This is a genomic window from Agrobacterium sp. RAC06 (assembly GCF_001713475.1).
GTDB lineage: Bacteria > Pseudomonadota > Alphaproteobacteria > Rhizobiales > Rhizobiaceae > Allorhizobium.
Window position 1 is genome coordinate 4,219,659 of sequence record NZ_CP016499.1, and the last position, 111,295, is coordinate 4,330,953.

Genomic DNA, 111,295 nt, shown 5'->3' on the forward strand with positions numbered 1-111,295 from the left:
AGTGACCGTCACTTCACGCACGCGCCCCGCATCCACCTCGCGGAGGAACTGCGAGTAGGGAACCTCGCTGGAGGCCGTCTGCGACGGCGAGGTCTGGAACATGCTGAAGAGCGCGATCAGCAACATTGCGATAATCGCCCAGAGCGCGAAATTGCGAAAATTTGGGTTCATTGAACTCCCCGAACCTGTGGTGCGGGACGAAGCCCCGCAGAATTACTCTCTAACATAGGATCGCGCCGCATCCTTGCCAAGGCAAACGGGGCGTCGCAGATCGTTTTCCGTCAATAAGTCTTAAATCGGACATGCGGGGCTCGGATCCACGCCTATCAACGTGGCAATCATGTCGGCCAATGGCTGGTCGAAACAGGGCATGAAGTCGCCATAGAGCGAGAGCCGCGGGGTTGCCGTCACGGCTGCGCCCTCAGTGTGTCGAACCTCTTTGTTTTCAATGATTTGTGGTGCGTTTTCCTGCAGTGCAGAGCGGATCGAACCGGGTAAGGTGCGATCGATTGTGGGTGCCGGACCGCCCGTAACCGTGATCTCGCTGTCGCTCGAATTCACGATTGTGTAGCGGCCGTCCCAGATGCTGGTCGCACCGGGCGCAAGCGACAGCGGCAAAAGACCGCGCCTTTCGCGCACGAGATGGAGCCGGTCGCGTCGTCGAATGACCAGGGTACCCGACAGGGTCAGGCGAAAATCCGAGCCGTCGTCCAGTTTGAGGCTGAGCCGCGCGAGGCTGTCGGCACCGGGACGATGCGGCTTACCACCCAGCACGGCTACGAGTGCGCCGAGGGCATGATCGCGGATCCCTTTCTCCAAATGTCTGGAGGCATCCAGCGACACGCTCACCAGCATTGCGGGGCCAGCAGTCGCATGGCGCTTCAGCCAGTCTGCCGCTTTTGCCGAAAGCGATGTTCTTTGTCCGACGGCAGCGTCGATCGTTGCGGCATCGAGTGTCTGAGCCGCGCGCCGGGTCCGGACCCGCTCGTAGCGGGGGTCGTCATTGCTCGGGTCATCGATCCAGCTCCGGCCATCGGCCTCGAGACAATTGCGGATCGCTGTGCGGCGGGTGCGCAGAAGCGGACGGAGGATCCAGAGGTGGCCGGCGTAAAGCGTGGCCGGCGCCATGCCGCTAAGACCGAGGACTGAGTCTGCGGAGCGATCCAAGCGCATGGCCACGGTCTCGATCTGATCATCCAGCGTATGGCCGGTGACGATCGCGTCCGCTTTGAGGATGTCTGCTGCATGGGCGAGCAACCGATAACGCGCTTCGCGCGCTGCTGCGGAGAGGCCGCTCTTGGGTTTCTCGCCGGACCAGCGCTCGATCCGATGCGGGATGCCGAGTTCTCGGCAGAGTTCCGAGACCTCGCCGGCCTCGTCGGCAGCTTCCGGCCTCAGGCCATGATCAATCGTTGCGGCGGAGAGTGTGTGGCGGTGGGGATAGGTCTGCCCGTCGATCGCGCGCTTCAGGAACAAGAGAAGTCCGAGCGAATCGCTGCCACCGGATACGGCAACGAGAAGGCGCATGGGACGGTTGAGCGAGACGAGAAATTCTTGGATCGCGGCTTCGGGCATAAGTTCGGGGAGTGAAGATCCTGCCGCGAGCGGGGCGCTCATCAGCAGCCGAGGCGTTTCTGCTCGCTCGCAACCTTGGAGACGACAGCGCGAGAAGCCTTGGGGTAACGCTTGGAGACTTCACGCAGCGTTGCGCAGGCTGTCTCGTTATTGTCGAGGGCGGCGAGCGACATGCCGAGCTTCAGCAGCATCTCAGGCGCCTTGGGCGAGGTGTTGTAGGTCTGATGGGCGTTGAGGAAGGTCTTGGCCGCTTCGTTGTAATTGCCCTGAGAATAGAGCGCTTCACCGAGCCAGAAATTGGCATCAGCGATTCTCGCGCTGCTCGGATAGGCCGCGATGAAATCGCGGAACTCGCTTTCGGCCAGCGAATAGTCGCCTGACAGCACATGGGCATAGGCAATCTGGTAGACGTCGCTCTCGGAATTGAGCGAGGCGGTCTGCTGCGGCGCGGACTGCGGCGTCGCCGAGGGTGCCGTGACGCCGGTATCGACGCCGGGCAGGGCGGTGGAGCTGTTGTTCAATGCATCCTGATTGAGCGTGGCCGTTACGGGCATTCCGTTTTCGTCGAGCGCAATGGAGCCCAGCGTCTGTTCGCCGGGTGCCGTGCCTGGCGACTGGCCGAGACCGGAAGCGTCGGCGGTTACGCCGACGTCCGGGGTTTCGGTGATGATTTCAGCAACCGAATCCTGCTGTCCGTCGCCGTTCGCAGGACGGGTCAGCGAGCCGCTCTTCTTTTCGAGATCCTGGAAGCGGAATTCGTTGTCTTCCTGCTGCTTGCGGATGGCTTCCTGCATTTGCAGAAGCTGGAAGGTCATTTCCTCGATCCGCCCGTTCAGGGCACGGATTTCTTCCTCAAGCTGCTGGACACGCAAAGTCGGATCCGTCGCCTGAGCGAACTGGACTTCGGCCTTCGGCGTATGCCCGGGCGCAGCTTTCTGGCCGAGCTGGACATTCGGAAACAGCTGAAATGCGTTTGCAGTTCCGCTCAGTCCCGTCAGCGAGGCCGTCGCAAGCAGAGCGGCCATCACAAGTTTGTTCATGTTCCTTCTTCCTGTTTTCGCGACGAATTGCGCCGAACCAGCGCCGACAGGAGTTTTCCCAATTGCCTGCAAAAAGCAACCAAGTTCGGCCAAAGTATGGAGAAATGTAAAAGGCGGCCCAAGGGCCGCCTTCAAGCTCTGGTGATGCCGGTGTGAACCGGATCACATGCCGGCGCCACCCAGAACGGTGACGGCGCGGCGGTTTTGCGACCAGCAGGAAATGTCGTCGCAAACCGCGACCGGACGTTCCTTGCCGTAGGAAATGGTCTTCAGGCGCTGAGCTGGAACGCCACGCTGTGCGAGGTAGTCGCGGGTCGCCGCTGCACGGCGGGCACCGAGTGCGAGGTTGTATTCGCGCGTGCCGCGCTCGTCGGCGTGACCTTCGATCGTGATTGCGTAGTTCGGATAACGCTGCAGCCACTGTGCCTGACGATCGAGCGTCTGGGCGGCATCGGCGCGGATGGCGGTCGAGTCGGTGTCGAAGAAGATGCGGTCGCCAACGTTGACGGTGAAGTCCTGGGCAGAGCCCGGGGTGGCGGCGCCAGCGCCACCGGCGCCGAGGCCAAGTTCGCCGGCGCTGTTCGGCAGGTTCTTCTTGTTGGCGCAGCCGGCAAGAGCGAGGGCCACTGCAAATGCGACCATGGCCGGATTGGTTGCCATCTTCTGCAGGCGGCTCTTGGCCGGGGAATGAATGCGGCTCATCGCCGGTCTCCTTGAATTCTCTGTTAGGGTTGCCGGAGCATAACCAATCGCGGTTAACCGGCTTCCAACAATTATGGTGAACGAAGCGTTAATTCTCGTCAGAAACAGTGCAATTGCAGGGCCTTTGAGGCGAGAAAGAGGCGCAAATGCGCCTCTTTCCAGTCACTATTCCATCAGCGGCGACCAGGCCGGGTCGGAGGCGAAGGATGGCGTCTTCACCAATTGCTCGTTGTAGCCCGTAAGGTCGATCGAGTAGAGCTGCGGTCCACCGGCGCCAGCGTTCTGGCGGAAGAACATCAGCACGCGGCCGTTCGGTGCCCAGGTCGGGCCTTCGTTGTGGAAGCCCGTGGTCAGGATGCGCTCGCCGGAACCGTCGGTCTTCATGACGCCGATCGAGAACTTGCCGCCGGACTGCTTGGTGAAGGCGATCAGATCGCCACGGGGCGACCAGACCGGTGTCGAGTAGGAACCGTCACCGAAGGAAATGCGGCGCTGGCCGGAGCCGTCGGCACCCATGACATAAAGTTGCTGGCGGCCGCCACGGTCGCTTTCGAAGACGATCTGGCTTCCGTCAGGCGAATAGGACGGCGATGTGTCAATCGCGGCCGTATTCGTCAGGCGTGTCGTGGTGCGCGAGCGCAGGTCCATCGTGTAGATGTTGGCGTTGCCGTCCTGCTGCAGGCTCATGATGACCCGCTGGCCATCGGGAGAGAAGCGTGGCGCAAAGGTCATGCCGGGGAAATTGCCGACCACTTCGCGGGCGCCTGTTTCCAGCTGCAGGAGATAGACGCGCGGCTGCTGGCCTTCGAACGACATGTAGGTGATTTCCTGGCGGCTCGGCGAGAAGCGCGGCGTCAGGACGATGTCGTTGCTGTTGGTCAGCATGCGGATGTTCTCGCCGTCCTGGTCCATGATGGCCAGCTGGCGCTTGCGGTCGGTCTTCGGGCCGCTTTCCGAGACGAAGACGACACGGGTGTCGAAATAGCCCTTTTCGCCGGTGATGCGCTCATAGATCGCGTCGGCGATCATGTGGGCGACACGGCGCCAGTTCTTCGGATCGGTGAAGAACTGCTGGCCGGTCATCTGCTGGCCACCGAAGGTATCCCAGAGGCGGAATTCGGCGCGCAGGCGGCCATCGGGCTCACGCACGATGCGGCCGACAACCAGGGCCTCGGCCTTCAGGGCTGTCCAGTCGGGAAAGCGCGGTGCCTGGTCAGGGTTCTGGATCCGCTCGATGAAAGCGGCACGGTTGACCGGGGCGAAGAGGCCCGAGCGCTTCAAGTCGGCTTCCACGACCGCAGAGATCTGCGCGCCGATGCCGTCTGCCGAGATGAAGTCGGTGATGGCGATCGGCAGCGGCTGGACGTTGCCGCGGTTGATGTTGATTTCAACGGCTGCGTTTGCAGGCGCCACGAAGGCAGATGCCATGCCGGCACAGACCAGCAGAATTCGGAGGAGGAGAGTTTTCATGCTTATCAAGCCTTTCAGCTCTTACATCAGTTCGCTGGGGTCGAAATTGACGACAACTTCAGACCAAGCGTCGTATTTGTCCGGGGGCAGATTGGTGAAGGGGGCGGACTTGCGCACGGCGCGCACGGCGCCGCTCATGAGGACCTGTTGGGCCGAGGGCGAACCGCCAGTGGCAGTCGCCTCTGGTTCGCCGATCAGGGCGCCATTCTGGTCGAGGCGGAAGGTGACGCGGACGCGCACGTCGGCGGCATCCGCCATACCCGGCGTGATCAGCCAGTTGTCCTGGATGACGCCACGCAGCGCGTCCAGTTCGCTCTGGCTCAGTTTCGAGCCGCCGGTATCGGTGCGGCCGCCGAGTGCTTCCTGATCGGTAGAGCGTTTCGCACCACCGCCGGCAGCATCCGTCTTGTTGAGAAGGGCTGCCACTTCGTCGGCGTTGAAGTCGCTTTCCATCTGCGGTTTGGATTTCGCCGTTTCCTGCGCCTTGGTGTCCTGCTTGGCATCGGGCTTGGGCGCCGGCTTCTTTTCCGCCGGCTTGGCGATCTCGGGCTTCGGACGCGCAGCCGGGATCGGCGCCTGCTCGGGCAGGGGGATCTCTTCGGCTACAGCTTCTTCCGCGGGTTGGGGCTCAGTGGGCTGGGGTTCCGGCTCCGGCGGCGGGGCCGTGTCTTCCTTGACCACTTCCTTCACCTCGTTCGCCTTTGGATCAGGCGTCGGCGCCGGTGTCTCGACCTTCTTTGGCGCGGCCGCGACTTCCTGTTCGACCGGACGCTTGGAGGGGGTCGGTGGTGATTTCAGATCGACGTCGTTGTCACCGATATTTTCGGCGGGCTCGGCAATCGCCGGCTTCTGGGTCGGCACGGGTGCGGATTTCTCCGCCAGCGGCGCGTCTGTCGAACCCTTCTGGATCTGGGTGAACTCCTCGATCGGAACGATATCGACCGGGAGCGTTTCCATGGGGGCAAATTCGAGTTTTGCGGGCGAGCCGAGGCTCACCAGCGCCGCCGAGAGCGCCAGAGTGTGCAGAAGCGAGGATGTGAAGAGGCTGCCCTTCATGTCCGTCCGATCAGTTCTGCTGTTCCTGCAGGGTCACAAGACCAATATTGGTGAAACCTGCGGCCGAAATCCGCGCCATGACCTGCATGACGATGCCGTAGGTGGCGGCGGTATCGGCGCGCACGAAGATGCGTTCACTGTAGCCGGTGGTGGCGATCGCCTGCAGTTTCGGGACGACTTCCTCGATCGGGATCGCCGTTTCCTGCAGATAGATTTCGCCGGCCGGATTGACCGAGACGGTGATCGGCTGATTTTCGCTGCTCATCGCCTGGGCCTGGGTCTGTGGCAGGTCGATCGGCACGCCAACGGTCATCATCGGGGCTGCGACCATGAAGATGATCAGCAGAACGAGGACGACGTCGACGAACGGCGTGACGTTGATTTCGCTGACGAGCGCGCGCTTTCCGCCCCGCCGTCCGCGGCGTCCGCCACCCTTGCTCCCTGATCCAACCGACATACCCATGATGCGTCTCCTGCCTTCCGGGCCTTACTGTGCTGCCTGGCGCGGCTGCAGCTTCTCGTCGATCTGGCGCGACAGGATGGCCGAGAATTCGTCTGCAAAGCCTTCCATGCGGGATGCGAGCTTGCCGGCCTCACCGGAGAACTTGTTGTAGGCGATGACGGCCGGGATAGCGGCGATCAGGCCGATGGCGGTCGCGAGCAGTGCTTCGGCGATACCGGGGGCGACGACTGCAAGGCTTGCATTGTTCGAGCCGGCAATTGCCTGGAAGGAGGTCATGATACCGATTACGGTACCGAAAAGGCCGATGAAGGGGCCGGCCGAACCGATGGTGGCCAGAGACGACAGACGCGATTCGAGCGCTTCGGATTCGCGTGCCATGGTCACATCCATGGCGCGGTCGATGCGCATCTGCAGGCCGATAGGCGAACGGGCGCCGCGCTCGAAGCTCTTCTTCCATTCGCGCATGGCGGCGACGAAGATGGCGGCAAGGCCGGTATTGCTGCGCTCGGCAAGCGTGCGATACAGCTCTTCCAGCGACTGGCCGGACCAGAAGACCTGTTCGAACTGGTCGAACTGGCGTCGCGCGCGGGCATAGCTCACATATTTGTCGATGACGATTGCCCAGGTCCAGACGGAGGCGGCCACCAAGCCGATCATGACCAGCTTGACGATCAGGCCTGCCTGCATGAAGAGGCCCCAAAGGCTCACATCATGCGCTGCTGCAGCCATTCCAACTTGTTCCATCGCCTTCAATTCCCCGAAATCCAAACGCCCGGTGGGTTGGACCGGGCGGTGACATGAGCTCTACTGGTGGAAAATGTTTGCGGTCGCAGCCGCCGAAACCCTTTTCCCGCCTTAGCTCCCAGAGTGCTTCTGGTATGAAAATTTGGTCAAAGGAAGGCGTGCGATGCACAAACTTCCAGCCTCCGAGTAAGACCCGATTAAGGTTAAAAAGGGGTTACCGCAGAGCTCGCTCAGGGCTTTGTGAAGTCAGGTGAGGAACTGCCTGGCGAGATCGTCCGGCAGGCGTCTGGGGCGGCCGTTGCGATTGACGACAGCGATCACGACCTTTGCCGCGATCAGCAACTGATCCGTGCGGCGGATCTCCTGTTGCAGGATCATCTTGGCGCCCCCGGCCTTCTCCGTTCGCGTCACGACAGTGATGATGTCATCCATGCGGGCAGGGGCTTTGAAATCGATCTCCATCCGATGAACCATGAAAGCGAGGCCTTCGTCGGATGTCTCGAAAAGGGTCGATTGCTCGACACCGAGACAGCGCAGATAGTCGGTCCGGGCGCGCTCCATGAAATGGAGGTAACGGGCATGATAGACGGCACCGGAAAAATCGGTGTCTTCGTAGTAGACCCTCTGGATCAGGTGATGGCCGTCTGCTGTCAGTCTGCCGGAGAGCGATATTTCCATCGAAGACATTGTCGTCCCTGGTCCTGCATGGGCGTGCACTGCTTGGTGCCTGCCCCGGTGATTTTGTCTTCAGGCGCATAGCAGAAAGTGCAGGAGCTTCGCAAACCAGGATGCGCCTGCTCGGCTATCCGCTTGGGCCAGATAGAAAGGCCGGCCCTCGAGCGCCGGCCTTCCGTTTCAGTCTTGATCAGGAAAGCCCCATGACGGGTTCCGACCGATCGCGCAGGCTTGATGGGTGTTCGGATCGCTGGTCGTCACCGAGCGCCAAAAGCATGAGCTGCGTCGCCAGCAAGGCCAGCGTGAGCAGCAGGGCATAGGCAAGCAGGATCGTCGTCATCGGGACGACGAAATTGAGCTGCGGCATCGCCCCGAGAAGCAGGGGCACGTACCAGGAGGTGGCCGACAGGGCGCCTGAGGCAAAGAACAGGCTGCGCTGTCCGGTCGACATTCCGTCGAGCAGCGAGCGCCCGATCTGCGCTTTTACCTTGGGGAGTACGGCCATGTGCAGGAAGACCCCGTTGATCGTCAGGATGAGGACGATCGTCATTTTGGCCCAGACCTTTTCATTCTCGAGCCGGATCGGATCGAAGGCGCTGTAATAGGCGAGAAAGCCAAGGCCTGTAATCCACAGGAGGATCAAGCCGGCATTGACGATGCGGGAACCGAAATGGAAGACGTTCCACTGGTCGCTCGTCACCTTGCCCTTTAGGAAAAACTTCAGGATCATCAGGTCGAGAACGGTTGCCGCTCCCAGGCCCAAGGCAAGGCCTATGAAGTGGACAATGCGCAACCCCGTCTTGATGGATGCGGCGGGATCGAGGCGTAAAGTATCGATAAGGTACATGAGGCCCATAACGGGAATCCTTCAGGTTGTGCGAGGCCCCCACTTCCTCCTTCTGTCCAGTTTTACAGACGTGCGGAACCATTTCCGCAAACGCCGGGCGTATGCTGACTGTGAGTTCAGGAATTACGCATTGCGTCGACTTAAGGGGCCGCACTTAACCTTAGGTCCATCGCCTCATTACTGGCGTATATGGACGGAAAAGGGGCTGGCATGTGGCGTCATTATGATATGCAGATTGTCCGATGCACGCGCCCCGCAGATGCGTTGCGACCTGCATTGTCAGGCTTCGCCCGGGTTCATGACCTGCGCTTCTGTTATCCCGAGACGCTGAAGAACATCCGAACGACTTGCCGCGTCATCGGCTACGATGAACTCGTCGATCTGTGGTGGCTCGATGCTGGTGCCGGCCAGCATGGCATGGGTCTGGCCGCGATGATGGGTCTGGTGCTGGAAGAGGTGGGAGAGCACGTCGTCGCAGCGCTCCACCTGGATGCGCCCTCCGCGGTGAATACTCACAGGGCGGTCGAGGTTTTCATGGTTCAGGGCCAAACAAAAGGCGAGCAGCCGCCGGTCGGATGCCAATTGCGCCGCGCGGAGTTCGGCCCGGTCCGGAAACGGGATCTGAGCGGCCCATGCCTTCGGGCCAAGATCACCGCCTTCAAGCGCGTCGACATAGAACCAGTCGATGATCAGGATATGATTGAGTGTTGCCACGAGTGAGGGAAAGAAGCCCGTGCGGGGTGCCTCGAGTTCTCCGACCTCCAGCTGCGAGACTGCCTCATGCAGGCGATCATTGGCCAGCATGTTGGCATAGGCGAGCTTGCGGACGAAGCGAAGGGCGCTCATGACTGGTCAAGATCCCCGTCGTGCCAGACGATGTGTTTCGGGGACGCCGGCAGGCACTCGATCTCGTCGGCGATAAAATAGGGCGGGATGTCGAGTGCGATCAGCGCATCCCGCGTGGCCGGCACCCATTTAAACTCAAGGCTGTTCTTGCCGTCCTCGTTTCGATGGATGATGTCGGTCGCGTGAAAGGGGAAGACCTCGGGGACCTCCATCCGATAGTAGAGCCCGAGTTCGTGCCAGGCCTTCTGTTCGTAGTCGAAGAAGTTTTCGACGATCCAGAGCAGCTCGCGGACCTCTGCGGTCACACCCAGCTCCTCCTGCATTTCACGCACCAGCGTCTCAGACGAGGTCTCACCGATCTCTGCTCGGCCGCCCGGAAAGGTCCAGAAGGTCTCATGGGTGGCGCGGTGGACCAGCACATGGCCGTCGCGGAAGGCAAGGCCCGCTATGCGATGGTTGAATCGCCGCTTGCCGTCCTTGATGGTGATCAGTGTGCGTTTCGACACGGGTTCAGTCATCCTCAAGCGTCAGCCGGAATTGCGCGGCCTCGAGATCCTTGGGCGGGGTCATACCGAGGTGCTTCCAAGCGGTGGCCGTCAACACGCGGCCACGCGGTGTGCGCTGGATGAAGCCCTGCTGGATCATGTAGGGCTCGATAATGTCCTCAATCGCGTCGCGCGGTTCGGACAGGCCTGCGGCGATGGTTTCGATGCCGACGGGGCCGCCGCCGAAGTTGACGGCGATCATCGAGAGGTAGCGCATGTCGAGCTGGTCGAGGCCCATATTGTCGACATTGAGCCGCGTCAGGGCTTCGTCGGCGATCTGGCGAGTGACGGCCTCGGCGCGGGCGACTTCGGCGAAGTCGCGGACGCGGCGGAGCAGGCGACCGGCGATGCGTGGCGTGCCGCGCGCGCGGCGGGCGACTTCACGGGCGCCGTCCTCGGTCATCGGCAGGTTGAGGAGCCGGGCGCCGCGACGGACAATCGATTCCAGTTCCTCGACGGTGTAGAAATTCAGCCTGACAGGGATGCCGAAGCGGTCGCGCAGCGGGGTCGTCAAAAGGCCGAGGCGCGTGGTTGCGGCCACCAGCGTGAACTTCGACAGGTCGATCTTCACCGACCGGGCTGCCGGGCCTTCGCCGATGATCAGGTCGAGCTGGAAATCCTCCATGGCCGGATAGAGGATTTCCTCGACGGCGGGGCTCAGGCGATGGATTTCGTCGATGAAGAGCACGTCGCGCTCTTCGAGATTGGTCAGAAGGGCCGCGAGGTCGCCGGCCTTGGCTATGACGGGCCCGGAGGTCGAGCGGAAGTTGACGCCGAGCTCCTTGGCCATGATCTGGGCGAGCGTCGTCTTGCCAAGACCGGGAGGGCCAACGAAGAGCACATGGTCCAGTGCCTCGCCCCGGTTCTTCGCCGCCTCGATGAAGATCTTCAGATTGGCGCGCGCCTCGGCCTGACCGGTAAAGTCGTCGAGCGTCTGCGGGCGCAGCGCCGCGTCCAGGTCTTCGCCACGCTTTTCCGGCGTCAGGATCGGGTTGTTTGTGTTCATGCGAGAAGTTCCATGCCGGGTACGCGGGAGGCGGCGCGTTTGTCGAAGGTCTTTATGGAGGCGCAGCCTTCTTGAAGAGATCGGGCCGAAATCAAGGCATCGGCAAAGTCGGCGTTTTTCTGTTCGACGTGTCGCAACGCCTTGACGACCAAATCGTGACTTTCAACCGTCAGTCCCCGAACCTGCAGGAGCTTGGCGATGGCCGCTGATGCGTCCCGTCTCGAATAGCCGAGTTGCGAGCGCATTGCCCAGTCCAGTTCCAATACGCAGATCAGTGGGAGAAAGGCGAGATAGTCCTTCCCGAGCCCTTCGGCAAAACGCAAGGCAAGTCGTCGTTGGTCAGGATCGTCATTTGTCAAAAGCCGGATAACGATGTTGGTATCGAGGCCGACCAGGGTCATGCCGCGATGTCCGAGGGATCGTCGCCTCCGGTGAGCAGCGCGTTTGCGCCCGCCGTCCGGATGACCGCTTCGTCGATCTCTTCCAATGTCGCGCGCCCGTTGGGCGGGGTCCCCAGAAAACCCGCCAGATCCTTCATGTCGATGTTCTTCGGCGTGATGACGATTTCTCCGCCGACAACGCTATAGACCATCTGATCTCCTGGGTTCAGCTTCAAAAGCTCACGCATCTCCTTGGGAATAGTGATCTGGCCCTTGGCCGACATGGTAGCTTCCCAGACCTTCATCGAGCACTCCGACATTTTTCGATTTTTCCGACTATACTCGAAATTTCCGCAGGCATCAATTTTGTCGGAGTGATCACCGCGACAGCTCCTTCAGCCCCAGCCGGATCAACTTGGCGCTGTCAGCCCCTTCGCCGCCGTTCTTCAAGGCTGCTGCGATCGCGTTTGCAGCCTGATCGCGGGAATAGCCGAGATTGGTGAGCGCCGAGACAGCATCGGCGACGGGGGCGGAGGCTACGCCTTCGCCAAGTTCCTGCTTGAGGCCGATATTGGCGGCGGCCTCGCCGGCAAAGGCGGGTGCCTTGTTCTTCAGTTCTGTGACGAGGCGCAGCGCGACTTTCGGGCCGACGCCGGGTGCGCGGGAGATTGCAGCCTTGTCCTGTAGCGCGATCGCATTCGCCAGTTCCGACGGGGTGAGCGTCGAGAGGACGGCGAGCGCCACCTTGGCGCCGACACCTTGCACGCTTTGCAAGAGGTTGAACCACTCGCGCTCTAGCGCGCTCATGAAGCCGAAGAGTTTCAGCTGGTCTTCGCGCACATAGGTCTCGATGAACAGGACGACGGCTTCACCGGCAGAGCCGATGCGCGACAGGGTGCGGGCCGAGCAATGCGCGACGTAGCAGACGCCGTGGACATCGACGAGGACGTAATCGTCGCCGATTTCGTCGATGGTGCCTTTGAGTTTGCCGATCATGGATGCGTCCGTCGCGTTACAGGGGATGGGTTTCGGGGGAGATGAGGGGCACGTCTGGAAAGTAGGTGCGATAGCTCTTGGGGTCTCTTGTCAGGATCTTGTGATTGCGGATCGCGGCGTGGGCGCCGATGAGGAAGTCGGGGAGAACCCGATCACGTCCTACGCCGGCGCGGCGATAGATGCGAAAGGCCACGCCGGCTGCGAAAGCGGCTGCCCAGGGCAGGTTTTCCCGGTGGAAATCTGACGGCGGAAGCAATTCCTCGACTTCATCGCGATCGGAATATCGTACCGAAAACTCCGAATAGATGATCGGGTTGATGACAAGCGGTTCGTCTTTTGCCAGCCGCATCAACTGGCCACGCGACCAGGCGAGCCATATTGGATCGCGCACCGCGACGTCCACCAGCACGTTGGTGTCGACCATAACAGCCATCGTTCAGCGATCCCTGGTCATCTGCATCAGCGTGTCTGCATTGATTTCCGGATCGCCGGTCCCTTCCAGTCGCGCCAATGCTTCCATCAGGCCTGCCAAGCGCGTCTTTTCTTGCTGGGCCTCGGCTCCATTTTTCGGCGTCAGCATCAAGCGGCCGTCCTCGACGGTAAACACGACTTCGGAATTCGGCTCGATGCCTATGAGTTCACGCAGATCGCGGGGAATGGTTACCTGACCTTTTGATGTCACACGCATGGCTCGCCTCCGATCAGGTAAGAATAAATCTTACAGATGGAACAAGTCAAGAACAAATCAGGCGGAGGCCAGCACCTTTCGCATGCGATCACCGCCGCGATTATGGGCATGACAGATGGCGATGGCGAGGGCATCGGCCGCGTCATTGCCCTTGAATTCGGCCTTCGGCATCAGGATCTTCAGCATCATGTGGATCTGTGCCTTTTCGCCATGGCCGACGCCGATGACGGCTTTTTTCACGGCATTCGGGGCATATTCGGCAACCGGCAAACCGGCGCGGGCAGGGACCAGCATGGCGATCCCACGTGCCTGGCCGAGCTTCAGGGTGGCCACCGCGTCCTTGTTGACGAAGGTCTGTTCGACGGCCGCTTCGTCGGGTTTGTAGGCATGGACCACTTCGGCCAATCCGTCATGCAACTGGCAAAGGCGCGATGCGAGGTCCATGTCTCCGTCGGAGGTGACCGTACCCGAAGCGACGAACCGCAGCGAGTTGCCGAGTGTCTCGATCACGCCCCAGCCGCAGCGGCGAAGGCCCGGATCGATGCCGATGATGCGAATCGTTGAAGTCATGGCCAAATCCTAGTGAAGGTCAGGGGAGGAGTGCCACTGAAATGTGAACAAAACAAAAACAAACGAAGTGATTATAATTTATCATCGTCGCCTCTTGGGCGCCTGTTCGGCTCTCCCTACATGATAGGTCTAACAGACCGAAGGCCGCCGACATGATCCCGTTTTCCATTCTCGACCTCTCCCCGATTGCCGAAGGGCATAGTGTGCGCGAAGCGCTTGATGCATCGCGGCGGCTTGCCCAGGTGGCGGAGAAAAACGGCTACCGTCGCTTCTGGCTTGCCGAACATCATGGCATGCCCGGTATCGCCAGCGCTGCAACCGCACTCGTCATTTCGCATGTCGCTGCCGGCACGCAGACGATCCGCGTCGGTTCGGGCGGCATCATGCTGCCCAATCACTCGCCGCTGGTGATCGCGGAACAGTTCGGAACGCTGGAGGCGCTTTATCCGGGGCGCATAGAGCTCGGTCTCGGTCGAGCTCCGGGCACCGACATGCGCACGGCGCGCGCCCTTCGCCGCAACATGGAAGCAGGCGCTGAGAGCTTCCCCCATGACATCATCGAATTGCAGCGGCTGCTCGGGGCTCCGGATGAAGAAGCCGGCTTGATCGCCGTGCCCGGCATGAACAGCCATGTGCCGATCTGGCTCCTCGGTTCCAGTCTCTACAGCGCGCATCTCGCCGCGGCGCTGGGGCTGCCTTATGCCTTCGCCTCGCATTTTGCGCCCGATCAGCTCCTCGAAGCCGTCGAGATCTATCGCGAACGCTTCCAGCCCTCGGCGGGCCTGCAGAAGCCGTACGTCATGGTCGGGGTCATGGCAGCCATCGCCGAAACGGATGCAGAGGCGTCGCACCTCTTCACCTCGGCACAGCAGCAGTTCGTCAATTTGCGACGCAACATCCGCCGGGCTTTTCCGCGTCCCGTCGACACAATGGAGGGTTTCTGGACCGAGATCGAGCGCATCGGGGTCGAACATACGCTGCGTTATTCCATCGTTGGGTCGCGGGAGACCGCATTGGACAAACTGGAGCGCTTCCTCGCGGCGGTCCGTCCCGACGAGGTGATCGTCTCGACGCCGGTGCATGACCTTTACGCCCGCCTACGGTCTGTCGAACTGTTTGCAGGTCTCAGACAGGGCGTCGAGCAGACGGCCTGACCCCCTGGATTACAGGGTTTAGCCTGAGATCTTTACCCCCGATTAAGCGCCAAGGGTGATTGTTCCCGCATAAGGGGAGCCTGCCGACTCGAATTGGCAGGCCATGAACTATGGGCGCAGGTCTTCTGGCCGGGCTGCTCAGGGGAACAACAATCATGACAGCTCGCATCCACTCGCTTTCGTTCAAAGTCATTGCGGTCTTTCTCGTTCTGACTTTCATCACCGTCGCGCTCCTCAATGTCTTTGCCTATCGCAGCTCCAGTGCGCTGTTCGGCGAGCAGACCGAGAAGGCGATGACCAGCATGTTGACCTTCCGCGGCGACATGCTGACGGAGAAGCTCCAGGCCCTGGAAAACCAGGCGGCCTCCATCGCCAAGATCGAGACGCTGCAGCAGTCGATGACCGGACTGAAGAGCGGTTGGAACACGATCAGCAAAAGCACGGGCGACGCGAAAGCCGAACTGCAGCGGGTCTTCGTCACGGAAAATCCCAATCCGCCCGGCGAGCGCGAGAAGCTGCTGAAGCCTGAGGGTCCGAGTGGCTTCTACTATTCGACGCACGAGACCACGCAGGCCCAGATTGGAGCCTATCTCGAAGGCACGAGCTTCAGCGACATGCTAATCGCCGACCAGAACGGCAACGTCATCTACTCCTTCAGGAAGGGGGCTGCTTTCGGGGAAAATCTCGCGGAGGGAAGTTATGCCGCGACGAACCTCGGGCGCGTGTTCCAGCAGTCGGTGCAGGCGGCGGCAGCAGCGGTCGACGATGTCGTCGGCGTCAACTTCTCCGGCCTGTCGGTGGGGGCAGATCCGGCTGCCCCGGACATTTATTTCGCCGTACCCTTCGTCAAGCTCGGTGGTTACAAGGGCAGCCTGATGTTCCAGGTGAAGGCCGATGTCTTCGAGAACCTTCTGTCCAAGGGCATTGTCGCCGGAAGCAGCCAGAAGGCCGCCATTCTTTCAGGCGAGGGGACCGGGATCGCGCTTGATGCCTCCGGCAAACTCACCGACATCAAGGCTGATTTCACCATGTCGGGCGACGGCGTTTCCGTGCAGTCCGGCGAACGTCCCGAAGGTGCCGCCATGGTCTATGGCCGGCGCATCGGCTTCGGTGACCAGAGCTTCGTGGTGACGGAAAGCCTGACAACGGCCGAGCTCGAAGCCGGCTCGATCCGCATTGCGACGATCCTGTTCGTGACCGGCCTGATCGCGCTCGGCGTGCTTGCCGCCGCGACCTGGGTCTTTACGCGCCGATTGTTCGCGCCGCTTGAGCGCCTTGTCGCTTTTACTGGTGCTGTGGCCGATGGTGAAATCGAGCATCCCGTTGCGAACCAGGAGCGGCGCGACGAGATCGGCAGCATGGCGCGGGCGCTCGAACGCTTCCGCCTGGCGCTGATCGAGCAGCAGCGGCAATCTGCCGAGCGCCGGGAAGAACGGGCGCGCGCCGAAGAGGAACGCCGCCAGCGTATGGAAGAGCGCGACAGCGAAGCTCGAACCCTGCAGGACGTGGTCGAAACCCTCGATCAGGGGCTGGACAGGCTGGCCGCGGGCGATCTCGCCTTCCGCATCGAATCCCGTTTTCCGGCCGATCTCGAGGCGCTGCGTTCTAACTTCAACAAGGCGATCGAGACACTGAGCGCCACGCTTGGCGGTATCGGCGGTAATTCGGTCGCCGTCCGTGAAGGCTCCGAGGAGATGCGGGCGGGTGCCGACCAGCTCGCCGAACGGACCGAGCGGCAGGCGGCTGCGATCTCGCAGGCTGCCACGGCAATCCAGGAGATCACCGGTGCGGTCAAGGTACAGATCGCACGAGCGGAGGAAGCCGAACGGATCGCACGGGCCGCGCGGGACGATACCGCGATGTCCGGCCACATCATGCGCGATACCATAGCGGCGATGGAGGCGATCCAGGGATCATCGATGGAGATCAACAAGATCGTTTCGGTGATCGACGAGATCGCTTTCCAGACCAATCTGCTTGCGCTCAATGCCGGCGTCGAGGCGGCGCGTGCGGGCGAGAGCGGCAAGGGCTTCGCCGTTGTCGCGCAGGAGGTTCGCGAGCTCGCCCAGCGGTCGTCGAATGCGGCGAAGGAGATCGCCGGTCTGCTCTCCAAGTCACGCGGCGAGGTCGATCACGGCGTGAAGCTGGTCGAAAAGGCCGGCAATGCGCTTGATGGTATCGGCTCGCATGTGCTGTCGATCAACAGCCATATCGCCGAGATCATGGAGTCCACCCGTGAAGAGGCGCAAACGCTGGTCGACATCAACACCTCGGTGAACCAGCTCGATGCGATGACACAGCAGAATGCCGCCATGGTCGAGGAGACGACTGCCGCCATCCATCGTCTCGCGGGCGAGGCCGCGGAAATGGACCAGCGGCTCGGGCTGTTTACCCTGGGGGCCGAGCGCTCCGGCTCGGTGCGCCACGCCGCCTGAGCATTCCGCGGACACACCGGCGAGATACTGAAATGCGGCCCTGCGGGGCCGCATTTTGTTTTCGCCCTGACGTCTCGCAGCAAGTATCGAGGTAAGCAAATAGATAATGTCTAAAGTTAAGATCTGTAGTTAATCCGAACTTAACCTTTCCACTCCATTATCTGTCCCAATTCAGGATGTTGGGTCTGCGACAGCCTGACGCGACAACGCTGGGATTTGGAGTATCCTGTTATGACGAAAACCATTCTTGCCGTGGCAACGGCCGCACTGCTTGCCAGCTCGGCCGCCTACGCCGCCGATGTCTATCAGCCCGAACCGCAGCCCGTTTATGTCGATGCTCCCGAGGTTGCCGTTGCGGAAGCCTCCGGCTGGTACCTGCGCGGCGATCTCGGCTACAGCTTCAACAAGCTGCGCGGCGCCAACTATTTTCAGGGCAGCAACAATAACCAGGTCGATTTCGCCACGTCCTCGATCAAGGACAGCTTCTGGGTCGGCGGCGGCGTCGGTTACCAGATCAACAGCTATCTGCGCACGGACTTGACGTTTGACTACCTGACCAAGGCCGACTTCAACGGTTCGACTCGCGGCTCCTGCGGCGTTTCGACCGCATGCACCTCGCGCGACATCACGTCGATGCGCGCCTACACGCTGATGGCCAACGCCTATGTCGACCTCGGCACTTATGCGTATTTCACGCCCTATATTGGCGGTGGTATCGGCGGTTCCTACGTAAAGTGGGACAAGCTTCGCAACACTTCGTGTGCGGACAACAACTCGTCCAACTGTGACGCAACCGTCGAGCATCACGGCGCAGGCAGCTGGCGCTTCGCCTATCAGCTGATGGCCGGCGCCTCGATCGATGTAACCTGCAACGTCAAGGCCGATGTCGGTTATCGCTTCCGTCACACAGCCGGCGGCGACATGTTCGGCTACGCTCTGAACGGCGGCCCCGGCTACGACAAGGGCTTCAACAGCCACAGCGTCCATGCTGGCGCGCGTTATGTCTTCGGTGGTTGCGAAACGCCTGTGGCCTACCAGCCGCCGGCAGAGCTGCCTGTCTACAAGTAAGATCCATTCCGCGATCATGCACAGGGCTGCCTTAGGGCAGCCCTTTTGCGTTTCAGCCCGTCGCTGTGGCGGCGCAGACGGAACAAAAATTTCTCCTCGTGCGACAAGACCCGCTTGACTGACATGGGCGACAGGAGTAGTTCCGACGGCGGGACACCTCTCCCCAACGAGAGGCTAATTACCTGGAAGGGTATCTATATGGCTGATATCATCGCCCCCGCCGCGCGTCCGGCAAACTCTCATTTTTCGTCTGGCCCATGCTCGAAGCGTCCCGGTTGGTCGCTCGATGCGCTTTCCGATGCCCCGCTCGGTCGCTCGCACCGCGCCAAGGTCGGCAAGGAAAAGCTGAAGCTGGCCATCGACCTTACCCGCGAAATTCTCAACGTTCCCGCTGATTACCGCATCGGCATCGTTCCGGCCTCCGACACGGGCGCCGTTGAAATGGCCATGTGGTCGCTGCTCGGCGAACGTGGCGTGGACATGCTTTCCTGGGAAAGCTTTGGCGCCGGCTGGGTCACCGATGTGGTGAAGCAGCTGAAGCTTGCCGATGTCCGCAAGTTCAATGCCGATTACGGCCTGCTTCCGAACCTTGCCGAAGTCGATTTCGACCGCGATGTCGTCTTTACCTGGAACGGCACGACATCGGGTGTGCGCGTTGCGAATGCCGACTTCATCCCTGCGGATCGCAAGGGCCTGACGATCTGCGACGCCACCTCGGCGGCTTTCGCGCAGGACCTCGACTTCTCCAAGCTCGATGTCACCACCTTCTCCTGGCAGAAGGTTCTGGGCGGTGAAGGCGGTCACGGCGTGATCATCCTCAGCCCTCGTGCCGTCGAGCGCCTGACGACCTATGTTCCGGCCTGGCCGCTGCCGAAGATCTTCCGCATGACCTCGGGCGGCAAGCTGATCGAAGGCATCTTTGTCGGCGAAACGATCAACACGCCGTCCATGCTCTGCGTCGAGGACTATGTCGATGCCTTGAAGTGGGCAAAGTCGATCGGCGGCCTCGAAGCCCTGATCGCTCGCGCCGACGCCAATGCCAAGGTCATCTTCGACTTCATCGAGGAAAACGACTGGATTGCCAATCTGGCCGTTGATGACGCGACGCGCTCCAACACCTCGGTCTGCGTCAAGATCGTTGACCCTGCGATTACGGCACTCGATGCCGATGCCCAGGCTGCCTTTGCCAAGGGCATTGCCAGCATCCTGGAAAAGCAGGGTGTTGCCTATGACATCGGTGCTTACCGCGATGCGCCGGCCGGCCTTCGCATCTGGGCGGGTGCCACGATCGAGACCGCTGACATGGCAGCACTGATGCCGTGGCTCACCTTTGCCTACGAGACGCAGAAGGCGTCTCTCGCCAAGGCTGCCGCCTGATCCTGGACGATTTCGGCTCCGCCTGACCGGCGGAGCCCCGCAATTCTCATCATTTTCTTCAAACGAACTCTCTGAAGGAGGCCTCGTCATGGCACCTCGCGTTCTCGTATCCGACGAATTGTCTGAAACCGCCGTCCAGATCTTCCGTGATCGCGGCGTCGAAGTCGATTTCCAGCCGAAGCTCGGCAAGGACAAGGAAAAACTCGCCGAAATCATCGGCAATTATGATGGCCTCGCCATCCGCTCCGCCACCAAGGCGACGGAAAAGCTGATCGCTGCTGCGACCAACCTCAAGGTCATCGGCCGCGCCGGTATCGGCGTCGACAATGTCGATATCCCGGCTGCCTCCAAGCGCGGCATCATCGTGATGAACACGCCTTTCGGCAACTCGATCACGACGGCAGAACACGCCATCGCCCTGATGTTTGCCGTTGCCCGCCAGCTACCGCAGGCCGATGCCTCGACCCAGGCCGGCAAGTGGGAAAAGTCGAAGTTCATGGGTGTCGAAATCACCGGCAAGACGCTCGGCGTTATCGGCGCCGGCAATATCGGCGGCATCGTCTGCAAGAAGGCGATCGGCCTGGGCATGCATGTGCTGGCCTATGACCCCTTCCTGTCGACCGAACGCGCCCAGGAAATGGGCGTCACCAAGGTCGAACTGGACGAGTTGCTCGCCAAGGCTGACTTTATCACCCTGCATGTACCGATGACCGACAAGACGCGCGGTATCATCTCGAAGGAAGCGCTTGCCAAGACGAAGAAGGGTGTCCGCATCGTCAACTGCGCCCGTGGTGGTCTGGTCGATGAGGCAGCCCTTGCCGACGCCATCAAGTCCGGTCATGTCGCCGGTGCCGGTTTCGACGTCTTCGAAGTCGAGCCTGCGACCGAAAGCCCGCTCTTCGGCCTGCCAAATGTCGTCTGCACGCCGCATCTCGGCGCCTCGACCACGGAAGCCCAGGAAAATGTCGCGCTGCAGGTTGCCGAGCAGATGTCGGACTACCTAATGAAGGGTGCCGTCTCGAACGCCATCAACATGCCGTCGATCACGGCTGAGGAAGCGCCGATCCTGAAGCCGTTCATCCGTCTCGCCGACGTGCTCGGCTCGTTTGCCGGCCAGATGACCGAAAACCCGATCAAGGAAATCGAGATCCTCTATGACGGCGTGACCTCCGGCATGAACACAAAGGCGCTGACCTCGGCACTGCTCGCCGGTCTCATCCGCCCGCAGGTGGCCGACGTGAACATGGTTTCGGCCCCGATCATGATCAAGGAAAAGGGCGTCATCGTCTCGGAAGTGAAGCGCGACAAGACCGGCGTCTATGACGGTTACATCAAGCTCACCGTCACCACCGAGAAGCAGACCCGCTCGGTCGCCGGCACGGTCTTCTCCGACGGCAAGCCGCGCTTCATCCAGATCAAGGGCATCAACATGGATGCCGATGTCGGTCCGAACATGATCTACATCTCGAACACCGACGTTCCCGGCATGATCGGCTTCATGGGCACCACGCTCGGCAATGCCAAGGTCAACATCGCGAACTTCCAGCTCGGTCGCGACAAGGAGGGTGGCGACGCGATTGCGCTCCTTTACGTCGATGGACCGGTCGAGCAGGGCGTGCTTGACCAGCTCACCGCCAATCCGGCCGTCAAGCAGGCCAAGCCTCTGGTGTTCAACGTCGACTGATCGACGTTCTCGATATCATCGACAAAGACGGCGCGGGATCAAACCCGCGCCGTCTTTGTTTTTCAGCTGCTTTCGGCCAAACGCAAAGTTACATATGGAAAAACATATGCGTTGAACTGACGCATGGCGGGTTGTCGCATTGTTTCTGCGATGCGAGGGTATAGTTGATGTTTATCACCTCCGGGAGGAGAGAAGGAAGGGACATCCCATGTTCGAGCACTTCGACGCACAACTCCTGGCACGCATACAGTTTGCCTTTACCGTATCGTTCCACATCATATTTCCCGCCTTTTCCATAGGGCTTGCGAGCTATCTCGCGGTGCTCGAAGGCCTCTATCTCTGGAAGAAGGACAAGGTCTATCTGGAGCTCTTCGACTTCTGGAAGACCATCTTTGCGGTCGCTTTCGGCATGGGCGTCGTTTCGGGCATCGTCATGTCCTACCAGTTCGGCACCAACTGGTCGGTGTTCTCCGACAAGGCGGGGCCGGTCATCGGTCCCTTGATGGGCTACGAGGTCCTGACCGCCTTCTTCCTCGAGGCCGGCTTCCTCGGCGTCATGCTGTTCGGCCGCAACCGGGTCGGGCCGGGGCTGCATTTCTTCGCGACGCTGATGGTCGCCTTCGGAACCCTGATCTCGGCCACCTGGATCCTCTCGGTCAATTCCTGGATGCAGACGCCTGACGGTTTTGCCATGAACGATGTCGGCCAGTTTGTGCCTGTTGACTGGTGGAAGATCGTTTTCAATCCGTCCTTCCCCTATCGCCTTGTTCATATGGTCATCGCCGCCTATCTGACCACCGCCTTCGTCGTCGGCGCCGTCGGAGCCTGGCACCTTGTCAAGCGCACGGCGCCGCGCCGCGCAGGCAAGATGTTCTCCATGGCCATGTGGATGGCGGCGATCGTTGCGCCGATCCAGATCTTTGCCGGCGACATGCACGGCCTCAACACGCTGGAGTATCAGCCGGTCAAGGTGATGGCCATGGAGGGCCATTTCGAAAGCCATCCGGAGGGCGCGCCGCTGATCCTGTTCGGGATCCCGAACCAAGACGAGCAGCGGATCGACTATGCAGTGCAGATCCCGAAACTCTCCAGTCTGATCCTCAAGCACGACCTCAATGCGCCGCTCGACGGTCTGGATACTGTGCCCCGCGAATTGCAGCCGCCGGTCGCCATCGTCTTCTGGTCTTTCCGCGTGATGATCGCCATCGGGTTTGCGATGCTGGGGGTCGGCCTCTTCTCGCTCTGGTGTCGCTGGAAGGGCACGCTTTATTCCAATGGATGGCTGCACCGCGCGGCCCTCGTCGTGGGACCCTCGGGTTTCGTCGCCGTGCTTGCCGGCTGGATCACAACCGAGGTCGGGCGTCAGCCCTATACGGTCTATGGCCATCTGCTGACGGCCGATTCGATCTCGCCGATCGCGGCGCCCGCGGTCGCGGCCTCGCTGATCGCCTTCATCGTGGTCTATTTCATCGTCTTCGGTGCCGGTACCTTTTACATCCTGCGCCTGATGGGCCGCCTGCCGCGCGATCCGATGCCGGATCTCGACGATGGCCCGATCCGCACCTCCGGCATCACGCCGGCCGCCCAGCCTGGACACCATGGAGGCAGACATGCCCATTGATCTTCCCTTCATCTGGGCCGGCATCATCGCCTTTGCAGTGCTTGCCTATGTCATCCTCGACGGTTTCGATCTCGGCGTGGGTATCCTCTTTCCCTTCTTCCCGGAGAAGCATGAGAAGGATCTGATGATGAACTCGGTGGCGCCCGTCTGGGACGGCAACGAGACCTGGCTGGTGCTCGGGGGCGGCGGGCTGCTCGCGGTCTTCCCGCTCGCCTATGCGACGATCCTGCCCGCCCTCTACGCGCCGCTGATCATCATGCTGCTTGGGCTGATCTTCCGGGGCGTCGCCTTCGAATACCGTTGGCGTACGAAGCGGGCGGAGCATCTCTGGAACTGGGCTTTTGCCGGCGGTTCCTTCGTTGCGGCCTTCTTCCAGGGCGTGGCGCTCGGGGCGCTGGTGCAGGGCATTCCGGTTGCAAACCGCGCCTATTCCGGCGGCTGGTGGGACTGGCTGACGCCGTTTTCGCTTGCGACCGGTGCCGCTCTCGTCATCGGTTATGCGCTTCTCGGCGCGACCTGGCTCGTGATGAAGACGGAAGGGGAGATCTCGGATCGGGCGCGGTCCTTCGCGCTGCCTCTGTCGTTTGCCACAGTCGGGGCGATGGGCGTCTTCAGCCTCTGGACCCCCTGGCTCGAACCGCTCTATTTCGAGCGCTGGTTCAAGTTCCCGACCCTGATCTTCTCGATCATCGTTCCGGTTCTAGTGCTCGGCTGCCTCTACGTGATCGTCAACGGATTGCGCAAAGGCCATGACGCGCGGCCCTTCCTGGCGGCACTCGGCCTCTTCGTACTCGGCTATGCCGGGATCGGGATCAGCTTCTATCCCTATATCGTGCCGACATCGCTGACGATCTGGGAGGCGGCAGCACCCGACGAGAGCCTTGCCTTCCTGCTCTACGGTGCCGTCATCCTCGTGCCGATGATCCTCGGATACACGGCCTATGCCTATTGGGTCTTCCGTGGAAAGCTCAATCCGGACGAGGGCTATCACTGATGGATAAGCGCCTCATGGCCAGCCGTTTGCTGTGGTTCGTCGGCCTTTGGGCCGGCGGCGTGATGGCGATCACCATCGTCGGACTGATCATCAAGTTCTGGCTTGGGGCCTGACTTCGATCACCTGAAATTCAATGGAAATCCGCTCGCTCTCTCTTCAAAAGAGAGCGAGCTCTCTCCATATGAGAGACAAGCCTGAAAAAGGTATTCAAGACTGCTTCGAGGAGGACAGGAAACACGATGCGGCAATACGCAAAAACATTCGCGACGCTTGCGCTTGGCATGATGGTCACGCTGGTGGCCGTCGATTTCGCCGAGGCGCGTCGCGCCAGCGGCGGCTTCGGCAGCCGCGGCACGCGTACTTTCGACGCCCCTGCTGCAACACGCACGGCGCCGGCACCGGCCGCGCCGATCGAGCGGACAATGACGCCGCGCACCAACGCGAACCAGCCTGCAACCAATCCGTCCACCGCCGCCAATCAGGCCGCGCGTCCGGGTGGCCTGTTCGGTGGTCTTGCCGGTGGTCTGATGGGTGGCCTGCTGCTCGGCGGCTTGTTCGGCATGCTGATGGGCACAGGCTTCGGCGGCGGCTTCGGCATCCTCGGCCTGCTCCTGCAGGGCCTCTTGATCTTCTTCCTGATCCGCTTTGCGATGCGCATGTTTGCCAATCGTCAGGCGACGGCGTCCGGTCCGGGCAATGCCCCGGGTTTCGGCGGCTTCGGCGGCATGGCGCGTGACAACCAGAGCGGTGATCAGGCTCGTCCGAGCTTCCAGATCCCGAAACTCGGTGGCGGCGGCGCATCGTCGGCGACTTCCGCTCGCCGGTCCGGTCAGTCTGACGAACTCGGCATCACGCCGAAGGATCTCGAGCGCTTCGAGGAACTGCTGCAGGAGATGCAGCGCGCCTATGCGGCCGAGGACTATGGTTCACTGCGCCGCATCACGACACCGGAAGCCATGTCCTATCTCGCCGAGGAACTGAGCGAGAATGCCACCAAGGGCGTCAAGAACGAGGTGCGCGACGTGCATCTGGTGCAGGGCGACGTGGCTGAGAGCTGGGCCGAAGACAAGATGGAATATGCGACCGTCGCGATGCGCTACGAAGCGATCGACTATGTCGTCGACCGCCAGAGCGGTGACGTGGTCGAAGGCGATCCGAACACGCCCACCGAATCCGTTGAGCTCTGGACCTTCGCGCGGCGTCCCGCCACAAAGTGGCAGATCTCGGCGATCCAGGGTGTCGAGCAAGGCTGAGTGCGTCGGCACTCTCCAACCCAAAACATGTTGGGGCCCGGCTTTTCGGCCGGGCCCCTTTTGCGTCAGCGGACGAGCTTGATCAACTCGAAGGGTAAGCCGCTGTCATCGTTCGGACGACGGCCTGTCTCCATGAACCCAAGCCGGTCGTAGAAGCGGCGGGCGCGTTCGTTGAGCGTATAGACCTCCAGCTCCAAACATGAGCGGAGTTGCGAGGCATGTTCCACGAGTTGTCGGCCGATGCCCGTTCCATGGTGGTTCGGATCGACAAACAGGCCACCGATGGTTTGATCCAGCAGGCTGATGAAGCCGACGATCTCGCCGTTCCGCAGCGCCACATGGGTCTCCGCCAGCGGCAAGTAATGGTCGGCCACGAGGGTCGCCTGGATGTCCAGTTGCTCGCGGACGAGGAAGGGGTGTCCTTTCTCAGATGCCGAACGCCAGATAGCGACGAGGCGAGTGGTATCCTCGGGCAGAAAAGCCCGGATTTGCAGGTCGTATTTCATGGATTGTTCCGTCAGTCGTGTTGTTGATGCGCATGCGACAGCGTTCGGCTGTCGAGCCGTTCCCATAGGGTTCAAAGGCTGTCGTTACTGCGCATCAAGCTCCTTCTTGCTGACGATCCTGAAGCTTTAGACCTTGAGGCGTTTCGCCTCAAGTGTTGAATGGCCTGACCGCCCGGTCAGATCACCCTCAGCCCGGGCACTGCTGTAGCTGCTTGGCATAGGTATAGGTGATGTCGGTGAAGCGCTTGGCACCTCTCAGCGCCTCCGGGCGCTTGTTGTAGGCGCCGCGCAGATAGCCGGTATGGCCGGAGTGATATGCCAGATAGAGCTTGTAGGGGTCGTTCAAGGGGATGTTGACCTTCGTCGCGCTCTCCCGGTGATACCAGCCGATGAAGCGGATGGCGTCGGCGAAGTCGGTGCGGCGGGCGCCCCAGCGGCCGGTTTCGCGCTGATAGCGTTCCCAGGTGCCGTCGAGGGCCTGGGAATAGCCATAGGCGGTCGACTGGCGCTTGCCGGGGATGAAGCCGAAGATCATCTTGCGCGGCGGCTTGGCGTTATGGCGGAAGCTCGATTCCGTATAGATCGTCGCCATCAGGATAGGGACGGGAACGCCATATTCGCGCTCGGCGGCGATCGCTGCGCGGCGCCAGTTGTTGAACAGCCCGTCGCGCTGCTCGAAAATCGCGCAGGCATTGCGGGTCTGGGATGGCGGCTTGGCACAGGCCGACAGCATCAGCATGACGCCGAGGGCAGAGTAAAGAGCGGTACGCATGACAAAACCTCGCTACAGGCCCGCCATTCTATTCATTAAAATTTAACGAAAGGTTTTCTTAACCGCCCCCGGATCTTGCATCCCCTGATCAGGGGTGGGGAACACTCCGCCTTGCATACTGTTACGCCCTAAGTAGCAATCGCAGACAGGAGGCAAGACCCATGTCCATTCGCGCCATGATCGAAACCCATCCGCAGATAGAAGGGGGCGCCAATGACGCGCTGATCGCCTGCATTCAGGCCTGCTTTGACTGCGCGCAGACCTGTATTTCCTGTGCCGATGCCTGCCTTGCCGAAGACATGGTGGACGAGTTGCGCCAGTGTATCCGGCTGAACGAGGACTGCGCTGATATCTGCCTTGCCACCGGGCGCGCGGCGATACGGCGTACGGGGCGGAATGCCCAGGTGCTGCAGGGGCTCGTCGAGGCCTGCACCCGTGCCTGCGCCGCCTGCGGCGAGGAATGCGGCCGCCATGCCGAGATGCATGACCATTGCCGCATCTGTGCGGAGGCCTGCCGGGCTTGCGAACAAGCCTGCCGACAAGCGACCACCCGGATACAATGAGGCGTTGACGGCAGTCGTATTTGCACCCAGTCTGCCGGGCGGTCGTTAGGCAGCGAGGAGGAACGGTCGCGTTCTTGCCCGGCGATCGCAGGTGGACATTCGTCCCGGGAGCGAGGATCTTCAACGCATGCAGCAGGTCGGCATCGGCATCATCGGATGCGGCAATATTTCAGGCGCTTATCTCAAGGCGCTCCAGCATTTTCCCATTCTCAAGGTCTGCGGTATCGCCGATCTGAACAGTGATCTCGCCGCAAGTCGGGCCGCTGAATTCGGTGTGCCCGCGCGCACGATCGACGAACTGCATGCCGACCCGGAGGTGCAGATCATCGTCAACCTGACGATCCCCAAGGCGCATGTCGAAGTGGGGCTGCAAGCGCTTGCCGCCGGCAAACATGTCTATTCTGAAAAGCCGCTCGGCGTGACCTTTGCCGAGGGCAAGCGGCTGGTCGAGGCGGCAAAGTCGCTCAACCTCAGGGTCGGCTCAGCCCCCGATACCTTTCTCGGTGGCGCGCATCAGATGGCGCGCGGGCTGATCGATGAGGGCGTGATCGGTCAGCCGATCGGCGGCACGGCCTACTTCATGTGCCCCGGCCACGAGCGATGGCATCCCAATCCGGATTTCTACTACGAGGCTGGTGGCGGGCCTATGCTCGACATGGGCCCCTATTATATCACCGATCTCGTCAATCTCTTTGGCCCGGTCGAGAAGGTGGCGGGCTTTGCCACCAAGGTGCGGAACGAGAGAAAGATCGGCAGCGAGCCGCGCCGGGGCGAGACGATCCCCGTGCATGTGCCGACGCATGTTTCGGGGCTGATGTCCTTTGCCAATGGCGCGGTGGTGCAGATTTCGATGAGCTTCGACGTCGCGGCGCACTGGCACAAGCCACTCGAGGTCTATGGCACCGAGGGCACGCTGATCGTGCCCGATCCCAACCATTTCGGCGGCGACGTCTTTGTCCTGCCGCTGACAGGCGAGGCGCAAGGCAAGCCCGTGACGCTGCCTTACTCCGAAGGGAATTGGCGCTCGCTCGGCGTTGCCGACATGGCGCATGCCATTCTCTTCAACCGCCCGCACCGGGCGAATGGCGATCTCGCTTTGCATGTGCTCGAAGTCATGGAAGCCTTCCAGACGGCTTCCGACCGGGGCGAGACGGTCGCCATCACCACCACTGTGGAGCGGCCGGCGCCGCTTGAACAATCGCTCATCGATGGCCTGATCGGCCGGTGAAGACAAAAACAGGGAAGTTTACATGCGTCAGGTTTTGATTTGCTGGGGCGGCTGGGATGGGCACCAGCCCGACCAATGCGCCGCCATCGTCTCCGGCATGCTGCAGGCGGAGGGGTTTGCCGTTCGCGTCGAGCCGGGCACGGCGGCCTTTGCCGATCCCGCGATCCGCGACTACAGCCTCATCGTGCCGATGCTGACGATGACCAAAATCGAGAAGCCCGAGATCGAGAACCTCGAACTCGCCATTCGCGGTGGCGTCGGCCTCGGCGGCTTCCATGGCCAGGCGGGCGACAGCTTTCGCGACTGCGTGCAGTATCAATACATGATCGGCGGCCAGTGGGTCGCCCATCCCGGCAATATCTACGACTACACGGTCAATATCGTGAAGCCCGAGGACCCGCTCGTCTCCGGCATCGGCGATTTTCCCTATCGCTCCGAGCAGTATTACATGCATGTCGATCCGAACAACGAGGTGCTGGCGACGACGACCTTTACCGGCGAGCACGATGCCTGGATCGACGGGCATGTGATGCCGGTGGTGTGGAAGCGCCGCCACGGGCAGGGCAGGGTGTTCTACTCCTCCCTCGGCCACCAGGCGGCGGAGTTCGAGGTGCCGCAGATGCGGGAGATTGTGCGACGGGGGCTGGTCTGGGCGGCGCGATAGCTCAATGTGGGCGGTGCCTAGCGTTATCTGGCGAGCTTCATCGATTATGTGTCCGTGTTGATAAAGGTTGGCAGGACGTTCAATGCCTTCGCTGAAATCCGAATTGAAAACTGTTACAGAGGTGTACTCGGGAGCACTCACTGAGGTCGGTAATTGGTGTTGCGGCTACGTAAAAGTCGAATTTCTTTGGCCAGATCAAGTTTACATCCAGAGCTTTGAAGGCCGAGACTTTTTCCTTGTACCGCCGTGCACCGGGCCAGATGGCGATGTGATGTACGCTGCGGTTGCTCTAAAACTCGCAGAAGCTGAGGAACATTCAGTCGGCGCTAAGGCAATCAACGAGTTACTCAGCGCAATGACTTGGTCCAAGGACAAAAGCGCTGTTGTGGTCGCTTGGGGTGGCGGAAGACGCCTGCATCCGTGCCTCGGCAAAGAGAGCGCAGATGTGACCGATCGGGCTTACTTTCCAGACCTGCCGGAGAACCTATCCGAGAAGGCCAAGTTGGCATTGGCGTTGTATCGGGAGGGGAAGAGCATGGACCATGTAGTCTATGCTTGCCTCAGTTTTCTGAAAATTCTGAATGTTCAGTTCTCTAACCCCCATGCACAAATGGCATGGATTAACAATTCTGTCGCTAGCATATGTGGTCACGAAGCGAGGAGGCGGCTTGAGGAGCTGACGCAAACAGAGTCGGATGTTGGTCAGTATCTATTCGTTTCGTCTCGTTGTGCCATCGCACACGCTTTCGCCTCGCCACTGGTCAATCCGGATGACCCTTCAGACGAGAGACGACTTCGCCAGGACTATCCGCTGATAAAGGAGCTTGCCGTTGTTGTGGTCGAGCAAGTGTTCGGAGTTAGGTCTCCTTCCACGGTGTACGCAGAGCATTTGTACGAACTGGCGGGTTTTAAGGAGTGGTTCCCGTCTGATGTCAGAGAGAATGCGACGCTACTGGCGCAAAGTTGCGGCTCGATCAGATTCCCGCGGCTACGTTTCGAGCTGGTCGGGCGTGACGGCTATGCGCCGTTGGATGAATTGGAAGCAACTTTCCTCGAAGCGGCCGATGGGTGCGCACTCATCGAGTGTCGGTCGGTTAGATATCCGGTTAGTATCAAGCTGTATTTAAATTTTGCAGAAGAGCGACTGCAGTTGGACCTGTTGAACGGGGTTTGGTGTGGAGACGACGGTACCGCCGACGCAGCCCAAGCAGTTTCGGATATGCTCCGCTTCCGTTGGGACTATTACCGGCAGTACATTTTCCAAGTGCGATCTGTGCCTGACGATATTGTGCTGGGGCGAGCTTCAGCGTTCATCCCCGAAAATCACTGGCTTGACCCAAACGAATTGAATGAAGTCCGCCGGTTTGAGGATCTAGCGCAAATGAGACGTGCGGCCAAAAACGACCTCTGACGTCTACACCACAGCATGTGCATTTGAAATTTTTGGTAGCGGGGGGCGGACTTGAACCGCCGACCTTGGGGTTATGAATCCCACGCTCTAACCACCTGAGCTACCCCGCCACACATCGAACATTCGGGCCTAGAAGCCGTCGCCGTCCGAAGCGATGGGCGGCTTATAAGGCGAGGGTCCGATCAAAGTCAAGCGCGGTCTGGGCAAAAACAGCGTGGCTTTCCACCGGCTTGACGCGAGACCTTGCACGCGGCCCGAAAGCCTTGGCCTCAGGCCGCCACGGGGCTGGCGAGAAGCGCCTTCAGCGCGCTTTCGGCTGTGCCCGAGCGTTCCGACCGCTCGATGAAGCCGCCGCCATAGACGCGGGCGTCGGCACCGGTTGCCGAATAGAGCACGCAGGCCTGGCCGGGGGCCACACCGGCTTCGCCGATTTCGAGATCGACATAGACGCCGCGCTCGTCGGCATGCAGTACCGCCGGCGTCGGCGGGCGGGTGGAGCGGACCTTGGCGAAGCAGGGCATGCCGTCTGCGGCATCTTCGGCGAGCGTGCGGTCGCCGAGCCAGTTGATGTCGCGCAGATAGACGCGGTGGGTTTCCAGCGCTTCCTTCGGGCCGACGATGACGCGGCGCGAGCGGGCATCGAGATAGATGACGTAGAGCGGCTCGCCGGTGGCGACGCCCAAGCCCTTCCGCTGGCCGATCGTGTAATGCAGGATGCCTTCGTGATTGCCGAGCACCCGGCCATCGAGATGCACGATGTCGCCGGCCAGAGCCGCATTCGGCTTCAGCTTGTTGATGACGTCGGCATATTTGCCCTGGGGCACGAAACAGATGTCCTGGCTGTCGGCCTTCTGGGCGACGACGAGGCCCATCTCTTCGGCGAGCACGCGGACTTCCGCCTTCGACATGGCACCAAGCGGGAAGCGCAGATAGTCGATCTGCTCCTGCGTGGTGGCAAAGAGGAAATAGCTCTGGTCGCGCTCGCTATCGATCGGCCGGAAGAGGGCGCGGTGGCCGGGATCATTGGCGAGCGGCACCGACTTCGAGCGGATGTAATGGCCGGTCGCCAGCGCGTCGGCGCCGAGTTCCCGTGCGGTCGTCAGCAGGTCGGCGAACTTGACCGTCTGGTTGCAGGCCACGCAGGGGATCGGCGTTTCGCCGGCGACATAGCTTTCCATGAACGGGTTGATCACGGTGTCGCGAAAACGCTGTTCGTAATCGAGCACGTAATGGGGAATGCCGAGCGTTTCGCAGACGCGGCGGGCATCGTCGATGTCCTGGCCGGCGCAGCAGGAGCCGGCGCGGTGGACGGCGGCGCCATGGTCGTAAAGCTGCAGCGTGATGCCGAGGACGTCATAGCCCTCGCGCTTCAGGATGCCGGCGACGACGGATGAGTCCACGCCGCCCGACATGGCGACGACGACGCGCGTATCTTCCGGTCTCTTGTCAAAATCCAGCGTGTTCACGGGCTTCGTCTCTGTGCTTCATGTGACCGTTCAGCCCGCAATATGCGGGGATCTGGCTTCAGGCTTTGCGGGCGTTTTCGCGCGCTGCCAGTGCCGGGCCTTATGTTGACGGATATAGAAAGGATTGCATCTTCGTGCAAGAGCAGCGATTCGCGGGGATTGCCCGTGAGAGGAGATCCCATGCCCGTCCAGATGACCGTCACGCCCGAGAGCTTCCCGATATCCGGCAGCTTCACGATTTCGCGCGGGTCGAAGACCGAGGCGAAGGTGGTCACGGTGCGGCTGACGGATGGCGCGCATGTTGGACAGGGCGAATGCGTGCCCTATGCGCGTTATGGCGAGACGGTGGAGAGCGTTGTCGAGTTGCTCACGGCGCTGGTGCCGGAGGTACGCCAAGGGCTCGACCGGGCCGGGCTGCAAAGCCGGCTGAAGCCGGGGGCGGCGCGCAATGCGCTGGACTGCGCGTTTTGGGATCTGGAGGCCAAGCGGGCGGGGCTCTCGGTCTGGCAACTTCTCAAGTTACAAGAGCCAAAGCCGCTATCGGTCACCTACACGCTGTCGCTCGGTAGCCCAGAGAGCATGCAGGCGGCGGCGGAGAAGGAGGCGGCGCGACCGCTGCTGAAGGTCAAGCTCGGCGGCGCTGATGATATCGAGCGCATCCGGGCCGTCAGGGCGGGCGCGCCGACGTCTGCGATCATCGTCGATGCCAATGAGGGCTGGAGCCTCGACCAGTACAAGGCGCTGGCGCCTGTGTTTCTCGATCTTGGGGTGAAGCTCGTCGAGCAGCCGTTTCCGGCTGGAGGCGATGATGCGCTTCTCGGGCTCGACCGCGTGCTGCCGGTCTGTGCCGACGAGAGCTGCCACGACACGGCATCGCTCGCCTCGCTGAAGGGCAAGTATGATGCGGTCAACATCAAGCTCGACAAGACCGGCGGGCTGACGGAAGCGCTTCTGATGCGCGATGCGGCGGTGGAAGCCGGTTTCGAGATCATGGTCGGCTGTATGGTCGGCACATCGCTTGCCATGGCGCCTGCCTTTCTGATCGGCCAGGGGGCTGCCTTTGTCGATCTCGACGGGCCGCTGCTTCTGGCGCGCGATCGCGAGCCTTCGATCGCCTATGACGGCGCGGTGATGCCGCTGCCGCCGCGTGAATTGTGGGGCTAAAGAAAGTCCCCTCCCAAACCCTCCCCACAAGGGGGAGGGCTTAACCCAGCCCTGCCGTCTGCGCCTCTGATTAACCGCTTTGCGATCGGCTGAAGGTTCTTTGCGCTCAAGCTGGCGGAAGGGCATCCGGGGGTCCTCTCCCCCCATGTGGGGGAGCTGGCCGGCAGGCCAGAGGGGGTGTGTTGGCGTGTCGGCTCAGCTCTTCGGAGCCAACGGCCCGTTCTTCGCCATCCAAATCACATGCTTCTTGCCGCGACCGGTTCTCCCCGCGCGGACGGGAATCTCCTCCACGCCATAGCCGCAATCCTTCAAGCGGCGCGTGAAGTGCTGATCTGGCCCCTGCGACCAGACGCCGAGCACACCGCCTCGGGTGAGGGCCGACTTGGATTTGCGTAAGCCATCATGGGAATAGAGGCCGTCGTTCGCCTCGCGTGTGAGGCCATCTGGGCCATTGTCGACGTCGAGCAGGATCGCATCGAACTGACCCTTGGATTTGGCAATCAGGGCGCCGACGTCACCGACGTGAATTGCCACGCGCGGGTCGTCGAGGCTGCCGGCATAGATCTCGGCCATCGGGCCGCGCGCCCAGTCGACGACGGCGGGCACGAGTTCGGCGACGGTGACCTTTGCATCCTGAGGAAGCACGCCAAGCGCGGCGCGAAGCGTGAAGCCCATGCCGAGGCCGCCGATCAGGATATGTGGGCGCTTGTGGGTCGCGATCCGCTCGAAGGCGAGGGTGGCGAGCGCTTCCTCGGAGCCGCTAAGGCGGCTGTTCATCAGCTCGTTGGTGCCGAGCATGATGGAGAATTCCGTGCCGCGGCTCTTCAAGCGCAATTCGCCGCCGCCGGGTATCTTGGCCGTGTCGAGCTGAATCCAGGGGAGCATGGGGCAATTCCTGCGCGTTGGGGTCTCGGCTGCCCGTATCACGACGGGACGGCCGGCTTCAACTGTGGCCGCCAATCGCCGTCCGTACCAAAGGTGTTTGATTGGCCCTTGCGGTTTGCGTCCGCCAGAGCGCATCTTGCGCCTCGAACACATCGTGTCGACACGTCCTGCAGTTGGAGAATGCCCATGCCCGCCCCCAAGAATGCCTTCAAGGCCGCTCTCTACGAAACCAACGAACTGCTTGTCGGTTTCTGGGTGGCGCTGGCGAGCCCGCATGTCGCGGAAGTCTGCGCCGGGGCTGGCTTCGACTGGATTCTCATCGATGGCGAGCATGGACCGAACGATATTCCGCTGATGGCGGCCCAACTCGCAGCCGTCGCGCGGCATCCGGCGCATCCGGTCGTCAGGCTGCCGGTCGGCGAAAGCTGGCTGATCAAGCAGGCACTCGATATCGGCGCGCAGACGCTGATGATCCCGATGGTCGAGACGAGGCAAGAGGCAGACCGCTTGGCCAAGGCCCTGCGTTATCCGCCGGAGGGCATCCGCGGCATGGGCGCGAGCCTGGGCCGCGCCTCCGATTTCGGCCGTATTGCCGATTATGCGGAGACGGCGAATGCGGAGGTCTGCCTGATCGCGCAGATCGAAAGCCGTCTCGGTGTCGAGAATGCCGATGCCATCATTGCGACGCCGGGTGTGGATGCGATCCTCATCGGACCGGCCGACCTTGCGGCCGACATGGGCCATCGCGGCAATCCCACGCATCCAGAGGTCATGCAGGCCGTCGAAACCGTGATCGGCAAGGGTGTTGCTGCCGGCAAGCCGGTCGGCATCATGTCCGGCGATCCGGCTATGCTCGCGATGGCGCGCAAGGCCGGAATCCGGTTCTTTGCCTGCTCCACGGATGTCAGCCTGCTTTCCGCTGCCGCCACCAACCTCGCAGCGTCGATGCGCGGCTGATCCTGTTTCCCGCGACATGCACATGGACATCCGATGAAGCTCACACTTGTAGAAGCCGAGGCGCTTGTGGTCGACGCCCTTTGCCGTTCTGGCGTGGATGAAGCCAATGCGCGATCCGTGGCCCGCGCGCTTGTGGCCGCCGAAGCTGCCGGACAAGGCGGTCACGGCTTGCGCCGGGTCGAGGCCTATAGTTCCCAGGCGCGGGCCGGCAAGGTGGATGGCTTAGCCAAGCCGCAGGCGTCGCGACCAAGGCCGGGCGTGCTGACCATCGATGCGATGAACGGCTACGCCTATCCGGCGCTCGATCTTGCCGTCGAGATGTTGCCCGGCATCGCGCGCGAGCAGGGTATTGCGATCGCCACCATTCACCGCTCGCACCATGCCGGGGTCATGGGGCTGACGGTCGCGCGTTTTGCAGAGCGCGGGCTGGCGGCGCTGATGTTTGCCAATGCCCCGGCCTCCATGGCGCCCTGGGGCGGCAACAAGGCGCTTTACGGCACCAACCCCATCGCCTTTGCCGTGCCGATCGAGAATGGAGATCCCATTGTCGTCGATCTGGCGCTGTCCAAGGTGGCGCGCGGCAAGATCATGGCGGCGCGGCAGAAGGGGGAGGCCATCCCCGACGATTGGGCCTTTGATGCCGATGGCCAGCCGACGACGGACGCCAACCGTGCGATGGACGGCTTCATGGCGCCACTCGGCGGAGCCAAGGGAGCAGCGCTTGCGATGATGGTCGAGATTCTCTCGGCGGGCCTGATTGGCGCGAACTATGCCTTCGAGGCCTCGTCCCTGTTCGACGACAAGGGGCCGCCCGTGGCGCTCGGCCAGACGATCATCGCCATCGATCCAACGGCGACAGGTGGGCCCGGCGTCTTCTCTCGCCTGGCGCTGCTGGCGGATGAAATCGGGGCGCAGGAAGGCGCGCGCATTCCAGGACGGCGAGGCCAGGATCTGGCTCGTGCCGCCGAGATCGACGGCATCGTGATCGACGACGAGGTCGTCGCGGCCATCCGGGCGATTGCCTGACGGGAAATGACGGTATCCAGCTATTCGTAATCGGCGCGGTTGATGCCGTGGCGCTGGAGCTTGTCGTAAAAGGTCTTGCGGGGAATGCCGAGCGTCTCGAGCGTCGAACGCACGTCGCCCTTGTTTGCGATCAGTGCCTCGCGGATCAGCTCGGCCTCGTGTCGTTCCATTTGCTCGGGCAGGGTGAGGCCCGGTGTGGCTGACCCTGGCGCCCGTTTCGGCGGCGGCGTAATCCCGAGCACGACCCGCTCGGCAAAATGCGAGAGTTCGCGGACATTGCCCGGCCAGCAGTGGGTCTCCAGATGACGGCGCACCTCGGTCGTCATGACGGGTATGTCGCGGCGGAAGCGTTCGGCGGCGCGGGTGGCGAAGTGGGCAAAGAGCAGCGGGATATCGGCGCGGCGTTCGCGCAGTGGCGGGATGGAGATCGTCACGACGTTCAGGCGATAATAGAGGTCTTCACGGAACTCGCCGCGCTCGGCCGGATTGCCGAGATCGAGTTTGGCGGCGGCGACGACGCGCAGGTCGACGGGCCTCACCTCGTTGGTGCCGAGCGGGCTTACCTCGCGCATTTCCAGGACCCGCAGCATTTTCACCTGGGTGGACAGCGGCATGCTCTCGATCTCGTCGAGAAACAGCGTGCCGCCGCTTGCATGTTCGATGCGGCCGACGCGCTTCTTCTGCGCGCCGGTAAAGGCGCCGGCCTCGTGGCCGAAGAGCTCGCTTTCGATCACCGTCTCGGGCAGCGCGCCGCAATTCAGCGCAACGAAGTTACCTTTTGTGCGGCGGCTCCAGCGATGCAAGAGTGTTGCCACCACTTCCTTGCCGCTGCCGGTTTCGCCGGCGATCAGCACGTCGACATCGGTATCGGCGATCTGGCGGAGCGTCTGGCGCAGATGCTCCATGGCCGGTGTCTGGCCGATGAGGGGCAGATCGTCGGGCATGGTCGTGGCTGCCTCACGCAGGCGGCGGTTTTCGAGCACCAGCCGGCGTTTTTCGGCAGCGCGGGCGACGCTCTGGACGAGCCGCTCGGCGGGGAAGGGCTTGGCGATGAAGTCATAGGCGCCGTCATGCAGCGCGCGCACGGCCATGTCGACATCGCCATGGCCTGTGATCAGCAGGACCGGCAGATCCGGGTCGAGGCTGCGGATGCGGGCGAAGAGTTCCAGCCCGTCCATGCCGGCCATGCGGATATCGGTGACGACGACGGCCTCGCTTTTCTGCGAAACTTGGGCGAGCGCCTGGGCTGCCGCACCGAAGTCGTGCACGGCATAACCGGCAAGCTCCAGGGTCTGGCGGGTGGCGCGGCGCAAAGCCTGGTCGTCGTCGACGAGGATGATCTCGATGCCGCTGCTCATGCCCGTGCCCTCGTGAGAGTGATGGTGAAGGTGGTGCCCGCCGCGCTCGTCTCGACCGAAAGCCGTCCGCCGTATTCAGTGACGATGTCACGGGCGATCACGAGGCCCAGGCCGAGCCCTGCCTCCTTGGAGGTGGTGAAAGGTATGAACAGGTTGTCCCTAACGTGAGGCGGCAGGCCGGGGCCAGTATCGCTGATCGCAAGATCGACCTCGTCGTCGGAGAGGCGCGCAATCCCGACGCGGATATCGCCATCCGCTTTGCCTTCAATGGCTTCAAGTGCATTCTGCAGGAGATTGATCAGCACCTGTTCTAGGCGGATGCGCTGGCCAAGCACTTTGAGATCGACAGGGATGTCACTGATGGTGAGGCGATCGAAGCTGCCAGCGAAGCGGCTCTTCAACAGGAAGAGGGCCCCGTCGACCGCAGCCTTGACTTCGACAGGTTCGCCGGCCTGGCGGCCCTTGCGGGCAAGACCCTTCAGCTCGCCGGTGATTGCGCCGATGCGGTCAGTGAGCTCGGCGATCAGGCCAAGGTTTTCCTGTGCCTGATCGCCGTTGCCGCGAGCGAGGAAGGTTTTCGCATTGTCTGCATAGGCGCGGATGGTGGCGACCGGCTGGTTGATCTCATGCGCCACGCCGGCTGCGACCTGGCCGAGGATCGCCAGACGGTTGGCCTGGACGAGATCCTGCTGCACGCCCTGGAGGCGGGTGTCGGTTGCCCTGTGTTCGGCGATCTCGGCCTCAAGGCGGTCGCGGGCTTCGGTGAGTTCTACCGTGCGCAGGGTTACCTGGCGTTCAAGTTCCGCCTGCGCGGCCTTCGCCTCTGCTGTGCGGCGGGCAGCGCGACCGCTGCGATACAGGAAATAGCCAGCCGCGGCGAGCAAGGGCAGGCCGAGCGCGACTGCCGTGGTGCGCCCGTGCAAGGTGCCGGCATCCATCGCTGCTGCGGCGGGTGCCAGCAGATGCAAGGTCCAAGGCGTTCCGGGCACCGGCAGGGTCTCGGCGACATGCGGCTGGCGCGGACGCGCACCGGAGGCGTCGGTCGCCACCATCGTGTGTCCGTCAAGGTCGAAGAGCGACCAGATCGGGACTGGCAAAAGCGGGGCTTCGCCAAATTGCAGGCTGTCGCGGATAGCCAGCCGATCTTGCTGGGGGATGTCGGTGATGGTGAAAAAACGCCAATCCGGACGGCTGGTGATCAGGACGATGCCTCTTGTGTCGGTGACATAGGTCGGGCGTCCGGACCGCTGCCAGTCCTGTTCCAGCGCGTTGAACTCGACCTTGACGACCACGACGCCCAATGGTTGGCCGGCATCGTTATCGACGCGGCGGGAGAGATAGAGCCCTGGCCTGCGGCTGACATTGCCCAGCGCATACTGTTCGGCCGTGCCGCTTGCCATCGCCCCGGTGAAGTATTCGCGGAAGGCATAGTTGCTGCCGACGAAGCTGTCGGGCTGACGGAAGTTGCTGGCGGCGATCGTCAATCCCTCGGTGTTGACGACATAGATCACGGATGCGCCGGTTCCCGAGGTGAGGGCCTCCAGCTTTTCGTTCAGGCGGTTGACGCTGTCGGGGCCGGGTGCCTGCAATGTGTCGGCCAGTTCGGCGTCCGTCCCCAGCACGAAGGGCAGGGTGCGTGAGCGGTCGAGCACGGCAATCAGCAACGCGCGCTTCAGCTCGGCATCGGTCTGCGCGTCCTCTGCGACGGCGTCCAGCGCCAGGATCTTGCCCTTCTCGCCGGCGTAGAACAATGCGAGGCCTGACAGCAGAACTGCCACAACGGCACAGATGAGCCAGAGTGTGCGACTTGAGCTTCGAAAGGGCGGCATCACGTATGTTGGTCCTGATAGGGTGTGCGGTAGATCGCATTCTAACACATCACACTTGTGTGGAAAACCGCACGCTCTTATGTGGTGAATCAAGTCTGAGTGCGTATAAAATTCAATTCTATCAGGGCTTTGGCTCCGTTTCCTCGGTCTGGCATGCGCCTTGCTAACCTTTCTTCCAAGCGGCCGCGCCGCTTCCAGTCAGTTAAGCCATCGCCCGGGAGGCCGGAACTCGTTCCGTCAGGGCGACCATGGAGGAAAACATGCATATCGATACCGCAGAGCACGCGCCCGTGGGCCGGCAGCCCTTCTATAAGCTTCTCTATGTTCAGGTCCTCGCCGCGATCGTCGCTGGCATCCTGCTCGGCCATTTCTATCCCGAGATCGGCGCACAGTTGAAGCCGCTGGGTGACGCCTTCATCAAGCTGGTCAAGATGATCATTGCGCCGGTCATCTTCCTGACTGTCGCCACCGGCATTGCCGGCATGAGCGACATGAAGAAGGTCGGCCGGGTCGCCGGGAAGGCGATGCTCTACTTCTTCACCTTCTCGACGCTGGCGCTTGTCGTCGGCCTCGTCGTTGCCAATGTCGTGCAGCCGGGTGCGGGCATGCATATCGATCCGGCCACGCTCGATGCGGCGGCTGTGGCGACCTATACGGAGAAGGCGCATGACTCGTCGATCACAGGCTTCCTGATGAACATCATCCCGACGACGATCGTTGGGGCCTTTGCCGATGGCGACATCCTGCAGGTGTTGTTCTTCTCGATCCTGTTCGGCATTTCGCTGGCGCTTGTCGGCGAGCGCGGCAAGCCGGTCACCGACTTCCTGCAGGCGGTCATCGCGCCAGTCTTCAAGCTTGTCGCCATCCTGATGAAGGCCGCACCAATCGGTGCCTTCGGCGCCATGGCGTTCACCATCGGCAAATATGGCATCGGCTCGGTCACCAATCTCGCCATGCTGATCGGCACCTTCTACCTCACGTCCTTCCTGTTCGTGGCGGTGATCCTCGGGGCTGTCTGCCGTTACAACGGCTTCTCGATCCTGGCGCTCATCCGCTACATCAAGGAAGAGCTGCTGCTCGTTCTCGGGACGTCGTCCTCGGAAGCAGCCCTTCCGGGCCTGATGAACAAGATGGAAAAGGCTGGCTGCAAGCGCTCGGTCGTAGGCCTCGTCATCCCGACCGGCTACTCCTTCAACCTCGACGGCACGAATATCTATATGACGCTGGCGGCGCTCTTCATCGCTCAGGCGACGGATATCCACTTGCCGCTCGGTGACCAGATCCTGCTGCTGGCCGTTGCCATGCTGAGCTCGAAGGGGGCGGCCGGCATCACCGGTGCTGGCTTCATTACCCTCGCGGCCACTCTGTCCGTCGTTCCCGCCGTTCCGGTCGCGGGCATGGCGTTGATCCTCGGCATCGACCGCTTCATGTCGGAATGCCGGGCGCTCACCAACTTCATCGGCAATGCGGTGGCAACCGTCGTCGTCGCGCGCTGGGAAGGTGAACTCGACCAGACGCTCTTCCATGCAGCCCTCGGTGGCAAGGTTCTCGAAGAGGACGACATCCAGCCGGCACTGCAGCCGGCGGAATAATACTTCCGCGCCGACCCAAGACGGCGATCGGAACTGAAGCGCGGCCCGGTATTCATCGGGCCGCGCTTTTTGTTTGCCTCTACTCGGCGGCGATGATGTGGAATTCCGGCGGCTGTGCCGGGTTCTGCGCCTTGCTCATCAGGTAGATCAGACAGCTCGTCCGAAGCAGGGATGCGAAGTTCGAAACCGAACCGTTGATCTCCAGTGCTTCGTCGTGGAGTGTCGACAGGAAGCGGGATGTCGAGAAATTCTGGCTGGCGGCGATCTCGTCGATCAGCACCCAGAAGGCGGCTTCAAGCTGGATGCTGGTGGAATGACCACCAATGCGGACGGAGCGGTTGACCGCGCGATAGCGGCCCGGGTCCTGTCCTGCGAAGACTTCACACATGGCATGCTCCTCCCTGATATCAGTTTTTTCGTTCTTCAGTGTTTTGAGCATTATGTTGCGCGCCGACGCTTCGGTCAATTTCCGTCTTTTCTAAACTGCCACGCCCGGGTGCGAAGAATGAATACATCTTTCGGCGAAAATAATCGGCTGCGGTAATGGGCTGCTACCAGCCTTCCGGCAAATCGCGACATTCTGCAAACATGACATTTGTCAGCATGCGAGGAGCAGCCCATTGGCGAAAATGATCCATTCGATGATCCGTGTCCTTGAAGAGGTCCGATCCGTTTCCTTCTACGTCCAGGCATTCGGTCTGGAAGTCGCAGAACGTCTCGATTTCGAGACCTTCACCCTGATCTATCTCAGCAATCCTGAGAGCGAGTTCGAGCTTGAACTCACGGTCAACAAGGGTCGCGAGGAGGCCTATGAGCTCGGGACCGGCTACGGCCATCTTGCCGTCAGCGTCTCGGACCTCGACGCCGAACACAAGCGGCTGACGGATCTTGGTCTGAACCCGGGCAAGATCGTCGAGTTCAACCGCGACGGGGCGCTGCTTGCCCGCTTCTTCTTCATCACCGATCCCGATGGCTACAAGATCGAGGTCCTGCAGCGGCACGGACGGTACAAATGATCGTATGGCCGGGGGAAGAGGAGCCCTCGGTCGTATGTTTTCGCAGCCGGCGGGCGCGGCAGCGCGCCTTCCAAGGGTGACGGTAAAACGCCGTTGCGCATCATCTCATGGGAGGAGAATGACGTGGTTACGATACTCGACAAGACCGGGGGCATGTCCCGTCGCCAGCTTCTGAAGACCGGTGCGGCGAGTGCCGTGCTGATGATTACGGGCACTGCCGTCATCTGTCCCGACCAGGCCTGGGGCCTGGAGGCGACTGCCCTGAAGCCGGACACGCTCGCGACGCTCATCAAGATGGCGCGCGACATCTACCCGCATGACCAGCTCGCCGAGCGCTTCTATGCGGCAGCCGTCAAGGGTCAGGACACGATGGCTGCTAAGGACGAGAAGCACAAGGCGCTGATCGAAGACGGCATCGCCGATCTCGACAGCAGAGCCGGTGCTGGCGGCTATCGTGGGCTCGGCTGGGAAGACGATCGCGTGGCGATCCTGCGCGACATCGAGACGACGCCCTTCTTCCAGGCTGTACGCGGCGATCTCGTGGTCAGCCTCTATAACCAGAAGGAGATCTGGCCGATCTTCGGCTACGAGGGCGAGTCCTATTCCAAGGGCGGCTATATCGAGCGCGGGTTCGACGACATCACCTGGCTCTGAGCTTAACCCTAGGACAAGCATTCATCGTCGCCGGAAGGAGGCCCATCGCGGATGGGAACGGCGGCGCTTACCCAAATTGACCGATTTCCCGGGAGGAAAACATGGCAGCGCCCTATGATCTCAACGACGACAGCGTGGTCGTCATCATCGGTTCCGGTGCAGGCGGCGGCACGCTTGCCAACGAGCTTGCCCAGAAGGGCATCGACGTGGTCGTGCTCGAAGCCGGCGCCCGTATCGAATACGAGGATTTCATCAATGACGAATGGGAGAGCTTTTCTCAGCTCGCCTGGCTCGACAACCGCACCACCGGTGGCGGCTGGCGGGTGTCGAAGGACTTCCCCAACCTGCCGGCCTGGATCGTCAAGGCGGTCGGCGGCACCACCACCCACTGGGCGGGTGCCTCGCTGCGCATCCAGGAGCACGAGTTCAAGACGCTGACCCATTACGGCAAGGTCGAGGGCGCCAATCTCCTCGACTGGCCGATCACACTCGCCGATCTCGAGCCTTACTATGCCAAGGCCGAAGACAAGATGGGCGTGACCCGCACCAACGGGATCGAGGGCCTGCCCGGCAACAACAACTTCAAGATCCTGAAGGCCGGTGCCGACAAGCTGGGTTACAAGAACTGTCACACCGGCAACATGGCGATCAACTCGGCCGATCGCGATGACCGCATGAGCTGTCAGCAGACCGGCTTCTGCTTCCAGGGCTGTAAATGGGGCGCGAAGTGGTCGACGCTCTACACGGAAATCCCGAAGGGCGAGGCGACCGGCAAGCTCGAAGTCCGGCCGAACTCGCATGTCGTCAAGATCGAGCATGATGACTCGGGCAAGGTGACAGCCGTTGTCTATGCCGACAAGGATGGCAATCTGCAAAGCCAGAAGGCGCGCATCATCTGCGTTGCCGGCAATTCGATCGAAAGCCCGCGCCTGCTGCTCAACTCCGCCTCGTCGAAGTTCCCGGATGGTCTCGCCAACTCCTCCGGCCAGGTCGGCAAGAACTACATGCGCCATACGACCGGCTCGGTCTATGCCGTCTTCGACAAGCCGGTGCATTTCTATCGCGGCACGACCATGGCAGGGATCATCCAGGACGAGGCACGTCACGATCCGTCCCGCGGCTTCGTCGGTGGCTATGAGCTCGAGACGCTGGCGCTCGGCGTACCCTTCATGGCAGCTTTCCTGGATCCCGGTGGCTGGGGTCGCTCGTTTGCATCTGCGATGGACCAGTATGCCAATATGGCGGGCCTGTGGATCGTCGGCGAGGACATGCCGCAGGAGCAGAATGCCGTGAAGCTGCATGGCGAGCTTAAGGACAAATACGGCATGCCGATCCCGGATGTCTGGTTTACCGACCATCCAAACGACGAGGCCATGCGCAATCATGCCTACAAGCAGGGCGTGGCCCTCTATGAGGCAGTTGGGGCAACCCGCGCCTTCCCGACACCGCCCTATCCGTCAACGCACAATCTCGGCACGAACCGGATGAGCGAGAAGGCGCAGGACGGCGTCGTCAACAAATGGGGACAGAGCCACGACATCAGCAACCTTTTCGTCTCCGATGGCAGCCAGTTCACCACCGGAGCGGCCGAAAATCCGACCCTGACGATCGTCTCTCTTGCGATCCGCCAGGCGGATTACATTGCCGAACAGATGGGCCAAGGCACGATCTGAGAGGCGGAACTACCTCCCTCTTGCGGGCAGCGATCGCGACGAGCGGTCCTGCCCGCTTTTTCGTGGGGAGAAGAGCCTTAGTGGCTTCGGGCCGCAACCAGAGCGCGGGCTTTCTCGCGTGCCTTGTTGCGGGTGCGGAGAACGGCCTCGCGGATGCGTGCGCTGCGGCTGTTGTCGTTGTCGGCGACAGTCATCGCATTGCCGCGCCATTCGAAACCGCTGCCGAACCAGGCGGCGACAAAGAGAGCCGGCAAAAGCAGATCACGGGCGAGCATCGCGGGCAGGATGCGCCAGCTGCTTGGCCAGCCATAGCCTCGAGCGAGCAGCACTTCTGCGCCATACCAGGCGGCAAGATAGGCGAGCGGGGCGAGAAGCGGCAGTGTACCTGTCGCCGCGAGCGCAATCATGGCTGCCGTCGGCAGGGCTGCGCCGGTCAGGATTTCCGGCAGGAAATAGAGCGGGAACGAGGCGCGGCGCAGGCGCGCCCAGCGCAGCTGTCGCTTCCAGACGGCGGCGATGTCCCGCTTGCCGAGCGGCTGCGGGAAGGGCTCGTGAACGATGCGGACCTTGAGGCCCGCAGTGCGGATCAGCAGTGTTGCGGCGGCATCCTCGGCGACTTCGTCGCCCAGTCGCTCGAAACCGCCGAGCTGCGTCATCACATGACGGTTGAAGAGCATCGATTTGCCCTGGGCAAAGCCAAAGCCACAGGCGTCGGCGAAGAGCTGCCAGCGGGCCTGGAAACTGTTGAGCCAGGCGCTTTCGAGAAGGGCGCCGGCGTTCTCCGGCTCGGTTCCCGCCGGTGGCGAGCAGACGAGGCCGGTCCCGCTGTCCCAGCGGGCGATCATGCGCTCGATGGTGTCTGCTGGCATCAGCACGTTGCTGTCGGTCATGACGATCCAGTCATGGCGGGCGGAGCGCCAGCCCTTGACCACGTTGTTCAGCTTGGGATTGGCGCTGAAGGGGTCTTCGCCAACGAGAAGTGTCGATGGGACGTCGGGATGCTCCGCCATCAGCCGGCGCGCGAGGGCGGCAGCGGGATCGTCGGCTCTTGCGACACAAAAAAGGATTTCATAGGTCGGCCAATCGAGCCGGAAGGAGGATGCGAGGCAGCGCTCGAGATTGTTTTCCAGTCCGCAGATCGGGCGGATGAGGGTGACCGGCGGGCGCGGCGTCGGCGCAGCCTCTCGGCTTCGGTGGCGCAGCTTGACGGAGAGGACGATGGCGATGCTTGCAAGCTGGGCGAGAAGCGCGATCGCGGCAAACCAGATCAGAAAAGTCATGGCGAGTCTCCGGATTTTGGTATCCGGATAGCACCGCTGTGTGACAGTTCGGCGAAGCCTCACCGGGTTCGAGATGTGGCTTCAGTCCTTGCTGCGCAGAGCGCGAAGCAGTTTGAAACCCAGGAATGCGGCAACGGCACCGGCCGCCAGGAAGCCGCTGATGCTGCCGCTGATTTCGGCGATCTCCGTGACGCTCTCGCTGAAGGCCGCTCCGAGACCGGTATAGAGACCGACCCAGACCATCTCTCCAAGGAGGCCTGCCAGCGTGAAGCGGGCCCAGGAAAAGCCTGAGGCTCCGGCCAAAAGGTTCAGATAGGGGCCGAGCGGGGAAAGCAGCCAGCGGGTGAGAAAGACGGCGACAGTCCCGCGTGCATCCATCTCGTGCTGCGCCCGTTCTATCGCTTTGCGGCGTGCCGGCTCGCGGCTGACGATCGGGACGAGGCGCTGTCCGGCGAGGCGGCCAAGCATGTAGCCGATCTGGTCTCCCGCCACGGCCGAGGCGAGTGCCACGGCAATGACATAGGCCAGCGTGAAGTCTCCGGCGGCCGCCAATGCGCCCATCAGCATCATGACGATCGAGGCGGGCAGGGGCGCGCCGAGGCAACTGATGCCGACGACCAGCGCAAGCAGCAACAGGCCATAGGACGGCAGCGATGCGAGCAGCGTCTCGGTCAGGGTCATCTCGGAGGCACCTGCCGGCGCAGTTCGGCAAGGGAGGCCTCTATCTCGGCCTTGAACTCTTCGAAGTCCTGGCCACGCTCTTCTGCCAATCGCTCCAGCGAGGGTCGCGGGCCATCCTTTGGCGGCGGTGGCAGATCAAGGTCGCGGGCGAGCTTCTCGACCGGCACATGCCAGGAATGGGCGACATAGCCGATCGTCATCCAGGGTTCAGGCGGAAGGTCCTGGCGGGCGGGGTCGTTCCAGTAGGTCACGAAGAAAATCGTTCGCCCGGCGAAGAAGATTGCGAGCGCCATCGCCAGCAGGAATGCCGATGTCAGAATGCGCTGGCGGCGCCAGAGTTTCAGGAATGACTTCACGGTTCTCTTGTGTGCTCAGGTCGGGTTGAGGTTGACAGGTCCGGTTGCCGGCTCTCTATCGTCACGAAGCATGTAAGCGAGAACGAGGAGCGGCGGCAATGGCGGAGGTGGGTGTCCGGCTCGAAGACAGCTGGAAAGCGGTGCTGGGAGACGAGTTCGCGCAGCCCTACATGCGCAATCTCAAGGATTTCCTGAGGGCAGAAAAGGCGGCTGGCAAGCAGATCTTCCCCAAGGGTGCGGAGTATTTCCGGGCGCTTGATCTGACCCCGCTCGACGAAGTCCGGGTGGTGATCCTCGGCCAGGATCCCTATCACGGGGCGGGGCAGGCGCATGGGTTGTGCTTCAGCGTCAAACCCGGCGTGCGCATCCCGCCCTCGCTCGTCAACATCTACAAGGAGCTGCAGAGCGACCTCGGCATTGCGCCGGCGCGGCACGGCTTCCTGGAGCACTGGGCGCAACAGGGTGTGCTGCTTCTCAACAGCGTGCTGACGGTCGAAGAGGCGCGGGCGGCCTCGCATCAGGGGCAAGGCTGGGAGCGGTTTACCGATGCGGTGATCCGCGCCGTCAACGAGGATTGCGAGCATGTCGTCTTCATGCTGTGGGGCTCCTACGCGCAGAAGAAGGCTGCCTTTGTCGATGGGTCCCGCCATCTGATCTTGAAGGCGCCGCATCCCTCGCCGCTTTCAGCACATAACGGTTTCTTCGGCTGCCGGCATTTTTCGCAAGCCAATGATTATCTTCTCTCCAAGGGCAGAAATGCGATTGATTGGCAGTTGCCCAGCGAAGCATGAGGCGGGATCCTGGATGCCCTTATCGAAACCTGCTTAAGTAAGTAAATCGTCATTCTACCGAGCGAACAAAATACAGCCTGACGTTTATTGTGTGCTTTATTGGGGCGGGGCAGATTGCTCGACGATTTTTCCAGTCGTTTTCAGGTCTCACCTTTATGCAGTCCGCAATTCCGGTTTCGTCCGTTTGGCGACGGCCCGTTTCGCCGCTTCTTTGTCGCTGTGAAGAGGGCGATCTCGACCTTGTTGTCATTGGTGCCGGGTATCAGGGTCTTTCGACAGCATTGCATGCGGCCCGCGCCGGGCTTTCGGTTCAGGTCATCGAAGCCGGCGGGATCGGTGACGGTGCATCCGGGGTGAATGGCGGCCAGGTGATCCCGGGACTGAAGCAGGATCCGGAAACGCTGCTTGCGCTTTTCGGTGAAGAGACCGGCCGAAGGCTGATCGAGTTTTCGGCGGGGACGGCAGATCTTGTCTTCGATCTCATCGCCCGAGAGGGGCTCGATGTCGAGCATACGCGCTCCGGCTGGATCCAGGCGGCGCATACCGAGACCGCCATGCAGGCGGCCGCTCAGCGCAATCGGCAATGGCGGGCTCAAGGGGCGGATGTGGCGCTTCTCAATTCTGCAGAGATTGCGCTTCTGACCGGTGCCGAAGGCTATCGCGGCGGTTTTCTCGACCGTCGCGCCGGTGTCGTCAATCCGCTGGCGCTCGTGCATGAACTGGCGCGTGTCGCGACGGAAGCCGGCGCGGCGCTTGTTCTGAATGATGCCGCCATGTCGCTGCAGAGGGACGGAGCGTTCTGGCAAATCACAACGCAATCCGGCCGCTCGTTCCGGGCGCCGAAAGTCCTTGTTGCGACCAACGCCTATTCCGAGGGGCTGGTGCCGAACCTTGCCCAGAGCCTCGTCTGGCTGCATTCCTTCCAGATTGCCACGCAGCCGCTACCGCCGGATTTCGATTTCGTCCTGCCAAGCGGACAGGCGGTGTCAGACAGCCGGCGGATCCTCGTCTACTATCGCCGCAGCGCAGACGGTCGTCTGGTTCTCGGTGGACGGGGGCCGATGCGCGTACCGCAATCGACAGACGATTGGCTGCATCTGGAGCGGGCCACGCTTCGTCTGTTTCCGATGCTTGGCTCCGTGCGGATCGAGCAGCGCTGGTTCGGTCGTGTCGCGATGACGCCCGACAATCTGCCGCATCTTCATGAACCCCATCCGGGGCTTCTGATGGCGGTCGGCTGCCAGGGGCGCGGCATTGGGCTGATGGTGGCGCTCGGTCGGGCTCTCGCGCGGTATCTGGCCGAGGGCAGCCGGGAGGCCCTGCCACTGCCGATCACGCCCGTGGTACCCATTCCGCTGCATCGCTTCCGACGTCTCGGTGTCGCTGCCCATCTTGCCTGGTATAGATTGCTCGATGGACTGGAACGCTGATCCCCGCATTGAGGTTGGGGAAAGCCTGATCACGCCGTTTTGGATGCTTGCCGTGATCCGGCATGTGACCAATAGTGCAAAATACCTTACTTTCACTCCGCTGGAGCGCGCATGTCCAACCATCTGAAGTTCTTCATAGACGGTGCGTGGGTCGATCCGCTGGAGCCTGCAGTGCTGGACGTGATCGATCCGTCCACCGAGGAGACCTTTACGACGATCTCCATCGGCGGACGCGGCGATGTCGAACGCGCCGTGGCAGCCGCCCGAAAAGCCTTTGCCACTTTCTCGCTGACCGACCGGTCGGAGCGACTGGCGCTTCTTGTGCGCATCCTTGCTGTTTACAACGAGCGCTTCGACGACATCGCCCAGGCCATCAGTCGTGAAATGGGTGCGCCGCTCACTTTCGCACGAGACTCTCAAGCCGGGGCAGGGCGAGCGCATCTGGAGGCAACGATTGCCGCCTTCAAGAGCTTCGAATTCATGGAACAGCGTGGCTCGACCCGCATCGTCAAGGAGCCAATCGGCGTCTGTGCGCTTATCACGCCCTGGAACTGGCCGCTCAACCAGATCGTCTGCAAGGTTGCTCCGGCAATTGCCGCCGGCTGCACCGTCGTGCTCAAGCCCTCGGAGATCGCGCCGGTCTCGGGGCTGATCTTTGCCGAGGTGATGCAGGCGGCTGGGACGCCTGATGGGGTGTTCAACCTGGTCAACGGCCGCGGCCCCGAAGTTGGCCAGGTGATGGCAGGCCATCCCGATGTCGACATGGTGTCGTTCACCGGTTCGACGCGGGCCGGCATCATCGTCGCCAAGACGGCGGCCGACACGGTCAAGCGTGTGGCTCAGGAACTGGGCGGCAAGTCGGCGAACATCATCCTTCCGGATGCCGATCTCGAAACTGCCGTGCGCAAGGGCGTGGAGGGCTGTTTCGGCAATTCGGGCCAGTCCTGCGATGCGCCGACCCGGATGCTGGTCCCGGCCGATCGCCATGACGAGGCGCTTCATATTGCGCGCGAGGCTGCGGACGCTCACAAGGTCGGTGATCCCAGAGCCGAAGATACCGTCCTCGGTCCTGTGGTGAGCGACATTCAATACAACAAGATCCAGCGGCTGATCGAAATGGGGATCGAAGAAGGCGCGCTGCTGGTCACCGGCGGTCCCGGGCGGCCCGAGGGCCTGAACCGCGGCTACTATATCCGCCCTACGGTTTTCGGCCATGTGACGCCGGATATGACGATCGCCCGTGAAGAGATTTTCGGCCCCGTGCTGTCGATCATGCCCTACGAGACCGAAGAGGAGGCGATCGCAATCGCCAACGACACCGTCTATGGCCTCGCTGCCTATGTTCAGTCGCAGGATATCGACCATGCGCGGCGGGTTGCAGGGCAGATGCGCGCGGGCTCCGTCTATCTGAACTATCCGGACTGGGACACGTCCGCGCCGTTCGGCGGCTACAAACAATCCGGCAACGGGCGCGAATATGCCGACTGGGGGATCAACGACTTTCTCGAGATCAAGGGCATCGTTGGCTGGGGCGCCTGAGCGGCTTTCAGAACACTCATCACGCCGTCCGTCCCGCCGCAAACGCGCCGTGGGCTTTTCAGCTTTGGCATCGGCTCGCCCTTGAGCGACTGCAGTTCTACTGCCACCTCAAGTAATATCTGCCACAGATGTTACGCTTCCGCCTAAATTCTGCCAATTTTTCCAAAGGCTTGCAGTAGAGCCTTAGGGCAGGTGCGCGGAACAATTTCGCGTGAAGTCCGTTCTTTCCGTCAATGGCAGTCAACGGAAAGGATCAAGCCATGAATACGAAGATTATCGCTCTTGGCGCAGTCGTACTTGGTGCCGTCGCTTCTCCTGTCCTGGCGCAGGAAGGTACGGTCACCGGTGCTGCCGGTGGTGCCGTGACCGGTGCTATTGTCGGCGGTCCCGTTGGTGCCGCCGTAGGTGGCGTCGTCGGCGCCATTGCCGGCACCGCAGTCGCCCCGCCGCCGGACCGGGTTGTCACCTATGTCCAGCAGCAGCCGGTCCCGGCTCAGCCGGTCGTGATCGAGCGGCAGGTGGTCGTCGGTGAACCTCTTCCGCAGGAAGTTGTCCTGACCACGATCCCCGAGGATCCGACCTATGCCTATGCCGTGGTCAACAACCAGCGCGTCATCGTCGACCCGCAGACCTATGTCGTCGTCGGCGTCGTTCAGTAAGCGCCGATTGCCAGCATTGTACATAAGCAAGCTAACGGCCGGCCGCGCAGCGGTCGGTCACCCAAACCAGGAGGAAATACCATGGACCAACGTCCTGACCCCCGCCTCGATCAGCGTCCGCACGTCACCCAGCAGACCACTGCGGGCAGCGGCGCGACCTGGGGCATCGCAGTCCTGCTGATCGTGGTGATCGCAGCCGGCGCATACTTCGTCTTCGGTGGCAATGACACCGCCGAAACCCCGGTTACTCCGGCCACGGAAAGCAGCACGCCTGCAGCACCGCCGGCCGATGCTCCGGCTCCGCCGCCGGCTGACACGACGACGCCGCCGGCAGGTTCGGCAACGCCTCCGGCTGCCGATCCGGTCAACCCGCCGCCGGCAACCGATCCGGCACCGGCGACACCTGCGACACCGGCTCCCACCGGTGGTGCCACCGATACGCCGCCACCTACCACGACGCCTTAATCGGTGTCTTGAAGCATTGCGAGGCCGGCCCCTTTGGGGCTGGCCTTTTTAGTGCCGATACGCTTTTCTCTCACTGCGTGCAGCGCAGCGACAGGACAGGAGAACGTCCAATGGGTGATGAGGGGCTCATGAGCACTGACACAGGTCGCCCACCACGTCTCGTCATCGATCCCTCCGACTATGCCGCTGTCTACGCAATCGGTGACGTGCATGGCTGTCTCGATGCGCTTCTGGAGCTGGAAGACATGATCCGCGAGGACGCGCAGTCGATAGAGGGGCGCAAGCTGATCGTGATGCTCGGCGACTATGTCGACCGAGGCCCGAAATCCGCTGCCGTCCTCTATCATCTCACGGCATCGCCGCCTTCAGGATTCGAGCGGGTTAGCCTGCGGGGCAATCACGACGACGCCTTCCTCGCATTTCTCGACGGTGATCCGGCCGGTGACTGGGTCCTCGACCACGGTGCGGAGACGACCTTGGCGTCCTACGGGGTCGAGATCGACGGTTTCACTCTGCCTGCTGGCCGATTTGCTTTGCGCGAGGCCATTAGGAATGCAGTTCCGAGCAGCCATGTGGCGTTTCTCAGATCGCTGCCGGTGCTGCTCACCATGGGTACGGATGTCTTCGCCCATGCCGGTCTAAAGCCGGGGCGACCGCTTTCCGAGCAGACCGATGACGACCTCATGTGGATCAGGCGATCCTTCCTCGATCTCGGTCCGGGTCTGCCTGTCCGTGTCTTTCACGGGCATACGCCGATGCGGGAAGCCCATGTCGGTCCGGATCGGGTCAGTCTCGACACGCATTGCTATCGCAGCGGGCGGCTGACAGCGGCGCGTGTTTTGGCTGGAGACGTGACAATCCTCTCTGTCGGCTAACCTTTCTTGAGGTTGTCAGCGCGGAGCCTTGTCAGGTGCGGGCTTGCCCCATTCGGCGATGGCAATGCCACCGAGAACCAGCACCAACGCCACCACATGGAAGACTTCCAGCTTTTCGCCGAGAATGGTGACCGATAGCAGCGTGCCGAAGACCGGAACGAGATTGATGAAGAGGCCGGCCCGGTTGGCGCCGATGCCTTCGACGCCCTTGATGTAGAGGATCTGCGAGATCAGCGAGGGGAACAGCCCGGCATAGAGAATGATCAGCCAGCCGCGCGTATCGGGGAGGATCAGCTCGCCTCGGCCCGCTTCCCACCAGAGAAGCGGCAGACAGGTGACGGCGGCGGCGAGTGCCGGCACCGCCATCAGGCTCTTCCAGTGGACAGGTGGCTTCCAGCGCAATGACACGGTGTAGATCGCGTAAGCGATGCCGGCAAACAGCATCAGCAGATCGCCATAATTCAGCGTCAGGGTTAGCAAGGTCTGGAGATCGCCATGGGAGGCGGTGACGGCAGCCCCGATGAAGCTGATCATGAAGCCCAGGATCTGGACCGCAGAGACGGCAATGCGAAACAGCAGGAAGTTGATGACGAAGATCAGGACCGGGATCGCACCCTGTTCGATCGCGCCGTTGACCGCGCTGGTATACTTGAGCGCCGTATAGAGAAAGCCGTTGAAGGCGGCATAGCCCACCGCGCCGTAGAAGATCAGCAGCTTCCAGTTGGCTTTGAGGACATCCCAGTCCTTGCGGATCTGCGGGATTGCAATTGACGCGATCACGAGGGTCGCCAGCGCCCAGCGGCCGAAGCTCAGGACCATCGGGCTCACATGGCCAAGCGCCAGCTTGCCAGCAATCGTATTGCCGCCCCAGAGCAAGGTCGTGATGACGAGAAATGTATAGGCGCGGATGGGCAAAGACGTCATTCCCTGCATGCGGACGCCGCTTGCCGAAACCGTGTGCCCCCCGGTCCGTCACGGCGCAATTGCCTCCGAAATAGGCCAGGGGGGACGCTTTGTCACGTAAAAAGCCAAATCGCCCGTCAAGACGGGTCGATTTCCCAAAAACAACACAGTATAGATGCGCGGGTTTGGGAAGGCGCAGGCACTGCGCAATATACAGGATTATGTGATGACGAATGTCGTGGTGATTGGTTCGCAATGGGGTGACGAGGGCAAGGGCAAGATTGTCGACTGGCTCTCTGAACGTGCGGACATCGTGGTCCGCTTCCAGGGCGGACACAATGCCGGCCACACGCTCGTCATCGACGGCGTTTCCTACAAGCTCTCGCTGCTTCCCTCGGGCGTCGTGCGCCCGGGCAAGAAGGCTGTCATCGGCAATGGCGTGGTCGTTGATCCGCATGCGCTGATCGCCGAAATCGGCCGTCTGAAGGATCAGGGCGTCGAAGTGACCCCGGACAATCTGCGGATCGCCGAAAACGCCACGCTGATTCTCTCGCTGCATCGCGAGCTCGACGGCATGCGCGAAGACGCAGCCTCCAACAGCGGCACCAAGATCGGCACCACGCGTCGCGGCATCGGCCCGGCCTATGAAGACAAGGTCGGTCGTCGCGCGATCCGCGTGATGGATCTTGCCGATCTCGATGCGCTGGAAGGCAAGGTCGAACGTATTCTGACCCACCACAACGCGCTGCGTCGCGGCTTCGGCGTTGCCGAAATCGAGCACAAGACGATCATGGAAGAGCTGACTTCTATCGCCGATCGCGTGCTGCCGTTCATGGATTCGGTCTGGGTGCTGCTCGACAAGGAGCGCCGCAAGGGCTCGCGCATCCTGTTTGAAGGCGCGCAGGGCTCCCTGCTCGACATCGACCACGGCACCTATCCCTTCGTCACCTCGTCGAACACCGTCGCCGGTCAGGCCGCGGCCGGTTCCGGCATGGGCCCGGGCTCGCTCGGCTATATCCTCGGGATCACCAAGGCCTACACGACGCGTGTCGGTGAAGGTCCGTTCCCGACCGAGCTGCACGACGAGATCGGTCAGTTCCTCGGTGAGAAGGGCCATGAGTTCGGCACCGTCACGGGCCGCAAGCGCCGTTGTGGCTGGTTCGATGCGGCGCTGGTGCGCCAGTCGGTTGCCACCAATGGAATCACCGGCATTGCATTGACCAAACTCGACGTTCTCGACGGCCTTGAAGAGCTAAAGATCTGCGTCGGCTATAAGCTCGACGGTCAGGAAATCGATTATCTTCCGGCAGCGCAGGCTGCCCAGGCACGCGTCGAGCCGATCTACATCACGCTCGAAGGCTGGAAGGAATCGACCGTCGGAGCCCGGAAATGGGCGGATTTGCCGGCTCAGGCGATCAAGTATGTGCGCCAGGTGGAAGAGCTGATCGGTGCTCCGGTCGCCCTCCTGTCGACAAGTCCCGAACGCGACGACACAATACTTGTGACGGACCCCTTCGAGGATTAATCTAGGATTTTATTGAAATTTTGCCGGCGCGGCGGGCCGGCTCTCAAGAGAAAGTGCTGATGGCTGACTTTATCGCTGTGATTCGACGGGCCGTGGACGGCCTGTCGAACAATACTCCGGAGATGCGCGCGCGAGTCTATGAAAAGGCTCGCGCCGCTGTCGTTCGGCAGCTCGAGAACATGTCACCGCGCCCGCCCGAGCATATGCTGCAGCGTCAGCTCGACAAGCTCGATGCGGCTATCCGTGAAGTCGAAGCGGAACATGCGGATGCCTTGCCTCCGCTTGAAGAGACGCCTGATTCTTCCATGCCTGCAGCCGCGGCTGCCGGTGTGGCAGCGGCAACGGCTGTTTCTGCGCCTGCCTGGGGCGAGCCGCAGCCGGAATACGCGCCTTCTTCGAACGAGGATGTGGCGGCGCCGGAACCGGCAGAAGACGCTGCTCCGGCCGAACAGCCGGTCGAGCCTCAGCCGGCGGTAAGCGGTGATGACTGGGCGGACGCCCACATGGCCGAGCCTGCGACACCTGCAGCGGTGGAGGAGCCAGCCTATGTCGCCGAAGAACCAGCCTACGTCGCCGAAGAAACCATCACGCCCGTAGAAGAGTCTGTTCCGGAACAGGCCGTCGAACCGATGCCGTCTGCGGAAACCGCCTGGCAGGACCAACCCTTTGCGGTTCAGGAGCCGGAGAACGACTATTCGCGGCTCTACGAGAGCCGTGAAGACGATGCTCCTGCCGTCGAGCCGGAGCCGCCATACGAACCGGCGCCGGAGGCGAGGGACGATGTCGAAACGGTCGCAGCCGCTGCACCCTACGGCGAAGGCCTGACCGCCGAAGAGACCTGGCCTCGGGGTGACGAGCCGGAAACGGCTGCACCCGCCTGGGATGCCGTGCCTGTTGTCGAGGTCGAACCTGTTGCCGAAGAGCCCCTTGGCTCTGACGCGGCAGTCGAGGTCGAGCCTTATCTCCCGCCGCAGGCGCCGGAGGTTGGTATTCGGGTGGATTCGGTTGAGGATTGGCTTCAGAGCCGCGCACTCGATCCGGCCCCGGTCATCCCCTCGGCAAGCTGGGAGCTGCCGGCTGCGACCGAAACGGCCGCCAATCGCGTGCCCGAACTGCCGGAAATCGACACCGCGCCGCCGGCCGTTTCCTATACGCCAACCGACGAGTTCCCCGCCTATGAGGAACCTGTACACGTCGAGGCCAGCAACGACTATGTCGCGCCGGAGGGCTTGAGCCTTCCCGATGCCGATCCGGTCGTGCTCGGCAAGATCGCGTCCACCTCCACGGCACCGGCAATCGACGCCGATGACTTCAGCCAGTGGTTCCAGGAGCATGTCGATCAGGGCGAGACTCAGAAAGGCAATGGTGCTCCGGCTTCTGCTTCTGCGGCCCCTGCGGCCAGCGAATGGGACGAGCATATCGACAGCTTTGCACCCAGCGCCAAGGGTGCGCAGGTCGACGTCGCGGGCCAGGCCGATGGCATGGAAGCGCTGGTCGGCGGTTATGGCCAGCAGCCTGCCTATCGCCTCGAGCCGAAGAAGCGTCGCAATCCGGCTCCGATCATCGTTGCCGCGCTGGTGCTGGTTGTGCTCGGCGCTGGCGGTTATCTCGCCTGGAGCATGCGTGATCAGATCGGCAGCATGGTCGCCAACCTGACGGGCGAGGTTGTGCCGACGCAAGAGGCCGCCGAAGCGCCCGCGGCGACACCTGCAGAGCAGCCGGAGGCACCGGCCGACACGGCGACTGCACCGGAAGTGGCGGCACCTGCAGTCGACGACGGCAGCCAGAAATTCACGCAGCGACTGCAGGCCGACGGAACGGAAATCGATGCAGGGGCCGGATCGGCGCCCATCGAGGGCGCGCCCGCCGAAGGTCGCTCCGTCTCGGCCCAGACCGTGGCGTCCACGGTCGAGCCGACCGATGCGCCGGCTGCTGCCAATGGCGCGGCTGCCACGCAGACGCCGGGAACCGCCGCCAATACGGCAGTCGTGGCCGGCGGGGAAAAGCTCTTCCTCTACGAAGAGCGTATCGGTCAGGCGACGCCGGTCGCAGTGCCTGGTTCGATCACATGGACGGCTGTGCGTGAAAACGGGGCGGACGGCCGACCTGATCCGCAGATCCAGGGCCGTATCAACGTGCCGGAGCGCGGCATCTCGGCGCTCCTGACCTTCAAGCGCAACACCGACAATTCGCTGCCGGCGAGCCACATCATCGAAGTGGTGTTCTCCGTGCCTGCGGATTTCGAGGGTGGTGCGGTGGAGAATCTGCAGCGGATTGCCATGAAGCGTACCGAGCAGGACCGCGGCGACCCGCTGGTTGCCGTAACGGCCAAGGTGACCGACGACACCTATCTCGTGGCGCTCAACGACTTCGAGGACGTGGTAAAGCGCAACATGGACCTTCTGTCCACGCGCGGCTGGATCGATATTCCCGTCACCTACCGCAATGGCAGACGCGCGCTGATCACGCTCGACAAGGGAACGACCGGTGGCAATGTCTTCGATCAGGTCATCCGCGAGTGGGCGGCATTGACGCCCGCCGCGCCAGCGAACTGAGGCTCGTCCCTATCGCTTTTCTACGGATCCGTCGGGCATGTCCCGGCGGATTTTTGTTTTCGATTTCAGGGTTAGGGCAGCGGAAGTTCTCTCCGTCAGCGACCAATGCAGGGACGACGTGATGTCAGTACAGGCGCAGCGAGTGTCGACGATTCCCTTTGCCGATCCGGGCGGTGATCCGGCCATTGCCTTCCTGGCCGTCAGCAAGGGTTTCGGGCGTGGAAGCGGGGCCATCAAGGCGCTCGATGATTTGAGCCTTTCCATCCCCCGAGGTGTCGTCTATGGCCTGCTCGGTCCGAACGGCGCGGGCAAGAGTACGCTCCTGCGCATTCTCGCCGGATTGGTCAGGCCCGATCGCGGCGAGATCCGGATCTTCGGCGAGCCGGCTTGCCCCGCCCAGCGCAGCCGTCTCGGCATGTTGATCGAATCGCCGAGCTTCTACCCCTTCCTGACGGCCCGAGAGCATTTGCAGATGTTGGCGGGCGCCACGGGTACCGCAACGCTTGTGGAGCCGATCTTGCAGCGCATTGGCCTTGAAAAGGCGGCTAACAAGGCCGTCTCCGGTTTCTCGCTTGGCATGAAACAGCGGCTCGGCATCGGCTGTGCGTTGATCGGGCAGCCCGAGGCGCTCGTCCTTGACGAGCCGACCAACGGGCTCGATCCCGATGGCATTCTGGAGATGCGGGCCCTTGTCCACGAACTGGCGCATCGCGATGGCCTGACTGTGCTTCTTTCCAGTCATCTGCTGGACGAGGTGGAGCGGGTTTGCGACCGGGTGGCGATCCTCCGGCGGGGGGCGCTGGTCGCCGAAGGTGCGGTTGCCGACCTCCTTGATCGTGACGGTCGCTTCTGGCTGAAAGTGGACGCGCCGGATGCGGTGCTTGCCCGTCTCGGCGAAGAGGCCGAGGAAGCGGACGGCGGCGTTTACGTACGGATCGAACGGACGGAGGTACCCAACCTCATCCTGTCGCTCGCCAATGCCGGCGTTCGCATTCACGAGGCCAAGTGGATCAAGCCGGATCTGGAAACCGTCTTCCTGTCAGAGACGCGGGAGGTGCGCTCATGAACCCGCTTCTCTCTGCCGAAATGCTCAAGCTTGTCCGTCAGCCGGGCATACTCTTCTGGGGCTTCCTGGCCGTGCCGCTCGCGGCACTTCTGGTCAAGCTGGTCATCGCAGGCTTCATCTATCTGCGTATGGGGCGGCAGTCCGGCGATGTCGATGTGTTCCTGTCGGCGGCGAAGAGCCTCAGTCTCTCTGGAAACTCGCTGGCGCACCTGCTCTTTGCGCTCGGCATCGCCACGGTCTTCTTTCTCGAATATCGCTATTCCACCTGGCGGCTGCTGGTGCCCAGGCATCCGCGCATGCAGCTCTTCGCCGCCAAGCTGCTCGTTTGCCTCGCGTGGCTCGCATTCGCTCTGTTGCTGGCTGCTGTCGGCGATATTGTGCTGACCATGCTGTTTGGTGTCTTGCAAGGGCAAGCTCTCGACATCTCGGCGTCCTCGCTCATTGCGATGGTGGCGGCATTCGGGATCGCATTTCTTGAACTTGCGGTTCTGGCGTCGCTCGCTGCCCTGCTCGTGGTTGCCTTTCGGTCGATGATTGCGGCCGTTATCCCAGCCTTTCTCTTGGCGATCGGTTCGACACTGCTCCAAGTCTATCTGGGAGCGGATGCCGATCGGTTGCCATTGCCGGGCTATGCGGCTCAGGACTTGCGGGACTGGTTGCTCGCGGGAGGGACGCCCGTTGCGGCAATGATCGGCGCCGCGGTGCTTTTCGGCTGGTTCTGCGTCCTGACGGGGCTTGGACTTGCAGTCTTCTCGCGGCAGCAACTGGCATCGGAGTAACAAGCGGCCACCCACAAAGGAAAAGCCGCCCGGTTGCCCGGACGGCTTGAACAGCTATTGCAGGGGCTGCAGGCTCTTTAAGCCTCGACCACCCGCAAGGCCTTGGCGCGCTCCAGGGCGTCCTTCTGGACGGCTTTCTGGACCTTTTCGAAGGCGCGGACCTCGATCTGGCGGACGCGTTCGCGGCTGATGTCGAACTCGGTGGAGAGTTCTTCCAGCGTGACCGGATCATCTGCGAGGCGGCGAGCTTCGAAGATGCGACGTTCGCGATCGTTCAACACGCTCATTGCCCGCTTCAGCATGCTGCGGCGGGTTTCGAGCTCGTCCTGTTCGATCAGGACGGCTTCCTGGCTTTCGTGGTCGTCGACGAGCCAATCCTGCCACTGACCGCTTTCGCCTTCGGCGGCGCGCAAGGGTGCATTCAGCGATGCGTCGCCGGAGAGGCGGCGGTTCATCGAAATGACCTCCTCCTCGGACACCTTCAGCTTGGTCGCGATCTCGGTGACCTGGTCGGGCTTCAGGTCGCCTTCCTCGATCGCCTGGATCTTGCCCTTGAGGCGGCGCAGGTTGAAGAACAGGCGTTTCTGGTTGGCGGTGGTGCCCATCTTAACCAGCGACCAGGAGCGCAGGATGTATTCCTGGATCGAGGCCTTGATCCACCACATGGCGTAGGTCGCCAGGCGGAAGCCACGCTCGGGGTCGAACTTCTTGACGGCCTGCATCAGGCCGACATTGCCTTCCGATACGACTTCGCCGATCGGCAGGCCGTAGCCGCGATAGCCCATGGCGATCTTCGCAACCAGGCGCAGGTGGCTCGTGACCATCCGGTGCGCCGCGTCACGGTCGCCGTGTTCGGCATAACGCTTGGCAAGCATGTATTCTTCCTGGGGTTCCAGCATCGGGAACTTGCGGATCTCGTCCAGGTAACGGTTAAGGCCGGCTTCTCCGGCTGTGATCGATGGCAAACTACTGCGGGCCATATAGCACCCCTCTTTCTTCGCGGGCTCCCAATTCCGGCGAGCCCCATCTCCGTGGATCTCTCTATCCCACAGAAATCCGTATGACAGATAAGTATGGCAAAACGGCGATACAAGATTTGTGTTCCGTCACGAGGCCGTGACGGAGTGTCAATCGATAGAGAACGGGCAGGATCAGAGCATCAGGGTGTCACATCGCCTTCAGCGCATCGATCACCTTCTGCAGGTCCGCCGGGATCGGGGCTTCGAAGCGCATGGTTTTGCCTGTGGTCGGATGCTCGAAGGCAAGCAGGTAAGCATGCAGAGCCTGGCGGTGGAACTTGTTGACGGCGCGCTTAGCGTCCTCCGGCAGGAGGTTCGCCTTGGTCTTGAAGGCGGCGCCATATTCCTGGTCGCCAACCAGCGGATTGCCGATATGGGCCATGTGTACGCGGATCTGATGGGTGCGGCCCGTTTCCAGGCGGCACTCGACCAGTGAGGCAAGGCAGGTGGCGTCTGGCTTTTCACCATAGCGTTCGAGCACGGTATAGTGGGTGATCGCCTCGCGGGCGTCGTCGGTGTCCTCGCGCTTCACCGTGCGCTTGGTGCGGTCGGCGCCAGAGCGGCCCAGCGCCGCATCGATCGTGCCGGCAAGCGTACGAGGGCGACCCCAGACCACGGCGCGGTAGGCGCGCTCCAGCGGACCGGTGCGGCCATGGTCGGCGAACTGGTTGGCAAGGTGGCGGTGGGCGATATCGTTCTTGGCAACGACCATCACGCCCGACGTGTCCTTGTCGAGGCGGTGGACGATGCCCGGGCGCTTGACGCCGCCGATGCCCGAGAGCGTGTCGCCGCAATGATAGATCAGCGCATTGACCAGCGTGCCATGCCAGTTGCCGGCGCCCGGATGGACCACGAGACCCGGCGGCTTGGCGATCACGATCAGGTCCTTATCCTCGTAGAGGACCTCGAGCGGGATGTTCTCGCCCTTCGGCTGCGGATCCTCCGGCTCGGGCAGGTCGATGACGACGCTGTCGCCCGGCTTGATCTTGCGGTTCGGACTGTCGAGCAGATTGCCGTTGAGCTGCACCGCCCCCTGTTCGATCAGCGCCTTCACCCGGTTGCGGGAAAACTCCTGACCGAGCGCCGCCGTAAGCCAGGCGTCGATGCGGCCTGAGGCATCATCCTCGGCAATCAGCTCTTTCCTTGATGCGGCGGCTTCGTTAAAGGGGTCGGTCATCATGTCATCCCGTCTTACGGCGGCCAGGGTCTCGGCCTTTGTCGCTGCCATTTGGCACAGACCGGGGTCTTCGACAATCGACAGCCGGTAGACCCGGCAATTTTCTCCGGCTCGTTCGCATCGGGGAAGGCATCCAAATCAGCGCGAACTTGGATTGGAAACGACTGCTGCCATGGCTCATATCGACGACGAGAACCCGGAAGACAAGCCGCTTGATCCCGTCATGGAAGGTGTGCGCCGCAAGATGGTCAAGCTGCAGCTGATCTCGGGCGGCATCATGGCCGTGCTCTTCCTCGCGGTGCTCGTATCGATCGTCTACAAGCTGACGCGTGACGAAGGCGGGGCGGAGCCCGTGGCCACGACGTCGCAGCCTTTCGCGGTCCCATCCGATCAGCCGCTCAGCCTGACCGCCAACCTGCCGGCCGGTTTCCGCGTGGTGCAAACCTCGCTGTCCGGCAGCCAGATGCTGATCTACGGCGAAACGGTTGATGGCGCGCGCAAGGCCTTCGTCTTCGATCTGCCGCTCGGCCGCATCATTGCCGACGTCACACTTGGCAGCAACTGAGGCAGGCGTGGAGCCGGGGCGCCTCATCGAGATCACCGATCCCGGCGATTTGAGGATCGCCGAGTTCACCTCGATCCGCGAACGCGACCTGACTGGACGTCACGGTCAATTCGTCGCCGAGGGCACGGTGGTGCTCTCGATGCTGGCCAAGGCGCATGCCGGTTTCGGATCGGTGCGGGCGGAAAAGCTGCTGCTCCTGAAGAACAGGGTCGCTGGCCTTTCCGATCTGATCGAGCGTTTCCCCAAGGATATCCCGGTATACGTGGCCGATGCGGCGGTTCTCGATGCGATCGCCGGTTTCCACCTGCATCGCGGGGTTCTCGCGCTTGGCAGCCGTTCTGCACCACCCGAACTGAACGATCTGGTCGCCGGTCTGCCGGAAAGCTCTCTGGCGCTGGTCGGGTGCGGCATCTCCAACCACGACAATATCGGTGCCCTGTTCCGCAATGCGGCGGGTTTCACTGCGGATGCCGTCCTCCTCGACGAAACCTGCTGCGATCCACTCTATCGCAAGGCATTGCGTGTTTCCGTCGGCTCGGTTCTGACGGTTCCCTATGCCCGGCAGGGGAGCGCCGAAGAGGTGCTCGGGGCACTTGCCACGGCTGGGTTCGAAATCTGGGCTCTGTCGCCTGCCGGTGAGGTCGAAATCGGCGCGGTTGCGCCGGGCCGGCGCGTGGCGCTGGTGATGGGAACGGAGGGGGAGGGGCTTCCGGCTGCAATCCTCCATCGTTTCCGGTCGGCCCGCATCGCCCAGGCCCCGGGTCTCGACAGCCTGAATGTCGGCACGGCCAGCGGCATTGCCCTCTACGCCATCGCGCGTGCCATGGGACGCCTCGGCTAATCCCGTGTTCCGGACTGCGGTTTCGGATCGCCGAGCCAGTCGGCCTATTCGGCTGGCGTCGCCATGCCTGCGCCACAACCGATCGACGGGTCCATGGCGAGTACCCGGTCGACCAAGCTCTTCGGCTTGTCCCCGCTCTTTGATTGCGGCGAGACGAAGTCTGTGATGACGCTCTGCTCGCCTTCACGGGCGGCCGTCAGAACGATCATCTTGGCGGCGATATCACCGAGTTCTTCACGCATTGCATCGTCTTCGGTCGAGGCCTTCACCTTCAACAGGCGCTCGGTCAGGGCCGTCTGGCTCCGCCGAATATCGTATTCCAGCGCGGTCGTATCGGTCGCGAGGTTGGAATTGGCGATCTCGTCTTCGGGCATCGGCGTATCCTTGGCGTCGGGTATCGCGATGCCGGCTTCCCGAAGGGCGCGCTGGGCTTCGCGGAGCTGGGCATTGGCCGTCTTCAGCTTGGCGCGGAGATCGCGAAGTTCGCGTGTGCGGCGCTCTACGAGAGAACTTGCGTCGGCTCTTTCCGCTGCATCCCGGGCCAGCACGTCTTCGAGGCGCAGAACCTTGTGCTCTTCCTGAGCCAGGCGCAGTTCCGCATCCTTGGCGCGCTTGCCGAGCAACTTGTTTTCCCGCCGCAAGTCTTCCCGTTCGTCGCGTATCCCTTGAATGCGCGTCTTCAGCGTGTCGATCTCGGTGTCGCGGCTCATAGCTTCGATGCGCATGGTGTCGATGTCACTGATCAGGCGGGCAATGCGATGGGCACGGTCCTCGAGCTCGATATCCTTGGCGGCTGCGGCGATTTCCACCCGCTTCAAGGTTTCGCGCATCGTCGACATTTCCACGTCGCCCCGACGCAGACGCGAGCGCAGGTCGGCAGCTTCCGTGCTCATGTCTTCTATCTGGACCTTGAGCTCCTTCGTCTCTGCGACGAGGTGTGCTGCGTCGCCGCTGAGTGTCTCGTTCTTCAGCGTCAGGCCAATGGTCTTTTCACGCTCGCGGGTCAGATCATGCTGGGTTTTGGCGTTTTCTGCGGCATAGAGTGCGCGCACCATGTCCTTCTGGGCGCGGATCTCCTGCGGGCTGAGCGGCATGGTGGCCTTCAGACGGTTCTCCGTGTAGCGCACCACGCGCTGATGCACGGCCGGGGCAACCAGCATCACCAGCAGCGCTGCCGCCATAAATCCCATTGCGAATATCAGGGTATATTCAATCACGACGGCGCCACAGCACTAGGGAAGCATTAGCAGATAGTTAAGCATGCAGAGTGTCGCCCGGCAAGCAGAACAGCCTGACGAGCCATGTCCTTACACCAATATGGCTAACGACAGAACAGATCGAGCTTGCTTCAGCCTTAAGGATTAAGGCGAGACGGTTCAGAAAGGGTTCCAGGTGGGTGTGCGGGTCAGCTTCAGATAGCCGACATTGATGCCGAGGCGTGCGCCGATGCCGGTGCGAATCGGCACCAGGACCACGTCACGGCTCTTCAATACCGTCATGCCGACGCCGGCGACGATATAGGCCGAGCCGCTCACTCCGCCATAGCGGGCATAGAGCGTGTCGACATCCGGCAGGTCATAGACCAGCATCATGGTGCGGGTGCCGTTGCCGCCGTAGTCGAGGCCGAGGGAGGGGCCTTGCCAGAAGACGTCGTGCTGACCGACATTCTTGGTGTAGAGCGTGCCTTCGCCATAGGTCAGGCCGGCAATGAGGGCGCCTGAGCCTTCCTGGCCCAGAATATAGCCGTTCGGAAGGCCATTCTGCTCGAAGGCCTGCTCGATCACCTTGGCGAGCGCTCCACTGGTCTCGCCGAAGAAGCCGTGGCCTGCGTCGACCACTTCCTGGATCGAGTATTCGCCGGCAGCATGGGCGGGGCGCAGAGCCGAAACGAGGCTGATCGTTGCCAGAATGGCGACGGCCAGCGACCGCAGCAGTGGCAGGGAGCAGTGGGGCAGGTGACGCATAGTGCCTCCTAAATGCGAAGCCGACGGATTCGGCGTCTTCCTTGGGGGTAATTAAACCTAGCGAGCATCGTCTTAATAATCGGTTTACCAAATATGGTGTCATTATGGCCGAACGGTATCCGACCAAGTCGTAGCCAGCGGACGTGTGTCCGACTGTTGCTTCGAGGGTCCACATCTTCTGGAGAAGACCATGGCGAAGAATCCTAATCTCACGCTTGCAGGCCCCGATCTTGCTGCGCTGCTCTGCAGCCGTGTCTGCCATGACGTGATCTCGCCTGTTGGAGCGATCAACAACGGCCTGGAACTGCTTGACGAAGGCGGCGCCGATGCCGATGCGATGGATCTGATCCGGACCAGCGCGCTCAACGCCTCGGTACGGCTGAAATTCGCCCGACTTGCCTTCGGTGCTTCGGGCTCGGTCGGTGCTTCGATCGATACCGGCGAGGCGGAAAAGGCAGCAAAGGATTTTGCCCAGGCCGAGAAGAAGACCGAGGTGAGCTGGAGCGGACCGCGCGCGATCATCCCCAAGAACCGGGTGAAGCTGCTGCTCAACCTCTTCCTGGTCGCCTATGGTGCCATTCCGCGTGGCGGCTCGCTGGATATTTCTCTCGAAAACCCGGAAACGGACGCCAAGTTCAAGATCGTCGCCAAGGGACGCATGCTGCGGGTGCCGCCGAAGTATCAGGAAATCCTGTCCGGTCATCTCGAAGAAGCCGTCGATGCCCATACCATCCAGCCCTATTACACGGTGCTGCTCGCGGATGAATGCAGCATGGAGCTGAAATGCGTGCCGAGTGAAGGCGAGATCGCGTTCACCGCCGAGGTCGTGAGCTGAACCGTCCCGCTTCGGGACGCGCAAGTGCTGCAACCGGTAACCTTTCCTTAGGCGCGGCCCGTTAAGGTATCCATTACATTTCAGATCCCCCGTATCTGGGGAGGGGAGTCCACCATGAAGCGCCTGATGATCGCAGATGGGTCCGACATCGTTCGCAAGGTCGGCAAGAAGATCCTGTCGGAACTCGGCTACCAGGTGACGGAAGCGGCGTCCGGTCGCGAGGCGCTGTCGCGCTGCGAGCGCGAGCTTCCCGATGTGATGATCGTCGATGCCGGCATGAGTGATGCCCTCGATCTGATCTCCAATGTCCGTGCGCTGCCGGAAGGCAAGGCGGTCAAGATCTACTACTGTGTGGTGGAAGCCGAGCTGAAGGTGATGATGGCCGGGAAGCGGGCGGGTGCCAGCGACTTCCTCCTGAAGCCCTTCGATCGCGAGATCCTCACGAAGACCTTCGGCGACAAGGCAATCGCTGCCTGATTTCCCCTGCCGGGGCTAAACGACGACATCTGTGACAAAGGCGGTGCCCAGGGGCGCCGCCTTTTGCGTTTCGGCCGTGCGTCGTCGGGGCAGCCCTCGTTTCGCGGCTCCAAAATGCAAGAAGCCCGCGTCATCGACGCGGGCCTCTTTGAAGAAGTGGAAATGGGCTTACGCCGTTTCCATGTATTCCGCACCATCCGGCTCGCGCAGTACATAGCCACGACCCCAGACGGTTTCGATGTAGTTGGCGCCACCGGCAGCGTTTGCGAGCTTCTTGCGCAGCTTGCAGATGAAGACGTCGATGATCTTCAGTTCCGGCTCGTCCATGCCACCATAGAGGTGGTTGAGGAACATTTCCTTGGTGAGCGTGGTACCCTTGCGGAGCGAAAGAAGCTCCAGCATCTGGTATTCCTTGCCCGTCAGGTGAACGCGCTGACCGCCGACTTCGACAGTCTTGGCGTCCAGGTTCACGATAAGCTCGCCGGTGATGATGATCGACTGGGCATGGCCCTTCGAGCGGCGGACGATCGCATGAATGCGGGCAACCAGCTCGTCCTTGTGGAACGGCTTGGTCATGTAGTCGTCGGCGCCGAAGCCCAGACCACGTACCTTGTCTTCAATGCCCGCCATACCGGAAAGGATCAGGATCGGCGTCTTCACCTTGGACAGGCGAAGGGTACGCAGCACCTCATAACCGGACATGTCAGGCAGGTTCAGGTCGAGCAGAATGATGTCGTAATCGTAGAGCTTGCCGAGGTCGACACCTTCTTCGCCGAGATCGGTGGTGTAGACGTTGAAGCTCTCCGACTTGAGCATCAGTTCGATGCTCTGCGCCGTTGCGCTATCGTCTTCAATGAGTAGAACCCGCATATTTATCCCCTTTACCGCCGCCGAAAGGTCAAGATGGCCCCCTACGCGATACGGATCCAGTCGTTGCCTGATTTGAAGGCTGCCACCAATTGGTTAACAAATTCTGATTCCCTCTGGCAAGGTGTATCGAATTTATTAAGCAAAGATATCAGCCTCCTGATTCTTCATGTGTTTCCGGTCATCGCCACACCTGAATCAGCACCTCAGGAAACCCCTGTAACCGATTCATTTGACTCATCATTGTCACGAGCTCTTTTCGGGCTCTGGCATTTACTGACCCTTAAGTGATCGGGCTTATCATTAACGATGCCCGTAAACGAAAGGTTACCAAAGGTAGCTTTTTGTTAACGCCGCGGACTTTTTTTGGACGAATCGGTGGCGGGCGTGTTGAGTAGCAAGTGTGGCGGGGGGTCTCGCATCACGGGAGTATTGCGTATGAAGTCGCGTGAGAGCCTGGTACGCCTGAAGGGATTTCAGGTTACCGAAAAGCGTCGGCAATTGCAGCAGCTGCAGTCTATGATGTCGGAATTCGAACGGATGGCGAAGGAGCTAGAAGCTCAGATCGGCATCGAGGAAAAGAAATCGGGCATCACCGATCCCAATCATTTCGCCTATCCCACCTTCGCCAAGGCGGCACGCCAGCGCGCGGACAATCTCCAGGTCTCGATCCGGGAACTGAAGGTCCAGCAGGAAGCGGCAGAACTGGCGTTGGAAGAGGCTGAAGCGGAATACCAGAAGGCGGCGGCTCTCGAAGAGCGCGATGGCCAGATGCGTGTCCGGGCCTGAATAACGCTATTCAGTCTGGTTGAGATTTCAAACAGGAAGGCGGGCGCGGGTTATCCGGCGTCCGCCTTCGTTCGTCTTGGGCACCGGCTGACCGGTGCTCACTTGCGCACGTCGTTCCAATCCGGGTGCCGGTCCATCTGCGCCTTCATGAACGGGCAGAGCGGGATGATCTTCCAGCCGCCTTCACGCGCGGCAGCGACGGCATGTTCGGCGAGCGCCTGACCGGCGCCCTGTCCGCGCATGGTGTCCGGGACTTCCGTATGGTCGATGATGATCAGGCTGGCGGAGGCACGGGAATACGTCATCACGGCCGGCTTGCTGATGCCCTCGATGCGACCGACATAGCGTCCACCCGATCCTGCCTCTTCACTGGTGATCTGCATTGACGCCTCCTGTTGCCGCGTTTCGATGGTTCTGTTTAACATCGGGTAGAGCCGACCGGGAAGCCAACTGCCGGATACGCTGTGTTCGATGTCAGGAAGGGAGCCATTGTGGTCGTCTGGTTGAAGGCGCTCCTCGTCGTCGGAGCCTCAATCTCGTTTGCGCTCGGCGTGAGCCTGCCGCTGATGCGGTTCGAAAGTTTTTATGTCTTTTCCACCGATGCGTCGCTGATCGAGGTGACCGTTTCGCTCTATGCCGACGGAGACGGCTTGCTTGCGCTTCTGGTCGGGCTCGTTTCCATCGGTTTTCCGCTGATCAAGCTGCTGCTTCTCGCGGCCGAAAATATCGCTGGCGAGGTGCAGCGGGGGCAGGGGTTGCTCACGCGGTTGGTCCCGGTGCTGTCGAAATGGTCGATGATGGACGTGTTGCTGGTCGCCATCGTCATCTTCGCGACGAAAACCAGCGGGCTCGCTCAGGCCTTCACGCAGCCGGGCCTGTGGTTTTATGCGGGATCCAGCCTGGCGGTTGCGGCGTTGAGTGGCTTGAACGCGGGAAGCATTGCCCGAAAAACATGAAACCGGCAGGCTGGGCCTTGCCGGTTTCAGGTATGGGTCTGATGCAATTAGAAGTGTACCGGGCGAGCCGGCACGAAAATGGACTAATGGCGATACTGCTGAATTCGGGTTGTGCGCAGGCCCGGCAGGCCGTGATCGTTGATCGATGACTGCCAGGAGAGGAATTCCTCGACCGTCAGGGTGTAGCGTTCGCAGGCTTCTTCCAGGCTCAACAGGCCACCACGCACAGCCGCGACAACCTCAGCCTTGCGGCGGATCACCCAGCGGCGCGTATTGGCCGGCGGAAGATCGGCAATCGTAAGGGGGCTGCCATCGGGGCCGATGACATATTTCACTCGTGGGCGGATCATTTCGGTCATTGGACTCTCTATACAAACTCAAGACCACACACCCTCATACTAGGACCGATGCTTTAAAATTTGCCTAAGCCCATTGTAAGCATTTGATAATAATTTTCGCGACCGGGCTGGGGCGAGAGTCGTGGCGTTTCGGACAAGTTGATTAAACTTGCGGCAAATGCATAGGAGTTATGCGAGGACTGCGACTGGTGCCCATTAGCGATCTGTGGCATTGGGCTCCCCAGCAATACTGATGTCTCGATCGATGCGTCGATCGGAAGGGCAGATGTCGAGCATCGCGGTTTCCGTCGGGGGCCGCAAGACCGGCGACAGGCCCAGCTGATACTCGTTCCCCATGGAGCGATTCAATGTCCACAAACATTCGAAATCCCGATCGGACGAACGTCCGGTCGAAAGGAGTTTTATGTTCAGGCCAACTGATGTGACGGGCAGTCACGGTCTTGGTGACGGTGATGCCGTTTTTCAGAGCGAAGCGCTCTCCACCGGCCCATGGGGGCGCGAGTTCTCTGCGCTCGGTCGCAGCCATGGCTTTCGAAACACGCTGCTTGCGCGCGTTCCAAAGGCGGATAGTCCGGAGTTTTCGGCCAATCTGATCCTCTGTACCTGGCCTGACGAATTGCGCCTCGGCTATGAAGCGGCAGAAGTCTATGCCGGCAGCCTGCTGATCGCGCGGATCAAGCAGTCTATCCTTCCGCTCTTCACGCATGACAATCTGTTTCTCGGCACGCCGGGATCGGAGGCGCGCCAGCCGCTTGCCCCGCTTTTCCAGCAGTTTGAGATGGGCGGTTCTCTGGTCTTCAACTTGAACGACCGCAACCAGACCCAGTATGTGCTCGTCTTTTCGGGGCGTGACCATGCGCCCGAGCGTCCGGAAATCGCTGCCCTGCACTTGAGTGCGATGGAGCTGCTGGATTCGGGCGTCGAGGCCCTGGTGCCACGGCTTGGGCCGAAGGAAAAGCTGTCGGCACGCGAGATCGAATGTCTTCGCTGGTCGGCGGCCGGCAAGAGCAGCGATGAAATCGCCATCATCCTCGACATTTCCAGCCACACGGTTGTCAGCTATCTCAAGAGTGCAATGCGCAAGCTTGAGGCGGTGAACCGCATGCAGGCCGTGGCGCGCGCCTGTCGCTATCGGCTGCTCTGACACTCGCACACTTTACAGACGAAAAGGGGCGCCGGCTTTTCAAGCGGCGCCCTTCGTCGTTTTGATTTTCAGAGAAAGGCGAGGCTGAGCTCGGTCTTGCCGTAGCCGAACTGGTACTGGATCGTGCCCAGATGGCGAAGCGCCAAGGTATCGCCGGCATCGAGCCAGACCAGAGCGACCGCGCTCGATGTCCCGGCGCCCCCGACATGGGTTGCGATATCGGCGGCGCCGTTGCGGCTGACATGGACCGTGTGGGTGCCGGTGCTGACGGCCGAGATGCTGAGCGACAGCAGATAGTAACCGGATACAGCGACCACGAGCGGCCGGCCATGGCCGGAGGCGAGCGGTGAGCCGAGGGACATGTCGCCGCCCGAGAGGTGCAGGTCGTCAAAGCCGGTGAAGCTGCCGGCCGTCGGTGTGAGCGTTGTCGTGGCCAGGGCGGCGCGGGCCAGCGGTCGCTGATCGTGGCGCACATAGCCCTCCGGGGTGACGCTCATGGCCTGACGCCAGCCTGTCATGTCGCCGTTCACCTTCAGCGAGAAGCGATCCTCTCCGGCAAGGCCCATCTCTGCCCGACCCTGCCAATTGGACTGGAAAATCAGGCTTGCCGTATCCGGGGTAGCAGCCTTGTTGATCGTCAGGCGATGGCTATCGCCGGCGTGGTTGAAGAGGGTCGCCGGTGAAGCCAGAGAGAGCCTGTTGTGGTCATCGGCATCGGCGGCAATTCCCAGGCGTTCGAAGCGTGCTTCGCTGACAAGCGGGGGCACGATCCAGTCCGTGCCGTCGAAAATCTTCAGCCTCTGTTCGTCGAGGAAAAGAGCGTGCCAGCCGATCCTGGGAGTCATGAAGACCCAGACGCCATCCTGAAACAGGGCGAGTTGTCCGGCATGCCCTGTCCAAAGACCGGTTTCCGGTGCTGTGATCCAGTAGATCTCCCCTTCGGCTGGATCGGCAGGTGGGCTCGTTGCATCGTCGACGACGACCAGTTGTACCAGCGCGTCGAGCCGCTGGAGCGCTTCATTGTGCGTCACGTGCTTCTGTGCCTGCGCCGGCAGGATGAAGGGCAGGGCGAGATTGGGGGTCGTGTCAGGCATGGTCTCTCCTTCGCGTTTGGCTGCCGGGGCAGCGCGGGTTGAAGCGGAGAGTGTGGGCGAGGTGCACAGGAGGGGGATGAAAAGCACATGCCCCCATTGAAAAATCTCGAAAATTTCCGAAACTCATCCCCGCTCGGAGGGGCGTCCGGTGGCGAGAAACGGTGGGTTTTCGAAGGTGCGCAGCCCGGGCAGGCGTTTGCCATAGGTGAGCGGCGCGCCGTCTTCGGTCGCAACCATGCCGCCGGCTGCCCGAAGCACGGCATCACCCGCAGCCGTGTCCCATTCCATGGTCGGGCTGAAGCGCGGGTAAAGGTCGGCGACGCCCTCGGCCACCAGGCAGAACTTGAGCGAGGAGCCGACGGTCTTGCGCTCCAAAACCTCTGCCTTGCGGATATAGGCGTCGGTCGCATCGCAATTGTGAGAGCGGGAAACCAGGGCTGACGGGGAAGCCCCCTTCAAACGCGCCGCAATCGGCATGCGGGCCACGACCGTGTCATTTTCATCAAGCTTCAACTTCTCGGCCTTGCCGGCGCCGCCGAGATAAAGCGTGTTGAGTGCTGGCGCATGGACGACGCCGAGGACCGGTATGCCGGCTTCGATCAGCGCGATGTTGACGGTAAAGTCGTCATGGCCGCCGATGAACTCGCGGGTGCCATCGAGCGGATCAACCAGGATGAAACGCCCGCCACTGACATCGGGAATCCGCCCGGCGGCGACCTCTTCCTCGGCAACCACAGGGACTTCTGGCAAGACGTGGGCAAGTGCATCGAGAATCAGGCGTTCGGCGGCTTCGTCTGCCTCGGTCACCGGAGACTTGTCGCCCTTCAGGCGCACCCCTGCACCCGCCTTGTAGATGTCGAGAATAACGCGGCCAGCGGCAATCGCGCTCGTCTCGAACAGCTTCAGAATGTCCTGCCTGTCACGCACCTGAACCGGGCTCCCGATCACATCCTCTCCGGTTTATCCCCGTCTCCCACGCTTTGGAAGTGCTCTATGTAGCAAGGTCTTGCTGGGGTGTGATGTTTCTGTGCTGCACTGCGATCAAACCTGTGTTCCATGTCTCAAACAGCATAGATTTTGTCCTGATCGCGCTTGCTCTTTGTGACGCCTATGCGAATGTGACGCGACATTTGCAGAGGTTGTTCGATGCGTTATTCCGCCCTTTCGATCTTCCGCCAGGCGCTTTCCGGCAACCGGAACTGGGCGCCGATGTGGCGCGAGCCGCAGCCGAAACCGCATTACGATGTCATCATCGTCGGCGGCGGCGGGCATGGTCTGTCCACCGCCTATTATCTCGCCAAGGAATTCGGCATCACCAATGTGGCGGTCATCGAGAAGGGCTATCTCGGTGGCGGCAATGTCGGGCGAAACACGACAATCATCCGCTCGAACTACATGCTGGAGGGCAATGAGCCCTTCTACGAGCTGTCGATGAAGCTGTGGGAAGGCCTCGAGCAGGACTTCAACTACAATGCCATGGTCTCGCAGCGTGGCATCGTCAATCTCTTCCATACCGACGGCCAGCGCGACGCCTATGCGCGGCGCGGCAATGCGATGATGATTCATGGGGTGGCCGCCGAACTGCTCGACCGCGAGCAGGTGCGCCAGATGATGCCCTATCTCAACTTCGACCATGCGCGCTTCCCGATCCTGGGCGGTCTGTTGCAGAAGCGCGGCGGTACGGCCCGCCATGACGCCGTTGCCTGGGGGTACGGGCGTGGTGCTGACGAGCGCGGCGTCGATCTCATCCAGCATTGTGAGGTGACCGGCATCCGCCGCGACGAACTCGGCCAGGTGACCGGCGTCGAGACGACCAAGGGCTTCATCGGCTGCAACAAGCTGGCGCTGGCAACCGCCGGCCATACCTCCGTCACCGGCAAGATGGCGGGGCTCGACCTGCCGATCGAGACGCATGTGCTGCAGGCTTTCGTTTCCGAAGGCATCAAGCCTGTCATTGACAATGTCATCACCTATGGCGCCGGACACTTCTATATCTCGCAGTCCGACAAGGGCGGCTTGGTCTTCGGCGCCGATATCGACTACTATTCGTCCTATGCCCAGCGCGGCAATCTCGCGACCGTCGAACATACGATCGAGGAGGGCGTGTCGCTGATCCCGGGTCTCTCCCGCGTGCGGGTGCTGCGCGCCTGGGGCGGGGTGATGGACATGTCGATGGACGGTTCGCCGATCATCGACCGCACGCCGATCGACAATCTCTACCTGAATTGCGGCTGGTGTTACGGCGGCTTCAAGGCGACGCCGGCGTCCGGCTTCTGCTTTGCCCATCTGATCGCGAAGAACGAGGCCCATCCCGTGGCCCGCCTCTTGCGCCTTGATCGCTTCGAACGCGGCTTTGCCGTCGACGAAGGCGGCAAGGGTCCCCAACCGAACCTGCATTGAGACATCGCCATGGCAAGCCTGATCACCTGTCCGCATTGCGGCGTCCGTCCCAAGGAAGAGTTCATCATTCGCGGCGATGCGAGCCCGGTTCGCCCGGCGCCGGGTGCGCCTGACGATGCCTGGAACGCTTACGTTTTCATCCGCGACAATCCGAAGGGCCGGATCATCGAGCACTGGCACCATTCGGCCGGCTGCCGCCGCTGGCTGGTGGTCGAGCGCGACAATGCTGGGAGTCACGAGGTCTATAGCGTGACCGATGCGACTGTTTACGCGAAGGAGGCCGCGCGATGACCGGTTACCGGCTTTCCTCCGGCGGGCTCATCAATCGCGCCCGCACGCTCTCCTTCTCCTTCGATGGTCAGACCTATACGGGTTATGAAGGCGATACGCTGGCCTCGGCCCTGATCGCCAATGACCAGTTGCTGGTCGGGCGCTCGTTCAAATATCACCGCCCGCGCGGCATCGTGACGGCAGGCTCGGCGGAACCGAACGCGCTTGTCACGATCGGCAAGGACGGTCGGACCGAGCCGAACACGCGCGCCACGGTAGCGGAGCTCTATCAAGGGCTCGAAGCCAATAGCCAGAACCGCTGGCCGTCGCTGAAATACGATATCGGTGCGGTCAACAGCCTGTTGTCGCCGTTTCTCTCGGCCGGGTTCTACTACAAGACCTTCATGTGGCCGAAGGCCTTCTGGGAAAAGCTCTACGAGCCGATCATCCGGAAAGCCGCCGGCCTCGGCAAGACGCCGTTCATCGCCGATCCCGATCGCTACGAAAAGGCCTGGGCGCATTGCGACCTGCTGGTGATCGGCGCCGGCCCCGCCGGCCTGATGGCAGCGCGGGCTGCGGCGCGCGCCGGGCTGCGCGTCATTCTGGCGGATGAGGGCTTCAGGCTTGGCGGATCGCTGCTTTCCGAGCGCGTCACCGTCGGCGGTATGCCGGCGGCCGAGTATGCAGCCTCCGTCGTCGAGGAGCTGAAGAGCCTCTCCAATGTCACGCTGATGCCGCGCACCACTGTGTTTGGTTGGTATGACGACAATGTTTTCGGTGCAGTCGAAAAGGTGCAGAAGCATGTGGCGCAGCCATCGGGCGAGCTGCCTGTCGAGCGCGTCTGGCGCATCGTCGCCAAGCGGGCGATCCTGGCATCGGGTGCCGAAGAGCGGCCTCTGGTCTTCGGTGGAAACGACAAGCCCGGTGTGATGACCTCGGGTGCCATCAGGACCTATCTCAACCGTTATGGCGTGGCCGCCGGCCAGAACGTCGCGATCTTCACCAATGGCGGTGCGGGCTATCGCACGGCGGCCGATCTTGTCGCGGCCGGTGTCGGTGTTGCGGCTGTCATCGATGGGCGGACACAGTCTTCCGATGTTGCGCCCGATGGGGTGCGGGTCGTAAGAGGCGGCTCTGTCATCGATACGAACGGTCATCTTCGGATCAAGAGCCTGCTCGCCGAACGCGTCGGCCATCAGGAAGAGATTGCCTGCGATGCGCTGGCGATGAGCGGCGGCTATAGCCCGATCGTGCATCTTGCCTGCCAGCGTGGCGCCAAGCCTTACTGGTCGGACGAACACCAGGCGTTCCTGGCGCCTGATGTGGGCCACGGGTTCCGAATCGCCGGTTCCGCAGCCGGTCATGCCTCGCTTTCCGCCGTCTTGCGCGATGGTGCGGACAAGGCGCATGAGGCGATCGGCGATCTCGGTCGTCTTGTCGGCACGGTCGACGTGCCCGAAGTCGAGGGTGAATTCGACGCGAGTTTTGCACCGCTCTGGTATGTCCCGGGCGCCAAGTCCAAGGCCTTCGTCGATTTCCAGAACGACGTGCATGTGAAGGATCTGAGCCTTGCCCAGCGCGAGGCCATGGGCCATGTCGAGCATAGTAAGCGCTACACCACCGGCGGCATGGCGACCGATCAGGGCAAGCTCGGCAATATAGCTACGATCGGCATCATGGCCGGCATGCGCGGCGTTTCCCCCGCCGAGATCGGCACCACGACCTTCCGGCCCTTCTACACGCCTGTCTCTTTCGGCGCGATGGCGGGCACCTCGCGGGGTGAACATTCGCGACCGGTGCGCACCTCGCCGCTGCATGGCTGGGCCAAGCGCAACGGTGCCGTTTTCGTCGAATCCGGTCTCTGGTATCGCTCCTCCTGGTTCCCGCGCGATGGCGAGAAGACCTGGCGGGAAGCCGTTGACCGGGAAGTGCTGAACATCCGCGCCAATGCCGGTATCTGCGATGTCTCCACCCTCGGCAAGATCGAGATCTTCGGCAAGGATGCGGCGGAATTCCTCAACCGTATCTATTCCAACGCCTTTCTGAAGCTGCCGGTCGGCAAGGCGCGCTACGGACTGATGCTGCGCGAAGACGGGATGATCTACGACGACGGCACGACCAGCCGCTTCTCGGACGAGCATTTCTTCATGACAACGACCACGGCCTATGCGGGCGAGGTGATGACGCATCTGGAATTCTGTTCCCAGGTTCTCTGGCCGGATCTCGACGTGCGCTTCGTCTCCTCCAGCGATCAATGGGCCCAGATGTCGGTCGCAGGTCCCAAGGCGCGGATCATCCTCGAACAGATCATTGAGGACGATATCTCCGACGAAGCCTTCCCCTTCCTTTCAGCGCGGGAAGTGTTGCTCAAGGGGGGCTTGAAGGCGCGGCTCTTCCGCATCTCGTTTTCCGGCGAACTGGCCTTCGAAGTGGCAGTGCCGGCCAACTACGGCGAGGCTGTTGCCGATGCGATCGTGGCGGCCGGCAAGCCGCATGGCATCTGCGCTTACGGTGTCGAGGCGCTCAACGTGCTGCGCATCGAAAAGGGCTTCATCACCCACAGCGAAATCGACGGGCGCACGACGCCCGACGATGTCGGCCTCGGCCGAATGTTCTCGACGCAGAAGCCTGACTTCATCGGCAAGCGGCTCTCCAGCCGCTTCGGTCTGACCGCCGCCGACCGTCCACAGCTTGTCGGCCTGAAGCCGGTCGAGCGGGACAAGGAGTTCAAGGCCGGCGCCCATCTCTTGAAGGAAAACGTCAAGCCGTCGACGCTGAACGACCAGGGCTGGGTCTCCTCCGTCTGCCATTCGCCGACGCTCGGCCACACGATCGGGCTTGCCTTCCTCAAATCCGGCCGCGAGCGGCTGGGCGAGAAGATCGTCGTCTGGGACGGTTTGCGCGGCTCGGAAGTCGTGGCCGAGGTCGTCAGCCCCGTCTTCTACGACCCCGACAACAAGAAACTGAACCTGTGAGGATCCTGCTATGCCGGTGACCTATGCCATCAGTCACGTGCTCGAGGACCACATTTCCGGTTTCGAGGCGACGCCCAATCCGCATCATCTCGCCATCCTGCGGGCAGTCTCCGTCTTCTCCGCACTCGCCCATCCGGGCCACGAGGCTGACATTGACGAGGCGCTCACCAATCTCGAAGATGTCCATGTGCGGGTCTGTGGACCGGGGGAGTGGCTTGTTCTCAGCGAGACCGTCGCTGCCGACACCATTGCGCGCCAGCTTGCCGAGCTCGGGGCAAGCCGGGCCTCCTTCGTCGACCAGAGCGACGGGCGCGTGGTGCTCCGGATTCACGGGCCGAAGGTGCGGTCGATCCTGGCCAAATGCACGGCGCTTGACCTGCATGCCGATCTCTTCGAAATCGGCCAGTCGAGCAATTGCCAGATTTGCCATGTCGCCGCCAACCTCGCCCGCACGGGCCAGGATGCGTTCGAGATCATCGTGATGCGCAGCTTTGCGGGATTTGTATTCGACGAGATGCGCGAGATGGGCCGGGAGTTGGCGTTGACGGCGGGGTTTGCGTGAAGGCCTGACCATGGCATTCCTTCGGTGAACTGCCGGGGCTGTTTAGGCGTTTCAGATACAAAGGATCCCGCCCCGCATGTTCCACCTGATGTTCTCCCTGCCGTGGCTGATCGTGGCCTTGCGCTTCATCGCCCCCCTGCCGTGGCCGTGGTGGGTGCAGCTTTCGCTCGCCGTCTTTCTGCTGCTGGCCTCGCAATACCACCTGTTCAGCCGCTTCACGTCCGGATCGGTCTTCGCGCCGGAGTTTCCACGACCGCTGGTGATTGCCTTCAACCTGTTCTTCGGGGCGATCGTGCTCCTGGCCGCCATGCAGGTGCTCCTCGATATCGTCAGCATCCTGATCTTTGCCGTCACCTGGTCGTTTCCTGTGGTGCCGCCGGAGGTCCGTTACACCATGGGCATTGCGGCTTTAATGCTCGCAGCCTTGGGAATCAGCCAGGCGATCCGCGTCCCCCCGATCAAGCGTGTCGAGGTGGCAATTCCCGGACTGGCCCCAGAGTTCGACGGTTATCGCATGGTGCAGCTGACCGACCTGCATATCAGCCGGCTGTTTACCGGAAAATGGGCCAGCGCCGTCGTGGAGAAAACCAATGCGCTCGGTGCCGACCTCATCGTCATCACCGGGGATCTGATCGATGGCAGCCTGGACATCCGCCGCGAAGACGTCGCGCCGCTTGCGGGTCTCAGCGCTCGCAATGGTGTGCTCACCGTGCCCGGCAATCACGAATATTTCTTCGAAGTCGACCGCTGGCTCAAGCATTTCCCCGAACTCAACATGCGCATCCTGGCAAACGAGCATGCCGTGATCGAGCGCGGGGAGGGCAGGCTTGTCATCGCCGGGGTGACGGATCTTTCGGCGCGGTTCACAGGTGCCATCGAGCCGGATCTTGGAAGAGCGCTGCATGGCGCGCCTGCCGATGCCCCGGTCATCCTTCTCGACCACCAGCCGCGCATGGCAGAGCGGGCCGCAAAGCACGGCGTTGCGCTGCAACTTTCCGGCCATACCCATGGCGGCATGGTGCGCGGCCTCGACCGGATCGTCGCCCGGGCCAACAATGGCTATGTCTCCGGCTTCTACCGGGTCGGGGAGTTGCAGCTCTATGTCAACAACGGCACGGGCCTGTGGCCGGGCTTTGCGCTCCGGATCGGCGTGCCGGCGGAGCTGACGGAGTTCACGTTGCGGGCGGTGCCGGGGAATGCGGGCGGGCGGTGAGGCTGGTCGGGGATCGCCAGCCCCGTTCAGGAGGCCAAAGCCGGCTGGTCCGAGCCGTCTCGAGCTGAAAACGTCAGCCCTACCTTTACCCCGGGTGCCAGCCGGTGGTGGATGCGCAGCAGCCTATCAAGGGTGAACTTTGCCAGATCGGCATTGCGCACACGGGATATGTCGGCTGCGGCGACCCCCGTCATGCGCTCTGCTTCCCGGACGGTGATCTTGCGCTCGTCGAGCACGCCAATGATTTCGGCTGCAAGCCTTGCTTTCAGAAGTTTGGTTTCGGCTTCCGGATCACCGAAGTCTGCAAAGATATTGGCGCTGCCGCGCACGACTTCGAAATCGTCTTCACTCATGACATCATTTCCTTCAAGCGTTTCAGCCGAGCTTTTATCACCTCGACCTCTTTCTGAGGTGTGGCTATTCCCTTGGTGGATTTCTTTTGAAAGGCATGAACCACCCAGATCGCGTCGCCAATCTGGACCGCATAAACGACGCGATAGGCATCGGAGCGGTAAGGCAGTGCAATTTCCATAACGCCTGAGCCCAGGCCCTTCATTGGCTTTGCGATGTCGGCCTTTCGGCCCTCCGCTGCGATCACAAGCGCCGTTGCGATGATCTCGCGGGCGCCTGCCGGAAACGCCTCGAAGTCTTTGCGGGCAGGCTTCAACCACAAGATCTCTTTCATGTCTTATGTTGTCATATTTGACAACGCCTCGCAAGCTTCCCGACGGAGTTGTCAGGCGTACCGATGGCCGGTTCGCACGCCGCCCACAGAACACCCGCTATCACCCATGCGACATCTTTCGTCGCAGCATGGTCTTCTGGCTTTCATGCGCGCAATCTAGCTTTGTCGGATCAATCATTGCCGCCAAGGGGAGCGTTTTTCCATGAAGAGCCATGCACGTGTCGTCGTCATCGGCGGGGGTGTCGTCGGGTGTTCGGTGCTTTATCACCTGACCAAATTCGGCTGGACCGATGTCGTGCTGCTTGAGCGCTCCGAGCTGACCTCCGGCTCCACCTGGCATGCCGCCGGCGGGATGCACACGATCAATGGCGATCCGAATGTCGCCAAGCTGCAGAAATACACGGTCGAGCTCTATAAGGAGATCGAGGAGTATTCCGGCCAGGACATCGGCCTGCACATGACATCGGGCCTGATGCTGGCGGCCACCAAGGAGCGCTTCGACTGGATGAAGTCGCTGCTTGCCAAGGGCAAATATGCGGGCGGCGAGGCGACGCTGATTTCGGCGCAGGAAGCCTATGAGATGATGCCGCTGCTTGACCCGAAGCAGTTTGTCGGCGCGGTCTTCGATCCGCATGAAGGCCATCTCGACCCATACGGCACCACCCATGCCTATGCGAAGTCGGCCAAGAAGAACGGGGCGGAAATCTATCTGCACACCAAGGTCGAGGATCTGGTGCAGCTGGAAGACGGCACCTGGCGGGTGATCACCGACAAGGGCGAAATCCGAGCCGAGCATGTCGTCAATGCCGCAGGTCTCTGGGCACGTGAAGTCGGCCGCATGGTCGGGCTGGAGCTGCCCGTGCTCGCGATGGAGCACATGTATCTGATCACCGAGGACATGCCCGAGGTCATCGAATTCAACAGGACGACCGGCAAGGAACTGATGCACTGCGTCGATTTCGATGGCGAGATCTATATCCGCCAGGAACGCAACGGCATGTTGATGGGCACCTATGAAAAGGATTGCCGCCCCTGGTCGCCGATCGAGACGCCCTGGACCTTCGGCCATGAACTCTTGGCCGAAGACCTCGAGCGCATCACCAACGAGCTGGAAATCGGTTTCCGGCATTTCCCGGCCTTCAACAATGCCGGTATCAAAAAGATCATCAACGGCCCCTTCACCTTCTCGCCGGATGGCAATCCGCTGGTCGGTCCGGTGCGCGGCATGACGAATTACTGGTCGGCCTGCGCGGTCATGGCCGGCTTCAGCCAGGGTGGCGGCGTGGGCTTGGCGCTTGCCAACTGGATCATCGAGGGCGATCCGGGCTTCGACGTCTTTGCCATGGATGTCTGCCGCTACGGCGACTATGCGACGCTTGCCTATACCAATGCCAAGGTACGGGAGAACTATTCCCGCCGATTCTCGATCCGCTATCCGAACGAAGAACTGCCGGGGGCACGCCCGCTGCTGACGACACCTGTTTACGACAAGCTGAAGGCGGCCGGTGCCGTGTTCGGTGCCTCCTATGGTCTGGAAACGCCGCTCTGGTTTGCGCCGGAAGGCGTCGAGGACGCCTTTTCCTGGCGTCGCTCCACCGACTTCGAGGCGGTCGGCCGCGAGGCCAAGGCCGTCCGTGAGAGCGTCGGCCTGATGGAAACCTCGGGCTTTGCCAAGTATATGGTGAGCGGGGAGGGCTCACGCGCCTGGCTCGATCACATGCTCGCCTGCAAGCTGCCGGAAGTCGGTCGCATGGCGCTTGCGCCGATGCTGAATGAGGCCGGCAAGCTGATCGGCGACTTCACGGTTGCCAATCTCGACGACGAGGATTTCCTGATCATCGGCTCCGGCATTGCCGAGGATTATCATATGCGCTGGTTCGAGAGCCATCTGCCGGAGGATGGTTCCGTCGATATCGAGGCCCTCAACCTCAGCCTCGTGGGCTTGTCGATCGCAGGACCGAAGTCGCGCGACGTGCTCGCCAAGCTCACGCATCTCGATGTGTCCGATGCAGCGCTGCCCTTCATGGCGATCCGCGAAATGGATCTCGGCATGGCGCCGGTCATGCTCGGCCGCGTCAGCTATACCGGCGATCTCGGCTACGAGATCTGGATGCGGCCGGAATACCAGCGCTACGTCTTCGATACGCTGATGGAGGCGGGGGCGGAGTTCGGCATCACGCTCTTCGGCCTTCGTGCCCTCAATGCGCTTCGTCTCGAGAAGAGCTTCGGCAGCTGGTCGCGCGAGTATCGCCCGCTCTACGGGCCGCTCGAGGCCGGGCTGTCGCGCTTCGTCGCGCTCAAGAAAGAGGCGAGCTTCATCGGCAAGCAGGCGGCGATGGAGGAGAAACTGTCCGGCGGTACGCTTCGGCTGCGGACCTTCATCATCGATGCGAAGGATGCCGACGTCATCGGTGACGAGCCGATCTCCTACAAGGGGGAGGTGCGCGGCTGGGTGACGTCTGGCGGCTTTGCCCATCCGAGCGGGGTATCGGTGGCAATCGGCTATGTTCCGAAGGAGATCGCAGACGAAATCGATGGCTGGGAAGTGGAGATTCTTGGGGAAATCTTGCCGGCCAGACTTCAGCCTCAGTCGCTTTTTGACGCCAACGGGTCGCGAATGAGAAACTGAACCGTTTTCGACATAAATGGGCTTGCTTTAGTTCCATCCGATAGACGGCAGGTCGCTCTCGTGACCTGCTGATTTCGTAAGCTTTTTCTGCTGCTTTTTTGTGTGACCTGTCATTTCCCGTGTCAAAGCACCTGTTAACAGTAACATTTTGCCTGATGCCTGCCTTTTTGGCTTCACATTTTCGGACAAAGCGATATGGAATCCCCCGACGCCTATGCCCGCAAGGGATAACAAAATGAGACGCAACAGCAAGGCGCGTCCGGGGGATAATATATGGAGTACTTTGCCCAGCAGCTCATCAACGGGCTGACTCTTGGTTCCATCTATGGCCTTATCGCTATCGGCTATACGATGGTCTACGGCATCATCGGCATGATCAACTTTGCCCATGGTGATATCTTCATGCTTGGCGGCTTTGCCGCTCTCATCGCATTCTTGGTCCTGACATCCTTCTTTGCTGGCGTTCCCGTGGCGGTCGCCCTGTTTGTGATGTTGGTTGTTGCGATGCTGATGACCAGCCTGTGGAACTGGGTCATCGAGCGGGTCGCCTATCGGCCACTGCGCGGTTCATTTCGCCTCGCGCCGTTGATCACGGCGATCGGCATGTCGATCGTTCTGTCGAATTTCATCCAGATCTCGCAGGGTCCGCGCAACAAGCCGATCCCGCCGCTGGTCAGCGATGTTCTGCATTTTGGCAATATCACCATCGCGCTTAAGCAGGTGATCATCGTCGTGGTGACTGTCGTCCTGCTCGCCGCATTCTGGTACATCGTCAACAAGACACCGCTGGGCCGCGCTCAGCGCGCCACGGAGCAGGACCGCAAGATGGCGGCGCTGCTCGGCGTCGACGTCGACAAGACGATCTCCATCACCTTCGTGATGGGTGCGGCACTCGCCGCTGTCGCTGGTACGATGTACCTTATGTATTACGGTGTCGCATCGTTCCACGACGGCTTCATTCCGGGGGTCAAGGCCTTCACCGCGGCCGTTCTTGGCGGCATCGGCTCCCTGCCGGGCGCCGTGCTTGGTGGTCTGCTCATCGGTCTGATCGAGTCGCTCTGGTCCGCCTATTTCAGCATCGCGTACAAGGATGTCGCAACTTTCGGCATCCTGGCATTCGTGCTGATCTTCAAGCCCACCGGCATCCTCGGACGTCCGGAAGTCGAGAAGGTTTGATCCCATGACTACTTCTGAAAACGTAAATGGTGCTGCGTCGTCCGGCACACTGGCGCGCGCCATCAAGGAAGGCCTGTTCGCCGGTATCATCGCACTTGGTCTGTTCAGCCTCTATATCGGCATCAAGACCGATCAGAATATGGCGAACGAGCTGATCTGGTACACGCGTCCCGGCCTTCTCGCAGTGTTCGTGCTGATCGCCGCAGTCGGCCGCTTCGCCATGGTGGCGTTCATCGCGCCATGGTTCGCGGCCCGCCGGGAAAAGAAATCCGCTTCCGTTCCCGTGCATGAGATCGACGCCCAGCCGTCATTCTTCAAGACGCATTTCCTGAAGATCGCGCTGCTTGCGCTGATCCTCTACCCGCCGGTCATCGTTGCGCTGACCGGGGTTCAGGGTTCTCTCAAGTATGTCGATAACTTCGGCATCCAGATCCTGATCTACGTCATGCTCGCCTGGGGGCTCAACATCGTCGTCGGTCTCGCCGGCCTGCTCGACCTGGGTTACGTCGCCTTCTATGCAGTCGGTGCCTATTCCTACGCACTGCTTGCCCAGAATTTCGGCTTGTCCTTCTGGCTGCTTCTGCCGCTCGCCGGTATCCTGGCCGCCTTCTGGGGTATCATCCTGGGCTTCCCGGTGCTGCGTCTCCGAGGCGACTATCTAGCCATCGTGACGCTCGCCTTCGGGGAAATCATCCGACTGGTGCTGATCAACTGGCAGGACGTTACCAAGGGTACATTCGGTATCTCCAGCATTCCGAAGGCGACGCTGTTCGGCATGCCTTTCGATGCCTCGGCCGGCGGTTTCGCCAAGACTTTCGACCTGCCGATGTCATCAGCCTATTACAAGATCTACTTGTTTTACGTGATCCTGGCGCTCTGCTGCCTGACGGCTTACGTCACGATCAAGCTTCGCCGCATGCCGATCGGCCGTGCGTGGGAAGCGCTGCGTGAAGACGAGATCGCCTGCCGCTCGCTCGGCATCAACACCGTCACGACCAAGCTTACGGCTTTCGCGATCGGTGCGATGTTCGGCGGCTTTGCTGGCTCCTTCTTCGCTGCACGTCAGGGCTTCGTTTCGCCGGAAAGCTTCGTCTTCCTCGAATCCGCCGTCATCCTTGCCATCGTCGTGCTCGGCGGCATGGGGTCGCTGACGGGGATCGCGGTTGCGGCGATCGTCATGATCGGCGGCACTGAAGCGTTGCGTGAGATGGAGTTCCTCAAGGTCATCTTCGGCCCCGAATTCACTCCGGAACTGTACCGCATGATCCTCTTCGGCCTCGCCATGGTCATCGTCATGCTGTTCAAGCCGCGCGGTTTCGTCGGCAGCAGAGAGCCGACGGCCTTCCTCAAGGAACGCAAGGCCGTCTCGGGCAGCTTTACCAAGGAGGGTCACGGCTGATGGCCTCCGGGAACACGACAATGAGCAATGATACGATTCTGAAAGTCGAGCATCTGTCGATGCGCTTTGGTGGCCTCATGGCCATCAACGACCTGTCCTTCGAAGCCAAGCGCGGCGAAATCACCGCGCTGATCGGGCCAAACGGTGCCGGCAAGACCACGGTCTTCAACTGCATCACCGGCTTCTATCGGCCGACCATGGGCATGATCACCCTGATCCAGAAATCCGGAGACCGCCATCTCCTCGAGCGGCTGCCAGACTTCGAAATCCCCAAGAAGGCAAAGGTGGCGCGGACGTTCCAGAACATCCGTTTGTTCTCCGGTCTGACGGTTCTCGAAAACCTTCTGGTGGCGCAGCACAATGCGCTGATGAAGGCATCCGGTTACACCGTGCTCGGCCTGCTCGGCCTGCCGGCCTACAAGAAGGCCGAGTCCGAATCGATCGAGAAGGCTCGCTACTGGCTTGAGAAAGCGGACCTGATCGCGCGTGCCGATGATCCGGCCGGAGATCTTCCCTACGGCGCCCAGCGTCGTCTGGAGATCTGCCGCGCCATGTGCACGGGTCCGGAGCTTCTGTGCCTGGACGAGCCGGCTGCCGGTCTCAACCCGAAGGAATCTCTGGCGCTCAACACGCTGTTGCGCGCTATCCGCGATGAAGGCACCTCGCTGCTCCTGATCGAGCACGACATGTCGGTCGTCATGGAGATTTCCGATCACGTCGTCGTCCTGGAATACGGCCAGAAGATCTCCGACGGCACACCTGATCACGTCAAGAACGACCCGAAGGTCATCGCGGCCTACCTGGGTGTCGAGGATGAAGAATTGGAAGAAGCGATCCACGAAGTCGAAGCCGTGGCGGGAGGAGAGCACTGATGTCTTCTGAACCGCTACTCAAAGTTTCCGGCGTCGAAACCTATTACGGCAACATCCGCGCGCTCGCGGGCGTCGATGTCGAAGTGCACAAGGGTGAGATCGTGTCGCTGATCGGTGCCAACGGTGCCGGCAAGTCGACGCTGATGATGACCATCTGCGGCAGCCCCCAGGCACGTACCGGTCGGGTGGTCTTCGACGGCGAAGACATCACCGAAATGCCGACGCACCTGATTGCCCGTCGTCGCATTGCCCAGTCGCCGGAAGGCCGTCGTATCTTTCCGCGCATGACCGTGCTCGAGAACCTGCAGATGGGCGCAGGCCTCGACAACCTGAAATACTTCAAGGAGGACGTGGAGAAGGTGTTCACCATGTTCCCTCGTCTGAAGGAACGTCAGAGCCAGCGCGGCGGCACGCTCTCGGGTGGCGAGCAGCAGATGCTGTCGATCGGTCGCGCGCTGATGTCGCGTCCGAAGCTGCTTCTCCTCGACGAGCCGTCGCTCGGTCTCGCACCGCTGATCGTCAAGGGCATCTTCGAGCAGATCAAGCGGCTCAACAAGGAAGAAGGCCTGACCGTCTTCCTCGTTGAGCAGAACGCTTTCGCCGCACTGAAGCTTTCCGACCGTGCCTATGTCATGGTCAATGGCAAGGTGACGATGAGTGGTACGGGTAAGGAACTGCTGGCCGATCCGTCGGTTCGCGCGGCCTATCTCGAAGGCGGCCATCACTGAGCGCGGGGAGTATTTGACATGCAAGGTTTGTTTTTCGAAAGCGACACGACGGTCCGTCTCGTGCTGCGTTTCCTCGTTCTGCTCCTCGGCTTCTGGACCGCCTGGCGCACGGGCAGGGCCGCAGCGGAAGGCTGGGACGGCTACGGCACGGTTCTCGTCTATGTGCTCGGGCTGGGTTTTGCCATGCGTTTCCTGCACTACTCGCTGTTTGCCGGACCGTTCCTCAGCCCCTTCTATTACATCGTCGACGTCGTAATCCTGATGGCGTTTGCGGTAGCTGGTTTCCAGGCACGCCGCACCACGCAGATGGTCGACAACTACTACTGGCTCTATGAGAGAACTTCGTATTTCTCGTGGAAGAACAAAGATTGACAAGCCGTTGTTTTCTGTCGCAGATTGGCGACAGAAGGCTACGGCCTGGCATATAACAAGGCCTCGGCCAGACACAAAAGAGTGGAACAGTTTTCCGGCGCAGTCACAGCGGGTATTGCGCAGGGTTTTTATCCTAAACCCGCACAAAAAACTTGGGAGTAACAATATGAAGAAGTCTCTTCTTTCGGCAGTTGCGCTGACGGCCATGGTTGCCTTCAGCGGCAACGCCTATGCCGAAATCCTGGTCGGCGTTGCCGGCCCGCTGACCGGCCCGAACGCTGCCTTCGGTGCACAGCTGCAGAAGGGTGCCGAGCAGGCTGCTGCCGACATCAATGCCGCCGGTGGCATCAACGGCGAAATGATCAAGGTCGTTCTCGGCGACGACGTCTCGGACGCCAAGCAGGGCGTTTCGGTTGCCAACAAGTTCGTTGCTGACGGCGTGAAGTTCGTCGTCGGTCACTTCAACTCGGGCGTTTCGATCCCGGCTTCTGAAGTCTATGCCGAAAACGGCATCCTGCAGATCACGCCGGCTTCCACCAACCCGAACTTCACCGAGCGCGGCCTGTGGAACACCTTCCGTACCTGCGGCCGTGACGACCAGCAGGGCGCTGTTGCCGGCAAGTACATCGCCGACAACTTCAAGGACGGCAAGGTTGCCGTCGTTCACGACAAGACGCCTTACGGCCAGGGTCTCGCCGACGAAACCAAGAAGGCGATGAACGAGCTCGGCGTTACCGAAGTGATCTACGAAGGCATCACTGCCGGCGAAAAGGATTACTCGGCGCTCATCGCCAAGATGAAGGAAGCCGGCGTCACCGTCGTCTACTTCGGCGGTCTGCACACGGAAGCTGGCCTGATCATGCGTCAGATGGACAGCCAGGGCCTGAACGCGACCCTGATGTCTGGCGACGGCATCACCTCGAACGAACTTGCTTCGATCGCCGGTGACGCAGTCGACGGCACGCTCATGACCTTCCCGCCGGATCCGCGCATGAACCCGAATGCAGCTGACGCCGTGAAGAAGTTCCGCGACGCTGGCTTCGAGCCGGAAGCTTACACGCTGTACTCCTACGCTGCCCTGCAGGTTATCGCAGAAGCTGCCAAGGCTGCCGCTTCCAACGATCCGGAAACCGTTGCGACGGCCCTGAAGGAAAAGGGCCCGTACACGACCGTCATCGGCGAACTCGGCTTCGACGCCAAGGGTGACATCACCCGCCCTGACTACGTCATGTACACCTGGAAGAAGGGCGAGGACGGCAAGTACTCGTACTTCCAGAACTAATCGATCCTTCATCGGACCGACGGAAAGCCCGGCCTCGCGCCGGGCTTTCTGCGTTTGCAGTTCGTGATGTTAGTTGCCTGAGAGTTTGGCCAGAAGGAAGTCAGCGCGGTCTTCGACTGGGGCCTTCGGGAGAAGAACCAATGAATAGCCGAGCGCAGGATAGATCGTTGCCAATCGCTCGAACTCGGTGACAGCCGCTTCGAAATCATGCCGTCGTTCGGCGTCCTCGCGGTATATTTCGGGCCAAGGCGGTGTCAGGAATACGGTGGGATGGTATCTGTCCCGGCGGAGTAGGCTGTCCGTTACGCTGATGTCTCTGGTCGCATCTGCGAGGGCGGCATAGGCGTCTACCAGGCTTCTGTCGAAGAAGATCCAGCGGGATTTCAATGTGTGGGCCTCTTCGCGGTCACGGCGGCCCAGATCGATTGCTCTGCGCGCGAAATCCTCAAGGCTGACCCAAGGCAGGGACTTGCCATCGCCTGCCAGTTCCTCGGCGACTATGCGGCGGCCCGGCTCGGGCACGACTGCAAAGCCACGCCTGGAGAGTTCGGCAATCAGCGTCGACTTGCCGCCACCCGAACAGCCTGAGATCACGACGGCGTTTTCCATCCGGTTCCTCTCAAGGGAAAAGAGGGGGGACGCGATTGCCTGGTCATCCCTCGCGTAAAGCGTTGGCCGCCTTCACGGCGGCAGATGCACGGTTCTCCACCCCGAGCTTCGAATAGATCTGCTCAAGGTGCTTGTTCACCGTGCGCGAGGAGAGGCCGAGGATTTCGCCGATGTCGCGGTTGGCCTTGCCCTTGGCGATCCAGAGCAGAACCTCGCTTTCGCGGTGGGTCAGGCCGAAGCTTTCGCGCAGCATTTCGTCTTCGCTCTGGCGGTTCGCTGAGGTCAGGCGGAAGAGATATTCGTCGGCACCGATCGTGCCGAGCAATGACAGCGTGAGCGGCAGGCCGGTCGCGCCGGGAAAGGCAAAACTCGTTTCGGCCCTCTGTGGCGTTCCGGTGCGCCGATGGCTCAGCCATTCGGCAGCGGCCTTCGCCACATCGCCGATGCCCTCGGCATGACCGATCGCCGTCTCGATCAGACGGTTGGCCTGCGGCGTGGTCCAGTGGACCTGACCGTCACCCCTGATGGCGAGCAGATGGCGCCCGGCAGCGTCGAGCGCGACGCGGGCGCTCTGGGCCGAGCGGGCGTTCGAGAGGTGTACCCGGATGCGGGCTCGCAGCTCGTCGATGTTGATCGGCTTGGTGAGGTAGTCCACGCCACCCGATTCGAGTGCTTTCACCACATGTTCGGTCTCTGTGAGCCCGGTCATGAAGATGACCGGGACCTGGGCGACCACCGGATCGGCCTTCAAGGTGCGGCAGGTCTCGAAGCCGTCCATTCCGGGCATGACAGCGTCGAGCAGAATGAGGTCGGGGCTGATGCGGGCAACGATCGAGAGCGCGCCATGGCCCGAAGTGGCGATCAGGACGGAATAGCCCGATGCTTCCAGCGCTTCGGTGAGGAAGCCGAGCGCATCGGGACTGTCGTCCACCAGAAGCACGATATCGCGGCGGTTTGCCTCAGCCATGGATCGGCTCCCTGCCGGTTTCGAATGAGGTCAGGAAACTGCGCAGCCCGGCGAGGTCGAAGGCCTGCAGATAGGCGCGGGCCGCGTCGACGAAGGCCGTGGTGTTCCCCAGCCCGCCGAGTTCGGCAAGCTTTGCCTCGATGCCGCGGACATAGCCGATATCGCAGAGGCTGATCAACTCCTCGATATGCATCGCACCCGGCGAGACCGGGCGCTCCGCCGGCACTCCCGGCTGAAGCAGACGCGGGTCGTCTGCATAGATCCAGTCGAGGCCGAGAAAGCGAGCGAGCTTGTCACGCAGACGGGTGATGTCGACGGGCTTCGTGATCGCGTCGTCATGGCCATCACCGCCGGGGGCCGGCGCATCGCCGACATTGGCCGAGAGCATCAGGATCGGTGCCTTCTGGCCTACGTCACGCAGCTTTTCAACGAGTTGCCAGCCATTCATGCCCGGCATCGAGATGTCGACAAGGAAAAGGTCGGCCTTCACGCCTTCGATGAGGGTCAGGCATTCGGGCCCGCCACCTGCCGTCAGGACGACGAAGTCGAGCGGGGCGAGCACCTCACGCATCAGTTCGCGGTGGTCCTCGTTGTCGTCGACGACGACGATCGTGCGGCGCGGGCCGGTATAGGAGACGATCTTGCGCTCCGGCGCAGGTGCCGTATTCGGACGGTCGATGGCCGACAGCATCAGGCGCACCTTGAAGGTCGAGCCCTTGTCGCGCTCGCTGGTGACCGAGATCTCGCCGCCAAGCGTGTTGGTCAGGAGCTTGGTGATGGTAAGGCCAAGGCCCAGGCCCGGTTGCGGACGGATGTTGTCGGCCTCGCCGCGCTGGAAGGGTTCGTAGATGCGGTTGAGGTCCTTTTCCGAGATGCCACGACCGGTGTCACTGACGGTAAACGTCGCCACCTGGCTGCGATAATCGACGCTAAAGCGGATCGTGCCTTCCTCGGTGAACTTGATGGCGTTCGACAGCAGATTGACGAGGATCTGGCGCAGGCGCCGCTCGTCGGTGCGCACATAGAGCGGCAGGGCGCGCGAGCGCTGATGCTCGAAGAGAATGCCTTTGGCGGCAGCCTGCGGCGCAAACATGTCGATGAGCTGGTCGAGGAAATCCTGAATATTGACCTCGTTGGAGAAGACCTGCAGGCGGCCAGCCTCGATCTTCGAGATATCGAGGAGGCCGTCGATCAGGCCGGACAGATGGTCGGCGGAGCGACGGATGACCTTGATCGCCGACTGGCGCGGCACGGGGATCGTCTCGTCGCGCTCGAGGATCTGGGCATAGCCTAGCACCGCATTGAGGGGCGTCCGAAGCTCGTGGGAAAGGCCGACGACATAACGGCTCTTCGCGCGGTTCGCCGCTTCCGCGGTCTCTTTGGCATTCTGCAGCGCGGCGTCCGTCTTCCGATGCGCGGCGATTTCCTTGAGCAGCAGCGTGTTTTGGCGGGAGGATTCCTCTTCCGCCACGACACGGCTGTCATGGGCAAGCACATAGAACCAGGAGACGATACCGGCGATGATGGCGAAGATGAAGAAGACGACGGTGACCGCGCGGTTGACCACGTCGGTCATGGCGGGGGTCGCGGCATTCACCTGATGGGCGATGACCGCAAGGATGATGCCGATGACGGAAATCGAGATCATGGCGGTCAGCGCGTAGCGGCCAAGACGGGTCGAGAAGGTCTCGATTACCGCGTCTGGCAAAAGAGCGCGGGCAACTGTCGCGGCCTGTGCATTGATCTTCGCATGCGGCTTGCACATGTCGTGACAGCGGCTGTCGAGCGTGCAGCAGAGCGAGCAGATCGGGGCTGCATAGGCGGGGCACCAGGCCATGTCCTCCGGCTCGAACGGATGCTCACAGATCGAACAGGTGATGCCGGTCTGGTTCTTCCAGCTGTAGCGCGGCTTGCGGGCCAGGTAGAACTTGCCGTCGGTTGCCCAGGCGATCAGCGGGGAGATCACAAAGGCGACCAGCGTCACATAGGTCGACAGCGACGCCATAGTCGAGCCGAAGGCACCGAAATGGGCGGCGAGTGCAAGGCCAGCAGAGAGCGCCATGGTGCCGCAGCCAACGGGATTGATGTCGTAGAGGTGGGCGCGCTTGAACTCGATGCCCGGCGGCGACAAGCCCAGCTTCTTGTTGACAAAGAGGTCGGCCGAGATGGCGCAGAGCCAGCTCATGGCAATGATCGAGAAGATGCCGAGCGTTTCTTCGAGCAGGCCGTAGATGCCGAGCTCCATCAACAGAAGCGCGATCGCGACGTTGAAGACCAGCCAGACAACGCGGCCCGGATGGCTGTGGGTCAGACGCGAGAAGAAGTTCGACCAGGCGAGCGAGCCTGCATAGGCGTTCATCACGTTGATCTTGAGCTGGGAGATAACGACGAAACCCGCCATCAGCAGCATGGCTGCCGTCTCGTTCGGGATCATGTAGCCGAAGGCCGCGACATACATATGGGCGGGATCGGCGGCCTCGCTGATCGGCACGCCGGTCGAGAGCGTCAGGACGGCGAGGAAGGAGCCTGCCAGCAGCTTGGGCACACCGAGCACGACCCAGCCGGAGCCGGCGAGGAAGATGCCGATGCGATGGTGCAGCTTGCGGGCGCCCTCGGGCGGCAGGAAGCGGAGGAAGTCCACCTGTTCGCCGATCTGCGGCATCAGTGCCAGAATGACGGCGGAGGCGGCGCCGAACTCCAGGAGATTGAAAGGGGCTGCCTCGCCAAGATGGGCGTTCGAGTGATCAACGCCGGCAAAGGCGATCCAGAGGTCGATCTTTTCCCAGTCGAGAAAGGCGATGAAGACGAAGGGCAGGATGTTCAGCACAATCCAGAAGGGTTGGGTGATCAGCTGGAACTTCGAGATCATCCGGATGCCGTAGGTCACCAGCGGCAGTACGGCCACGGCGGAGATGATGTAGCCGAGCCAGAGCGGAATGCCGAAGGCGAGTTCTAGCGCCTTGGTCATGATCGAAGCCTCGATGGCAAAGAGCATGAAGGTGAAGGCTGCATAGATCAGCGAGGTGATGGTCGATCCGATATAGCCGAAGCCGGCACCGCGGGTCAGAAGATCGATGTCGACCCCGTGGCGGATTGCGTAGCGACTGATCGGTATGCCGACGAGCAGCATCAGGATCGCGGCGACGATGATGGCGAAGAAGGCGTTGGTGGTTCCATAGGCGATCGTGATCGTGCCGCCGATCGCCTCCAGTGCGAGAAAACTGATCGCGCCGATTGCCGTTTGTGAAATACGGCTGGAGGAGAATTTGCGGGCGCTCTTTGCCGTAAAGCGCAGCGCATAGTCCTCCAGCGTCTGGTTCGCAACCCAGCGATTGTATTCGCGGCGAACGGGGATGATGCGTTGGCGTGCGGCCATGCCTAAATTCTAGCGCCTTGTTCTGAGTGGCTTTCCTTTAGGCATTTTCACGCGATTGTCCAGAATAGCAAGGCCCGTTAGGGCTTGATCAGGCCGCCCTGATAGTCGAGTTGATAGACCACGCGCTCACCCATCCGGATACGTTCGACACCGAGGAAGCTGCGGTAGTCTCCGACCGACTGGTCGAGATATTCTCCGAGCGGGTGCAGATAGGTGAAGCCGCCGAGAAAGCGCTTTTCCTGATAAAGGGCTGTCAGAGCCAACTTGATGACGGTGCCCGCCCGCCCGCCGTCGAAACGCTCGGCATCGAGGATGCGACCGTAATAGTTCATTGCCCAGACCGGAATCTCGCCCTGCCAGACCACTTCCTGGCCGAGAAAATCCGTTCCGCCAAAATGGCTGTCGAGATAACGAAAGCGTCCGCGCTCATAGGAAATATCCTTTGCGCCAGTCCGGCTTGCCGAGGGGGCAGGGACCTTGCCGCTGACATAGGTCACGGCCTTGGCTTCAATGATGAAACTTTCCAGAGCCTCCACGGTCGCCTCCTTTATGTCGGAACATAATGAGAACGTATTGGCTTCGGGCCGGCCCGGCAACCCTAGCAACGCATGGGTTGCGACAGTTTCAGCGGATCACTCTGCCGGAACCTGGGCGGCCAGCCTGTCGGAGAGTGCTTTCACGAGGGCGTCGGCATCATAGGGCTTACGCACGACTGGTACGGACAGTAATTCCTCTGGAACCGAGGAGCGATCGTCGTAACCCGTGGCGAAGACAAAGGGGATGCCCCGACGTATCAGCTCCTGGGCGACGGGCACCGATGTGTCGCTGCCGAGATTGATGTCGAGGATTGCGATCGCCGGGGCGAAACTTTTGAGGCGGTTCAAGGCATCGCTGCTTGAGCTCGCGGTCACGACATTATCGATGCCGGCATCGGCGAGCATCATTTCCGCATCCATGGCGATCAGAACCTGATCCTCAACCAGCAGAACCGGTATTCCGGCGATGCTGGTCGGATGATTGACCACTTCGGCCTCGACATGCGGATTGGGTTCTTCGCTCACGGTTTCAACCTCCCAGCTCATAAATCGGCCTGGCAGCCGGAACTCTGCATCCAGTCCCTCGGGGCGATAATCGACCCGGCTTGTTCCGCCGAGGTCGTAGGGAATGCTACGCTCGATGAGGGCTGAGCCAAAGCCTTTGCGACCGATGGGGCCAATGGTCGGTCCGCCGCTTTCGCGCCAGTGCAGTCGGCAGTCGCCGTCCGCGGTTCCCTCCCAGGAAATGGCGAGCGAGCCACCGTCGCGCGAAAGGGCGCCGTATTTTGCAGCATTCGTGCACATCTCGTGGATCACCAGTGCTGCCACGGCATGGGCCCGGGCGTCGAGCGTGACGGAGGGGCCGTTCACCTCGATCACGCTGCGACCAGCGCGATAGGGCAGAAGCTCTGCCTGCAGCAGGTCTTTGAGCGTGCCGCCACCACCACCCCGCGTCAGCTGGTCATGGGCGTGGGACAGCGCATGGATCCGACCGCGCAGCGAGCCGATATAGTCCTGGATCGGCAGTTCATCCCGCGAGGGCGCTGCCACCAGCGACTTGATTACGGCCAGGATGTTCTTGACCCGGTGGTTCAGCTCCTCGTTCAGCATGCGCTGGCGCACGTCGGACTTGCTGCGTTCCTCTTGCATCAGCTCGTTGTGACGCAGGACGATCTCGACGGTCGCCGAACGGATCGCTTCCGCAATCTCGAAATCGCTGTCGCGCCAGGGCGCCGCCTGACGCTGAACCGTTTCCTTCCACAGGGCAAAGCTCTTGCGTGGGGTCAGGCGATCGCCGAGCGGGCCAGCCTCATAGGACTTGTCCGGATTGCCCGCCCAGTTCAGCGTCTGCAGGCGTTCCTTGCGGAAGAAGAAGATGTAGTCGCGCGGCAAATGCGAGAGGGGAACGGCCATGACGCCGGAAACGTCTTCGAAGAAGGCTTCGGCCGGCGGATAGTCCTCAGAAAGCGCCTTTGTCGACCAGATCCGGCCATCTGCCACCTCGGCGATGAAGCGGGTGAAGTCTTCCTCAGCGCCCGGCGGCAGCGTGCTACCGATGGCCGTCCAGCGGCCATTCATCAGAAGTCCGACGCCGTCACAGGCGAACAGCGTCTGGAACTCGGGCAGGGCGGCGGTCAGGATGTCATCGAGATCGGAACGATGCGAGGCGGCCTGGAGAAACCGATCAAGCGAGCGCCGCGCCTCGTTGGATATATCCAGCTTGCGCTTCTGCTTCAGCGCCAGGAGATGCAGCGAGAAGAATTCGCCGAACATTTCTGCCGCGATGCGCTCGGACATGGTCAGGGTCTTGGGCGCATAGTGATGGCAGGCGATCAGGCCCCAGAGCTTGCCGTCGACGATGATCGAGATCGACATGGAGGCCGAAACGCCCATGTTGCGCAGATATTCACAATGGATCGGCGAGACGCTGCGCAGGTGGGCGAAGGAAAGATCGAGCGGCGCGGCCCGTTCTGCGGCCTGCGGCAGCAGATCGACGCGCAGACCTCGCGCATCCGAAATGACGCGGATCGGGTTCTGCATATAGAGGATGCGCGCCTGACGCGGGATATCGGTCGCCGGAAAATACTGGCCGAGAAAACTCTCCAGATCGTGGCGCTTGGCCTCGCTCGCGACCTTGCCCGATCCATCTTCCTCAAAGCGGTAGATCATGACGCGGTCGTAGCCGAGCACTGTGCGAACCAGCTTGGCAGACGCGGAAATCAGCAGATCGATATCGTTGATATCCTTCACCCGACCGATCATTTCACGGGCGAGCTGCAGCGGCTGGGTGCGTCGGAATGAGGGCTCGAATTCGAGGATCGCGCCCTGCTCCTGGCGATGGACGGCGACATCGAAGTGCTGTCCCGTCGGAAGCTGGAGATGGGCGATCACGGCCGGGCGGCTCGCTTCGGGGGCGGCGGCGACGGCGTTGCGGATGTCATGAATCACGTCCTCGCCGAGCAGATCGGCGATCCAGAGCCCGTCCATCGGGCCCTTGGCGCCCAGCATCTCCGGGGCATTCGCCGAATAAAGTCGGATGGAACTTATGCCTGGATCGCAGGCCAGAAGACATCCATGCGGCTGGATCGAGCCGGGGATGTGGATGGGTTCGCGATCACAATTGGTGAGATCCACGGATGGAACGTTCTGCATTCAGGGCGCTTTCGAAGGCACTACGGGCATAGTCGAAGGCGGTGTTTGCCCACCTAGCAGCGGCTCGGTTGTCGTATACACGCACGTTCTCCATATGCTCGGTCAACGCACGCCAGCTGGAAAAGTTCCGTGCCTGGGAAAAAAGATGTCGTGCACCGAAATCGGCCGACAGGCCGAGTGCTTCCGCGCGCTTGGCGAGGAGGCGGGCACCGAGCGCCGATCCTTCCAGGACATAAAGCAGTCCGACGATGCCATCGCCCTCCGGCGGTGTGAACGCCGGCTGGTCCGTCGGCGGGCGAGTGTTCAGGTCGGAAAGATCAGCTTCCAGTTCCGCATGGACACGGTGGGGCTCGTAGTCCTTGAGGTCCAAAGGCAGTTCGGCCTCGGAGAGCCAGGCTTCGACCGGCATGCGGAAGGCTGCGATGCCGGCCAGGTAACACTTGTAGTCATCAAGAGTCCGGAAACTGCCGACGAGACTATCGAGCGCCGCATGAGCGTCGGCAGTCGCCTCTTTGAGAGCCGTTCGACGGAGCGGGAAATCCATTGCAGTCCTTTCCAGATACGTCCTTCTATATCGATGGCCTTCTGATCTGTACAACCCTGAACTTGTAAGGCTGCGATCGGTCCGCCATACGTGTTCCCTCTTTTACCCCCCGACCTACGTCAAACGACGTATACGGTTTTGCACTGCGGCATCGGATAGTCCCCTTCAGCAACGGTTAACACTCATTAACCGACCGGTTGCGACCAAGAAGAGGGGATCACAACAATGTCCATGAAGATGAAACTGACAGGCGCGCTTCTCGGCGCCATGCTGTCGACGACGGCCTTCCACGGCGCATTCGCCCAGGAAGACACGATCAAGATCGGCGTTCTGCACTCGCTGTCCGGCACGATGGCGATCTCGGAAACGACGCTGAAAGACGCCATGCTGATGCTCGTCGAAGAGCAGAACAAGAAGGGTGGCATTCTCGGCAAGAAGATCGAAGCCGTCGTTGTCGACCCGGCGTCTGACTGGCCGCTGTTTGCCGAAAAGGCGCGCGAGCTGATTGAAAAGGACAAGGTTGCGGCCGTCTTCGGTTGCTGGACCTCGTCGTCGCGCAAGTCCGTTCTCCCTGTTTTCGAAGAGCTGAACTCGATCCTCTTCTACCCGGTCCAGTACGAGGGTGAAGAATCCTCGCGCAACATCTTCTACACAGGCGCTGCTCCGAACCAGCAGGCGATCCCGGCCGTTGACTACCTGGCCGAGAACGAAGGCGTCGAGCGTTGGGTTCTCGCCGGCACCGACTACGTCTATCCGCAGACGACCAACAAGATCCTCAAAGCCTATCTGATGTCCAAGGGCGTTGCCGAAGAAGACATCATGATCAACTACACGCCGTTCGGTCATTCCGACTGGCAGACCATCGTCTCCGACATCAAGAAGTTCGGTTCGGCCGGCAAGAAGACCGCCGTCGTTTCGACCATCAACGGTGACGCCAACGTGCCGTTCTACAAGGAACTGGGCAACCAGGGCATCAAGGCCGAAGACATCCCGGTCGTGGCCTTCTCGGTCGGTGAAGAAGAACTCGCCGGTCTCGATACCGCACCGCTCGTCGGTCACCTTGCCGCCTGGAACTACTTCCAGTCCGTCGACACCCCGGCCAATGCCGAGTTCATCAAGACCTGGCATGCCTTTACCGGCAACGAAAAGCGCGTGACCAACGACCCGATGGAAGCTGCCTATATCGGCTTCAACGCCTGGGTTAAGGCCGTCGAAGCTGCGGGCACGACCGAAACCGATGCCGTTCTCGACTCGATCATCGGCGTTGCCGTTCCGAACTTGACCGGCGGCTACTCGACCGTCATGCCGAACCACCACATCACCAAGCCGGTGCTGATCGGCGAAATCCAGGCCGACGGCCAGTTTGAAGTCGTCCAGGAAACGCCTGCCGTCGTCGGTGACGAGTGGTCCGATTATCTGCCTGATTCCAAGGACCTGATCGCCGATTGGCGCAAGCCGATGGAATGCGGCAACTTCAACGTTGCCACCGGCAAGTGCGGCGGCAAGGGCAGCTGATCGGCTTTTTCCCACCTCCCCCTTGAGGGGGGAGGTCATCGCCTAGCGATGGGTGGGGGTGATTTCGTGCACAGCGTCACCCCACCCCGAACCTTCGGTTCGACCCTCCCCTTCAAGGGGAGGGTGTTCGCGAACCGCACATAGCGGAACTACCCCTTCTTCCCGTCCACGGGGAGAAGGTGCCGGCAGGCGGATGAGGGGCTTTTCAGGCTCCGCCGCCCCGCCAACCGGGGGACAACAGAATGCTTATCCGTTTCATCACACTCGCCTTCCTCTTCCTTTCCTTCGCCGCGCCCTCCTTCGCGCAGAGCGATCCCAAGGATCTCATCAAAGCTCTTGGAAAAGCCAGCTTTAAAGAGGCCGAAGCGCTTCTGGGGCAGATCGCCGCGACAGGCGATCCGCGCGTCGTTCCTGCGCTCGAAGCCTTTGCAGAGGGCGAACTCTTCGTTCGCAAGTCGGACAATCAGGTCTTCATCACCAAGGCTGCCGGCAGCAATCTGGCGGCCATCGATCCGTTGACGGGCGAGACTGTCGGCGAGGAGCCCAAGGGCGCCTTCACCAAGGTGAGGGTCAACAACAATCTCCGTCGCGCCATCCGTTCCGCGCTGGGCGGACTGACGCTGCTCAGCCCGGACAGGAATGTCCGTCTTTCCGCCGCCCAGGCGGTGCTGCAGTCTCCGAGTGCCGAAAATCTTGAGCTCGTCGAGACAGCGCTTGCCAAGGAAACCGATGCCGAGGTCAAGGCGCGCATGGAGCAGGCGAGGGCCGTGTCCATTCTGGCGTCTGACCGCTCGATCGAGGAGAAGCGAGGCGCGATCGAGGCTGTCGCATCAATCGGCGGCAGACCGGCCAAGAGCATCCTGCTCTCCGTATCCGGCACCATTGATGAGAGCTTGCGGCCGGATCTCGACGCCGCCGTCTCGAAGATCGAAGGCGAGTTGATCCTGTGGGATACCGCCGAGAGTGTCTGGTACGGCATCTCGCTCGGATCGGTGCTGCTGCTCGCGGCGATCGGCCTTGCCATCACCTTTGGCGTCATGGGCATCATCAATATGGCGCATGGCGAGATGGTGATGATCGGCGCCTATTCCACCTTCGTGGTGCAGCAGGTGATCCGAACCAGCTATCCCGGTCTCTTCGACTGGTCTCTCGCCATTGCGCTGCCCGTCGCCTTCTTGATGACGGCGCTGATCGGGCTCGTCATCGAGCGCGGTGTCATCCGGTTCCTCTATGGCCGGCCGCTCGAAACGCTGCTTGCCACCTGGGGCATTTCGCTGATCCTCCAGCAGACCGTGCGCACGATCTTTGGCCCGACCAACCAGGAAGTGGGCAACCCGTCCTGGATGTCCGGCTCATTTGCGCTGGGGGGCATGACAATCACCTGGAACCGTCTCTGGATCGTGCTGTTTTCGCTCACCATCTTTTTCGCGCTGCTCGCGCTGATGAAGAAGTCCGCCTTCGGCCTGCAGATGCGCGCCGTGACGCAGAACCGCCGCATGGCGTCTTCCATGGGCATTCGGACACCCTGGGTCGATGCCTTCACCTTCGCGCTCGGATCGGGCATTGCCGGTATCGCCGGCGTGGCGCTTTCCCAGATCGACAACGTCTCTCCGAACCTCGGCCAGGCCTATATCATCGACAGTTTCATGGTCGTGGTCTTTGGCGGGGTCGGTAATCTCTGGGGTACGCTGGTCGGCGCCTTGTCGCTCGGCATCCTCAACAAGTTCCTCGAACCCTCGGTCGGCGCCGTGCTCGGCAAGATCCTCGTGCTCGTGCTGATCATTCTCTTCATTCAGAAACGACCGCGCGGCCTCTTTGCGCTCAAGGGAAGGGCGGTGGAAGCATGATTACCGGCTTCATCTTACGCGCACTCGAAGGCAAGATCCTCATTGCCGCCGGCATCCTCATCGCCTTTGCCTTGCTCGTCCCGGCGCTCAACCTGCTGACGCCGCCCGACAGCCCCTTCCATGTGCCGACCTATGTCATGTCGCTGATGGGCAAGTATCTCTGCTACGCGCTGCTGGCGCTGGCGCTCGATCTCGTCTGGGGCTATTGCGGCATTCTCTCGCTTGGCCACGGCGCCTTCTTCGCGCTCGGTGGCTATGCCATGGGCATGTATCTGATGCGCCAGATCGGCTCCCGTGGCGTATACGGTGATCCCATCCTGCCCGACTTCATGGTCTTCCTGAACTGGAAGGAACTGCCGTGGTTCTGGCATGGCATGGACATGTTCCCTGTCGCCATGGCGATGGTGCTGATCGTGCCCGGCCTGCTCGCCTTCTTTTTCGGCTGGTTTGCCTTCCGCTCCCGCGTCAACGGCGTCTATCTGTCGATCATCACCCAGGCGATGACCTATGCGCTGATGCTCGCCTTCTTCCGCAACGACATGGGCTTCGGCGGCAATAACGGCCTCACCGACTATAAGGAAATCCTCGGCTTCTCCGTCCAGGCGGACGGAACGCGTGCGGTGCTCTTTGCGCTCTCGGCGATCTTCCTGGCGCTCTGCCTGGTGATTGCGTCCGGCATCACCCGTTCTAAGTTCGGCAAGGTGCTGGTCGGCGTGCGCGATGCGGAAAGCCGCGTGCGCTTCCTTGGTTACCGGGTCGAGAACATCAAGCTCTTCACCTTCGTCGTCTCGGCGATGATGGCGGGCATTGCCGGTGCGCTTTTCGTGCCGCAGGTCGGCATCATCAACCCCGGCGAATTCGATCCGGCCAACTCGATCGAAGTCGTTGTCTGGGCGGCTGTCGGCGGGCGCGGCACGCTGATCGGGCCGATCATCGGGGCGATCCTCGTCAATGTCGGCAAGAGCTATTTCACCGGTGCCTTCCCCGATCTCTGGCTGTTTGCACTCGGCGGTCTCTTCATCTTCGTCACGCTGTTCCTGCCCAAGGGCATCGTCGGCACGGTGCAGCAGTATCTCGCACGCCGGAGGGAATATCGGGATGCAGCCGACAAGGATGCGGCGAACGCCGATGTGAAACCCCAATCGGCCCCCGTGGCTGCGGAGTGATGTGATGAGCGACAAGACCACGTCCAGCCTGCTCTATCTCAACGGTGTCTCCGTCTCCTTCGACGGCTTCAAGGCGCTGAATTCGCTCTCCTTCATCGTCGAACCCGGCGAACTTCGCGCCATCATCGGCCCTAACGGCGCCGGCAAGACGACGATGATGGACATCATCACCGGCAAGACCCGACCTGACAGCGGCGAAGTCTTCTTCGATGGCGGCAAGATCGACCTCACCAAGAAGGACGAGGCCGAGATTGCGCAGCTTGGCATCGGCCGCAAGTTCCAGAAGCCGACGGTGTTCGAAAGCCATACCGTCTGGGACAATCTGGAACTGGCGCTGAACCGCAAGCGGGGTGTCTTTGCCACGTTGTTCTATAGCCTGTCGTCCAAAGACAAGGCGCGCATCGAGGAGATCCTCGAGACGGTTCGTCTGACGCATCGCAAGGACGAGCTCGCTGCCAATCTCTCCCACGGCCAGAAGCAGTGGTTGGAGATCGGCATGCTGCTCGCCCAGGAGCCGAAGCTTCTGCTCGTCGACGAGCCGGTCGCCGGCATGACGGATGCCGAGACGGCGGAAACGGCCATTCTGCTCAAGGAGATCGCCAAGACCCGCTCCGTCGTCGTCGTAGAACACGACATGGGCTTCATCCGCGACCTCGGCGTCAAGGTGACCTGTCTGGCGGAAGGCTCGGTCCTGGCCGAGGGCTCGATCGATTTCGTTTCGAACGACCAGAAGGTCATCGAAAACTATCTGGGGCGGTGATGATGAGCGCTCTGGCGTTTGCCCCTCACCCTAACCCTCTCCCCGCAGGCGGGGAGAGGGGACTTGCCCGCCGGAACCTCGGCGGTGGTCGCAAGGGCAGCGGCACGGGGTCTTCTCCCCGCTTGCGGGGAGAAGGTGGCGGCAGCCGGATGAGGGGCGACCTAAATATGAAAAGAGAATTGCGATGCTGACAGTCGAAAACGTCAATCTCCACTACGGTGCCGCACAGGCTCTCCGAGGCGTCTCCATCAATGCCGAGATGGGCAAGATCACCTGCGTGCTCGGTCGCAACGGGGTCGGCAAGTCGTCGCTTCTGCGCGCCATCACCGGCCAGCATGCGGTGTCGGCGGGAACGATCACCTTCAACGGCCAGAAGCTCAACGGCATGGCGCCGTTCAACCGGGCGCGGACGGGCGTGGGCTATGTGCCCCAGGGCCGTGAGATCTTTCCGCTTCTGACCGTGAAAGAAAACCTCGAGACCGGTTATGCACCGCTGGAGCGCAAGGACCGCTTCATCCCGGATGATATCTTCGCGCTGTTTCCAGTCCTCGACACCATGCTGTCGCGGCGCGGGGGTGACCTCTCCGGTGGGCAGCAGCAGCAGCTGGCGATCGGGCGAGCTATGGTGACGCGGCCGAAGATCCTGGTGCTGGACGAGCCGACCGAAGGCATCCAACCGTCGATCATCAAGGATATCGGCCGGGCGATCCGCTACCTGCGCGATACGACCGGCATGGCGATCCTGCTGGTCGAGCAGTATCTGGATTTCTGCCGGGAGCTCGCCGATCACGTTTACATCATGGATCGCGGCGAGATCGTGCATGAGGGTGCAGCGGAGACGCTCGATACGCCGGAAGCGCGGCGTCATCTGACCGTCTGATTTTGCAAGACAGGGTTGATGATTTATTAGCGAAGTCGGGTTGATGCTGGGGACACGCGTGCTATTGAACGCGCATCTTCGAACAGAAGGCACATCCATGACAACCAGCACGGTTTTCCCACTCGTGCGGGCACGCGGTATTTCGCGCGTGGTCGCGGGGCTCTTTTTCTTTGGTCTTTCCAGCGCCGCTGCCCAGGCGGCGGGGTGTGGCGAACCCGTCCAGCCCGGCCACTACAGCCTCAGCTTTCAGTCCGGTGGTGTGGAGCGCGAGGCAATCTATGTCATTCCGTCGAGCTATACAGGCAAGAAGAAGGTCCCGCTGGTTCTCGATTTCCACGGCTCCAACAGCAATCCGAAGGTCCAGCTCGGCCGCAGCCACTGGAACGAGGTTGCCGAGCGCGAGGGCTTCGTGGTCATGGCGCTGGCCGGCAGCCTGAAGGGTGGATTGCCGAACACCTATGCCTGGAACGTGCCCGGTGTCACGGCAGGTGAGGGCGCGGATGAGTCCGCCGCCATTCGTGAGGCGCTGAAGATCGCAAAAGAAAAGCTCTGCATTGATGCCACCAAGGTTTACGCCTCGGGTTATTCCGGCGGCGGGCGCATGCTGTCGCAATATATCTGCAACGGCTTCCGCGAATTTGCCGCGGCCGGCTTCGTCATGGGCCTGCGCGCCGGTACACCCGTCGAGGAAAACGGTGTCTGGCAGCCGCGGCGGGAAAGCTGCCAGCCGAGCCGGCCGGTGTCGATCATCGCGTTTTCCGGCAAGAAGGATCACGTCAATCCATTCGAAGGCGGTGGCCGGGCCTATTGGCGGTATGGCGGCGAAGTGGCGCTCAACCGCTGGGCCGAACTCAACGGCTGCGATACGCGGGCCTCTCTCGAGACCGGTGAGAATGCCGACGTGGCGACCTATGCCGGCTGTCGTGCAGGCACCAGCGTTGTCTCCTATGTGATTGCCAGTGCTGACCACGCCTGGCCGGCCCGCACGGTGCGCTTCCGTCTCGCTTCTAACGGCGACAAGGCGATCCGCGAGGTTGATGCGACCGACAGAATGTGGGAGTTCTTCAAGGCCTCGGGCGGCGAGATGATTGCGACAGTCGCAGTCGACGCTGCCTGCAGCGACAAACAGAAAACCGCCGCGATCAGCGATGGCGGGCAGGGGACACGGTGCACGCGAACAAGCAAACCAGACAGCAACGCGCCGTCGGTGTCGGACGACTTGTGACAAAGTCGCTCGGCGGGCGTACGCGCATCGCCGAGCTTTATCAGGAAGGGGCGGCCAAGATCCGCCTTCCTGAGAGTTTCACCGACGAGCTCGAAGCGGTGACGATCAACACTGCGGGCGGTATTACTGGTGGCGACCAGTTCGACTGGAGCTTTCGCGCCGGTCCGGGATGTTTCCTCACCGCGACCACGCAGGCCTGTGAGAAGATCTACAAGGCCTCTGCCGGTACCGGCCAGATCACCACGCGGATCGAGGTGGGCGAGGGCGCCAAAATGCATTGGCTGCCACAGGAAAGCATTCTCTTCGACAACGCCTCGCTGACGCGCCGGCTGGAGGTCGACCTCGCCGAGGATGCCGAATTCTTGGCCGTCGAGGCGATCCTGCTCGGGCGCAAGGCCATGGGGGAGGCGATGAATGCGGGTCTGGTTCGCGACCGCTGGCGGATCCGCCGCGGAGGTCAGCTTTTGCATGCCGAAGAGCTGAAGCTCGAGGGGGATGTCGCTAACCTTGTGGCGTCCCCGGCGGTACTTGCCGGACGCGTGGCCTTTGCGACTCTCATCTTCGTCAGCCCGCGTGCCGAAGCGCTGATCCGCCCAATTCGTGAGCAGATCGGTGAAGAAATGGGCGGCGTAAGTCATTGGCAAGGCAAGCTTGTTGCCCGTGTGGCTGCCTCCGACGGTTTTGCCTTGAGAAAAATCCTGTTGCCCGTCATTTCGGCCTTGCGCGGGGGCGCGTCTGTGCCAAAAGTCTGGAATCTCTGACGATCACGCCATTGGAGCACGCATGAATCTGACGCCGCGGGAAAAGGACAAACTGCTGATCGCGATGGCCGCCATGGTCGCGCGTCGCCGGCTCGAACGGGGCGTGAAGCTCAACTATCCGGAAGCGATTGCGCTGATCACCGATTTCGTCGTCGAAGGGGCGCGCGACGGTCGCGCCGTCGCCGATCTGATGGAGGCGGGCGCGCATGTCATCACCCGCGACCAGGTGATGGAAGGCATCGCCGAGATGATCCACGACGTGCAGATCGAGGCGACGTTCCCCGACGGTACGAAACTCGTCACCGTTCACGAACCTATTCGGTGATATAGATGGGGGCGACTTCAGTCGAGACAGCTCAGTATCTCATCGAGGAGTTGAAGTATATAAGGTCTCGGCTGGAAGGTCTGTCTGCCGAGGTCACCCGGATTGAGATATTTTCCCTGAGCGGATTTGTCTCGTTTTACGGGTTTATGCTATTCGGAGATCTGAAGTCTGGGCAGTCTGTATCCGTAGATATTTCCATAAATTCGGGTCAAAATTATCAGTTGTTATTAATTAGTTTATTTGTTTTTCTTTTTTTCCTTTATGGATGGGTGAGGTATAAATTAATCATGGATGCAATTGTGAAGCACGATGATTATATCCGTGATTTTATAGAACCTTTTTTTCATGGTGGCACTCAGATTCCTGGATTTGTTAAATACTATGGACAGTACATTGCGGAAAAACAGATTAATCATCGGCTTTGGAGGCACGTATACTGGGGTGGTGGCGCGTTAATTACGTTGCTTAACTTCGCGTTCCAGTTGTGCTCGATATACGGAGAAACCCTATGATCCCCGGTGAAATCATTGCCGCCGCTGGCGAAATCGAACTGAATGCCGGACATCCGACCGTGACGCTTGAGGTCTCCAACAGCGGCGATCGCCCGGTGCAGGTCGGCAGTCACTACCACTTCTTCGAGACCAATGCCGGGCTGCTCTTCGAGCGTGACAAGGCGCGCGGCATGCGGCTCGACATTCCGGCAGGGACTGCCGTGCGCTTCGAACCCGGGCAGACGCGTCAGGTCACGCTGATCCCGCTCTCGGGCAAACGCGAAGTCTACGGTTTCCGCCAGCAGGTCATGGGCAGTCTCTGAGATGCGCGAGGCCGGGGCTAGGTCATGGGGCGAGCGATGAACTGGAGCGTGATCCTGATGCTGTGCGGTTGCGTATTGCTGCAAGACGCGCCGGCCTCGGGTGAGGACGTGCGGGACGTCGATTGCAACAATGCCCAGACCCAGGCCGACATGAACCAGTGTGCGGCCGAGGACTATCGAAAAGCCGATGCCGCGATGAATGCCCAATGGGCCGAGACGCGCGCCGCCATGCTCGCATGGGACAAGGCGACGCCACCCTCGGACGACAATGGAGCAGCCAAGCGGCTTCTGGCTTCGCAGCGTGCCTGGCTCGCCTATCGCGACGCGGCCTGTGATGTCGAAGGTTACTCGGTCGAAGGTGGTTCCATGCAGCCATTGGTGATTTCGTCCTGCCTTGCGGAGCTGACGACGCGCCGCACCGAGGAGCTGAAATCGCTGGTCGGGCTCTTTTGAGGGTGTGACGCGATGGCTCAGGCGAGACAGATCATGATCGTCGGCAATGGACCTGTTGATGCGGGGGCAGCGCCTCTCATCGATTCGGCCGATCTGCTGATCCGCTTCAATGGCAGCCGGAATTTCGGTGCGGCAGGACGCAAGACCGATATCATCGCTGTCTGCAACACTGGCCGTCCCGGGGCTCAAATGCTGGCCGATCCGGCGTGGCGCGAGAGCGAAGCCGTGCAACGGACCGCAGAGATCTGGTCCGTCCGCGATCCCGATAAATTCGCCGAACTCAAGCCGCAGCTGGCGATCAGCCATCCCGAGCTCGACGACTTCTGTGATGACTACACCGACGGTTTCGCCACCTTTGCGACCGCCAATGGCAAACAGCACAGGATCGTCCATGGCGATGTGCACACAGCCCTCGATGCAGAATTGCTTGCGCTTGATGCCGAACCCTATGTCGTGCCGTCAAGCGGCATGGTGGTGATCCAGGCGCTGCTCACCGATCCCGAACATGCCGAGGATACGATCATTCTCGCCGGCTTCGGTCATAGCGGCTGGGACGGTCATCCCTTCGAGGCAGAGCGCCGCCTCGTTGACCGTTACATCGCCAGCGGCCGGGTGATGCGGCTGCAACCTCTCTTTGCTTCCTCCCTCTCCCAAGGAACCTGACGCCCATGTCCTACAAGATGTCCCGCGCCGCCTATGCTTCGATGTTCGGTCCGACCACGGGCGACAAGGTGCGTCTTGCAGATACGGAACTGTTCATCGAGGTGGAGAAGGATTTCACCACCTATGGTGAAGAGGTGAAGTTTGGCGGCGGCAAGGTCATCCGTGACGGCATGGGCCAGAGCCAGGTGACGCGGGCGGATGGCGCCGTCGATACCGTCATCACCAATGCGCTGATCCTCGACCACTGGGGCATCGTGAAGGCGGATATCGGCCTCAAGGACGGCCGCATCGTCGCGATCGGCAAGGCCGGCAATCCGGATACGCAGCCGGGCGTCAACATAATCGTCGGTCCGGGCACCGAAGCGATCGCGGGCGAAGGCAAGATCATCACCGCCGGTGGCATGGATGCGCATATCCACTTCATCTGCCCGCAGCAGATCGAGGAGGCGCTGATGTCCGGCCTCACCTGCATGCTGGGCGGCGGCACGGGGCCGGCACATGGCACGCTTGCCACCACCTGCACGCCCGGCCCCTGGCATATCGCGCGGATGATCGAGGCCGCCGATGCCTTCCCGATGAACCTCGCCTTTGCCGGCAAGGGCAATGCGTCGCTGCCGGGTGCGCTTGAGGAAATGGTGCTGGGAGGTGCTACCTCGCTCAAGCTGCATGAGGACTGGGGCACGACGCCTGGCGCCATCGATTGCTGCCTCTCGGTTGCCGACCAGTACGATGTCCAGGTGATGATCCATACGGACACGCTGAACGAGAGCGGCTTTGTCGAGGATACTGTCAACGCCATCCGTGGCCGCACGATCCACGCCTTCCACACGGAAGGGGCGGGCGGCGGCCATGCGCCTGATATCATCAAGATCTGCGGCCAGATGAACGTCATCCCGTCGTCGACCAATCCGACGCGCCCCTACACGGTAAATACGATCGCCGAGCATCTGGACATGCTGATGGTCTGCCATCACCTGTCGTCGTCGATCCCGGAAGACATCGCCTTTGCCGAAAGCCGCATCCGCAAGGAAACGATCGCGGCCGAAGACATCTTGCATGACATCGGTGCCTTCTCGATCATCTCGTCCGACAGCCAGGCCATGGGCCGCGTCGGCGAAGTGATCATCCGCACCTGGCAGACGGCCGACAAGATGAAGCGCCAGCGCGGCGCACTTCCATCGGAAACCGGCGACAATGACAACATGCGCGCCAAGCGTTATATCGCGAAATACACGATCAACCCGGCGATCGCCCATGGTGTGAGCCATGAAATCGGATCGGTCGAAGTCGGCAAGCGCGCCGATCTCGTCATCTGGAACCCGGCCTTCTTCGGCGTGAAGCCTGACATGATCCTGATGGGGGGCATGATTGCGGCCGCTCCGATGGGCGATCCGAATGCCTCGATCCCGACGCCGCAGCCGGTGCATTACCGGCCTATGTTCGGCGCCTATGGCAAGGCGCGCACAAACACTTCCGTCACCTTCGTCAGCCAGGCCGCCATCGATGCCGGACTCGGCAACCGTCTCGGCGTCGCCAAACAGCTTGTCGCGGTGAAAAATACCCGTGGCGGTATCTCGAAGAAGTCGATGATCCACAACGACTTGACGCCGCATGTGGAAGTGGATCCGGAAACCTATGAAGTGCGCGCTGATGGTGAGTTGTTGACTTGCGAGCCGGCAACGAAGCTGCCGATGGCGCAGCGGTATTTCCTGTTCTGATGCGCTTTGCCATTAAGGTGACGAAATGGATGGGCGGCCTGATGGTCGCCCTTCTTGTTGCGCTTTCAATGGGCGTGTTCGTGCCCCGTCCGCTGGCCTCGCCTGCGGAGGCATCCGTGGGCGACGGAACGCAGATCCTGCTGCTCGCCAATCCCATCCACACGGACATCGCGCTGCCAGTCGATGACGAGGTGCGGGCGGCCTTTGCCGATCTCGCTCCCTCCGGCCTGCCGGTCGACATGCCCGGTGTCGAGTATCTGATCATCGGCTGGGGTGGGCGGTCCTTCTACATCGAAACGCCGACCTGGGGCGATATCCGGCCGCTGCCGGTCCTGAAGGCGCTGACCATCGATCGCTCCGTGCTGCATGTCTCGGTTGCCGGTCCGATCGATCCTGCCCATCCCACGGTGCGCCCGCTCGCGGTGACGCAAGAGGGGCGTGGCCGGATGATCGCGGCGATCCGTGCGAGCTTCGTGCGTGACGGCGGTTCGCCGGTTGCCATTCCCGGTACGGCCTATGGTTTCGACGACGCCTTCTTCGAGGCAAAGGGCGCGTTCAACGCCTTCCTCGGATGCAACACCTGGACGGCTGCGATGTTGCGGGCAGGTGGGGTGCGTACGGGCTGGTGGACGCCCTTGCCGCAATTGCTCGATCTTTCCATCGATCTTCACCACGATGCCTGAGACCCCGACATCGATCTTGCCATCACCGCCTGACCGCGCGTCATAGGATGACATTGTCGTCCATTTTAGGTGCTTCCGAGGTCAATGCGGCGATCGATCGCATTTTAGCGATTCGATTAGGGATTGAGGAAGCGACACTGCCTAATCCAGTACGCATCTTCATGAAGGAGCGGGCGGTTGAGTCGCGGCAGCAAATGGCTTTGGCGGCAGGTCGATGTGGGGGCGCTGGACAGCGCCGGCGCGGTCCGTCGCTTTGCCCTGTCGGTTGGTTTCCGAGCGGTGATCGTGACCAGTCTGGCAGGCCTCGTCTTGCTGCCGCTCCTTTATGTCCTCAACGTCGTCGCCACTCCGATCGACCAGACGATGCGGTTGATGGTGGCCTTTTCCTGGCTGTTCGGCGGCGTGCTTTCGGCTGCCTGTGCTTTCGTCGCCGGCCATGTGCTGCGTGAACTTCTGCTGTCGCGGCGAAAGTTCGAGCGCCTCAGCCGCACCGACACACTGTCCGGTCTCGCCAACCGCCGTGCCTTCAACGAGGCGTCACTCGCCATTGATTGGGATGCTTCCCTCGCGATCATCGATATCGACCGGTTCAAGACGATCAATGATCGCTACGGCCATCAGACGGGGGATCGCGTCATCCAGTCCATCTCCTCGCTGTTGAAGGAGGTCTTTGGCGAAGCGCATCTCGTCGCCCGCCTCGGCGGGGAGGAATTCGGCGTCATCATCAGGGGCGGCAGCGTTGCCGAAAGGCTCGCCCTTGTCGAGCAGGCGAGACGTCGTGTGGCGGCCGAAACAATCCTGTTCCAGGACACGGAACTTCACGTCACAGTCTCCGCCGGCGTTGCCGAATTTACGCCCGGCAAGCGGCCCGAAAGCGTCTATGCCTGGGCAGACAAGGCGTTATACCTTGCCAAGGAAAGTGGACGGGATTGCGTTTTCCACGAAAATTCGCTCGCCCTTGTGGAGGCTTTTTCCGCCGATCATGCCCCTGATGATGCTCAGCTTTTTGCGGCCATCGGACGCCGGGTCTGAAGAACGATCTTGCTGTCTGCCTTATTCCTGTGCATGGTTCAAAAAACAGCCATGCCGGAGTTTTCATGCAGCGTGCAACGTCTTTCAAATCCGCCGGTTTTATCACCGATGCGCCTGATGGGGTCGTTGTGCTTCCCCATGACGGGCGCCATCTGCGGCGCAAGCTCTTGCATCTCGACAATGGCGAGATGGTCATGCTCGACCTTAAGGAACCTGTGCTGTTCCATCATGGAGATCGGCTCGTGCTCGACGATGGCACGACCATCGAGATCCAGGCGGCGGAGGAACGGCTGTTCGAGATCCGCGCGCGCGATACTCTGCATCTGATCGAACTTGCCTGGCATCTCGGCAACCGGCATCTGGCGGCCCAGATCGAGGCCGACCGTATTCTGATCCAACGCGATCACGTCATCCGCGACATGCTGGCCGGGCTCGGGGCCGAGGTCAGTGAGGTGGTCGAGCCGTTCCAGCCGGTGCGCGGGGCTTATCATGCGCATGGTAGCCACGGTTCCCACGGGGGGCACCACGATGCCGGCCACGGCTGAGTTGGGCGCCGGTGGCCTTGGTGGTCGCCAGGCGCTTCTGCGTCTGATGGCCTGGCTGTCACCGGCCTTTCCGGTTGGCGGGTTCTCCTATTCTGCGGGCTTTGAGAGCGCTGTGGTGGAGAGGCATGTCGTTGATGGTGACGCGGTCGAGGCCTGGCTTCAGATGCTGATGAGCGACGGCGGGCTGCGCAATGATGCAATCCTGCTCTCCGAGGCGCATCGCTGCCAGAGCGAGGGCCGGGCGCTTAACGATCTGATTGCACTCGCGACGGCGTTGGCGGCGTCCGCGGAGCGCCATGCTGAAATCACCCGGCTTGGCGAGGCATTCGTCAAGGCCGCTGCCGCCTGGTCGCATCCCGTGATCGACGCCCTGGCGGGGCCTGTGCCCTACAGCGTCGCCGTTGGTGCGGTGGCGTCAGCCCATGGGGTCGGACGACCCGACGCGCTTGCCGCCTTCCTGCACGCGCAGGTGTCGCAATATGTTTCGGTCGCGATCCGCCTCGGCGTGATCGGACAGACGCGCGGAGTGGCGATCCTCGCTGCATCGGAAAGCCGCATTCTCGATGCCGCCTCCCGATACTCCGAGCTCGGTCTCGACGATCTCGGATCGGCGACCGTCATCGCCGATACGCTCAGCATGCGCCACGAGACGCAATACTCACGGCTTTTCCAATCCTAGGCGAAAGCGCTTACACAGGACGAAGATGATGAAATCGA

General features: G+C 61.6%; 113 protein-coding genes and 1 tRNA gene (2 of these 114 only partly in view). 66 read left to right on the forward strand and 48 right to left on the reverse strand.

The genetic code is table 11. The annotated features are described in order from the left end of the window. The 19 genes from ftsH to ruvC form a co-directional block, all read right to left on the reverse strand. Window positions 1-171, reverse strand: partial view of an ATP-dependent zinc metalloprotease FtsH gene (ftsH, locus tag BSY240_RS19980; RefSeq protein WP_069043478.1) — the 5' portion only. Its footprint begins 1,761 nt before the window's first position; 171 of the gene's 1,932 nt are visible here — the first part of the coding sequence; its start codon is at window positions 169-171; its stop codon lies off the left edge, out of view. A 120-nt stretch (window positions 172-291) separates the two neighbouring features. After that, window positions 292-1,617 (reverse strand): tRNA lysidine(34) synthetase TilS, encoded by a 1,326-nt coding sequence (gene tilS, locus BSY240_RS19985; protein WP_069043479.1) that lies wholly within the window; start codon window positions 1,615-1,617, stop codon window positions 292-294. Next, window positions 1,617-2,615, reverse strand: coding sequence for a tol-pal system protein YbgF (gene ybgF / locus BSY240_RS19990; protein WP_054148282.1), 999 nt, complete (start codon window positions 2,613-2,615; stop codon window positions 1,617-1,619). Before ybgF ends, tilS begins: the two co-directional genes overlap by 1 nt. 162 nt (window positions 2,616-2,777) lie before the next feature. Next, window positions 2,778-3,317 (reverse strand): peptidoglycan-associated lipoprotein Pal, encoded by a 540-nt coding sequence (gene pal, locus BSY240_RS19995; RefSeq protein WP_054148283.1) that lies wholly within the window; start codon window positions 3,315-3,317, stop codon window positions 2,778-2,780. Between the two features lie 165 nt (window positions 3,318-3,482). After that, window positions 3,483-4,787 (reverse strand): Tol-Pal system beta propeller repeat protein TolB, encoded by a 1,305-nt coding sequence (gene tolB, locus BSY240_RS20000; protein WP_054148284.1) that lies wholly within the window; start codon window positions 4,785-4,787, stop codon window positions 3,483-3,485. 21 nt (window positions 4,788-4,808) lie between these two features. Next, window positions 4,809-5,843, reverse strand: a complete 1,035-nt coding sequence (locus tag BSY240_RS20005) for a cell envelope integrity protein TolA (protein WP_054148285.1) — start codon at window positions 5,841-5,843, stop codon at window positions 4,809-4,811. Between the two features lie 10 nt (window positions 5,844-5,853). Then, window positions 5,854-6,306 carry a protein TolR gene (tolR, locus tag BSY240_RS20010; protein ID WP_054148286.1) on the reverse strand — a complete coding sequence of 151 codons (453 nt, stop codon included), beginning with the start codon at window positions 6,304-6,306 and terminating at the stop codon, window positions 5,854-5,856. 24 nt (window positions 6,307-6,330) lie between these two features. Further along, window positions 6,331-7,050, reverse strand: a complete 720-nt coding sequence (tolQ, locus tag BSY240_RS20015; protein ID WP_054148287.1) for a protein TolQ — start codon at window positions 7,048-7,050, stop codon at window positions 6,331-6,333. 246 nt (window positions 7,051-7,296) lie between these two features. After that, on the reverse strand, window positions 7,297-7,737 hold the full coding sequence (ybgC, locus tag BSY240_RS20020) for a tol-pal system-associated acyl-CoA thioesterase (protein ID WP_069043480.1): 441 nt from the start codon (window positions 7,735-7,737) through the stop codon (window positions 7,297-7,299). A 178-nt stretch (window positions 7,738-7,915) separates the two neighbouring features. Next, window positions 7,916-8,581: a hypothetical protein gene (locus BSY240_RS20025; RefSeq protein WP_069043481.1), complete on the reverse strand. Its 666-nt coding sequence runs from the start codon at window positions 8,579-8,581 to the stop codon at window positions 7,916-7,918. Between the two features lie 270 nt (window positions 8,582-8,851). Then, window positions 8,852-9,418, reverse strand: coding sequence for a DinB family protein (locus BSY240_RS20030; protein ID WP_069043482.1), 567 nt, complete (start codon window positions 9,416-9,418; stop codon window positions 8,852-8,854). Further along, window positions 9,415-9,924, reverse strand: coding sequence for an NUDIX hydrolase (locus tag BSY240_RS20035; protein WP_069044067.1), 510 nt, complete (start codon window positions 9,922-9,924; stop codon window positions 9,415-9,417). The genes BSY240_RS20030 and BSY240_RS20035 overlap by 4 nt, the downstream gene beginning before the upstream one ends. A gap of 4 nt (window positions 9,925-9,928) precedes the next feature. Next, window positions 9,929-10,969, reverse strand: coding sequence for a Holliday junction branch migration DNA helicase RuvB (gene ruvB, locus BSY240_RS20040; protein ID WP_054148290.1), 1,041 nt, complete (start codon window positions 10,967-10,969; stop codon window positions 9,929-9,931). Continuing rightward, window positions 10,966-11,370, reverse strand: a complete 405-nt coding sequence (locus tag BSY240_RS20045) for a PIN domain-containing protein (protein WP_083229683.1) — start codon at window positions 11,368-11,370, stop codon at window positions 10,966-10,968. Before BSY240_RS20045 ends, ruvB begins: the two co-directional genes overlap by 4 nt. Then, the gene (locus tag BSY240_RS20050) at window positions 11,367-11,654 is read right to left on the reverse strand and encodes an AbrB/MazE/SpoVT family DNA-binding domain-containing protein (RefSeq protein WP_069043483.1); all 288 of its coding nucleotides are present in this window, start codon (window positions 11,652-11,654) and stop codon (window positions 11,367-11,369) included. Before BSY240_RS20050 ends, BSY240_RS20045 begins: the two co-directional genes overlap by 4 nt. A 73-nt stretch (window positions 11,655-11,727) precedes the next feature. Further along, the gene (ruvA, locus tag BSY240_RS20055) at window positions 11,728-12,345 is read right to left on the reverse strand and encodes a Holliday junction branch migration protein RuvA (RefSeq protein ID WP_069043484.1); all 618 of its coding nucleotides are present in this window, start codon (window positions 12,343-12,345) and stop codon (window positions 11,728-11,730) included. Window positions 12,346-12,361: 16 nt separating this feature from the next. After that, window positions 12,362-12,778 (reverse strand): type II toxin-antitoxin system VapC family toxin, encoded by a 417-nt coding sequence (locus BSY240_RS20060; RefSeq protein WP_069043485.1) that lies wholly within the window; start codon window positions 12,776-12,778, stop codon window positions 12,362-12,364. Window positions 12,779-12,781: 3 nt separating this feature from the next. Further along, a complete protein-coding gene (locus BSY240_RS20065) occupies window positions 12,782-13,033 on the reverse strand; it encodes an AbrB/MazE/SpoVT family DNA-binding domain-containing protein (RefSeq protein WP_054148295.1) in 252 nt (83 codons plus the stop codon). 57 nt (window positions 13,034-13,090) lie between these two features. Continuing rightward, window positions 13,091-13,603 (reverse strand): crossover junction endodeoxyribonuclease RuvC, encoded by a 513-nt coding sequence (ruvC, locus tag BSY240_RS20070; protein WP_054148296.1) that lies wholly within the window; start codon window positions 13,601-13,603, stop codon window positions 13,091-13,093. A 152-nt stretch (window positions 13,604-13,755) separates the two neighbouring features. Between ruvC and BSY240_RS20075 the strand changes: the two genes are divergently transcribed. From BSY240_RS20075 to BSY240_RS20110, 8 genes are all read left to right on the forward strand, one after another. Continuing rightward, complete coding sequence (locus tag BSY240_RS20075) at window positions 13,756-14,757, forward strand: LLM class flavin-dependent oxidoreductase (protein ID WP_069043486.1); 1,002 nt, start codon at window positions 13,756-13,758, stop codon at window positions 14,755-14,757. Window positions 14,758-14,912: 155 nt separating this feature from the next. Next, complete coding sequence (locus BSY240_RS20080; protein ID WP_069044069.1) at window positions 14,913-17,192, forward strand: methyl-accepting chemotaxis protein; 2,280 nt, start codon at window positions 14,913-14,915, stop codon at window positions 17,190-17,192. 231 nt (window positions 17,193-17,423) lie between these two features. Beyond that, window positions 17,424-18,260, forward strand: a complete 837-nt coding sequence (locus tag BSY240_RS20085) for an outer membrane protein (RefSeq protein WP_054148299.1) — start codon at window positions 17,424-17,426, stop codon at window positions 18,258-18,260. A 198-nt stretch (window positions 18,261-18,458) separates the two neighbouring features. Continuing rightward, window positions 18,459-19,637 carry a phosphoserine transaminase gene (locus BSY240_RS20090; protein ID WP_069043487.1) on the forward strand — a complete coding sequence of 393 codons (1,179 nt, stop codon included), beginning with the start codon at window positions 18,459-18,461 and terminating at the stop codon, window positions 19,635-19,637. Between the two features lie 88 nt (window positions 19,638-19,725). Beyond that, complete coding sequence (serA, locus tag BSY240_RS20095) at window positions 19,726-21,321, forward strand: phosphoglycerate dehydrogenase (RefSeq protein WP_069043488.1); 1,596 nt, start codon at window positions 19,726-19,728, stop codon at window positions 21,319-21,321. Between the two features lie 208 nt (window positions 21,322-21,529). Beyond that, window positions 21,530-22,942 (forward strand): cytochrome ubiquinol oxidase subunit I, encoded by a 1,413-nt coding sequence (locus tag BSY240_RS20100; protein ID WP_069043489.1) that lies wholly within the window; start codon window positions 21,530-21,532, stop codon window positions 22,940-22,942. Then, window positions 22,932-23,936, forward strand: coding sequence for a cytochrome d ubiquinol oxidase subunit II (gene cydB, locus BSY240_RS20105; RefSeq protein ID WP_069043490.1), 1,005 nt, complete (start codon window positions 22,932-22,934; stop codon window positions 23,934-23,936). Before BSY240_RS20100 ends, cydB begins: the two co-directional genes overlap by 11 nt. Before the next feature lie 239 nt (window positions 23,937-24,175). Continuing rightward, the gene (locus BSY240_RS20110; RefSeq protein ID WP_069043491.1) at window positions 24,176-25,189 is read left to right on the forward strand and encodes a Tim44 domain-containing protein; all 1,014 of its coding nucleotides are present in this window, start codon (window positions 24,176-24,178) and stop codon (window positions 25,187-25,189) included. A gap of 65 nt (window positions 25,190-25,254) precedes the next feature. On the opposite strand, the gene BSY240_RS20115 is transcribed toward BSY240_RS20110, so the two are convergent. Together BSY240_RS20115 and BSY240_RS20120 are read right to left on the reverse strand one after the other, a co-directional pair. After that, window positions 25,255-25,695 carry a GNAT family N-acetyltransferase gene (locus BSY240_RS20115; protein WP_069043492.1) on the reverse strand — a complete coding sequence of 147 codons (441 nt, stop codon included), beginning with the start codon at window positions 25,693-25,695 and terminating at the stop codon, window positions 25,255-25,257. Between the two features lie 187 nt (window positions 25,696-25,882). Then, on the reverse strand, window positions 25,883-26,467 hold the full coding sequence (locus BSY240_RS20120) for a transglycosylase SLT domain-containing protein (protein ID WP_069043493.1): 585 nt from the start codon (window positions 26,465-26,467) through the stop codon (window positions 25,883-25,885). Window positions 26,468-26,628: 161 nt separating this feature from the next. On the opposite strand from BSY240_RS20120, the gene BSY240_RS23770 reads away from it, so the two are divergent. The 4 genes from BSY240_RS23770 (at window position 26,629) to mauJ (ending at window position 30,333) form a co-directional block, all read left to right on the forward strand. Further along, window positions 26,629-27,030: a four-helix bundle copper-binding protein gene (locus BSY240_RS23770; RefSeq protein ID WP_082347569.1), complete on the forward strand. Its 402-nt coding sequence runs from the start codon at window positions 26,629-26,631 to the stop codon at window positions 27,028-27,030. 127 nt (window positions 27,031-27,157) lie between these two features. Next, entirely contained in the window at window positions 27,158-28,258 is a 1,101-nt protein-coding gene (locus BSY240_RS20130) for a Gfo/Idh/MocA family protein (RefSeq protein WP_069043495.1), read from the forward strand. A gap of 22 nt (window positions 28,259-28,280) precedes the next feature. Further along, the gene (locus BSY240_RS20135) at window positions 28,281-28,922 is read left to right on the forward strand and encodes a ThuA domain-containing protein (RefSeq protein ID WP_069043496.1); all 642 of its coding nucleotides are present in this window, start codon (window positions 28,281-28,283) and stop codon (window positions 28,920-28,922) included. Between the two features lie 82 nt (window positions 28,923-29,004). Beyond that, on the forward strand, window positions 29,005-30,333 hold the full coding sequence (gene mauJ / locus BSY240_RS20140; protein ID WP_069043497.1) for a methylamine utilization protein MauJ: 1,329 nt from the start codon (window positions 29,005-29,007) through the stop codon (window positions 30,331-30,333). 33 nt (window positions 30,334-30,366) lie between these two features. Here the strand turns inward: mauJ and BSY240_RS20145 are convergent. Together BSY240_RS20145 and mnmA are read right to left on the reverse strand one after the other, a co-directional pair. Next, a tRNA-Met gene (locus BSY240_RS20145) sits at window positions 30,367-30,443 on the reverse strand. A gap of 159 nt (window positions 30,444-30,602) precedes the next feature. Then, window positions 30,603-31,799 carry a tRNA 2-thiouridine(34) synthase MnmA gene (gene mnmA, locus BSY240_RS20150; RefSeq protein ID WP_069043498.1) on the reverse strand — a complete coding sequence of 399 codons (1,197 nt, stop codon included), beginning with the start codon at window positions 31,797-31,799 and terminating at the stop codon, window positions 30,603-30,605. Window positions 31,800-31,979: 180 nt separating this feature from the next. On the opposite strand from mnmA, the gene dgcA reads away from it, so the two are divergent. Then, complete coding sequence (dgcA, locus tag BSY240_RS20155) at window positions 31,980-32,963, forward strand: N-acetyl-D-Glu racemase DgcA (RefSeq protein ID WP_069043499.1); 984 nt, start codon at window positions 31,980-31,982, stop codon at window positions 32,961-32,963. A 195-nt stretch (window positions 32,964-33,158) separates the two neighbouring features. Here dgcA and BSY240_RS20160 read toward each other — a convergent pair whose 3' ends face one another. After that, window positions 33,159-33,848 carry a spermidine synthase gene (locus BSY240_RS20160; protein ID WP_069043500.1) on the reverse strand — a complete coding sequence of 230 codons (690 nt, stop codon included), beginning with the start codon at window positions 33,846-33,848 and terminating at the stop codon, window positions 33,159-33,161. A gap of 186 nt (window positions 33,849-34,034) precedes the next feature. Between BSY240_RS20160 and BSY240_RS20165 the strand changes: the two genes are divergently transcribed. Then, on the forward strand, window positions 34,035-34,805 hold the full coding sequence (locus tag BSY240_RS20165) for an HpcH/HpaI aldolase family protein (RefSeq protein WP_069043501.1): 771 nt from the start codon (window positions 34,035-34,037) through the stop codon (window positions 34,803-34,805). Between the two features lie 33 nt (window positions 34,806-34,838). Continuing rightward, window positions 34,839-35,831, forward strand: coding sequence for an Ldh family oxidoreductase (locus BSY240_RS20170; RefSeq protein ID WP_069043502.1), 993 nt, complete (start codon window positions 34,839-34,841; stop codon window positions 35,829-35,831). A gap of 20 nt (window positions 35,832-35,851) precedes the next feature. Here the strand turns inward: BSY240_RS20170 and BSY240_RS20175 are convergent, their stop codons facing one another. Together BSY240_RS20175 and BSY240_RS20180 are read right to left on the reverse strand one after the other, a co-directional pair. After that, complete coding sequence (locus tag BSY240_RS20175; protein ID WP_069043503.1) at window positions 35,852-37,189, reverse strand: sigma-54-dependent transcriptional regulator; 1,338 nt, start codon at window positions 37,187-37,189, stop codon at window positions 35,852-35,854. Next, window positions 37,186-38,967 carry a sensor histidine kinase gene (locus BSY240_RS20180; RefSeq protein ID WP_083229757.1) on the reverse strand — a complete coding sequence of 594 codons (1,782 nt, stop codon included), beginning with the start codon at window positions 38,965-38,967 and terminating at the stop codon, window positions 37,186-37,188. The genes BSY240_RS20175 and BSY240_RS20180 overlap by 4 nt, the downstream gene beginning before the upstream one ends. Before the next feature lie 311 nt (window positions 38,968-39,278). On the opposite strand from BSY240_RS20180, the gene BSY240_RS20185 reads away from it, so the two are divergent. After that, entirely contained in the window at window positions 39,279-40,610 is a 1,332-nt protein-coding gene (locus tag BSY240_RS20185; protein ID WP_150127506.1) for a dicarboxylate/amino acid:cation symporter, read from the forward strand. 79 nt (window positions 40,611-40,689) lie between these two features. Here the strand turns inward: BSY240_RS20185 and BSY240_RS20190 are convergent, their stop codons facing one another. Continuing rightward, window positions 40,690-40,998, reverse strand: a complete 309-nt coding sequence (locus tag BSY240_RS20190; RefSeq protein ID WP_069044070.1) for a ribbon-helix-helix domain-containing protein — start codon at window positions 40,996-40,998, stop codon at window positions 40,690-40,692. A gap of 232 nt (window positions 40,999-41,230) precedes the next feature. Between BSY240_RS20190 and BSY240_RS20195 the strand changes: the two genes are divergently transcribed. The 3 genes from BSY240_RS20195 to BSY240_RS20205 all read left to right on the forward strand — a co-directional run bounded on the left by BSY240_RS20195 (window position 41,231) and on the right by BSY240_RS20205 (window position 43,953). Further along, window positions 41,231-41,626, forward strand: coding sequence for a VOC family protein (locus tag BSY240_RS20195; RefSeq protein WP_069043506.1), 396 nt, complete (start codon window positions 41,231-41,233; stop codon window positions 41,624-41,626). Window positions 41,627-41,749: 123 nt separating this feature from the next. Continuing rightward, window positions 41,750-42,280, forward strand: coding sequence for a Twin-arginine translocation pathway signal (locus tag BSY240_RS20200; protein ID WP_069043507.1), 531 nt, complete (start codon window positions 41,750-41,752; stop codon window positions 42,278-42,280). A 101-nt stretch (window positions 42,281-42,381) separates the two neighbouring features. Continuing rightward, window positions 42,382-43,953 (forward strand): GMC family oxidoreductase, encoded by a 1,572-nt coding sequence (locus BSY240_RS20205; protein WP_069043508.1) that lies wholly within the window; start codon window positions 42,382-42,384, stop codon window positions 43,951-43,953. 77 nt (window positions 43,954-44,030) lie between these two features. On the opposite strand, the gene BSY240_RS20210 is transcribed toward BSY240_RS20205, so the two are convergent. From BSY240_RS20210 to BSY240_RS20220, 3 genes are all read right to left on the reverse strand, one after another. Further along, window positions 44,031-45,233, reverse strand: a complete 1,203-nt coding sequence (locus BSY240_RS20210; protein ID WP_069043509.1) for a ceramide glucosyltransferase — start codon at window positions 45,231-45,233, stop codon at window positions 44,031-44,033. An 81-nt stretch (window positions 45,234-45,314) separates the two neighbouring features. Further along, on the reverse strand, window positions 45,315-45,914 hold the full coding sequence (locus BSY240_RS20215) for a DedA family protein (protein WP_054148322.1): 600 nt from the start codon (window positions 45,912-45,914) through the stop codon (window positions 45,315-45,317). Further along, complete coding sequence (locus BSY240_RS20220) at window positions 45,911-46,270, reverse strand: hypothetical protein (protein WP_069043510.1); 360 nt, start codon at window positions 46,268-46,270, stop codon at window positions 45,911-45,913. Before BSY240_RS20220 ends, BSY240_RS20215 begins: the two co-directional genes overlap by 4 nt. Before the next feature lie 98 nt (window positions 46,271-46,368). On the opposite strand from BSY240_RS20220, the gene ung reads away from it, so the two are divergent. From ung to BSY240_RS20250, 6 genes are all read left to right on the forward strand, one after another. Beyond that, window positions 46,369-47,061, forward strand: coding sequence for a uracil-DNA glycosylase (ung, locus tag BSY240_RS20225; RefSeq protein WP_054148324.1), 693 nt, complete (start codon window positions 46,369-46,371; stop codon window positions 47,059-47,061). Window positions 47,062-47,216: 155 nt separating this feature from the next. Next, a complete protein-coding gene (locus tag BSY240_RS20230; RefSeq protein WP_069043511.1) occupies window positions 47,217-48,491 on the forward strand; it encodes an NAD(P)/FAD-dependent oxidoreductase in 1,275 nt (424 codons plus the stop codon). Between the two features lie 111 nt (window positions 48,492-48,602). Further along, window positions 48,603-50,030, forward strand: a complete 1,428-nt coding sequence (locus BSY240_RS20235; protein ID WP_069043512.1) for an aldehyde dehydrogenase family protein — start codon at window positions 48,603-48,605, stop codon at window positions 50,028-50,030. 260 nt (window positions 50,031-50,290) lie between these two features. Then, window positions 50,291-50,689, forward strand: a complete 399-nt coding sequence (locus tag BSY240_RS20240; RefSeq protein WP_054148521.1) for a DUF1236 domain-containing protein — start codon at window positions 50,291-50,293, stop codon at window positions 50,687-50,689. An 81-nt stretch (window positions 50,690-50,770) separates the two neighbouring features. Next, on the forward strand, window positions 50,771-51,154 hold the full coding sequence (locus BSY240_RS24275; protein WP_054148327.1) for a hypothetical protein: 384 nt from the start codon (window positions 50,771-50,773) through the stop codon (window positions 51,152-51,154). Window positions 51,155-51,282: 128 nt separating this feature from the next. After that, complete coding sequence (locus tag BSY240_RS20250; RefSeq protein ID WP_171901602.1) at window positions 51,283-52,029, forward strand: metallophosphoesterase; 747 nt, start codon at window positions 51,283-51,285, stop codon at window positions 52,027-52,029. A 15-nt stretch (window positions 52,030-52,044) separates the two neighbouring features. On the opposite strand, the gene BSY240_RS20255 is transcribed toward BSY240_RS20250, so the two are convergent. Then, window positions 52,045-52,944 (reverse strand): DMT family transporter, encoded by a 900-nt coding sequence (locus BSY240_RS20255; RefSeq protein ID WP_150127564.1) that lies wholly within the window; start codon window positions 52,942-52,944, stop codon window positions 52,045-52,047. A 214-nt stretch (window positions 52,945-53,158) separates the two neighbouring features. Here BSY240_RS20255 and BSY240_RS20260 point away from each other — a divergent pair, with 214 nt between their 5' ends. The 4 genes from BSY240_RS20260 to BSY240_RS20275 all read left to right on the forward strand — a co-directional run bounded on the left by BSY240_RS20260 (window position 53,159) and on the right by BSY240_RS20275 (window position 58,857). Further along, window positions 53,159-54,457, forward strand: coding sequence for an adenylosuccinate synthase (locus BSY240_RS20260; protein WP_069043514.1), 1,299 nt, complete (start codon window positions 53,159-53,161; stop codon window positions 54,455-54,457). 59 nt (window positions 54,458-54,516) lie between these two features. Then, complete coding sequence (locus tag BSY240_RS20265) at window positions 54,517-57,012, forward strand: hypothetical protein (RefSeq protein ID WP_069043515.1); 2,496 nt, start codon at window positions 54,517-54,519, stop codon at window positions 57,010-57,012. A gap of 121 nt (window positions 57,013-57,133) precedes the next feature. Beyond that, window positions 57,134-58,078, forward strand: a complete 945-nt coding sequence (locus tag BSY240_RS20270) for an ABC transporter ATP-binding protein (RefSeq protein WP_083229684.1) — start codon at window positions 57,134-57,136, stop codon at window positions 58,076-58,078. Then, on the forward strand, window positions 58,075-58,857 hold the full coding sequence (locus tag BSY240_RS20275; protein ID WP_069043516.1) for an ABC transporter permease: 783 nt from the start codon (window positions 58,075-58,077) through the stop codon (window positions 58,855-58,857). Before BSY240_RS20270 ends, BSY240_RS20275 begins: the two co-directional genes overlap by 4 nt. 77 nt (window positions 58,858-58,934) lie before the next feature. On the opposite strand, the gene rpoH is transcribed toward BSY240_RS20275, so the two are convergent. Beyond that, on the reverse strand, window positions 58,935-59,837 hold the full coding sequence (rpoH, locus tag BSY240_RS20280) for an RNA polymerase sigma factor RpoH (RefSeq protein ID WP_069043517.1): 903 nt from the start codon (window positions 59,835-59,837) through the stop codon (window positions 58,935-58,937). 187 nt (window positions 59,838-60,024) lie between these two features. Next, window positions 60,025-61,053: an RluA family pseudouridine synthase gene (locus BSY240_RS20285; RefSeq protein WP_069044073.1), complete on the reverse strand. Its 1,029-nt coding sequence runs from the start codon at window positions 61,051-61,053 to the stop codon at window positions 60,025-60,027. Between the two features lie 172 nt (window positions 61,054-61,225). On the opposite strand from BSY240_RS20285, the gene BSY240_RS20290 reads away from it, so the two are divergent. Further along, a complete protein-coding gene (locus BSY240_RS20290; protein WP_069043518.1) occupies window positions 61,226-61,618 on the forward strand; it encodes a hypothetical protein in 393 nt (130 codons plus the stop codon). After that, window positions 61,605-62,459 carry a TrmH family RNA methyltransferase gene (locus tag BSY240_RS20295; protein ID WP_069043519.1) on the forward strand — a complete coding sequence of 285 codons (855 nt, stop codon included), beginning with the start codon at window positions 61,605-61,607 and terminating at the stop codon, window positions 62,457-62,459. Before BSY240_RS20290 ends, BSY240_RS20295 begins: the two co-directional genes overlap by 14 nt. A gap of 44 nt (window positions 62,460-62,503) precedes the next feature. Here the strand turns inward: BSY240_RS20295 and BSY240_RS20300 are convergent, their stop codons facing one another. Continuing rightward, window positions 62,504-63,649: a hypothetical protein gene (locus tag BSY240_RS20300; protein ID WP_236759288.1), complete on the reverse strand. Its 1,146-nt coding sequence runs from the start codon at window positions 63,647-63,649 to the stop codon at window positions 62,504-62,506. A gap of 186 nt (window positions 63,650-63,835) precedes the next feature. Continuing rightward, a complete protein-coding gene (locus BSY240_RS20305) occupies window positions 63,836-64,423 on the reverse strand; it encodes a DUF1134 domain-containing protein (RefSeq protein ID WP_054148335.1) in 588 nt (195 codons plus the stop codon). Window positions 64,424-64,613: 190 nt separating this feature from the next. Between BSY240_RS20305 and chpT the strand changes: the two genes are divergently transcribed. Continuing rightward, window positions 64,614-65,258, forward strand: coding sequence for a histidine phosphotransferase ChpT (gene chpT / locus BSY240_RS20310; protein WP_069043521.1), 645 nt, complete (start codon window positions 64,614-64,616; stop codon window positions 65,256-65,258). Between the two features lie 114 nt (window positions 65,259-65,372). Then, complete coding sequence (locus BSY240_RS20315; RefSeq protein WP_054148337.1) at window positions 65,373-65,735, forward strand: response regulator; 363 nt, start codon at window positions 65,373-65,375, stop codon at window positions 65,733-65,735. A 168-nt stretch (window positions 65,736-65,903) separates the two neighbouring features. Here BSY240_RS20315 and ctrA read toward each other — a convergent pair whose 3' ends face one another. After that, window positions 65,904-66,605, reverse strand: coding sequence for a response regulator transcription factor CtrA (gene ctrA / locus BSY240_RS20320; protein WP_054148338.1), 702 nt, complete (start codon window positions 66,603-66,605; stop codon window positions 65,904-65,906). A gap of 33 nt (window positions 66,606-66,638) precedes the next feature. On the opposite strand from ctrA, the gene BSY240_RS24000 reads away from it, so the two are divergent. Both BSY240_RS24000 and BSY240_RS20325 read left to right on the forward strand, forming a co-directional pair. After that, window positions 66,639-66,893: a hypothetical protein gene (locus BSY240_RS24000; protein WP_150127507.1), complete on the forward strand. Its 255-nt coding sequence runs from the start codon at window positions 66,639-66,641 to the stop codon at window positions 66,891-66,893. A gap of 147 nt (window positions 66,894-67,040) precedes the next feature. Beyond that, a complete protein-coding gene (locus tag BSY240_RS20325) occupies window positions 67,041-67,391 on the forward strand; it encodes a hypothetical protein (protein WP_054148339.1) in 351 nt (116 codons plus the stop codon). A gap of 98 nt (window positions 67,392-67,489) precedes the next feature. Here BSY240_RS20325 and BSY240_RS20330 read toward each other — a convergent pair whose 3' ends face one another. Further along, window positions 67,490-67,774, reverse strand: a complete 285-nt coding sequence (locus BSY240_RS20330) for a GNAT family N-acetyltransferase (protein WP_054148340.1) — start codon at window positions 67,772-67,774, stop codon at window positions 67,490-67,492. 81 nt (window positions 67,775-67,855) lie between these two features. Here BSY240_RS20330 and BSY240_RS20335 point away from each other — a divergent pair, with 81 nt between their 5' ends. Continuing rightward, window positions 67,856-68,347 carry a paraquat-inducible protein A gene (locus BSY240_RS20335; protein ID WP_083229685.1) on the forward strand — a complete coding sequence of 164 codons (492 nt, stop codon included), beginning with the start codon at window positions 67,856-67,858 and terminating at the stop codon, window positions 68,345-68,347. Between the two features lie 83 nt (window positions 68,348-68,430). On the opposite strand, the gene sciP is transcribed toward BSY240_RS20335, so the two are convergent. Next, window positions 68,431-68,706: a CtrA inhibitor SciP gene (gene sciP / locus BSY240_RS20340; RefSeq protein ID WP_006725852.1), complete on the reverse strand. Its 276-nt coding sequence runs from the start codon at window positions 68,704-68,706 to the stop codon at window positions 68,431-68,433. A gap of 403 nt (window positions 68,707-69,109) precedes the next feature. Between sciP and BSY240_RS20345 the strand changes: the two genes are divergently transcribed. Beyond that, a complete protein-coding gene (locus BSY240_RS20345) occupies window positions 69,110-69,850 on the forward strand; it encodes a LuxR C-terminal-related transcriptional regulator (protein WP_069043522.1) in 741 nt (246 codons plus the stop codon). 68 nt (window positions 69,851-69,918) lie between these two features. Here the strand turns inward: BSY240_RS20345 and BSY240_RS20350 are convergent, their stop codons facing one another. Both BSY240_RS20350 and cysQ read right to left on the reverse strand, forming a co-directional pair. Beyond that, complete coding sequence (locus BSY240_RS20350) at window positions 69,919-70,944, reverse strand: DUF2793 domain-containing protein (RefSeq protein ID WP_069043523.1); 1,026 nt, start codon at window positions 70,942-70,944, stop codon at window positions 69,919-69,921. 123 nt (window positions 70,945-71,067) lie between these two features. Then, entirely contained in the window at window positions 71,068-71,871 is an 804-nt protein-coding gene (cysQ, locus tag BSY240_RS20355) for a 3'(2'),5'-bisphosphate nucleotidase CysQ (RefSeq protein WP_083229759.1), read from the reverse strand. A 219-nt stretch (window positions 71,872-72,090) separates the two neighbouring features. On the opposite strand from cysQ, the gene BSY240_RS20360 reads away from it, so the two are divergent. From BSY240_RS20360 to BSY240_RS20380, 5 genes are all read left to right on the forward strand, one after another. After that, on the forward strand, window positions 72,091-73,344 hold the full coding sequence (locus tag BSY240_RS20360; RefSeq protein WP_069043524.1) for a sarcosine oxidase subunit beta family protein: 1,254 nt from the start codon (window positions 72,091-72,093) through the stop codon (window positions 73,342-73,344). Window positions 73,345-73,353: 9 nt separating this feature from the next. After that, window positions 73,354-73,635 carry a sarcosine oxidase subunit delta gene (locus BSY240_RS20365; RefSeq protein ID WP_069043525.1) on the forward strand — a complete coding sequence of 94 codons (282 nt, stop codon included), beginning with the start codon at window positions 73,354-73,356 and terminating at the stop codon, window positions 73,633-73,635. Further along, window positions 73,632-76,589, forward strand: coding sequence for a sarcosine oxidase subunit alpha family protein (locus BSY240_RS20370; protein WP_069043526.1), 2,958 nt, complete (start codon window positions 73,632-73,634; stop codon window positions 76,587-76,589). Before BSY240_RS20365 ends, BSY240_RS20370 begins: the two co-directional genes overlap by 4 nt. 10 nt (window positions 76,590-76,599) lie before the next feature. Further along, entirely contained in the window at window positions 76,600-77,151 is a 552-nt protein-coding gene (locus tag BSY240_RS20375; RefSeq protein WP_069043527.1) for a sarcosine oxidase subunit gamma, read from the forward strand. 76 nt (window positions 77,152-77,227) lie between these two features. After that, a complete protein-coding gene (locus tag BSY240_RS20380) occupies window positions 77,228-78,364 on the forward strand; it encodes a metallophosphoesterase (RefSeq protein ID WP_069043528.1) in 1,137 nt (378 codons plus the stop codon). A gap of 26 nt (window positions 78,365-78,390) precedes the next feature. On the opposite strand, the gene BSY240_RS20385 is transcribed toward BSY240_RS20380, so the two are convergent. After that, window positions 78,391-78,717, reverse strand: a complete 327-nt coding sequence (locus BSY240_RS20385; RefSeq protein WP_069043529.1) for a helix-turn-helix domain-containing protein — start codon at window positions 78,715-78,717, stop codon at window positions 78,391-78,393. Next, a complete protein-coding gene (locus tag BSY240_RS20390; RefSeq protein WP_236759289.1) occupies window positions 78,714-79,031 on the reverse strand; it encodes a type II toxin-antitoxin system RelE/ParE family toxin in 318 nt (105 codons plus the stop codon). Before BSY240_RS20390 ends, BSY240_RS20385 begins: the two co-directional genes overlap by 4 nt. A gap of 220 nt (window positions 79,032-79,251) precedes the next feature. Here BSY240_RS20390 and BSY240_RS20395 point away from each other — a divergent pair, with 220 nt between their 5' ends. The 7 genes from BSY240_RS20395 (at window position 79,252) to BSY240_RS20425 (ending at window position 87,507) form a co-directional block, all read left to right on the forward strand. Beyond that, window positions 79,252-81,678, forward strand: coding sequence for a GcvT family protein (locus BSY240_RS20395; protein ID WP_069043530.1), 2,427 nt, complete (start codon window positions 79,252-79,254; stop codon window positions 81,676-81,678). 273 nt (window positions 81,679-81,951) lie between these two features. Further along, entirely contained in the window at window positions 81,952-82,854 is a 903-nt protein-coding gene (locus BSY240_RS20400) for a branched-chain amino acid ABC transporter permease (RefSeq protein ID WP_054148351.1), read from the forward strand. 4 nt (window positions 82,855-82,858) lie between these two features. Beyond that, window positions 82,859-84,253 (forward strand): high-affinity branched-chain amino acid ABC transporter permease LivM, encoded by a 1,395-nt coding sequence (gene livM / locus BSY240_RS20405; protein ID WP_054148352.1) that lies wholly within the window; start codon window positions 82,859-82,861, stop codon window positions 84,251-84,253. Beyond that, a complete protein-coding gene (locus BSY240_RS20410) occupies window positions 84,253-85,125 on the forward strand; it encodes an ABC transporter ATP-binding protein (RefSeq protein ID WP_054148353.1) in 873 nt (290 codons plus the stop codon). Before livM ends, BSY240_RS20410 begins: the two co-directional genes overlap by 1 nt. Then, window positions 85,125-85,853, forward strand: a complete 729-nt coding sequence (locus tag BSY240_RS20415; protein WP_054148354.1) for an ABC transporter ATP-binding protein — start codon at window positions 85,125-85,127, stop codon at window positions 85,851-85,853. The genes BSY240_RS20410 and BSY240_RS20415 overlap by 1 nt, the downstream gene beginning before the upstream one ends. Window positions 85,854-85,871: 18 nt before the next feature. Beyond that, window positions 85,872-86,225, forward strand: coding sequence for a DUF6867 family protein (locus BSY240_RS20420; protein WP_069043531.1), 354 nt, complete (start codon window positions 85,872-85,874; stop codon window positions 86,223-86,225). Between the two features lie 166 nt (window positions 86,226-86,391). Beyond that, window positions 86,392-87,507, forward strand: coding sequence for a branched-chain amino acid ABC transporter substrate-binding protein (locus tag BSY240_RS20425; protein ID WP_054148356.1), 1,116 nt, complete (start codon window positions 86,392-86,394; stop codon window positions 87,505-87,507). A 69-nt stretch (window positions 87,508-87,576) separates the two neighbouring features. Here BSY240_RS20425 and BSY240_RS20430 read toward each other — a convergent pair whose 3' ends face one another. From BSY240_RS20430 to BSY240_RS20455, 6 genes are all read right to left on the reverse strand, one after another. Next, on the reverse strand, window positions 87,577-88,116 hold the full coding sequence (locus BSY240_RS20430) for an AAA family ATPase (RefSeq protein WP_069043532.1): 540 nt from the start codon (window positions 88,114-88,116) through the stop codon (window positions 87,577-87,579). Window positions 88,117-88,159: 43 nt separating this feature from the next. Then, a complete protein-coding gene (locus BSY240_RS20435) occupies window positions 88,160-89,083 on the reverse strand; it encodes a response regulator (RefSeq protein WP_069043533.1) in 924 nt (307 codons plus the stop codon). Beyond that, window positions 89,076-92,459, reverse strand: a complete 3,384-nt coding sequence (locus BSY240_RS20440; RefSeq protein WP_069043534.1) for a hybrid sensor histidine kinase/response regulator — start codon at window positions 92,457-92,459, stop codon at window positions 89,076-89,078. Before BSY240_RS20440 ends, BSY240_RS20435 begins: the two co-directional genes overlap by 8 nt. 77 nt (window positions 92,460-92,536) lie before the next feature. After that, on the reverse strand, window positions 92,537-92,986 hold the full coding sequence (locus BSY240_RS20445; protein ID WP_083229760.1) for a DUF5680 domain-containing protein: 450 nt from the start codon (window positions 92,984-92,986) through the stop codon (window positions 92,537-92,539). Window positions 92,987-93,091: 105 nt separating this feature from the next. After that, window positions 93,092-95,647 carry an HWE histidine kinase domain-containing protein gene (locus tag BSY240_RS20450; RefSeq protein ID WP_069043536.1) on the reverse strand — a complete coding sequence of 852 codons (2,556 nt, stop codon included), beginning with the start codon at window positions 95,645-95,647 and terminating at the stop codon, window positions 93,092-93,094. Beyond that, window positions 95,610-96,191 (reverse strand): biliverdin-producing heme oxygenase, encoded by a 582-nt coding sequence (locus tag BSY240_RS20455; RefSeq protein ID WP_069043537.1) that lies wholly within the window; start codon window positions 96,189-96,191, stop codon window positions 95,610-95,612. Before BSY240_RS20455 ends, BSY240_RS20450 begins: the two co-directional genes overlap by 38 nt. A gap of 225 nt (window positions 96,192-96,416) precedes the next feature. Between BSY240_RS20455 and urtA the strand changes: the two genes are divergently transcribed. The 17 genes from urtA to ureG all read left to right on the forward strand — a co-directional run. Further along, window positions 96,417-97,706, forward strand: coding sequence for an urea ABC transporter substrate-binding protein (gene urtA, locus BSY240_RS20460; protein ID WP_054148363.1), 1,290 nt, complete (start codon window positions 96,417-96,419; stop codon window positions 97,704-97,706). 242 nt (window positions 97,707-97,948) lie between these two features. Next, window positions 97,949-99,553, forward strand: coding sequence for an urea ABC transporter permease subunit UrtB (urtB, locus tag BSY240_RS20465; protein ID WP_069043538.1), 1,605 nt, complete (start codon window positions 97,949-97,951; stop codon window positions 99,551-99,553). Beyond that, entirely contained in the window at window positions 99,550-100,719 is a 1,170-nt protein-coding gene (urtC, locus tag BSY240_RS20470; RefSeq protein WP_069043539.1) for an urea ABC transporter permease subunit UrtC, read from the forward strand. The genes urtB and urtC overlap by 4 nt, the downstream gene beginning before the upstream one ends. A gap of 4 nt (window positions 100,720-100,723) precedes the next feature. Then, window positions 100,724-101,479: an urea ABC transporter ATP-binding protein UrtD gene (gene urtD, locus BSY240_RS20475; RefSeq protein WP_150127508.1), complete on the forward strand. Its 756-nt coding sequence runs from the start codon at window positions 100,724-100,726 to the stop codon at window positions 101,477-101,479. A gap of 184 nt (window positions 101,480-101,663) precedes the next feature. Next, window positions 101,664-102,359, forward strand: a complete 696-nt coding sequence (gene urtE, locus BSY240_RS20480; protein WP_054148367.1) for an urea ABC transporter ATP-binding subunit UrtE — start codon at window positions 101,664-101,666, stop codon at window positions 102,357-102,359. Between the two features lie 97 nt (window positions 102,360-102,456). Next, window positions 102,457-103,584, forward strand: coding sequence for an alpha/beta hydrolase family esterase (locus BSY240_RS20485; RefSeq protein WP_069043540.1), 1,128 nt, complete (start codon window positions 102,457-102,459; stop codon window positions 103,582-103,584). After that, entirely contained in the window at window positions 103,527-104,345 is an 819-nt protein-coding gene (locus tag BSY240_RS20490; RefSeq protein WP_069043541.1) for an urease accessory protein UreD, read from the forward strand. Before BSY240_RS20485 ends, BSY240_RS20490 begins: the two co-directional genes overlap by 58 nt. 22 nt (window positions 104,346-104,367) lie before the next feature. Then, window positions 104,368-104,670, forward strand: coding sequence for an urease subunit gamma (locus BSY240_RS20495; RefSeq protein WP_006725821.1), 303 nt, complete (start codon window positions 104,368-104,370; stop codon window positions 104,668-104,670). Between the two features lie 508 nt (window positions 104,671-105,178). Continuing rightward, window positions 105,179-105,484 carry an urease subunit beta gene (locus tag BSY240_RS20505; RefSeq protein ID WP_069043543.1) on the forward strand — a complete coding sequence of 102 codons (306 nt, stop codon included), beginning with the start codon at window positions 105,179-105,181 and terminating at the stop codon, window positions 105,482-105,484. A 36-nt stretch (window positions 105,485-105,520) separates the two neighbouring features. After that, window positions 105,521-105,937, forward strand: coding sequence for a lysozyme inhibitor LprI family protein (locus tag BSY240_RS20510; protein WP_069043544.1), 417 nt, complete (start codon window positions 105,521-105,523; stop codon window positions 105,935-105,937). Between the two features lie 12 nt (window positions 105,938-105,949). Then, window positions 105,950-106,600: a Urease operon accessory protein gene (locus tag BSY240_RS20515; protein ID WP_069043545.1), complete on the forward strand. Its 651-nt coding sequence runs from the start codon at window positions 105,950-105,952 to the stop codon at window positions 106,598-106,600. Between the two features lie 5 nt (window positions 106,601-106,605). After that, window positions 106,606-108,318 carry an urease subunit alpha gene (gene ureC, locus BSY240_RS20520; protein ID WP_069043546.1) on the forward strand — a complete coding sequence of 571 codons (1,713 nt, stop codon included), beginning with the start codon at window positions 106,606-106,608 and terminating at the stop codon, window positions 108,316-108,318. Next, entirely contained in the window at window positions 108,318-109,001 is a 684-nt protein-coding gene (locus tag BSY240_RS20525) for a TIGR02117 family protein (RefSeq protein ID WP_083229687.1), read from the forward strand. The genes ureC and BSY240_RS20525 overlap by 1 nt, the downstream gene beginning before the upstream one ends. Window positions 109,002-109,178: 177 nt before the next feature. Next, entirely contained in the window at window positions 109,179-110,033 is an 855-nt protein-coding gene (locus BSY240_RS20530; protein ID WP_069043547.1) for a GGDEF domain-containing protein, read from the forward strand. Between the two features lie 65 nt (window positions 110,034-110,098). After that, complete coding sequence (gene ureE / locus BSY240_RS20535; RefSeq protein ID WP_054148376.1) at window positions 110,099-110,578, forward strand: urease accessory protein UreE; 480 nt, start codon at window positions 110,099-110,101, stop codon at window positions 110,576-110,578. Beyond that, the gene (locus BSY240_RS20540; protein ID WP_069043548.1) at window positions 110,562-111,257 is read left to right on the forward strand and encodes an urease accessory protein UreF; all 696 of its coding nucleotides are present in this window, start codon (window positions 110,562-110,564) and stop codon (window positions 111,255-111,257) included. Before ureE ends, BSY240_RS20540 begins: the two co-directional genes overlap by 17 nt. Before the next feature lie 28 nt (window positions 111,258-111,285). Next, a protein-coding gene (gene ureG, locus BSY240_RS20545; protein ID WP_069043549.1) for an urease accessory protein UreG crosses the window boundary here: on the forward strand, window positions 111,286-111,295 show its start. Its footprint extends 602 nt past the window's final position; 10 of the gene's 612 nt are visible here — the first part of the coding sequence; it begins with the start codon at window positions 111,286-111,288; the stop codon falls past the right edge of the window.

What these genes read in the sequence shown, in the direction of transcription:
- tilS (WP_069043479.1), bottom strand. Translation starts at nt 1,617, where the DNA reads ATGAGCGCCCCGCTCGCGGCAGGATCTTCACTCCCCGAACTTATGCCC.
- ybgF (WP_054148282.1), bottom strand. Translation starts at nt 2,615, where the DNA reads ATGAACAAACTTGTGATGGCCGCTCTGCTTGCGACGGCCTCGCTGACG.
- pal (WP_054148283.1), bottom strand. Translation starts at nt 3,317, where the DNA reads ATGAGCCGCATTCATTCCCCGGCCAAGAGCCGCCTGCAGAAGATGGCA.
- tolB (WP_054148284.1), bottom strand. Translation starts at nt 4,787, where the DNA reads ATGAAAACTCTCCTCCTCCGAATTCTGCTGGTCTGTGCCGGCATGGCA.
- BSY240_RS20005 (WP_054148285.1), bottom strand. Translation starts at nt 5,843, where the DNA reads ATGAAGGGCAGCCTCTTCACATCCTCGCTTCTGCACACTCTGGCGCTC.
- tolR (WP_054148286.1), bottom strand. Translation starts at nt 6,306, where the DNA reads ATGGGTATGTCGGTTGGATCAGGGAGCAAGGGTGGCGGACGCCGCGGA.
- tolQ (WP_054148287.1), bottom strand. Translation starts at nt 7,050, where the DNA reads ATGGAACAAGTTGGAATGGCTGCAGCAGCGCATGATGTGAGCCTTTGG.
- ybgC (WP_069043480.1), bottom strand. Translation starts at nt 7,737, where the DNA reads ATGTCTTCGATGGAAATATCGCTCTCCGGCAGACTGACAGCAGACGGC.
- BSY240_RS20025 (WP_069043481.1), bottom strand. Translation starts at nt 8,581, where the DNA reads ATGGGCCTCATGTACCTTATCGATACTTTACGCCTCGATCCCGCCGCA.
- BSY240_RS20030 (WP_069043482.1), bottom strand. Translation starts at nt 9,418, where the DNA reads ATGAGCGCCCTTCGCTTCGTCCGCAAGCTCGCCTATGCCAACATGCTG.
- ruvB (WP_054148290.1), bottom strand. Translation starts at nt 10,969, where the DNA reads ATGAACACAAACAACCCGATCCTGACGCCGGAAAAGCGTGGCGAAGAC.
- BSY240_RS20045 (WP_083229683.1), bottom strand. Translation starts at nt 11,370, where the DNA reads ATGACCCTGGTCGGCCTCGATACCAACATCGTTATCCGGCTTTTGACA.
- BSY240_RS20050 (WP_069043483.1), bottom strand. Translation starts at nt 11,654, where the DNA reads ATGAAGGTCTGGGAAGCTACCATGTCGGCCAAGGGCCAGATCACTATT.
- ruvA (WP_069043484.1), bottom strand. Translation starts at nt 12,345, where the DNA reads ATGATCGGCAAACTCAAAGGCACCATCGACGAAATCGGCGACGATTAC.
- BSY240_RS20060 (WP_069043485.1), bottom strand. Translation starts at nt 12,778, where the DNA reads ATGGCTGTTATGGTCGACACCAACGTGCTGGTGGACGTCGCGGTGCGC.
- BSY240_RS20065 (WP_054148295.1), bottom strand. Translation starts at nt 13,033, where the DNA reads ATGCGTGTGACATCAAAAGGTCAGGTAACCATTCCCCGCGATCTGCGT.
- ruvC (WP_054148296.1), bottom strand. Translation starts at nt 13,603, where the DNA reads ATGACTTCAACGATTCGCATCATCGGCATCGATCCGGGCCTTCGCCGC.
- BSY240_RS20075 (WP_069043486.1), top strand. Translation starts at nt 13,756, where the DNA reads ATGATCCCGTTTTCCATTCTCGACCTCTCCCCGATTGCCGAAGGGCAT.
- BSY240_RS20080 (WP_069044069.1), top strand. Translation starts at nt 14,913, where the DNA reads ATGACAGCTCGCATCCACTCGCTTTCGTTCAAAGTCATTGCGGTCTTT.
- BSY240_RS20085 (WP_054148299.1), top strand. Translation starts at nt 17,424, where the DNA reads ATGACGAAAACCATTCTTGCCGTGGCAACGGCCGCACTGCTTGCCAGC.
- BSY240_RS20090 (WP_069043487.1), top strand. Translation starts at nt 18,459, where the DNA reads ATGGCTGATATCATCGCCCCCGCCGCGCGTCCGGCAAACTCTCATTTT.
- serA (WP_069043488.1), top strand. Translation starts at nt 19,726, where the DNA reads ATGGCACCTCGCGTTCTCGTATCCGACGAATTGTCTGAAACCGCCGTC.
- BSY240_RS20100 (WP_069043489.1), top strand. Translation starts at nt 21,530, where the DNA reads ATGTTCGAGCACTTCGACGCACAACTCCTGGCACGCATACAGTTTGCC.
- cydB (WP_069043490.1), top strand. Translation starts at nt 22,932, where the DNA reads ATGCCCATTGATCTTCCCTTCATCTGGGCCGGCATCATCGCCTTTGCA.
- BSY240_RS20110 (WP_069043491.1), top strand. Translation starts at nt 24,176, where the DNA reads ATGCGGCAATACGCAAAAACATTCGCGACGCTTGCGCTTGGCATGATG.
- BSY240_RS20115 (WP_069043492.1), bottom strand. Translation starts at nt 25,695, where the DNA reads ATGAAATACGACCTGCAAATCCGGGCTTTTCTGCCCGAGGATACCACT.
- BSY240_RS20120 (WP_069043493.1), bottom strand. Translation starts at nt 26,467, where the DNA reads ATGCGTACCGCTCTTTACTCTGCCCTCGGCGTCATGCTGATGCTGTCG.
- BSY240_RS23770 (WP_082347569.1), top strand. Translation starts at nt 26,629, where the DNA reads ATGTCCATTCGCGCCATGATCGAAACCCATCCGCAGATAGAAGGGGGC.
- BSY240_RS20130 (WP_069043495.1), top strand. Translation starts at nt 27,158, where the DNA reads ATGCAGCAGGTCGGCATCGGCATCATCGGATGCGGCAATATTTCAGGC.
- BSY240_RS20135 (WP_069043496.1), top strand. Translation starts at nt 28,281, where the DNA reads ATGCGTCAGGTTTTGATTTGCTGGGGCGGCTGGGATGGGCACCAGCCC.
- mauJ (WP_069043497.1), top strand. Translation starts at nt 29,005, where the DNA reads ATGCCTTCGCTGAAATCCGAATTGAAAACTGTTACAGAGGTGTACTCG.
- dgcA (WP_069043499.1), top strand. Translation starts at nt 31,980, where the DNA reads ATGCCCGTCCAGATGACCGTCACGCCCGAGAGCTTCCCGATATCCGGC.
- BSY240_RS20160 (WP_069043500.1), bottom strand. Translation starts at nt 33,848, where the DNA reads ATGCTCCCCTGGATTCAGCTCGACACGGCCAAGATACCCGGCGGCGGC.
- BSY240_RS20165 (WP_069043501.1), top strand. Translation starts at nt 34,035, where the DNA reads ATGCCCGCCCCCAAGAATGCCTTCAAGGCCGCTCTCTACGAAACCAAC.
- BSY240_RS20170 (WP_069043502.1), top strand. Translation starts at nt 34,839, where the DNA reads ATGAAGCTCACACTTGTAGAAGCCGAGGCGCTTGTGGTCGACGCCCTT.
- BSY240_RS20175 (WP_069043503.1), bottom strand. Translation starts at nt 37,189, where the DNA reads ATGAGCAGCGGCATCGAGATCATCCTCGTCGACGACGACCAGGCTTTG.
- BSY240_RS20185 (WP_150127506.1), top strand. Translation starts at nt 39,279, where the DNA reads ATGCATATCGATACCGCAGAGCACGCGCCCGTGGGCCGGCAGCCCTTC.
- BSY240_RS20190 (WP_069044070.1), bottom strand. Translation starts at nt 40,998, where the DNA reads ATGTGTGAAGTCTTCGCAGGACAGGACCCGGGCCGCTATCGCGCGGTC.
- BSY240_RS20205 (WP_069043508.1), top strand. Translation starts at nt 42,382, where the DNA reads ATGGCAGCGCCCTATGATCTCAACGACGACAGCGTGGTCGTCATCATC.
- BSY240_RS20210 (WP_069043509.1), bottom strand. Translation starts at nt 45,233, where the DNA reads ATGACTTTTCTGATCTGGTTTGCCGCGATCGCGCTTCTCGCCCAGCTT.
- BSY240_RS20215 (WP_054148322.1), bottom strand. Translation starts at nt 45,914, where the DNA reads ATGACCCTGACCGAGACGCTGCTCGCATCGCTGCCGTCCTATGGCCTG.
- ung (WP_054148324.1), top strand. Translation starts at nt 46,369, where the DNA reads ATGGCGGAGGTGGGTGTCCGGCTCGAAGACAGCTGGAAAGCGGTGCTG.
- BSY240_RS20230 (WP_069043511.1), top strand. Translation starts at nt 47,217, where the DNA reads ATGCAGTCCGCAATTCCGGTTTCGTCCGTTTGGCGACGGCCCGTTTCG.
- BSY240_RS20235 (WP_069043512.1), top strand. Translation starts at nt 48,603, where the DNA reads ATGTCCAACCATCTGAAGTTCTTCATAGACGGTGCGTGGGTCGATCCG.
- BSY240_RS20240 (WP_054148521.1), top strand. Translation starts at nt 50,291, where the DNA reads ATGAATACGAAGATTATCGCTCTTGGCGCAGTCGTACTTGGTGCCGTC.
- BSY240_RS24275 (WP_054148327.1), top strand. Translation starts at nt 50,771, where the DNA reads ATGGACCAACGTCCTGACCCCCGCCTCGATCAGCGTCCGCACGTCACC.
- BSY240_RS20250 (WP_171901602.1), top strand. Translation starts at nt 51,283, where the DNA reads ATGAGCACTGACACAGGTCGCCCACCACGTCTCGTCATCGATCCCTCC.
- BSY240_RS20260 (WP_069043514.1), top strand. Translation starts at nt 53,159, where the DNA reads ATGACGAATGTCGTGGTGATTGGTTCGCAATGGGGTGACGAGGGCAAG.
- BSY240_RS20265 (WP_069043515.1), top strand. Translation starts at nt 54,517, where the DNA reads ATGGCTGACTTTATCGCTGTGATTCGACGGGCCGTGGACGGCCTGTCG.
- BSY240_RS20270 (WP_083229684.1), top strand. Translation starts at nt 57,134, where the DNA reads ATGTCAGTACAGGCGCAGCGAGTGTCGACGATTCCCTTTGCCGATCCG.
- BSY240_RS20275 (WP_069043516.1), top strand. Translation starts at nt 58,075, where the DNA reads ATGAACCCGCTTCTCTCTGCCGAAATGCTCAAGCTTGTCCGTCAGCCG.
- rpoH (WP_069043517.1), bottom strand. Translation starts at nt 59,837, where the DNA reads ATGGCCCGCAGTAGTTTGCCATCGATCACAGCCGGAGAAGCCGGCCTT.
- BSY240_RS20285 (WP_069044073.1), bottom strand. Translation starts at nt 61,053, where the DNA reads ATGACCGACCCCTTTAACGAAGCCGCCGCATCAAGGAAAGAGCTGATT.
- BSY240_RS20290 (WP_069043518.1), top strand. Translation starts at nt 61,226, where the DNA reads ATGGCTCATATCGACGACGAGAACCCGGAAGACAAGCCGCTTGATCCC.
- BSY240_RS20300 (WP_236759288.1), bottom strand. Translation starts at nt 63,649, where the DNA reads ATGGGATTTATGGCGGCAGCGCTGCTGGTGATGCTGGTTGCCCCGGCC.
- BSY240_RS20305 (WP_054148335.1), bottom strand. Translation starts at nt 64,423, where the DNA reads ATGCGTCACCTGCCCCACTGCTCCCTGCCACTGCTGCGGTCGCTGGCC.
- chpT (WP_069043521.1), top strand. Translation starts at nt 64,614, where the DNA reads ATGGCGAAGAATCCTAATCTCACGCTTGCAGGCCCCGATCTTGCTGCG.
- BSY240_RS20315 (WP_054148337.1), top strand. Translation starts at nt 65,373, where the DNA reads ATGAAGCGCCTGATGATCGCAGATGGGTCCGACATCGTTCGCAAGGTC.
- ctrA (WP_054148338.1), bottom strand. Translation starts at nt 66,605, where the DNA reads ATGCGGGTTCTACTCATTGAAGACGATAGCGCAACGGCGCAGAGCATC.
- BSY240_RS24000 (WP_150127507.1), top strand. Translation starts at nt 66,639, where the DNA reads ATGGCCCCCTACGCGATACGGATCCAGTCGTTGCCTGATTTGAAGGCT.
- BSY240_RS20325 (WP_054148339.1), top strand. Translation starts at nt 67,041, where the DNA reads ATGAAGTCGCGTGAGAGCCTGGTACGCCTGAAGGGATTTCAGGTTACC.
- BSY240_RS20330 (WP_054148340.1), bottom strand. Translation starts at nt 67,774, where the DNA reads ATGCAGATCACCAGTGAAGAGGCAGGATCGGGTGGACGCTATGTCGGT.
- sciP (WP_006725852.1), bottom strand. Translation starts at nt 68,706, where the DNA reads ATGACCGAAATGATCCGCCCACGAGTGAAATATGTCATCGGCCCCGAT.
- BSY240_RS20345 (WP_069043522.1), top strand. Translation starts at nt 69,110, where the DNA reads ATGTTCAGGCCAACTGATGTGACGGGCAGTCACGGTCTTGGTGACGGT.
- BSY240_RS20350 (WP_069043523.1), bottom strand. Translation starts at nt 70,944, where the DNA reads ATGCCTGACACGACCCCCAATCTCGCCCTGCCCTTCATCCTGCCGGCG.
- BSY240_RS20360 (WP_069043524.1), top strand. Translation starts at nt 72,091, where the DNA reads ATGCGTTATTCCGCCCTTTCGATCTTCCGCCAGGCGCTTTCCGGCAAC.
- BSY240_RS20365 (WP_069043525.1), top strand. Translation starts at nt 73,354, where the DNA reads ATGGCAAGCCTGATCACCTGTCCGCATTGCGGCGTCCGTCCCAAGGAA.
- BSY240_RS20370 (WP_069043526.1), top strand. Translation starts at nt 73,632, where the DNA reads ATGACCGGTTACCGGCTTTCCTCCGGCGGGCTCATCAATCGCGCCCGC.
- BSY240_RS20375 (WP_069043527.1), top strand. Translation starts at nt 76,600, where the DNA reads ATGCCGGTGACCTATGCCATCAGTCACGTGCTCGAGGACCACATTTCC.
- BSY240_RS20380 (WP_069043528.1), top strand. Translation starts at nt 77,228, where the DNA reads ATGTTCCACCTGATGTTCTCCCTGCCGTGGCTGATCGTGGCCTTGCGC.
- BSY240_RS20385 (WP_069043529.1), bottom strand. Translation starts at nt 78,717, where the DNA reads ATGAGTGAAGACGATTTCGAAGTCGTGCGCGGCAGCGCCAATATCTTT.
- BSY240_RS20395 (WP_069043530.1), top strand. Translation starts at nt 79,252, where the DNA reads ATGAAGAGCCATGCACGTGTCGTCGTCATCGGCGGGGGTGTCGTCGGG.
- BSY240_RS20400 (WP_054148351.1), top strand. Translation starts at nt 81,952, where the DNA reads ATGGAGTACTTTGCCCAGCAGCTCATCAACGGGCTGACTCTTGGTTCC.
- livM (WP_054148352.1), top strand. Translation starts at nt 82,859, where the DNA reads ATGACTACTTCTGAAAACGTAAATGGTGCTGCGTCGTCCGGCACACTG.
- BSY240_RS20410 (WP_054148353.1), top strand. Translation starts at nt 84,253, where the DNA reads ATGGCCTCCGGGAACACGACAATGAGCAATGATACGATTCTGAAAGTC.
- BSY240_RS20415 (WP_054148354.1), top strand. Translation starts at nt 85,125, where the DNA reads ATGTCTTCTGAACCGCTACTCAAAGTTTCCGGCGTCGAAACCTATTAC.
- BSY240_RS20420 (WP_069043531.1), top strand. Translation starts at nt 85,872, where the DNA reads ATGCAAGGTTTGTTTTTCGAAAGCGACACGACGGTCCGTCTCGTGCTG.
- BSY240_RS20425 (WP_054148356.1), top strand. Translation starts at nt 86,392, where the DNA reads ATGAAGAAGTCTCTTCTTTCGGCAGTTGCGCTGACGGCCATGGTTGCC.
- BSY240_RS20430 (WP_069043532.1), bottom strand. Translation starts at nt 88,116, where the DNA reads ATGGAAAACGCCGTCGTGATCTCAGGCTGTTCGGGTGGCGGCAAGTCG.
- BSY240_RS20435 (WP_069043533.1), bottom strand. Translation starts at nt 89,083, where the DNA reads ATGGCTGAGGCAAACCGCCGCGATATCGTGCTTCTGGTGGACGACAGT.
- BSY240_RS20440 (WP_069043534.1), bottom strand. Translation starts at nt 92,459, where the DNA reads ATGGCCGCACGCCAACGCATCATCCCCGTTCGCCGCGAATACAATCGC.
- BSY240_RS20450 (WP_069043536.1), bottom strand. Translation starts at nt 95,647, where the DNA reads ATGCAGAACGTTCCATCCGTGGATCTCACCAATTGTGATCGCGAACCC.
- BSY240_RS20455 (WP_069043537.1), bottom strand. Translation starts at nt 96,191, where the DNA reads ATGGATTTCCCGCTCCGTCGAACGGCTCTCAAAGAGGCGACTGCCGAC.
- urtA (WP_054148363.1), top strand. Translation starts at nt 96,417, where the DNA reads ATGTCCATGAAGATGAAACTGACAGGCGCGCTTCTCGGCGCCATGCTG.
- urtB (WP_069043538.1), top strand. Translation starts at nt 97,949, where the DNA reads ATGCTTATCCGTTTCATCACACTCGCCTTCCTCTTCCTTTCCTTCGCC.
- urtC (WP_069043539.1), top strand. Translation starts at nt 99,550, where the DNA reads ATGATTACCGGCTTCATCTTACGCGCACTCGAAGGCAAGATCCTCATT.
- urtD (WP_150127508.1), top strand. Translation starts at nt 100,724, where the DNA reads ATGAGCGACAAGACCACGTCCAGCCTGCTCTATCTCAACGGTGTCTCC.
- urtE (WP_054148367.1), top strand. Translation starts at nt 101,664, where the DNA reads ATGCTGACAGTCGAAAACGTCAATCTCCACTACGGTGCCGCACAGGCT.
- BSY240_RS20485 (WP_069043540.1), top strand. Translation starts at nt 102,457, where the DNA reads ATGACAACCAGCACGGTTTTCCCACTCGTGCGGGCACGCGGTATTTCG.
- BSY240_RS20495 (WP_006725821.1), top strand. Translation starts at nt 104,368, where the DNA reads ATGAATCTGACGCCGCGGGAAAAGGACAAACTGCTGATCGCGATGGCC.
- BSY240_RS20505 (WP_069043543.1), top strand. Translation starts at nt 105,179, where the DNA reads ATGATCCCCGGTGAAATCATTGCCGCCGCTGGCGAAATCGAACTGAAT.
- BSY240_RS20510 (WP_069043544.1), top strand. Translation starts at nt 105,521, where the DNA reads ATGAACTGGAGCGTGATCCTGATGCTGTGCGGTTGCGTATTGCTGCAA.
- BSY240_RS20515 (WP_069043545.1), top strand. Translation starts at nt 105,950, where the DNA reads ATGGCTCAGGCGAGACAGATCATGATCGTCGGCAATGGACCTGTTGAT.
- ureC (WP_069043546.1), top strand. Translation starts at nt 106,606, where the DNA reads ATGTCCTACAAGATGTCCCGCGCCGCCTATGCTTCGATGTTCGGTCCG.
- BSY240_RS20525 (WP_083229687.1), top strand. Translation starts at nt 108,318, where the DNA reads ATGCGCTTTGCCATTAAGGTGACGAAATGGATGGGCGGCCTGATGGTC.
- ureE (WP_054148376.1), top strand. Translation starts at nt 110,099, where the DNA reads ATGCAGCGTGCAACGTCTTTCAAATCCGCCGGTTTTATCACCGATGCG.
- BSY240_RS20540 (WP_069043548.1), top strand. Translation starts at nt 110,562, where the DNA reads ATGCCGGCCACGGCTGAGTTGGGCGCCGGTGGCCTTGGTGGTCGCCAG.